Below are 111104 nucleotides of genomic sequence, written 5' to 3'. Positions count from 1 at the left end.
GCGTGGACCTCAGATCGAGATCCGCAGCGACTGGCGCGGCGGCTGGCCATCCGGAGCGGAAACCGGCGGAGCCATCGGGGCGCGCGCCGCCTGCGGAGCCGGTGCCGGCTGGCCCTGGACGGGCGCATCGGGGCGGGCGGTCAGGCCGCTGGCCACCGAGCGGTTGATGCTGATGAGAGTCTCCAGCTTCGACACGTCAAGGTCGATCAGCCGGGCCATGGTCTCGCGGTCGACCAGCAGCGACAGGGCGGCGATGTTGGTCCGCACCTCCGGCGGGTGGCCGCAATCCTCCTCGGTCATCGCGGCCTGGAAAATCGTCCACAGTCGCTGGTTCAATTGCAGGGCACCGCGGAGCGTCTCTTCGTTCACGGGGCTGCGCCCGGCATCGATCAGGCGTCGCGACGCCTCCGCCAAAGCCCAGGCCTCGACATCGCGGGGATTGTCGGAGGTCGGCTTGTTCGCGTATGTCGGTGTCGGCTTCATTCCAAACCCTCGGGACAGGCCGCCGGACAGAGCAATGCTGAATCAGGTCCGGGCCAAATGGATTGTCAGCGATCCTTCAATCCTTGTCAACTTTAGGGACCTGTCTCCGGTGATTTGCAAGGATTTGTCACGACTTCGCGGCAGTCCGGCATTAGAGGGACCGGCATTGTCGTGTTCGGCGTCGCCGCTTCCAGCAGTTCTCCCGCCGCCAGTTCGACCGCTTCCACGGAAATGCCGTCCATCAGGCCGGTGGCCTGCGGATCGGCCTTCTGACGGGCCAGGAGCTCGGACCGCGGAACCCGGCTGATCACGGTGCGCGCCGCCACGCCCCAAGGGCCGTAGGTCTCGGGAAAACCCGGCCCGAAGAGGCCGACGGTTGGCGTGCCGGCGGCGGCGGCGATGTGCATCAGCCCGGAATCGTTGCCGATGTAGAGCGCCGCCCGGCGCACGCAGGCCGCCGCGGCCATCGGGTCGGTGCGCCCGGTCAGGTCGATGGCCCGTTCGCCCAGCGCCTCCAGGACCGGTCGGGCGCGTTCGCGTTCCGGACCGGCGGCGAGGACGGCGACGCGCCGGCCGGACAGCCGGCCGCCGGGTCCGGTCAGCCGCATTGCAAGTTCGGCGAAGCGGTCCGCCGGCCACTCCTTGCCGGTCCAGTTCGCGGTCGGGCCGATCGCCAGGAACGGCTCCGCGCCGCCGGGAAGCAGCCGGTCGGCCTCCGCCTCCGCCGCCGCGTCAATCCACAGGCGGGGCGACGGCGGCGGCGACAGGCTCAACACCTGCCCGATCTCCTCCACCTTGTGGAAATGCGGGGCGCGGGCGTGGAAGAACCGGCGTTTCGCCAGCACCAGACGGCCGACCGCAGAGTTGCGCAGATCCACCACCAGATCCCAGCGTGTGCCGACGCAGGCCCGCCACAGGTCGACCCAATGCCGCGCCCAGGCCCGCTTCGGCATGGGGATCAGCCGCTCCAGCCCCGGAACGGAACGGAACAGGGGTGCCGGCAGCGGGCCGCAGGCGATGGTCAGCGCGGCGTCCGGATGCCGTTCGCTCAGATGGGCCAGCAGGCCGGTGGAGAGGACAGCATCGCCCAGCCGGTTGGAGGTGATGAACAGGATGCGCAAGAGCCGGCCCGCCTCCTCAGCCCGCCGCCGCTTCGCTGCCGGGCGGCACGCGCCGCCGCAGGTTGCGCGACAGGATCCAGGCCGCCGGCGCCAGGGCCGCCACCGGCAGAACATACATCAGCGGCACCAGCACGGTCACCTTGGCGGCGAGGCTGGACAGGCCGAGGACGGCGGACTGGATCGCCATCACGACCAGAACCGCGGTGGTCACGCGCACCGACTGGCCACGGCGGTTGAATTCGCCCGACAGCAGGCAGGCCAGCGCCACCATGGTGTAGGCCAGCGCCAGCAGGGGCGAGGACAGGCGGTGGTGCAGTTCCGCCAGCAGGTCCCGCATCATCTTCGGGTCCTCCGCCATCTGGGGCGACGGGTGCAGCAACTCGTCGGTGGAGCGTTCGCGGGCGTCCGGATAACGCTCGGCATTTGCGCTGCTCAGCACCTTCAGGTCCACGGCGTAGCGTTCGAAGAAAAGCTGGGACAGCCGGTTGGTCTTGCGGTCAAGCTCCTGCCGGTTGCCGTTGAAGACGACGAAGCGCGCGCCCTCCGACCCAGTCAGCATCACCGCCCGCTCGCCCATGATCGTCACCGGCTTCTCCGGGACCCGCCCGTCATGGATGATCACGTTGTGCAGATTGGCGTCGCTGTCGCGCTCGCGCACGAAGACGCTGAAGCGGTCGCCCACCTCGTTGAAGACGCCTTCGCGCAGGAACAGCTGCGAATAGTCGCTGCGCACGGCGTATTCCATGCGCACCAACTCCTGGTGGGCAGCGGGCGTCAGCCACAGGTTCAGCACATAGACGACCACCGTCACACCGAAGGCCAGCAGCATCGCCGGCGCCGCCAGGGCGAAGGGACCGACGCCGGCGGCGCGCATCACCACCAGTTCGCTGTCGGTCGCCAAGCGGTTGTAGGTGAACAGCACCGCCCCGACCAGCGCCAGCGGCAGCACGATGCCGAGGAAGGTCGGCACCGTCAGGACGAGCAGCCACAGGAACACCCGCATCGGCGCCCCGGCTTCCACCACCATCTCGATCAGCCGCAAGGACTGGCTCAGCCAGATCGTCAGGGTCAGGCCGGCCGTGGAATAGAGAAGGGCGATCAGAAGATTGCGGAAGAGATAGCGTTGCAGTCGGTTCATGTGCATGCGTCACGGGGGAGCCCGGCGAGAAGCTGACGGGCTCGGGCGTCCGGGTCAAGTCCTGATCTGGAAACAGACCCGGCGCACCGAACTTTTGCTCCCCGACACGCCGTCCGCCGCGTCAGGCGGTGCGCACCGCCGACAGGAACACCTCCACTTTGCTGCGCAGCCCGTCCGCCTGATCGGACAGCGATCCGGCGGCCTCCAGCACGTTGCGGGCGGCGCTGCCGGTCTCGCTGGCCGCCCGGTTCACGTCGGCGATGTTGGAGGTGACGTCCTGCGTGCCGACCGCCGCCTGCTGGATGTTCCGGGCGATCTCCCGCGTCGCCGCCTGCTGCTGCTCCACCGCCGCGGCGATGGTCGAGGCGACCTCGCTGATTCGCCCGATGGTGCCCATCACGTCGCCGATCGAGGCCACCGCCCCCTCGGTCTCGCTGCGGACGGAGACGATCTTCGCGGCGATCTCGTCGGTGGCGCGGGTGGTCTGGTCGGCCAGCGCCTTCACCTCCGCCGCCACGACGGCGAAGCCTTTGCCCATCTCGCCGGCCCGCGCCGCCTCGATGGTGGCGTTCAGCGCCAGCAGCCGGGTCTGCGAGGCCACCTGGGTGATCAGGTCGATCACCGCGACGATCTCTGCCGAGGCGGAGGCGAGGCTGCGCATCGCCTGATCGGCGCGCTCAGCCTTGTGCACCGCCTCGTCGGCGATGGCCGTGCTGCTGGCGACCTGCCGCCCGATCTCCTGCACTGAGGCGGCCAGCTCCTCCGTGGCGGTGGCGACGGTCTGCACGTTGGCGCTCGCCTGCTCCGACGCGCCGGCCACGGTCACCGACTGGCGGGTGGTCTGCTCGGCCGTGGCGGCGAGCTGGCTGGCCGTCGCCTTCATCTGCACCGCGGCGGCGGAAACGGAGCCGAGCACGGCCGCCGCCTCGCGGTCGAAACGGCCGGTCAGCTCCTCGATGGCGCGGGCGCGCCGGGCGCGGACGTCCTGCTCCGCATGCTCGCGCGCGGCGGCCTCCCGCGCGGCGATCATGTTGTCCTTGAAGACCAGCACGGCCTTGGCCATCTGGCCGATCTCGTCGCCCCGCCCGGTGGCCGGCACAGGGGTCGCGGAGTCGCCATCGGCCAGCCGGCGCATCGCCTCGGTCATGGCGCCCAGCGGCCGCACGATGGAGCGCGAGGTCAGCAGGATCGCCGCCGCAGCGATCAGCAGCCCCAGGGTCAGCAGAACCGCCTGGATCATCACCAGACGGTCGGCGCCCTGGATCATCCCCTCCGTGTCGGCCTGCAGCAGGGCGCGCTGGCGCGGGATCAGGCCGCTGGCGTCGTTGGAGCGGGCGTCGCCGACCAGCAGGCTCATCACCTGGTTGGCGCGCGGGATCGCGTCGTCGTTCAGCGAGTTCAGCGCCCCCATCTGGTCGCCGATGGTGCCCAGCGATTCCGCCATGTCCTGATCGCGGCGCAGATGGTCGAGCAGCGGCTTCACCGCGTCCCAGGTGGCCCGCACCTGCGGATCGGTCCAGCGCGGCGACAGGCCGTCCATCTCCTGGCGCAGGGCGTCGATGCGGTCCCAGGCGACGTTGCGCTCCTGCTTCAGGTCCTCGCGGTTGGTCAGCAGATAGCCCTGCATGGCCGCGTTGGTCGCGGTGACGGACGCGACGATGCCCTGCCCGGCCAGCGCCGTCGGCATGCGGACATCGGCCACCAGACGGCTGAGCGTCTTCCCGTTGTCGGTCAGCAGCAGGCCGGTGCCGACCGTCACCACCAGCACCGCGATCACCGCCGCGAAGCCGATGGACAGCCGCTGGCCAATCCGCAGATTGCCGAGTGCCTTCATTCGTTCCTCCCGTGCAGCACCCTTTTCGGACGCTTGTTTTCTCGACCAGACGTTGCCGTGTCGGTCGTTGCCCTTATCTAGGAACGAATGATGGGCCAACAAACATTAAAGGAGTGTTTCCAGCGGTGAGGCCGCCTGTTGCGAACACCCGGTCAAATATCCTCGGCACCCAGGTAGGATTCGATCACCTTGGGGTTCTCTACAATTTCCGAGGGCAATCCGTCGGCGATCTTCTCTCCGTGGTCCAGAACGACCACCTGGTCGGACAGGGCCATCACGGCCCGCATCACATGCTCGATCATCAGGATCGTCATGCCCTCGCGCCGGTTCAAGTCGCGCAGCACCTCAACCATGCGGTCGACCTCGGTCGGGCGCAGGCCGGCCAGCACCTCGTCCAGCAGCAGAAGGATCGGGCGGGTGGCGAGCGCGCGGGCGACCTCCAGCCGCTTGCGGTCCGGCAGGGTCAGGCTGCGCGCCGGGCGGTTGGCCTGATCGGCCAGCCCCAGCCGGTCCAGCACCCGCCGGGCCTGGTCGCGCGCCGCCGCGACCGACCGTTCGCGGGCCAGCGCGCCGACGATCACGTTCTCCTCGACCGACAGCTGCCCGAAGGGCTTGACGATCTGGAAGGTCCGGCCGATGCCCGCCGTACAAATCTGGTTGGGCTTCAGCCCGGTGATCGGTGCGCCCTTCAGATGCACCCGCCCCTCGTCGGGCGGGAAGACCCCGGCGATCAGGTTGAAGGTGGTCGTCTTGCCGGCGCCGTTCGGGCCGATCAGCGCGACGATCCGGCCCTCCGGCACGGAGAAGCCGACGTTGGAAACGGCCTTCAGCCCGCGGAACCGCTTGGACAGGCCCTCGACCTCCAGAAGTCCCGCCATCACGCGTCCTCCCCAGGGCGGCGGACGAGGCCAAGCCGGGCGGCCAGCCACGGCCACACCCCGTCCGGGCGGTAGACGACGATCACCACCAGCGCCACCCCGTAGAACAGCTGCTTCAGGCCCGGCAGGTCGAAGCCGGTCACCTCGATCAGGAAGGTCAGCAGCTCGCCCAGCGGGGTCAGGATGAAGGCCCCGAGGATCGGCCCGATCAGCGTGCCGATGCCGCCGACGATGGCCGGCAGGATGATCTCGATGGAGCGGCCCATGGAGAAGACCTGCTCGGGGAACAGGTTGTTGAAGTAGAAGGCCTGGAACACCCCGCCCAGCGCCGTCAGGGCGGAGGACACGGCCACCGCCGCGATGCGGGCGCGGAACAGGTCGACGCCGACCGCCTCCGCCGCCTCCGGCTCCTCGCGCACGGCCAGCCACTGGTAGCCGAGGCGGCTGTGCAGCAGGACCCGCGACAGGGCCAGCGCCACCAGCACCAGCGCCAGGATCACGTAGTAGAACAGTTCCGGCGAGCCGCGCAGGTTCAGCACGTCGTTGCCGGCGTCGCCCGCCACCGGGATGAAGAAGCCGCCCGAGCCGCCGAACCATTGCAGATGGTCGAAGCCGATGCGCGCGACCTCGGCGAAGGCGATGGTCAGCAGCGCGAAATGCACGCCGCGCACGCCGAAGCGGAAGCCCAGGAAACCGATAAAGCAACCGGCGGCTGTCGCCGCCAGCATGGCCACCCACATGCCCGCCCAGGGACCGATCCCGAAATGCACGAACAGCGCCGCGCTGGCGTAGGCCCCCAGCCCGACATAGAGCGCGTGGCCCAGCGACAGCAGGCCGGAGAAGCCCATCATCACGTTCCACGCCTGCCCGACATAGGCGAACCACAGCACCGTGGTCAGCACCGACAGGACGTAACGGTCGGCGATCATCGGCGCGCCCAGCAGCAGCGCGCCGCACAGCGCCAGAAGGACGATCCCGCGCCCCGTCACGACCGTTTCCCCAGCAGGCCCTGCGGGCGCAGCAGCAACACCACGATCAGCACACCATAGCTGAAGAGGGATTTGAGCGAGGGGTCCAGCAGGAAGCCGGCCATCGCCTCCGAAAAGCCGATCAGCATGCCGCCCAGCAGAGCGCCCGGCAGGCTGCCCAGCCCGCCGACGATGACGATGATGAAGCTCAGCAGCGTGTATTCCGGCGCAAGTTGCGGCCGGGAGTCGACCAGCAGAGTCATCAGCGCCCCGGCGATGCCCACCACCCCGGCGCCGATGCCGAAGGTCAGCGCGTAGAGCCCGTCGATGTTCAGCCCGACGACGCGGGCGCCCAGCGGGTTGTCGGCGCAGGCGCGGATGGCCTTGCCGGTGCGGCTGAAGCGGAAGAAGGCGAACAGCGCCACCGTCACCACGATCGCACCGGCCCCGGCGCGCAGCCGCACCGCGTCGAGCAGCAGCGGCCCGATCTCCACCGTGTCGAAGCTGTAGGGCACCATGACGTTGCGCGAATCCGGCCCGAACAGCATCAGCATGGCGTTCAGGATGATCGTCGCAATGCCCAGCAGCAGGATGAACTGCATGTGCTCGGGCCGCTCCACGAAGCGGTTGACCAGCCCGCGCTGGAGCAGCCAGCCGAAGGCGAATAGCACCGCCGCCACGATGGGCGCCGCCAGGATCGGGTCGAGCCCGAGAACGCCGGCCAGCAGCACGGCGCCATACATGCCGGCGACCATCATCTCGCCATGCGCGAAATTGACCACGCGCACGACGCCGAAGATGACCGACAGGCCAAGCGCCGCCAGCCCGTAGACCAGTCCGGTCAGCAGGCCCGATGCGGCGATGTTCAGGTAATAGTCAAACGGCATGCATCATTCGCCCTTGGGAGAGCCCCGGATGGCCAAGCCTGAGCGGCGTAGCAGTCCTTCGTAGTCGTGACAAGTTTCCTGTGCGGATCAGGTGGCGCTCAGCGGCGCTTTGCCTCCTCCAGACGGGCGCTCAGGGCGTCGCGCAGGCAGGCCTCCGCGGCGGCGGCGACTGCCGGGTCCTCCTCCATGCCGCGGCGGACCCAGCAGCGGGCGGTGATGCGGTCGTCGAAGCGGCGCTCCTCCTGGAGCAGCGCGTAGGCCGCAGCGTCGCGGCGCTCCGCCGGCAGGGCGGCGAGGTGGCGCTGGTGCAGCCCGCGCGCTCTCCCGTCCAGCGCGGCGAGGTCCGGCACCGTGCAGATCATCCGGCGCAGCGGCGCGCCGGCCGTGGCGCAGCGCGGATCGGCCAGGATGGGGAGCGGCGGAGGCGCAACCTTCGGAAGCGGGGACGGTGGCGGGGTGGGTGTTGGGACAGCCGCCGGAACGGTAACCGAAATTTTGGGTTGCGGTGCTGGGACGACGGCGAGCCCGGAGACGACTCGGACGGGGGTTCCGACCGGCACCATCTCGAACAGGGCGGCGATGTCGGCAGGCAGCATGCGGAAGCAGCCGCCGCTGGCCCGGCGGCCCACCGAATCCGGCTCGTTGGTGCCGTGGATGGCGATGGCCGTCCAGCCGAGGTCGAGCGCGAACTTGCCCAGCGGGTTGGACGGCCCCGGCGGCACCGACACCGGCAACGCCGGATTCTCCCGACGCTGGTTGGCGGTGGGGTGCCAGGTCGGGTTCCGCCGCTTGCGCAGGACCCGGCTGACGCCCAGCGGAATCGTCACGCCGGGCCGTCCGATGGCGACCGGGAAGGAGCGCGGCGGGCGGCCCTCCTCCAGCAGATGAAGCCGGCGCTCCGTCAGGCTGATGACGATTCGCCGCGCCGGAGTCACCCCGGCGGTTTCGGAGGTGGTGTCGGCATCCTGCGCGCAAACGCCGCCAGGCGAAGCGAGCGCGAGGGCAATCGCCAGGGTTGCCGTTGGGACAAGATGCCACAAGAATGTCGCGGTGCGCTGCATGGGAAAAGTTCAGCGCATCCGCCCTAAAAGCGCGTAAACATGCCGTCAGGGACCAAGCAGCAGGAACGCCGACCATGGACACCATCGAACAGACGCTGGCCGTTGCGACCGAACACCACCGCGCCGGCCGCACCACGGAGGCGGAACGCCTGTACCGCGAGGTGCTGGCGGCGTCGCCCGGCCATCCGGACGCGTTGCACCTGCTCGGCGTCGTCGCTCTGCAAGGCGGTCGTCCGGCGGAGGCGGTGGACCTGATCGGACAGGCGGTGGCCGGCGACCCGACCTCGCCCCTGCTGCACGCCAATCTCGGCCACGCCCTGCACGCCACCGGCCAGACCCGCGATGCGGCGTTGAGCTTCGCCCGCGCCCTGACCCTGCTGACCAACGAGGGCGAAGGCTGGGGCAACGTCAGCGCGCTGGCCGGGCTGATCCGCCGCTACGACGACGAGACCCGCCGCGCCGCGGCCGCCGAGGTCGACGCGGCGTACGCCATGGGCGACGTGATGCGCCGCCATTCGCTGCTGTTCCTGCTCGACGGCGACGTCGCTCATTACGAGGCGCTGACGGACGCCGTCCTGGAAGACCCGATGCGCTTCACCGTGCCATCGATCCATTACGCCTTCTGGGGCATGGCGATGCAGCTGTTCCAGGGCGCGGCTCGGTCCGGCGATGCCGGTGCCTTCCACACCGGGAACCTCACCGACTACTACCGCCTCATGGTGGACGAGACGGCGCTGCGTTTTCACCTGCGCCGCCGCATGAAGCGCGCCACGCCGCGTGGAGAGGTCAGGCGGATCGCCCTGATCACCAACCAGATGCTCGGCGCCGGGCACCAGCCCACCGCGGACGCCTTCGACTTCGCCCGCCGCCTGCAGGACGAGTTCGGGCGCGAGGTGGTCATCATCAACCCGAACGCCATGGCGATCACCGGCGAGAACGGCTTCGTCCCTGAATACGCCTACAACATCACCGAGGAGTATGAGGGGGAGCAGGTCATCGCCGCCTTCGGCGCGCAGGTCCGCATGATGTCCTTCCCACAGAAGCGCTTCGACGAGGAGAAGGTGAACGCCATCGTCGACTATGTGGACGGCTTCGATCCCGACGTCATCGTCGCCTTCGGCGGGTCCAACGTGGTGGCCGACCTGTTCTCCGGCGCGCGCCCGGTGATCTGCCTGCCGACCTCCTCCGGCCTGCCGCTGTCCATGGCCCGGCTGGTCCTGGGCTATGGCGAGGCCGACACCACCCAAGGCTGGCCGGCAGACATGGCGGAGCGTTTCCGCCCCTTCTCCTTCGGCTGGACCCTGCCGCCCACCGGACCGGAGCGCAGCCGCGCCGATTTCGGCCTTCCCGAAGCCGGGCCGGATGGCGGACCGCTGTTCCTCGTGGTCGGCAACCGCCTGGACCAGGAGGCCGGGCCGGAGTTCCTGGCGCTGGCAGATTCGCTGCTCGACCGCCTGCCGGAGGCCCGCATCGCCGTCGCCGGCGGCGTGGAATCGCTGCCGCAGCGGATCGCCGCCCTGCGCAACGCCGACCGCGTCCACACGCTGGGCGACGTCGAGGATGTGCGGGCGCTGCACCGCCTCGCCACCGCCTATCTGAACCCGCGCCGTCAGGGCGGCGGCGGCAGCGCGGCGTTCGCGCTGGCCGACGGGGTTCCGGTGGTGACCATCGCGGCGGGTGACGTGGCGACCGTGGCCGGACCGGCCTTCACGGTGGCCGACGAGGCGGCCTTCCTGGAGCGCGCCGCCGCGCTGGCGAGCGACGCGGCCTTCCGCGACCGGCAGTCCGCCGAGGCCCGCGCCCGCTTCGCCGCGGCCGGCGACCGCCGCGCGTCGGTGGAACGGCTGCTGGCCTACGGGCTCGAAGCCCAGACGGCATAACGGCAAAGGGAGGAGACGCGGCCCCTTGTGACCGCATCTCCTCCCGCCTCACGCTCTCTCGATCAGGCGCGCTTGCCCCAGCCCGGCATCGGGAACACCGGATCCATCTCCGCCGAGCCCTTGGGCAGGACCACGGTCGGACGCAGGTTGCGGTTCTGCAGGCAGGCGGACACGAGCTGGGTGTTCTGCCCCTTCTCGTCGAAGGTGATGGCCGGGCCGACCATCATCTTGTCCTTCAGGTTGGTCTGGCGCAGCGCCTCCAGCAGGGTGGCCGGCTCCGCGGTGCCGGCGCGCTTGAAGGCGTCGGCGGCGACCAGGATTGCCTCCAGCGTGAAGGCGACGTTGAAGGCGTAACCCTCGAAACGGTCGTTCGGATACTGCTTCTTGAAGGCCGCCTCGACGCGCTTGGTCAGCTCCGCCTTGGGATCGTACCAGGGCAGGTTGGTGATGGCGTAGTCGGCGTACTTGCCCAGCACCTTATAGAACTGCTCGTCATACAGGCCGGGCGAGCCGGGGGAGACGATGCCCTTGGGCTCCCAGCGCTGCTTGACCATCTCGCGCACCAGCATGATGGCGTCGTTGGCGCGGGTGGTGACGATGGCGAGTTCGGCGCCGGTCGCCTTGGCCTTGGCCACCTCGACCGCGAGGTCCTGGGCCTTGGGGTCGTAGGAGATGCTGTCGACGATGCCGAAAGGCATGTCCAGCTTCGGGAACAGGGCGTCCATCGCCTGCTTGTTCGCCATGCCGAAGGTGTCGTTGGCGTGCAGGAACACCGCCGTCTTCGGGGTGACGCCGCTGACCGCGAACAGGTCCTTCATCAGCGCCAGCCCGTTGCTGACGAGCATGGTGGAGGTCGGGAAGTTGCGGAAGACGGTCTTGTAGCCCTGCTCGGTCAGGCGGTCGGCGGCGGCGATGTTCATCACCAGGGGCACGCCGCGCTGTTCGCAGACCTGGGCGGCGGCGGCGGTCTGGCCGCTGTCGAAGGCGCCGACGATGACGTTCGCACCGTCGTTGATCAGCTTCTCGGCGCGCGAGCGGGCGACGTCCACGTTCGATTCGGTGTCGGCGGACAGGATCTCGACCTTGTAGCCGAGTTCGCCGAGGATGGCCGGCGCGATCTCGGCGCCGCGCTGGCAGGCCTGGCCCGCCTGGGCGAGCAGGCCGGAGCGGGGCAGCAGCACGCCCACCTTCAGCGCGGCGCCCTGCGCGAAGGCCGGCGCCCGGCCGAAGGCGGCGAGCACGCCGGCCGAGAGGGCGACCGAGGCCGCGGCGGTGCCGAACTGACGGCGGGTGAGTCCTCCCGTGGACCCATTCTTGCTGATGCGATGATCGTTCATTATCGGGTGTTTCCCTGAGGCGTGGTCCCGGAGCGGATGATTTCCCCGCAATTGCCTTTGTGTCAAAGTGGAATCCACCGGAAGGCGACACACGGACGAAACGGACCCCACCGAATGGCGACCATCGAGGAGGCGCTCGGCATCGCGCTCGACCATCTGAAGGCCGGGCGGCAGGCCGAGGCGATGGACCTGTACGGGCGAATCCTGGACGCCGATCCCGACAACCCGGACGCGCTGCACCGGCTGGGCCTGCTCGCCGCGCTGGGCGGCGACCGGGAGCGCGGCATGGCGATGATCGCGCGTTCGGTGGAGCGGGACGGCGGGGACGCCGACGCGCACTTCAATCTCGGCGCCCTGCTCCACGTCGCCTGGCGGACGGAGGAGGCGATCGCCGCCTACCGCCGGGCGCTGGCGCTGCGCCCCGATTTTCCGGACGCCGAATATCACCTGAGCGAGGCCCTGCAGGCCATCGGCCGCATCGGAGAGGCGCTGGAAGTGCTGGACGCGCTGCTGGCCCGCCACCCGCATTTCGTCCCCGGCTGGCGGCAGAAGGGCGACATCGAGGCCGATCTCGGCCGCCCCGGCGCCGCGGTGTCCTTCTACGAGATGGCGCTTGCCATCGACCCGCGGGACGAAGGGGCGCGGGAGCGACTGGCCGCGCAGGCCGCTGCCTACCGCGCCCGCCGGGCGATCCTCGACGGGGCCGGGCCGGACGGGCGCCTGGACCTGCGCGACGTCACCGTCCTGGTCCCCTTCCGTGCCGACAGCGCCGACCGCAAGCGCAACCTGCGCTGGATCGTCTCCTTCCTCCTCAAGCACGCCGACACCACCGTCCTGATCGGCGAGGACAAGGCCGGGCCGAGCGACGTCGCCGACGCGCTGGGGCCGGAATTGGCCGCCCGCTGCCGGCACCTGCATCTGACCGGCAACGACACACCCTTCACCCACAAGGCCCACCTGCTCAACCGCATGGTCGAGGCGGCGGAGACCCCCATCGTCGCCCTGCACGACACTGACGTCGTGGTCGATCCCGTGCAATACGCGCTGGCCCGCGACGCGGTGCGCGGCGGGGCGGTCATGGCCTTTCCCTACAACGGGCTGTTCTTCTGGATTCTGGGGCGGGAGGTCCACCGCTTCGGCCACACGCTATCGGCCGCGCCGCTGAACGCGGTCTGCCCGCGCTTCCCGCTGATGCACCGCGATTCGCCGGGCGGCGGCGCCTTCTTCGACCGGTCGGCGCTGCTGGCGGCGGGCGGCTACAACGAACGCTTCGTCTCCTGGGGCTATGAGGACGACGAGATCGTGGTGCGGCTGCGCCGGCTGGGCCTGCGGGTCGAGCGGGTGCCCGGGCCGCTCTACCATCTGGAGCACGCGCGGCCCGAGAACTCCACCGACCGGAACCCCTTCATCGACGCCAACAAGGCCGAGCTGGAGCGCATCCAGGCCATGGACGCCGCCGCGCTGCGCGCCGACATCGCCGCCGGCCGCCTGCGCCGGCCGCTGTTCTCCAACGCCGGGTAGGAAGGGAGCCGGTCAGCCGGCCTTGTCCGCAGCGAACTGGTCGAACGCCTCCGTCGCCATGGCGGCGTACATCACCGACGGGCCGGCCCCCATGTAGATCGCCATGCCCAGGGTCTCCATCACCTCCTCCCGGCTGGCGCCCTGCTGGACGGCGGCCTGGGCGTGGAAGGCGACGCAAGCGTCGCAGCGCGTCGCCACGCCCATGGCCAGCGCGATCAGCTCCTTCGTCTTGGTGTCCAGCGCCTTGGCTTCCAGCGCCGCCCTGGCGATGGCGGAGAAGCCCTTCATCACCTCGGGAGCGCCGCCGCGCAGCTCCCGCACCGCGCCGGACATGTCCCTCGCCATCTGCGGCCAATCCTTCACCATGGCTCCGACTCCCTTTCTAATTTAGATCTTTCTAATGTATAGAAATCACGTTGTGCCGCAAAGGGAAATGGGGAGCAACCCTGCCCTGCCCGCTGTTTCGGTGTGGCTCTCCTCACCATGCCAGCGACCGATCATGCCTCTGCGCTCCGCGCCCCCTCTCGCCGACAAGGACCCCTTCGACATCGACGAGGCGTTCCGGCGCCTGCGTCAGGCCGTGGCCGGACGCCCGAAGGCCGCGATGTTCGCGCTGCGCGACCGCGGCTACGGCAGCCCCTTCGAGCAGCTGGTCGGCAGCCTGATCTCCGCGCGGACGCGCGACGAGACGACCATCGTGGTGTGCGAGCGGCTGTTCGCGGTGGCGCGCACGCCGCAGCAGATGGTCGCCCTGACGCCGGAGGAGCTGACCCGCCTGCTTGATGGCGCGACCTTCCCCGAGCCGAAGGCCCGCGACATCCGGGCGCTGTCCCGCCGCATCATCACGGAGCACGACGGCGAGGTTCCCGATACGCCGGACGCCCTGATGGCCTTCCACGGAGTCGGCCCGAAGATCGCGGCGCTGACCCTGGCGGTCGGCTTCGGCATTCCGGCGGTGGCGGTGGACGTGCATGTGCACCGGATCGTCAACCGCTGGGGCTTCGTCGCCGCCCCGACGCCGGAGCGCACCATGGTCGCGCTGATGGAGCTGCTGCCCCGCCATTACTGGGTGGAGATCAACGAGCGGCTGGTGCCCTTCGGCAAGTGGATCTGCACCGGCGACCGCCCGCGCTGCTCGACCTGCGCCATGCTGTCCATGTGCCGGCAGGTGGGGGTGACGACCCATCGCTGAGGCGGCGCAGCCCCCAGCTGCCACACTTCGCCGCAGGTCGCGACAATCGGTTGCGATTCATCGCGGTTTTTCTCCATTTTCGACACACCGCCACAGATATGCAGCCAAAGTCTTTTCAAGACCACGGCATGGAGCGCACGCGATGATCGTGAGAAACCGTTTGCCAACGGTGGCCATCCTTCGCACCGCCCTGGCCGCCGCCGCGCTCCTCGCCCTGGCCGGCGGGGCCTCCGCGCAGGACAAGCCAGCGGCGCCGGGGCCAATCGTCAAGACCCTGCTTCAGGCCACGACCACCGCGGACGGCAAGGCCTTCGCCTACCCGGACGGGAAACCTCTGGTGACGGCGCGGCTGGTCGAACTGCCGCCCGGCGGTGAGATCATCCGCCACCGGCACGCTGTTTCGCCGTTCATCCACATCCTGGAGGGCGAGTTGACCATCGCCAGCGACAGCATGCCGACGCAGGTCTACAAGGCCGGCGATTCCTACATCGAGCAGGCGGCGTGGCACAGCGGCCGCAACCTGAGCGACAAGCCGGTGCGGCTGCTGTCGGTCTATCCCAGCGCGGAGGGCGTCGCCCTGTCCGAACGCCCGCAATAGACCCGTTCCCCAGGCCGGAGCGCGGCGGTTTGATTCACGTCATCGCGGGGAGCGGCGAAGCTCGGCCATGGTCGCCACCCCTCCGTTGCCCATTCCACCCAGGAACCCCGCGATGATCCTCTACGCCCTGCGCTGCGCCTGCGGCCACGAATTCGAACAGTGGTTCAAGAACATGGCCGATTACGACACCCGCAAGGCCTACGGCCTGTCCTGCCCGTCCTGCGGCGGGACCGAGGTGTCGAAGGCGATCATGGCGCCGCGCGTCGGCGCATCCAAGCCGTCGCCCGCGCCGATGCCCGCCTGCAACCCGTCCGGCTGTGGCAACGCCATGTGTCCGATGTCGCAGATGGCCTGAGAAGACGGCGTCCTACCGCCGTCCGCGTCCGCCGCTGCTGAGCGGCGGCAGGGCGCCGGTGGTCAGCTCCTCCCGACGGCGGCCGCTGCCGAAGCTCGGCTCGCGGCGCTGGTCGCGCGGGCCGTCGTTGCGCGGCGCCGGCCGCGAGGCGTTGGCCCGCCCGCTGCGCCACCACGCGAAGCCGATGCCGAGCACCGTCGCCCCGATCACCCCCATCACCCCATAGCGGGCGCCGTTGGCGGCCCAGCCCGGCAGCATCGATCCACTGTCCGGCGGCGCCTCGACCACCGGCACCGGCTGACCGGACGGCGTGGTCGCGGTAACGCTGGCCCGCGGCGCGGCTTGCGGCACAGGCCCCTGTGAAGACGCCGTGGCGGAGGTGGCGGGGACCGACGACGCGGGGGCGCCAGACGGGCCGCCCGACGAAGAACTGCTGCTGGTCACGGGTGGGCCGGCGCTGAACTGCGCGCCGCCGCCGACGCTGCCCGTCCCGCTGTCGATCCGCTGGGTGGGAGCGGCGCGGGGCACCACCTCGCGCTGCGGCTCGCGCGGCGCTTGGCCGGGACCGCCGCCGCCGACCTTCTGCTGGGCGAGGTTCCCGACCGTCGCGGGGGCCTTGCCCTCCCGCTCGCCCATCATCTTGGCGATGGTCGCCTTGTCGAGCTGGTTGGTCACCGGCAGACCATGGGCGGCCTGATACTTGCCGAGCGCCGCCTTCGTCTCGGCGTGCATCTGGCCGTTGGCCCGCCCGCCGATGTTGTAGCCCTTGTCCTTCAGGATGGTCTGGGCCCATTGGATGTCCGCCGTCGATTGCGCCCGGACCGGAGCGCCCGCCAGCAGACCCGCCGCCAGAACCGGCACCACCACAGCCAACGCGACCGCGCGGCGCGCGCGGTGCGAACCACCCGTCATGACCATCCTCCGTCCGAAACGCCAACCGACCGTCGCCCGTCCACTATCGTGGATGCGCGATCGTGTTACCAGATTGCGGCGGATTTCCGGGCGCGATTTTTGTGCGCCTGCGTTGCGGCGGCATCAGGTCCCCTCCCCCTTGACGCCCCCGGAAGGACCGGCCCATTCCCCATCCGTTAACCGATGCGTACGCAAAAACGTGGTATAGATCCACACATGGCGCCTTGCGGGGCGCTTTGCGGGAGGCCATGGCATGGCGACCTTGAGACACGCGATCCTGGCGGGCGGCACGCTGATGCTGGCGGCTTGCGGCAGCACCCCGGCCTACCGGGAGTGGACGGCAACGGAGACCACGGCGACCGCCGCCTATGATGAATGCATCGAGCAGGTGGACAACACCATGCGCCTGCGCGGCTATCCCTACCGCCCGCTGCCGGAAACGCCGCAATTCCGCTACCGCAAGGAAATCTTCGCCCTGTGCATGCGGCGCAAGGGCTACACGGCGGACGATTGAGCCCTCGTCACGGCCCCGGCAGTCCGTAGCGCAGATACAGCACCCCGCCGATCAGCAGCCCGGCCAGCACGACCGCGGCGTAGAATTTCAGGGGCAGCGGCACCTTCTCCCGCCGCCGCGGCCTCTTGGCCGCGGTCCTGGCCGTGGCGGAACGGGGCGCCGCCCTCGCCGGACCGGCTTGCCGGCCCGCCCCGGCCGCTCCCCCCTGGTTCGGGTCGTGCAACTCGATGAGCTTCCAGTTGAACTCGATCCCGTCGCCGCCGGCCCCGGCGTTGTGGTCGAGCTGGATCAGGCGGAAATAGGCGCGCGGGTTCACCCGCACCATCAGGTTGAAGCGGGCGCGGGCGTGGTCGAGATCCTCCCCGACTTCCAGCGTCTTCCAGCCCTTGCCGCGCGCCTTCTGGATGGCGAAGCGCGTCGGCTGGCCAGCGGCGACAGGCGCCATGATCGCAACCTCATCCTCTTACGCCGGGTCCCTTACGCCGCGCCTCTTAAGCCGAGGTCGGAACGCCCTTCCTGCGGATCACGTCGGCGTACCAGTGGTAGCTGGCCTTGGGACGGCGCTCCAGGGTCTGGCGGTCCACCTCGATCAGGCCGAAGCGGCGCTGGTAGCCCTCGGCCCACTCGAAATTGTCCAGCAGGCTCCACACGAACCAGCCGCGCAGGTCGACCCCCTCCTCCAGCGCCTGATGACCGGCCAGCATGTGGCGGCGCAGGTAGCTGATGCGATCGTTGTCCTGGACGAAGCCCTTCGGTCCGGTCTGCTCGGGATAGGCGGCGCCGTTCTCCATCACGTAGACCGGCGGGTTGCCGTATTCCTGCTTCAGCTCGATCAGGATCTCGGCAATGCCGTCGGGCTCCACCGGCCAGCCCATCCCGGTCGTCGGCGTGCCCTCCGGCGGGGAGCCGTAGCCGGTGCCGAACAGGCCCGCCGGGTCCGGCTGCTGGTGCATCCGGCTGTAGTAGTTGATGCCCAGGAAGTCGATGGGCTGGCGGATCGCCTCCAGGTCGCCGGCCTTGACCAGCGGGGCGAAGCCGCCGCGCAGCAGTTCCGGATACTCCCCGCGCAGCAGCGGGTCGAGGCAGGCGCGGTTCCACACCGCATCCCACATCAGCGAGGCCGCGTAATTGGCGTCCAGCCCGCCGACCGGCCACACCGGCTGGAGCGACAGCACGGTGCCGAGCTGCCAGCCCTTGCCCCCGCCCGCCGCCCGCAACGCCTTCAGCGCCATGCCCTGGGCGAGGTTCTGGTGGTGGATCGCCTTGAAGTAATTGCCCTTGCCGATCAGTCCCGGCGCGTGCCCGCCCAGCCCGTGGCCGAAGATGGCGTGGACCGACGGCTCGTTCAGCATGGTCCACTGCTTGGCCCGGTCGCCGATCCGCGCGGCGACGATCTGGGCGTAGTCGGTGAACCAGCCGGCGATGTCCCGGTTGGTCCAGCCGCCGCGGTCCTGAAGCGCCTGGGGCAGGTCCCAATGGTACAGGCAGGGCCACGGCGCGATGCCCTTGGCCAGCAGCGCGTCGGTCAGCCGGTCGTAGAAGTCCAACCCTTCGGCGTTGGCCGGGCCGGTGCCGGTCGGCTGGACGCGCGGCCAGGCGACGGAGAAGCGGTAGGCGTTCATCCCCGCCTTGGCCATCAGGTCCACGTCCTCGGCGTAGCGGTTGTAATGGTCGCAGGCCACGTCGCCGGTGTCGCCGTTCGCCACCTTGCCGAAGGAATGGCTGAAGCTGTCCCACACGCTGGGGCCGCGCCCGCCCGCGGTCACCGCCCCCTCGATCTGGTAGGAGGAGGTCGAGGCGCCCCAGACGAATTTGTCTGGGAAGGCGGCCAGCACGTCCGACGGCTGGGCCACCGCGGCGCGGCGCGTGGTCAGAAAGGCCCCGGCCGAGGCCGCCAGACCGGTGGCCGCCGCCGCCTTCAGGAAACTCCGCCGCCGCATACCGAATTCCTCTCGCCGTCCGGGTCGTCCGCGACAATGTAAGAAGACCGGGCGCCAGCGCAACAGGCGCCTCGCATCGGAATGCCCGTGCGACCGGTTTGGCCGGTGTAGGCGTAACCTGGACCGTGAGGTATGATGGCGCCATGAACGGACTCTTCATGTTTCTGCTGATCGTGGCGCTCGGTCTCGTCGTGGCGTCGCTGTTCTCCGGGCTGTTTTTCATGGCGCGCGGTGGGCAGGGCGATTCGCGCAAGTCGAACCGGGCGATGCGGATGCGCGTGGCGCTCCAAGGGGTGGCGCTCGTGCTGTTCCTGCTCGCCATCCTGACCCACGGCTGATTGAGGACACCCACAGGAATCATGGTCAAGCTGACCCGCATCTACACCCGCGGCGGGGACCGCGGCCAGACCTCGCTCGGCGACGGGCGCCGCGTGCCCAAGCATGACCCGCGCGTCGTCGCCTACGGCACGGTGGACGAGGCGAACGCCGTCATCGGGCTGGTCCGCCTCCACACCGCGGACCTGCCGGAGACCGACGCCATGCTGGCGCGAATCCAGAACGACCTGTTCGATCTGGGCGCCGACCTCTGCACGCCGGAGGCGGAGAACCCGGCCTACCCGCCGCTGCGCATCCTGGAATCGCAGGTGGACCGGCTGGAGGCCGAGATCGACGCGATGAACGCCGACCTCGCCCCGCTCACCTCCTTCATCCTGCCCGGCGGTGCGCCGGCGGCGGCGCATCTGCATCTGGCCCGCACCGTGGTGCGCCGCGCCGAGCGGCTGATGACCGAACTGGCGGAGGTGGAGCCGGTCAACCCGGCGGCGGTGAAATACGCCAACCGCCTGTCCGACCACCTGTTCGTGCTGAGCCGGAAACTGAACGCCAACGGAGCGTCCGACGTGCTGTGGGTTCCGGGCGCAAACCGTTGATGCAATTCCGCCTCCTTCGCGCTTGCGGCGTAGGCGGCGTTGACAGCCAAAACGTCAACTCCTATGGTCGCAGCGCTGTCACAAGCTGCCCGATTCGGCGCCAGCGGCGAAGGTGCGCCTGCATAATTCAAGAAAAGGGTGGGATATGAAGGTCCTCGTCCCGGTCAAGCGGGTGGTCGATTACAACGTCAAGATCCGCGTCAAGGCGGACGGCTCCGGCGTTGAGACCGCCAACGTGAAGATGAGCATGAACCCCTTCGACGAGATCGCCGTCGAAGAGGCCGTCCGCCTCAAGGAAGCCGGCAAGGCGACCGAGGTCATCGTGGTCACCGTCGGCCCGACGGCCGCGCAGGAGACGCTGCGCACCGGCCTCGCCATGGGCGCCGATCGCGGCATCCTGGTCCAGACCGACGCCGAGACGCAGCCGCTGGCCGTCGCCAAGGTGCTCAAGGCGCTCGTCGACAAGGAAGGCCCGACGCTGGTCATCCTCGGCAAGCAGGCGATCGACGACGACTGCAACCAGACCGGCCAGATGCTCGCCGCCTTGCTGGGCTGGCCGCAGGGCACCTTCGCCTCCAAGGTCGTGCCGGGCGAGGGCTCGGTCACCGTGACCCGCGAGATCGACGGCGGCCTGGAGACGGTGCAGCTGACGCTGCCCGCCGTGGTCACCGCCGACCTGCGCCTCAACGAGCCGCGCTACGCCTCGCTGCCCAACATCATGAAGGCCAAGAAGAAGCCCATCGAGACGCTGGCCCCCGACGCGCTGGGTGTCGACGTGGCGCCGCGCCTGACCACGCTCAAGGTCGCCGAGCCGGCCAAGCGCAAGGCCGGCGTCAAGGTCGCCGACGTGGCCGCCCTGGTCGACAAGCTGAAGAACGAAGCCCGCGCGATCTGATAGGGAAAGTGATCTGACATGTCCATTCTCGTCATCGCCGAACACGACAACGCCGCGCTGAAGGCCGCCACGCTGAACGCGGTCAGCGCCGCCGCCAAGATCGGCGGAGAGATCCACGTTCTGGTCGCCGGCCAGGGCGCCCAGGCCGTCGCCGAGGCCGCCGCCAAGGTGGCCGGGGTGTCCAAGGTGCTGCTGGCCGACGACGCGGCCTACGCCCACCCGCTGCCGGAGAACGTCGCGCCGCTGGTCGTCAATCTCGCCAAGGGCTACGGCCATGTGCTGGCCGCCGCCTCGTCGGAGGGCAAGAACCTGCTGCCGCGCGTCGCCGCCCTGCTCGATGTCGCAGCGATCTCCGACATCACCGGGGTGGTCTCCGCCGACACGTTCGAGCGGCCGATCTACGCCGGCAACGCCATCGCCACGGTGAAGTCCGCCGACCCGATCAAGGTCGTGACGGTGCGCACCACCGCCTTCGAGGCGGCCGCCGCCACGGGCGGCTCGGCCACGGTCGAAGCGATCGCCGGGACGGGCGACGCCGGTTCGGCCAAGTTCGTCGGCCAGGAGCTGACGAAGTCGGAGCGTCCGGAGCTGACCCAGGCCAAGATCGTCGTGTCGGGCGGCCGCGGCATGCAGTCGGGCGAGAACTTCAAGCTGCTGGAGGCGCTGGCCGACAAGCTGGGGGCGGCGGTCGGCGCCAGCCGCGCGGCGGTGGACGCCGGATTCGTGCCGAACGACTATCAGGTCGGCCAGACCGGCAAGATCGTGGCGCCCGAGCTGTACATCGCCGTCGGCATCTCCGGTGCCATCCAGCACCTCGCCGGCATGAAGGACAGCAAGGTCATCGTCGCGATCAACAAGGACGAGGAGGCGCCCATCTTCCAGGTCGCCGATTATGGCCTCGTCGCCGACCTGTTCAAGGCGGTGCCGGAGCTGACGGCCGAGCTGGGCAAGGCGTAATCGGCCGGTCCTCCTCGGAAGACCAGCGGCCCAAAGACAAGCGGGAAAGCTCATATGTCCACGATCAAGAAGATTGGCATCATCGGTGCCGGCCAGATGGGCAGCGGCATCGCCCACGTCTGCGCGCAGGCGGGGTACGAGGTCGTCATCTCCGACATCAGCCCGGAGATTCTGCAGAAGTCGGTGGCCGCCATCTCCAAGAACATGGACCGTCAGGTTCAGAAGGGGAAGCTGACGGAGGCCGACAAGACGGCGGCGATCGCCCGCATCTCCACCGGTTCCGACCTGTCCGTGTTCCATGACGCCGATCTCGTGGTCGAGGCCGCGACGGAGAACGAAGCGCTCAAGCGCGAGATCTTCAAGAAGCTGGTCCCGAACCTGAAGCCCGAGGCGCTGATCGCGACGAACACCTCGTCGATCTCGATCACCCGCCTTGCGGCCTCGACGGATCGCCCGTCCAAGTTCATGGGCATGCATTTCATGAACCCGGTGCCGGTGATGCAGCTCGTCGAGCTGATCCGCGGCATCGCGACGGACGAGGCGACCTTCAACGCGATCAGCGAGCTGACGGCGAACATCGGCAAGACCGCGGCGGTGGCCGAGGACTTCCCGGCCTTCATCGTCAACCGCATCCTGCTGCCGATGATCAACGAGGCGGTCTACACCCTCTATGAGGGGGTGGGCGGCGTCCAGGCCATCGACACGGCGCTGAAGCTGGGCGCCAACCACCCGATGGGCCCGCTGGAACTGGCGGACTTCATCGGTCTGGACACCTGTCTGGCGGTCATGCAGGTCCTCTACGAGGGTCTGGCCGACAGCAAGTACCGCCCCTGCCCGCTGCTGGTGAAGTATGTCGAAGCCGGCTGGGTCGGCCGCAAGGTCGGCCGCGGCTTCTACGACTACTCCAAGAATCCGCCGGTCCCGACCCGCTGACGCGGCGGATAAGGACGGACGACGCAGCGAAGCCCGCTCCGGGAAACCGGAGCGGGTTTCGTGCTTGTGCGGAACCGCTGCGCTTGCGCTCTGTTCGTCCCGCAGGGGCAGAGGGCGAACAGCGGAAAGGACGGGGGCGATGCGGCGCGGGTTCCTGACGGCGATGCTTGCGGCCTTCCTGTCCGGCCCGGTCCTGGCGCAGGCGCCGGGCTCCGTCCCGGCCTCGCCCTCCACCCTGTCCCGGCAGGAGCGCAATTTCATTGCCGAGGCGCTGGCCGACGGCATGGCCGAACAGGCGCTCGGCAAGCTGGCCCAGGACCGGGCGGAAACCGAGCCGGTCCGCCGCTTCGCCCGCCGTATGGCCGACGATCACGGGCTGAAGACCGACCGGCTGGCCGGCATGGCGCTGCGCCACGGCATCCCCATCCCGCGCGAGCCGGGCCTGTCCGCCCGCGCCCACATGTCCAGCCTGCGCGACACGCCCGATGGCGCCTTCGACCGCCGCTACATGGCCGCGGAGGAAGAAACCCACGCCCGCGCCATCAAGCTGTACGAGGCGCAGGCCGAACGCGGCGGCGAGACCGGCGACTTCGCCCGCGACGCCCTGCCCATGCTGCACAGCCATTTCGAGGAGGCGCGGGACATCATGGCCGACTTGGCCCGCCGCCCGGCCCCGCCACAGACCCAGGCGCCGCCGGGGACGTCCGGATCATCGCAGTGACTTCGAAGCTTTTGATCGGCAGCGCCAAACGGAAGCCGCTCCATGAGAGCTTCAGGGTCGGCTGCCCCGGCTCAGTTGCCAGTGCGCTCGCTCATCATGGATGGAAGCATCTCCAAAAAAGATAGAACCGCTTTTTCGCCGCCGGAGGCCCAAAGGCCAACATGATCGGCCCCCTCAAGCGCGACGAAGGTCTTGGGATTGTTTGCGGCATCGAACAAATGTCTGGAGTGGTCTATCGATATTACCCTGTCGAGAGCTCCATGATAAATCAGCAATGGGGCTTTCACCTGACCGATTTTTGACAGGCTGTCGAACGGGTGGCGGATCATCGAACGCACCGGCAGAAAGGGCAGCAGCCGGCCACCGATCTCCGCGATGCTGGTGTAAGGGGCGGCGAGGATCACCGCCTCGACGCGCCGTTCCGTTGCAAGCTGCACGGCGACACCGCTGCCCAACGAATAGCCGTGCAAGGCCACCCGCGCGCCCGATGCCTCCAGGAAATCCAAGGCGGCCCGCCCGTCCTCATACAGGCCCGCCTCGCTCGGCTTTCCCGGATTCCCGCCGTAGCCGCGGTACTCCGCCATGAACACACCGTACCCGCCGTCGATCAGCGCACGGGCGATGTGGCCGTTCCACGCCACCGTCTCGCCATTGCCGTGGAACAGCAGGAGCGTCGGCCGCCCCGACGCGGCCGGCGCCTTGTGCCAGCCCAGCAGGTCCAGCCCGTCACCGGTGCGCACGGACACCACCGCCATGTCGCCCACGCCGACCTCATCCGGGGTCTGTGCGAGCGGAATGGCCGGAAAGATCAGACGGTCCTGGGCAACATAGGCCAGCAGCAGGACGAGGGCGTAGAGCGTCGCCCCCAAGGCCAGGATCGCGATCAGGATCTTCATGCGGCTCCGGTGGGCTAAGGAGGAGAGCGACGTGAGGCGCACAGTTTCACAAGGCCGGGTCTCACCCGCCCGTCTTTACCACACCGCCGCGGTTGTCGCGGTTCGGGCCGCCGCCGTTGCCCATGTGCTTGCGCAGGAAGGCGATGACCTCCGGTGAATCCCACTCCACCGCCCCTTCGATGCGGCCAAGCTCGCGGCCCTCCTGGTCGACCAGCAGGGTGGTCGGCAGGCCGCGCAGCTTCAGAGTCTGCATGGAGGCGCTCGACGGGTCGAGGTAGAGGGCGAGGTTCTTGACGCCGGTCCGCTGGTAGAAGGGCTGCACCTGGTCCTTGCCGCCGCGGTCCACCGACAGAGCCACGACCTGGAAGCCCGGCCCGCCCAACTGCGCCTGGAGGCGGTCGAGCGCCGGCATCTCCTTCACGCAGGGCGCGCACCACGTCGCCCACAGGTTCAGCAGGACCAGACGGTCCTTGAACTCCGACAGGTCGACCCGGCGCCCCTCCCCGTCCAGGAAGGGCAGCTCCGGCACCGGCGTCAGCGGCTCCATGTAGCGGAACTTGTCGAGACCCACCGCCGTCACCCCGGAGGAGGGCTGGTTGGCCGGCTGGTCCAGTGTCAGCACGGCGGGCGGCGGCGGGGCCGAAGGCCCGGCCAGCGCCATCCACAGCCCGGCACCGCCCAGCGTCACACAAAAGATTGCGGTGGCCGCCAAAGTCCGCATACTCACGCTTCCCGTCCTCCCATCCGTATTGTGTCCGTCATGAGCGCCGAACAGCCCAAGCCGAACTCACAAGACCGTGCCACCCAAGACGGCTCGGCCCCGGCCGCCAGCCAGATGTGGGGCGGCCGCTTCGCCCGCGGTCCCGCCGCCATCATGGAGAGGATCAACGCCTCCATCGGCTTCGACAAGCGGCTGGCCGACCAGGACATCGCCGGATCGAAGGCCCACGCCGCCATGCTGGCGCGCCAGGGCATCATAACCCAGGCCGACGCCGATGCCATCCGCGAAGGGCTGGACCGGGTCAAGGAAGAGATCGACTCCGGAGCATTCACCTTCAAGGTGGAACTGGAGGACATCCACATGAACGTGGAGGCCCGGCTGGCCGAGCTGATCGGCGAGCCGGCCAAGCGCCTGCACACCGGGCGGTCGCGAAACGATCAGGTGGCGACCGACTTCAAGCTGTGGGTGCGCGACGCGCTGGACCGCGCCGACCAGGGGCTGAAGGCGCTCCAGGCCGCCCTCATCAATCTGGCGGAGAAGCACACCGACACGGTGATGCCGGGCTTCACCCACCTCCAGGCCGCCCAGCCGGTCAGCTTCGGCCACCATCTTCTGGCCTATGTGGAGATGTTCGGGCGCGACCGCGGCCGCCTGCGCGACGCCCGCGCCCGGCTGAACGAGTGCCCGCTCGGCTCCGCCGCGCTGGCCGGTACGCCCTACCCCATCGACCGCTTCATGACGGCCCAGGCGCTGGGCTTCGACCGGCCCACCGCCAACTCGCTGGACGCCGTCTCGGACCGCGACTTCGCGCTGGAGTATCTGGCCGCCGCCAGCATCTGCGGCATGCACCTCTCCCGTTTCGCGGAGGAGATCGTGCTGTGGTGCTCGGCCCAGTTCCGCTTCATCAAGCTGACGGACGCCTTCACCACCGGCTCCTCCATCATGCCGCAGAAGAAGAACCCCGACGCGGCGGAGCTGGTGCGCGCCAAGGCCGGGCGCGTCATCGGCAGCCTGAACAGCCTGCTGGTCGCCATGAAGGGCCTGCCGCTGGCCTATTCCAAGGACATGCAGGAGGACAAGGAGCCGGTCTTCGAGGCCGACGACACGCTTGCGCTGTGCATCGCCGCCATGGAGGGCATGGTGCGCGACATGCAGCCGAACGTGCCAGCGCTGCGCGAGGCGACCGACCGCGGCTTCCTCAACGCCACCGACCTCGCCGACTGGCTGGTGCGGGAGCTGAACATCCCCTTCCGCGAGGCGCACCACATCACCGGGCGCGCCGTGAAGGCGGCGGAGGACAAGCGCGTCGGGCTGACCGCCCTGACGCTGGAGGAGTTGCAGGCCATCGAGCCGCGCATCACCGAGTCCGTCTTCCCGGCGCTGAGCATCGAGGCGTCGCTGGACAGCCGGCGCAGCTTCGGCGGCGCTTCCCCCGTCCGCGTGCGCGAGGCTGTCGCGGCGGCGCGGGAGCGTTTCCTGTGAGGCGCCCGCTGCTGATCCTGGCGACCGCCGCCGTCGCGCTGACGCTGGCCGGCTGCGGCAAGAAGCCGAGCTTCGTCGATCCCCCGCAGGGCAAGGAAGCCGACAAGTTCCCGCAGCCCTACCCGAACCCGAAGACCGACCCCAAGCCCGGTCAGCCGTCCTCCGGAGCCCGCTTCCCATGAGCGCCTTCGCCTACCGCAACGGCGTGATGCACGCCGAATCCGTGCCGCTGTCCACCATCGCGGCGGAGGTCGGCACCCCCTTTTACTGCTACTCCACGGCGGCGCTGGAGGCGCATTACAGCGCCTACGCCGGAGCCTTCGCGGGGCAGGACGCCGACGTCTGCTACGCGGTGAAGGCCAACTCCAACCTCGCGGTCATCCGCGCCTTCGCCCGGCTGGGCGCCGGCGCTGACGTGGTGTCGGGCGGCGAGATGCGGCGCGCGCTGGCCGGCGGCATCCCGGCCGGCAAGATCATCTTCTCCGGCGTCGGCAAGACACGCGAGGAGATGCGCGCCGCCCTGGAAGCCGGAATCCACCAGATCAACGTGGAATCCATCCCGGAGGTGGAGGCCCTGTCGGAGGTCGCGGTCAGCCTGGGCGTCACCGCGCCCATCGCCTTCCGCGTGAACCCGGACGTGGACGCCAAGACCCACGCGAAGATCGCGACGGGCAAGAAGGAGAACAAGTTCGGCGTCGACTACGACCACGCGCGGGAGGTCTACGCCCAGGCCGCCAAGCTGCCGGGGATCAAGCCGGTGGCCATCGCCGTGCACATCGGGTCTCAATTGACCGACCTCGCCCCCTTCCGCGCCGCCTACGAGCGGGTAGCGGCGCTGCTCCACGTCCTGCGCGAGGACGGGCACGACATCACCCGGCTCGACCTCGGCGGCGGGCTGGGCATCGTCTACAAGCACGAGGCGCCGCCGGACATCGCCGACTACGCCGCCATGGTGAAGTCGATCACCGGCAACCTCGGCTGCCGCATCTCGCTGGAGCCGGGCCGCTCGCTGGTCGGCAACGCCGGCATCCTGGTGTCGCGGGTGATCTACCTGAAGCAGGGGCTGCACCGCCGCTTCGTCATCATCGACGCGGCGATGAACGACCTGATCCGCCCCACCCTCTACGAGGCCTATCACGGCATCGTCCCGGTGACCGAGCCCGCCAGGGGCGCCGCCACCGAGCCCTACGACGTCGTCGGTCCGGTCTGCGAGAGCGGCGACACCTTCGCGCTCCAGCGCGCGCTGCCGGCCATGGCGCCGGACGAGCTGGTGGCCATCCTGTCGGCGGGGGCCTATGGCGCGGTCATGTCCTCCACCTACAACACCCGCCCGCTGATCCCGGAGGTTCTGGTGAACGGCGACCAGTTCTCGGTCATCCGCCCACGCGTGTCGGTGGAGGAGCTGTTGGCGCTGGACCGCGTGCCGGATTGGCTGAAGGGCTGATCGGCGACGGTTGCCGGCCTGCAATAACCGCTGCACAGAACCACCCGTAAGGCGTATGATTCCCCGTTCGAGAAACGGGCGGGGAACATCATGGAGTGGGACGCGGCCTATGCCATCGGACAGAGCGCTGTGGACGGAGACCATCAGCGCCTGTTCCAGCTGTTCAACCAGTTCAGCGCGGCCATCGCCGCCGGGGAAACGCGGGAATCCGCGAACCGCTTCCTGCGCGAGCTGGCCGATTATTCGGCCTATCATTTCCGCCGCGAGGAAGGGCTGATGCACGCGGTCGGCTACCCCGACTACACCAAGCACAAGACGATGCACGACACCTTCGCCGACTTCGTCCGCCGGCAGTCCGACTCCGGGACGCGCGATCCGGAGGAGGTGCAGTTCCTCCAGAGCTACGTCGAGATGTGGCTGTGCGGCCATATCCTGGTCATGGACAAGTGGTTCGGCGAATGGCTGGACGGGCGGAGCGGGAATCCCCGCGCGGCGGCCCCGACGGCCTGAGGGCCGGGCCGCGGAAGCCCAGCGCTCAGAACCTCCGGACCGGGCGCCGTCTATTTCTTGTAGGGATTGGCCGCCCACGTCTTCAGGTAGGACACGAGTTCGGCGTCTCCGTCATAGTACAGCCACTCGCTTTCCTCCTTCGACAACGGCTTGGTCGGCGACGGCCGATAGAGCTTGTCGTAAGGCACCGAGAAAACCCCCAGATCGGGCGCCGTTTCGAGAATCTTCTTCACCCAGCCCTCGGCCCGGTCATAAAGGGCTTCGTAATCCGTGGCGACGGACAGGAAGGGGTTGTCGTTCGAGTTTTCCGACTGGCTGCCGTACGAGCTTTGCTTGAGCGCCCAGTCGTTCAACACCGAATCGCTGGGTTTGGCGAAGCCGCCGCCGACGGTGTTCCGGCGGCGCGACCTCCAGTCGGTCGCTTTGGCCTTGTCGGCGAACCGATAGACAAGGACATGTCCGGGCTTGGCGGGGTCGAGCGTGTATCGTTCACCGGTGGCGTTCGCGGTCGAGAAAGTCTTGGGGCTTGGCATGGGGCCGCTCCTGATCGGATGCTGTTGGACGGGCGCGATGCGCCTCGCCTTCTGGAGAACGACCCACCGTCCGCGGCCGTGAAATGGGTGGGCACCGCGCCCTGAGTCATCCATTGGCCCGCCATATTTTGGACATGGCCCGATGTTTCGGTAAGGAACCGGCATGCCGGACCGCGACAGACGGCGCAGCCGAGCCTATATCCTGACGATGTTCCGGCGGCGGCTTCTCCTCCCGCCCGGTGCCTGACCTGACGGGAGAGCGGCATGAGCGACAGCAAGGACGGGTTCCGGTTCCCCCTGCGCAAGGAGGCACCACCCGCGCCCGCCCCGCGGGAACCCCGCCTCCGCATGGGGCAGGCCCGCGCCGCCCTGCTGTGGGAACGGCTGTGGCCGGCGCTCTGGGCGCCCATCACCATCGCCGGTGCCTTCCTCGCTTTGGCCCTGCTGAACGTCTTCCTGCTGTTGCCGGGCTGGCTGCACGCCCTGGCCCTGCTGCTCTTCGTCGCCGCCATCGGCTGGACGGGGTGGCGCGGGCTGCGCGCCTTCCGCCTGCCGGACGAGGACGCCGCCCGCCGCCGGCTGGAGCGCGACAGCGGCCTGCCCCACCGGCCCCTCCACGCGCTGCGCGACACGCCCGCCGGCAATGACCCCGTCGCGGCGGAGCTGTGGCGCCTGCACCAGGAGCGGGTGCGCGCCGCCATGCGGCGGCTGCGCGTCGCCATGCCGCTGTCCGACGGCCTCGCCGCCCAGGACCGCTACGCCCTGCGCGCGCTGGTGGCGCTGGTGCTGATCGCCGCGGGCGGCGCGACCTGGGGCGACTGGAAGCCGCGTCTTGTCGCCGCCATCACCCCGCATTTCGGCGGGACGGCGACGGCGACGGTCGCGACGCTCGACCTCTGGGTGACGCCGCCGGAATACACCGGCCTACCGCCGGTCTTCCTGAAGTCGGCCAACCCCGCCCATACGCCGAGCCTTGCCGACCCCGTGCCGGTTCCCAAGGGCAGCCTCGTGCTGGCCCGCGTCACCGGCGGCAGCGGCACGCCGTCGCTGGAGGCCGGCAGCAAGACCACCGCTTTCGAGGCCGTGGACTCCGCGACCTTCCAGATCCAGCAGCCCATCGAGGACGGTGCCCGCATCGCCGTGACCCAGGGGTCCAACCTGCTGGGCGGCTGGAACGTGCGGATCATCCCGGACAACCCGCCGACCATCGCCTACGCCAGCCCCCCGACCAAGGGGGAGCGCGGCGCGCTGCGGCTGGACTACACCGCGCAGGACGACTACGGGCTGGCCGAGGCCAAGGCCGTCGTCCGGCTGGACCTGCCGGAGGGCGAGGCCCCGGCGCTCGACCGCAGCCCGCTGGAGCTGCCGCTGGCCCTACCCGGCGTCCGCCCGCGCGAGGCGCGCAACGCCGCCTTCCACGACCTGACCGCCCATCCCTGGGCCGGGCTGAACGTCACCATCCGCCTGACCGCGCTCGACGGCGCCGGCCAGACCGGCAGCACGGAGGACGTGGCGATGGTCCTGCCGGAGCGCGTCTTCAACCACCCGGTCGCCCGCGCCATCGTGGAGGAGCGCAAAAAGCTGACCCTGCGGCCCCAGCAGCTCCGCATCGAAGTGGCCCGCGCGCTGGCGGAAATCTCGTCCAGACCCAGCCAGTTCGGCGGCGATCTGGTGGCCTTCCTGGCGATGCGCACCGCGGTGAACCGCCTGCTGCTCGACGAGGAGGGGGCATCGGTCCCAGCCGTCCAGCAGCTTCTGTGGGAAACCGCGCTGCGCATCGAGGACGGCGGGCTGTCGCTGGCCGAACGCGACCTGCGCGACGCCGAGAGCCGTCTCGCCGAGGCGCTGGAGCGCGGCGCCGACGACCAGGAGCTGAAGAAGCTGATGGACGAGCTTCAGGCGGCGCTCGACAAGTTCCTCGACGCCATGGAGCAGCAGATGCGCGAGGCGCTGGAGCGTGGCGAGCAAATTCCCATGGTGCCGCCGGAAATGGCCGACCAGATGATGGACCGCCAGGACCTTCAGCGGATGATGGAGCAGATGCGGCAGATGGCCGAGACCGGCGCCCGCGACGCCGCCCGGCAGATGCTGTCCCAGCTTCAGCAGATGATGGAGAACATGCGCAACGGCGCCATGGCCCAGATGCAGCAGCAGGGCCAGAACGAGGCGGCACAGATGATGCGCGAGCTTCAGGAGCTGACGCAGCGGCAGCAGCAGTTGCTCGACCAGACCTTCCGCCAGTCGCAGGAGCAGATGGGCCGGCAGGACGGGCAGCAGGGCCAGCAGCAGGGGCCGCGCAACCGCCAGGGCCGTCCGCAGCAGGGGCAGCAAGGCCAACAGGGTCAGTCCGGCAGCCCGCTGATGCAGCAGCAGGCCGAGCAGCAGGAGGCGCTGCGCCGCCAGCTCGGCGAACTGATGCGCCGCATGGGCGAGCAGCAGGGCGGCGAAATCCCGCGCCCGCTCGGCCGCGCCGAACGGGCGATGCGCGACGCGGGGCAAGCGCTCCAGCAGGGGCAGCCCGGCTCCGCCGTTCCGCCGCAGACCCAGGCGATGGACGAGCTTCAGCAGGGCATGCAGGCGATGGCCGAGCAGATGATGCAGCAGATGATGGGCCAGCAGGGTCCGGCGATGAGCGGGCAGCAGCCCGGACAGGCGCAGCAGCGCCAGGGCCAGGGCCGCAACCGCGACCCGCTGGGCCGCCGCCCCTCCGGCTTCGGCAACTACAACAACGAGGACGTGAAGATCCCCGAGGAGGCCGAACTCCAGCGCGCCCGTGAAATCCTCGACGAACTGCGCCGCCGCTCCGGGCAGTATGGCCGTCCGCAGATGGAGCGCGAGTACATCGACCGGCTACTGAAGCAGTTCTGACCGGCCGCTGAAGCAGTTTTAAGGCCGGGGGACCGGGCGGCTTTACCGGAGGGCGGCGCTGGTGCAGTATCCGCCGCGCAAGGCGCCGCCGCTTGCCTTTCCGGCACGGACGCCCCCGGACACAACGAACGTTTCCTCATGGTCGCGGTCCTTTCGAACCACGGGTCGGGTGGGCTTGCCCCGCAGCGCCCGGAACTGACGCTCGGCAGCAAGTTCCGCATGATCAACTGGGGCCTGGTGCTCCTGGTCTGCATCATCACGTCGGTCGGGGTGGCTCTGCTCTATTCGGCCGCCGGCGGCAACTGGAAGCCCTGGGCACAGCCGCAGCTGGTGCGCGCCGTCCCCGGCCTCGTCCTGATGCTGATGATCGCGCTGATCGACGTGCGGCATCTGATGAAGTCGGCTTATGCCATCTTCCTGATCGTGCTCTGCCTGCTGGTCGCGGTGGAGCTGATGGGGCGCATCGGCATGGGCGCCCAGCGCTGGATCGACCTGGGATTCTTCCAGCTCCAGCCGTCCGAGCTGATGAAGCCGGCCCTGGCCCTGGCCCTGGCCCGGTATTTCCACGGCATCTCGCTGGACCAGATCGGCCGCCCGCTGCTGCTGATCCCGCCCCTGCTGCTGGTCTTCATCCCGGTGGCGCTGGTGCTGATGCAGCCGAACCTGGGCACCTCGCTGCTGCTGATCATGGGCAGCGGCGCCGTCTTCTTCGCGGCGGGCGTGAGGATCTGGAAGTTCCTGGTGGTCATCGGCGGTGGCCTCTCGGCCATCCCCATCGCCTGGGAATTCCTGCACGATTACCAAAAGCAGCGCGTTTACACCTTCCTCGACCCGGAAACCGACCCGCTCGGCGCCGGCTACAACATCCTCCAATCGAAGATCGCGCTGGGATCGGGGGGGCTGTTCGGCAAGGGTTTCATGTCCGGTTCGCAGAGCCAGCTGATGTTCCTGCCGGAGAAGCACACCGACTTCATCTTCGTGGTGCTGGCGGAGGAGTTCGGGATGGTCGGCGCGCTGATCCTGCTGGCGCTGTACCTGATGCTGTTCATCTACGGCGTGGTCATCGCGCTGAGCTGCCGCAGCCAGTTCGCCCGTCTGGTGGCGGTCGGCATGACCGCGCAGTTCTTCCTCTACGTGATGGTCAACGTGTCGATGGTCACCGGCCTGATCCCGGTGGTGGGCATTCCGCTGCCGCTGGTGTCCTACGGCGGGTCGGCGATGATGACGCTGATGATTGGCGTGGGGCTTCTGCTCAGCATGTCGGTCCACCGCGAGGTCCGCATCCCGAAGAGCGGCGTCACCGAGCTGTGATACCGCTCTTCGGGGCGCATCGTCAGCCCTCCGAGACCTCGCCGTTCTCCTGGATCATCACCTTGTCGATGCGCCGGCCGTCCATGTCGACGACCTCGAAGCGCAGGCCGTTCCAGTGGAAATGCTCCGCGGCGGTGGGCACATGGCCCAGCCGGTCGAGCATGAAACCGGCGATGGTGTGGTAATCGCCCTCGCCCTTCAGACCCCTGACGCCGACCAGCGACTCGACCTCCTCCACCGGGGTCATGCCGTCCACCAGCCAGGAACCGTCCTCGCGCTGGACCGCGAATCCGTCGCCTTCCTGCCCCTGTTCGGGCATCTCGCCGGCGATGGCCTCCATGATGTCGGTGACGGTGGCGATGCCCTCGACGCTGCCATACTCGTCCACCACCACGGCCATGTGGATGCTGGCCTGCTTGAACAGCTCCAGCAGCCGCAGGACGGGGGTGCCGTCATGGACGATCAGCGGCTCCACCATGGCCTCGCGCAGGTCGAAGCTGCGGCCCTGGAGCGCTTGGTTGAGCAGCGCCTTGCTGGACACGATGCCCTGCACCTCGTCCACATCGCCGCGGCAGACCAGGAAGCGGGAATAGCCGCTGGCCTGGATCTCCTTGGCGATGGCGTCGGGCGGGTCGTCGAGGTCGATCCACACGAGGTCCGGGCGCGGGGTCATGATCGACCGCGCTGTGCGATCGGACAGGCGGAACACGCCCTCGATCATCTGCCGCTCGGCAGGTTCGAAGACGCCGGTCTGCGTGCCCTCCTTGATGAGGCTCTTGACCTCCTCCTCGGTGACGGTCTGCTCGCGCGCGGTGGGCAGGCGCAGCAGCTTCATCAAGCCCTCGGTCGAGACGCCGAGCAGCCAGACCAGCGGCATGGCGACCCGCGACAGGACGCTCATCGGGCCGGCCACGCCGGCGGCGATGCGCTCCGCGTTCACCAGGGCCATGCGCTTGGGCACCAGTTCGCCGACGATCAGCGACAGGTAGGTAATCGCGGCGACCACCAGCGCGAAGCCGACCTGCTGCCCGTAAGGGGCGATCCAGGAGACGTTGGCGTCCAGGACCGTGCCCAGCCGGTCGGCCAGGGTCGCGCCGCCGTAGGCGCCGGCGATGATGCCGATGAGCGTGATGCCGACCTGCACGGTGGAGAGGAAGTTGCCGGGGTCCTCCGACAGTTTCAGCGCGGCGCGGGCGCCCTTGCTGCGTGTTTCCTCGGCCATCTGCTGAAGCCGCGCGCGTCGCGACGACACCAGCGCCATTTCCGACATCGCGAAAAAGGCGTTCAGCAGGATCAGCAAAATGATGACCAGTACTTCCCAAATCATGGCGTCGAGCCCGCGGGCGCTCCCTTTTATGAAGACAGTTTGTCGAAGATCAGCATGCCGGCCTGCCCGAAACCGAACAGGATGGCGGCGACGATGACGATGGCGATCAGCCCGGCGACGAGGCCGGCGACGACGAAGGCCCCATCCTTCTCGATCAGCCCCAGCGCGATCAGCGCGATGGCGAAGGCCGGCGGCTGGTTGCCGAAGACGATGGGAAGGGCCAGGATTCCGGCGAGAATCATCACCGCCACGCCGAGCAGCCGTTCCGCCGTCGGGGCGGTCATCGCCGGCAGGCGCGGGCGCAGATGCCGCTCCAGCCGGTCGACATGCGGCTTCGCCTTCGCGATCACCCGCAAAAAAGCGTCCCGGTCCAGCGTAAGGGCGGCCAGCCGGCGCGGCAGCCAGGGGCGGTCGCGTCCGGCGGCGATCTGGGCGCCGATCAGCAGCATCGGCAGGCCCGTCGCCGTGGACAGACCCGGCACCGGCAGGATGTTCGGAATGGACAGGATCAGAAGCAGGGCGCCGAAGGCGCGGTCGCCCAGAATGCCCACGAGGTCACCAAGCGCGATCCGCGCGCCGTGGTCGTGGTTCAGGAAATCGTCCAGCACCGCCGAAGCGGGGTTCACCGGCGGGAAACCGGTGGTCGCGGCATCGCCGCGGTCGACGCCCTCCGGAGCCTGACGGTCCGGGGACGTGTCGGGAGGTCGGCCGTCGCTCACGGCGCTCCCCACGGAGGCCGCCCGAAACGGCGGAAGGGTAAACCCATGGACCTTTCGCGTCGCAACATCGTACCGGCTCCTTTTACAGCATCGCCGGTCGGTGCGCCAGCCCATCTGTGGAATGTGCCGTTTCTCAAGGGGATGATGCCACCAACGGCAGCTCGACGGTGAAGGTCGAGCCGCGTCCCGGCGCCGAATCGGCGGTGATGCGCCCGCCGTGCCCCTCGACGATGGACCGGCAGATGTAGAGGCCGAGGCCGACCGTTCCCTCCCCCTCCGTGCCCAGCCGGCCGGAGCGGGCGAAGGGCTGGAAGAGCTGAGCCAGCTCCGCCGGCGGAATGCCGCGGCCGTCGTCGGACACACGCAGGCGCGCCCAGCCGCCGCCCTCCCCCGGGGCCTCGCTCAGAGCCACACGGACGCTCCCACCGCGGTCGGAGTATTTGATGGCGTTCGACAGGAGGTTGTTGAGAAGCTGGTCCAGCTTGGCCGGGTCGATGTCGGCCATGGGCATGGGCGGTTCGGGCACGGACAGCTCGATGGTTATGGACTTGCCTTCGGCCAACACGCGGTTCATCGAGACGTTCCGGCGGACCAGCGTCATCAGATCGGACGGCCGCCGCGTCAACCGCATCCGCCCCGCCTGGAGCGCCGCCAGGGACAGCGCGTCCTCCACCATGTGGCGCATGGACAGGCTGGATTCGCGGATGCGCTCCAGGCAGGCACGCTCCGCCGCCTCCAAGCGCCCGTCCAGCCTCTGCTCCAGCAGCTCCGCGAAGCCGACGACGACCTGGAGCGGCGTGCGCAGATCGTGGGCCAGCATGCCCATCAGCCGGTTCTTCTGCTCGTTGCTGGCGGCCAGCTCGGCGTTGGCCTTGGCGAGCGCCCGCTGGGCGTTGGCGAGTTCGTTGTTGAGAAGGGTCATTTCGCCGAACAGCGCGTCCAGGGAGGGAACCTCCGGCCCCGGCACCACCTCCCGAAGCGGAACGAGCCGTTGGGCCAGCCGCGGATTCAGCGTCTCCAATTCCTCCATCACGGCGGACAGCCCGCCGGGCGCCCGCGCCACGGCCAGCACCAACCCCTCCGCGTCGCTGAGCCCGCTGACATGGAATCCCCCTATGGGGTCGAGCCGGCTGGACAGGGGCTGGTCGATCACCCGGCCGGATTTCCGCAGGCCGCTGAACAGGTCCAGCGCGCCGGCCACCGCGTCCGGGCCGAACAGAACCGGGAAAGGCGTGCCGGGCTTTCCGGTCAATCCCGGCAAACCAGCGCCCAGCCGGTGCAGGGCGCGCAGCCGTCCATCGTGGTCGCAGGTCAGGACCAGCCCGTCCATGCCCTCTCCCTCAAGCCGCATGGGTCACGGAACACGCATCACGCCACACCGACGGCGCGGTTCGGAGCCGCCGGGCCGATCAGCCGCTCCGCGATGGCGACCGCCTCCTCCGCGCCGGGGGCGAAGGCGTCGGCACCGACCGTCCTCCACAGGTCCGGAACGAGGTTGAAGGGATAACCGCCGACCAGCACATGCGGCTGCTCTCCGGATTCGGCGCGCACCGCGGCGATGAGGGCCGCGACCCGCCCGACATGGGCGGTGATGGTGGCCGACACCGCCAGGACGCGGGCGCCCCGCTCCCGCACCGACCGGACGACGCTGTCCACGGGCGCGTTGGCGCCGAGATAATGGCTGTCCCACCCGGCCATCTCGAAGAAGTCGGCGACCATGCGGATGCCGATCTCGTGCTGCTCCCCGCTGACACAGGTGGCGACCATGGACAGGCCGCGCCGCTCGGCGGCGAAGATCACCGGATAGAGCTGGCCCATGATCGTCTGGGTGGCGGCGGTGGCGAAATGCTCGTGCGCCACGGTGATCGCGCGCGTCTGCCACAGGCGTCCGATCTCGCGCAGAACCGGCTGGAACACATGCAGGTAAAGCTCGGGCACCGTCGCCCCGCCGGCCGCCGAGTCCGTCACCAGCAGCGCCGCCCGGCGCCGGTCACCGGACAACAGCGCATCCAGATAGGCGCGGGCGAGCGCGCCGAGCGGCGCGTCCGACCGGACGAAGGGCGGCACCTCCCGCGGCAGGGCGGGCAAAGCGGCCAGCCCTTCCCCCACGCAGGCGCGCACGCGCGTCGCCGTGGCGGGATCGATCCGGGCAGCCACCACGTCGCGGAGGATTTCCAGGCTTTCGCCCAGTTCCTCGTCGGGGATGCCGATCCCGGCGAAGAGGACCTTGACCCAGGCCACATACTCGCGGAACAGCGCCGGGCTGTCGGCGGCCACGGCCTCCGCAAGATAGAGAAGGTGAAAACCGACATCCTCGACGCACCGTTCCCGCCCGGCCTCGCCGTAACGGGCGTAGAGCGCGGGCCAGCGCTCGAACTGGATCGCCACTACGGCGCGCGCCAATTCGGCGCGGCGGTCCGCAATGGGGTTGGAGGCGATCCGTATCGGGTCCTGGGAAGGCCGGACGGTCTCCGGCATGGCGCGGCGTCTCCGGTCGAGGGGGCGTTCGGATGAAAGGTGCTCCCTCGCACCCGTTCCTGCAACGCCTGACTGCGCCGACCGGTCCAGATTTCAGCAACCGCATCCTATGGTTGTTAATCTTCTGTTCGACGGTTTTGCTAACGGCCTTTCTGAAGAACAAAGGTCAGCCGCTTCACGAGGTCGGCCTTCGACACCGGCTTCACCAGATAGCCGGAAATGCCGTAAGCGATGGCCCGCTTGACCGTGTCGGCCTCGCGATGCGCCGTCAGCACGATCACCGGAAGGTCGGCGAGCGGGTTGCCCGTGGCCGTGCGCAGGGCGTGCAGCAGGTCCAGCCCGCTCATCCGCGGCATTTCCAGATCGCAGATGGCGAGGTCCACCTCCTCCGCATGGTCGCGCAGGATGCCCAGCGCAGCCATGCCGTCCGATGCCTCCCACACATGGCGAACCTTCAGATCCTGAAGCAGGCGGCTCATCAGCCGGCGGGTGAAGTCGTCGTCTTCGATCAGCAGGACACGCAGGTCGTTGATGCTGCGGCTCGGCAGCCCATCCTTCGCATTGTCAGTCAGCATCGGCGCGGCCACCCATATCCGTGTCGTTGCATTGGGCGAATGCAGAAGCACGTTACATCGTCGGACCATGCCGGAAAAGCCGGTAAATGATGCTGATTTTGCAATTTCTTCAACCGCAGGGACAGGAAGGCGACGGGTTGTTGCGGCCGATGGCGGCGATGCGCCGGGGTCCGTTGTCCGCGGGGTCGGCGATCTGCTAAACCCACACCGATTGACGGTCGGGTCCGGCTCCTGAAAGCGGCACCGCGCCCGGCCCGTGGTTCTGGAACAGCGCGATCCATGCAACTCGACCTTCTCAAGCGACCGGACGGACGCACGGCCATACTGATGCCGTCCGGCTTCGTCCTCGATCTTCTGACGCCGGACGCCACCGGCATGCCGATCGAGGACATCGCCCAATGCCTGTCGTCCCAGCCGCGCTGGGGCGGTGCAGCCCGGCCCTGGTATTCGGTCGCCGAGCATTCGGTGATGGTCTCGCGTCTGGTGCCGCCGGCCCTGGCCTACTCGGCCCTGATGCACGACTGCGAGGAATTCCTCGGCGACTGGCCGTCGCCGGTGAAGGTCATGCTGGACCGCGACTACGTTAAGCAGCGGCTGCATCCGGTCAAGGACGCGCTGCGCCGCTGGTTCGGCTTCGATGACGAGGCGCCGGCCATCAAGCAGGCCGACCTCGTCTGCATGGCGACGGAGCTGCGCGACCTCCTGCCCCCGGCTTGGTTGGATTGGGGGCATCTGCCGGCCGCCCACCCGGACAGGATCGTTCCGGTCGGCCCCGACCAAGCTTATGCCCTCTTTCTGAGCCGGTACGAGGAGTTGAAGCACCTCGCCAAGCCCGTGAAGGCAAAAGCCGCGAAGACCACGCGGAGCAAGAGCAAGCCGGAAGCGCGGTAAGGTTTCTATCCCAGCGTCGCGATCCGCCCGGTGTGGTTGCCCAGCGCCTGCAGCGCCGTGGCGACGATGTGACGGGCGGCGAGGCCGGCCTCCTCATACTGCTTGGCCGGGCTGTCATGGTCGAGGAAGCGGTCGGGCAGGACCATCGGGCGGATCTTCAGCCCGCCATCCAGAAGGCCGGCCATCGCCAGATGCTGCAGCACGAAGCTGCCGAAGCCGCCGACCGAGCCCTCCTCGATGGTGATCAGCACCTCATGCTCCAGCGCCAGACGGCGCACCAGCTCCTCGTCCAGCGGCTTGGCGAAGCGCGCGTCGGCCACCGTCGTCGACAGCCCGCGCGCACCCAGCTCCGCCGCCGCCTTGCGTGCCTCGGCCAGGCGCGTGCCGTAGCTGAGGATCGCCACCTTGGTGCCTTCCTGGAGGATGCGGCCCTTGCCGATGGGCAGCACCTCGCCGCGCTCCGGCAGTTCCAGCCCCACCCCCTCGCCGCGCGGGTAGCGCAGCGCCGAGGCGCGGTCGTCGATGGCGGCGCTGGTCGCCACCATGTGCATCAGCTCCAGCTCGTCCGCCGCCGCCATCAGCACGATGTCGGGCAGGCAGCCCAGATAGGCCACGTCGAAGGCCCCGGCGTGGGTCGCCCCGTCCGCCCCGACCAGACCGGCGCGGTCGAGCGCGAAGCGCACCGGCAGGCGCTGCAGCACGACGTCGTGCACCACCTGGTCGTAGGCGCGCTGCAGGAAGGTCGAGTAGATCGCGCAGAAGGGCTTGAAGCCCTCGGTCGCCAGCCCGGCGGCGAAGGTCACGGCGTGCTGCTCGGCGATGCCGACGTCGAAGCAGCGGTCGGGGAAGCGCTGGCCGAACAGGTCGAGCCCGGTGCCCGACGGCATGGCCGCGGTGATGGCGAGGACGCCGGGGTCGCGCTCGGCCTCGGCGATCAGGGCGTTGGCGAAGACGCGGGTGTAGGTCGGGGCGTTGGACTTGGGCTTGGACTGGGCGCCGGTGACGACGTCGAACTTGGCGACCGCGTGCAGCTTGTCGGCCGAGGCTTCCGCCGGGCCGTAGCCCTTGCCCTTCTTGGTGACGACGTGGATCAGGACGGGCTTGTCGTCGCCGGCGTCGCGCACGTTCTGCAGCACCGGCAGCAGATGGTCCAGATTGTGCCCGTCGATCGGGCCGATGTAGTAGAAGCCCATCTCCTCGAACAGCGTGCCGCCGGTGACCATGCCGCGGGCGTACTCCTCCGCCCGCCGCGCCGCCGTGCGCAGAGGACGCGGCATGTGGCCGGCCAGATCCTCCGCGAAGTGCCGCAGGGTCAGGAAGGGTTTGGAGGAGATCAGCCGCGAGAGATAGGCCGACAGGGCGCCGACCGGCGGGGCGATCGACATGTTGTTGTCGTTCAACACAACGATCACCCGGCTGTCGCCGGAACCGATGTTGTTCATCGCCTCATAGGCCATGCCGGCGCTCATGGCGCCGTCCCCGACCACGGCCACCACATGGTTGCGGCGGCCCAGCCGGTCGCGCGCCACCGCCATGCCCAGCCCCGCCGACATGGCGGTGGAACTGTGCGCCGCTCCGAAGGGGTCGTACGCGCTCTCCGTACGTCTCGTGAATCCGCTCAATCCCCCTCCGGTACGGAGCGTACGGATGCGGTCGCGGCGCCCGGTCAGGATCTTGTGCGGGTAGCACTGATGCCCGACGTCCCAGATCAGCCGGTCGGCTGGCGTGTCGAAGACATAGTGCAGCGCCACGGTCAGCTCGACGACCCCCAGCCCGGCGCCCAGATGACCGCCGGTCACCGACACCGCGCTGATCGTCTCGGTTCGCAGTTCGTCGGCCAGTTGCCGCAGTTGGCGTGGTTTCAAGCGGCGCAGATCGACGGGGGTGCGCACCCGGTCGAGCAGAGGCGTCCTGCTGCTCGGGATCTTGGACTTCATGGCCGGTGCCTCCCCCATTATGGGCCCCATTATGGGCCGTCAACCAATGCAGCGGCCGGCGCAACGGTCCCGCGCGCTGTGGTTTTGCGGCTTGCCAAGGATGAAAGGCGGAGCCGGACCACACCAGAGTCCGGCAAGTATCATACAGTAATCTACCTGCCGTGCGTCTCCGGACGCTCCAAACTGGAGCGCGACGCAATTTCAGGGATAGGCGCATGACGGCGATCCACCAGACGGCGATCCACGATGGAAAGGGCAAGGCGTAACCATGGCCGTTCCCGCGATCCAGGCGGCGCTGGTCGGCGCCTATGTCCTGCACCAGCGCCTCAGAGGCAACCGGCGCTTCCCGCTGGTGCTGATGATGGAGCCGCTGTTCCGCTGCAACCTCGCCTGCGCCGGCTGCGGCAAGATCGACTATCCCGACCCGATCCTGCGCCGCCGCCTGTCGGTGGAGGAGGCCCTGGGCGCGGTGGACGAGTGCGGCGCCCCGGTGGTTTCCATCGCCGGAGGCGAGCCGCTGCTGCATCCCGAGATCCACACCATCGCCGCCGGCATCGTGGCGCGCCGCAAGTTCGTCTATCTTTGCACCAACGCCCTGCTGATGGAGAAGCGACTCGACCGCTTCACCCCCAGCCCCTTCTTCACCTGGTCGGTCCATCTCGACGGCGGGCGGGAGGAGCATGACAAGGCGGTCTGCCAACCGGGCGTCTACGACCGCGCCGTCGCGGCGATCCGCGCCGCCAAGGCGCGCGGTTTCCGCGTCAACATCAATTGCACCCTGTTCGACGGGGCGGAGCCGGAGAAGGTCGCCGCCTTCCTCGACGAGGCGATGGCCGCCGGCATCGACGCCGTCACCGTGTCGCCCGGCTACGCCTACGAGCGCGCCCCGGACCAGGAGCATTTCCTGAACCGCCGCAAGACCAAGGAGCTGTTCCGCGACGTCTTCGCGCGGGGGCGGGGCCGCAAATGGCGCTTCTCGCAATCGTCCCTGTTCCTGGATTTTCTGGCCGGCAACCGCACCTACCGCTGCTCACCCTGGGGCAACCCGACGCGCAACGTCTTCGGCTGGCAGCGCCCCTGCTACCTGCTGGGCGAGGGCTATGCCCCGACCTTCAAGGCGCTGATGGAGGAGACGGACTGGGACGCCTACGGCACCGGCAATTACGAGAAATGCGCCGACTGCATGGTCCACAGCGGCTATGAGCCGACCGCGGTGGAGGACACGCTGCGCAATCCCCTGGCGGCGCTGGCGGTCAGCCTGCGCGGGCCGCGCACGGAGGGACCGATGGCGCCGGAGATCCCGCTGGACCGCCAGCGCCCGGCGGAGGAGGTCTTCTCACGCCACGTTGCGGACACGCTGCGCCGGATCGAGGCCGAGCGGACCGCCGCCGAATAGGTCGGCGGGAAAGGCTTGGGCCGCCCCGCGCAGTGACGACAAGGCGCGGCCCAGGTCCCAGGCCAGCCGGCCCAGCGCGACGAGTTCGCGGGGGTCGGCGGCCAGCCGCGCCAGCACGGCGCCGGGGGCCATGCGCCCAGCCCCGTCGAGTCCGGCTAGGGCTGCCGTGGGCAGCGCCCGCCACGCCGGGTCGGCGACCGCGCGCAGCACGGCGAAGGGCCGCCCCCATGCCTGGCAGGCCCGCGCGACGGCAAGGCTCTCCAGATCGACCGCCGCGGCACCGGTCAGAGCGCGCAGCCGCGCCTTGTCCCCGACCGTCGCCGCGGGCATCCGCGCCCCCGCCACCAACGCGGAGCGTGCCTGAGGCAAGGCGTCGTGCAGGCGATTCTGCCAGGGCTGGCAGGTTTCATGGACGGTACCGTCCTCATCGACGACAGCCGTCGCTACAACCAGCGAGCCGGGCCGCAGGTCGGGCGCCAAGCCGCCGGCGATGCCGAAGCTGATGAGTCCGCAGGCTCCGCCTTCCAACAGCCGATGCGCGGCCACCGCGGCCGCGGCGTCCCCCGTGGCGCAGGCGACGGGCAACCCGCTACGCCGGGCGATACGGGCCTCCAACGCCATGCCGGTGAGGATCGCGGCGGCCATCACGCCTCCCTATGGCGATATCCAGTAACGCAGCGTCAACGCCGTTTCCATGCCATCCTCCGCCACCGTCACGGCGGCGTCGCGGAAACTCGGCGGCGCCAGGAGCACCGGGGCGTCGTTGCCGAATCCGAAGCCTTCCCGCGGCACCCCGAGAAGGTTGCGGTCCAACTGACCGTTGCCGTTCTCGTCGTGATAGACGCGCAACGCGTAGGTCCCCGGCGGCACGTCGGGCACGGCGACGCGCACCGCCCCCTCCGTCGCCGGGGCAGCGACCCGGAAGGCGCAACGCCCCGCCGGGTAGGCCGCCTCCTCGCACACGGCGAGGACGATCTGCCCATCGCCGTTGCGCACGCCCTGAACGGTCACGGTCAGCGCCGCGGCCAAGACCGCCGCTCCTCCTCTCACGCCCGCCCCATCACACCCTGAAGGCGCGGTAGCGGGCCAGCGCCCACAGTGGGAAGCTCGCCGCGTAGCCGTGGTACTTCAGGTAGAAGACGCGTGGGAAGCCCACGGCGGTGAAGGGTTCCTCGCTCCACAGCCCTTCGGCGTTGCGGGCCGACAGCAGATAGTCAACGCCGCGGTCGACCGCCGGGTGGTTGCCCTTGCCGGCCGCCATCAGCCCGAGCAGCGCCCAGGCGGTCTGCGAGGCGGTGGAGACCGGCCCCTCGCCACGCGGGTTGCCGGCCCAATAGCTGGCGCCGTCCTCCCCCCAGCCGCCGTCCGCGCGCTGGTGCGCCAGCAGCCACTGCGCGGCGCGCTGCACGGCCGGTGCTGCGTGCGGCACTCCGGCGGCGTTCAGCGCCTCCAACGCCGACCAAGTGCCGTAGACGTAGTTGGTGCCCCAGCGCCCGAACCAGGCGCCGTCGCTCTCCTGCTCGCGCTCCAGGAAGGTCAGGCCGCGGCGGGTCGGCACGGTGTCCCGGCCCTCGCCCAGCCGGGCCAGCATCATGACGCAGCGGGCGGTCACGTCGGAGGTCGGCGGGTCGAGCAAGGCGCCATGGTCGGCGAAGGGGATGTGGTTGAGAAAATCGTGCTGGTTCTCGGCGTCGAAGGCGCCCCAGCCGCCGTTGCGGCTCTGCATGCCGACGATCCAGTCCCGCGCGCGGCGGATCGGTTCGCCATAGCGCTCGGTGTCCAGCCGTTGCAGGGCCATCACCACCATGGCGGTGTCGTCGGTGTCCGGGTAATGGGCGTTGTTGTACTGGAAGGCCCAGCCGCCCGAGGCCAGCCCCGGCCGCTGCCACGCCCAGTCGCCCTCGACATCCAGGATCTGCCGGTCGATCAGCCAATCCGCCCCGCGCCGGGCCGCGGCGCGGGCCTGCGGGTTTCCGGTTTCCAACAAGGCGTTGCAGATGATCGCGGTGTCCCAGACCGGCGACAGGCAGGGCTGGCAATAGACCCGCCCCGGCTGCCGCACCACCAGCCCGCGCAGCGCGCGGCGCGCCGTCGCCGCGTCGGGATGGTCGGGCGGCATGCCCAGGCAATGGAACATCAGCACCGCGTTGACCATCGCCGGGAAGATGGCGCCCAGCCCGTCCTCCCCGTTCAGCCGCTCGGTCACGAAACGCACCGCGCGGTCGATGGCCGTCTGGCGCCCGTTGGCGGGCAGGCGCGGCTCCACCGCGTGCAGGGCGGCGTCGAGCGCGCGGAACAGAGTGGCCCAGCCGCCGCGGCTGTTGTTGCTGTGCCAGTTGCGCACGCGCTCCGGCGGCTCGGTGAACAGTTCCGCGATGCCGATGCCGCGCGGATTGCGGGCCCGCAGCCGGTGCGCCATGACGACCAGAAGCGGGACCACCACCGTCCGCGACCAGTAGGAGATGCGGGAAATGTGGAAGGGCGACCAGGGCGGCAGGTTCATCACCTCCACCGGCATCGCCGGCACCGCCCGCCAGGGGATCTGCCCGAACTGGGCCAGCAGGATGCGGGTGAAGACGTTGCAGCGCGCCGCGCCGCCGCGCGCCAGGATCGCCTCGCGGGCGCGGCGCATGTGCGGCGCGTCGGGGCTGTCCCCCGCGGCCTTCAGAGCGAAATAGGCCTTCACGCTGCAACTGATGTCCATGGCGCCGCCGAAGAACAGCGGCCAGCCGCCGTCCTTGCCCTGCCGCCCGCGGATGAAGGCGGCCAGACCGGCTTCCAGCTCCGGATCGATCTCGTCGAGGATGTGGTGCAGCAGCAGATATTCGGATGGGATGGTGGCGTCGGCCTCCAGCTCGAACACCCAATGGCCATCGGCCTGCTGGCGGCGGATCAGGGCGTCCGTGGCCTCGGCCACGGCGTCGCCCACGGCCTTGGCCGACGGCTCGGCCCGTTGGACCCGCAAGGTTGTGCTTGCGTTGTGGTCTTGCATCGGCGCTCCCGCTTTGCCCCGGTGTTCCCCATGGTGGAGGTATCAGGGTAATGAGGTGCCGCGCTTCGCCCATTGGTTGGAAGTAAGATACGGTAGCGTACGTTGGGTGCCAGAGGTTGTCCTGGCAGACTGCGTACGTTTCAAGGGGAGACGTACAGCGTGACAGAACGGCAAGGTGTCCTGGGCCGGATGGCGGACCTCGGCCGCAGCATGATCGGGGGCCTGGGCGCCCTGTCCTGCCGAAGGCCGCGGGTGACGCTGGCGGTCGGGGTCCTGTTGTCCGTCCTGGCCGGCTGGTATTCCGCCGATAATCTGACGATGAGCACCAGCACGGCGGACATGATCTCGCCGGACACCGCCTTCCGCCAGCACACAGAGGAATACCGGCAGGCCTTTCCCTTCGCCGACGACCAGATTGTCGTGGTGGTGGACAGCCCGTCCCCCGATCAGTCGGACGCCGCCGCCGTACGTCTGGCGGAACGCATGTCCGCCCGCAGCGACGTGCTGTCGGCGGTGGAGGTGCCGTCCGCCGATCCGTACTTCCGCCAGTATGGTCTGCTCTTTCTCGACACGGAAAAATTGCAGGATCTGGCCACCCGGCTGGCCGGGGCGCAGGCGGCGCTGGGCGCGCTGAACGCCGCTCCCAACCTTCAGGGTCTGGCCGACCTGCTGGACCTGATCCTGACCCACGCGGACGAAGGGGCGCCGGCCACCCCCGCCAATCTTCTCGACCGGCTGGCGGTCAGCACCGCGACGGTGGCGGACGGCCGCCCCGTGCCGCTGTCCTGGACCGGGCTGGTGCAGGCCGCGGAAGAGGAGGACCGGGCAGCCAACCGCCGCTTCGTCCTGGCCCGGCCCATCCTCGACAACAGCTCCTTCGGGCGCGGGCGTCCCGCGGTCACCGCGGTGCACGAGGCCATCGGCGCGGTGATGGCGGAGCCGGTCGGGCAAGGGGTCGAGATGCGGGTCACCGGCGCCGTGCCGCTGCGCCAGACGGAGTTGGACACGGTCGCCAACAGCGCCGGTCTCGCCACCATCCTGTCCTTCATCCTGGTTTCGGCGGTGCTGATCGCCGGGATGCGGTCGGGGCGGCTGATCGCCTGCATCATGGTGGTCCTGCTGCTGGGCCTGACGCTGAGCGCCGGGGCGGCGGCGTTGACCGTGGGGCGGCTGAACCTGATCTCCGTCACCTGCGCGGTGATGTTCTTCGGGTTGGGCGACGATTACGGCGGGCATCTCGGCCTGCGTTACCAGGAGGAGCTGCGCCGCGGCCTGCCGCCGCTGGCCGCCGCCATCGAGGCGGTGCGGGCGGTCGGGCCGGCGCTGGTCCTCAGCACCCTGTGCGCCATCATCGGCTTCCTGTCCTTCGTGCCGACCGCCTATCTGGGACTGGCGGAGTTCGGCATCATCTCCGCCGTCGGCATGGTGGTGGCGCTGCTCATCAGCCTGACCCTTCTGCCCGCGCTGATCGTCCTGCTGCGCCCCGGCCCCGGTGTCCCAGCGCCGGAGCGCGAGGACCGCGGCTTCGCCGGCTGGGTCACCCGCCACCACCGCGCGATCCTCGCCCTGGCCGGGGCAAGCGCCGTTTTGTCCATGGCGGCGCTGCCGCTGGTGCGGCTGGACGTCAACCCGCTGAACCTGCAGGACGAGCGGACGGAGGCCGTCGCCACCTACCGCGATCTCGCCACCACACCGCGCACCTCACCCTATTCCGTCAACATCCTGACGCCGGACCTCGCGGCGGCGCAGGCGCTGGCCGACCGGCTGCGCCCCCTGCCGGAGTCGGGCGGCGTGCGCACCTTCGCCAGCTTCATCCCCAAGGACCAGGAGGCCAAGCTGCCGATCCTGGCGGACATGTCGCTGCTGGTCGGCCCCAGCCTCGCCGCACCCGCCACCCCGGCGGCGCTGGACCAGGGTGGGCTGGAGCGCGCCTTCGCCATGCTGAAGACGGTGCTGGGGGGCTATCGGACGGACAAGGGCGACGGACCGCCCGAGTTGCGCGCCGCCGTGCAGCGCTTCGACGGCGCGCTGGCCCGCATCCAGCCGGGGCAGCTCGCCACGCTCGACGCCGCGCTGACCGGGGGCGTGCCGCCGCTGCTCGAGCGGCTGCGCGAGGGCATGGCGGTGGAGCAGCCGGTGACGGCCGCCGATGTGCCGGACAGCCTGCAGGCCCGCTGGATCGCCGCGGACGGACGCGCCCGCGTCGAGGTGCTGCCCACCCACGACATCTCCGACAGCCGCGAAATGGCCGATTTCGCCGACGCGGTGCTGGCCGTGGTGCCCAACGCCACCGGCGCCCCGGTCACGGTGACGGAGGCGGCCAGGGTCGTCGGCTCCTCCTTTCTGGAGGCGACGGCGCTGACGCTGGTGCTGATGGTGCTTCTGCTGGTCGCCGTTCAGCGCTCGGTGACCGGGATGGTGCTGATCCTGGCGCCGTTGGTCCTGGCCGCCCTGTGGACCATGGCAACGGCCGGGCTGCTGGACATCCCCTTCAACTTCGCCAACGTCATCGTCATCCCGCTTCTGTTCGCGCTTGGCGTGTCGAGCAGCATCCACATGGTTTCGCGCGGGCAGGATCTGGTGCGGGAAGGGGCGTCGGACAGCGCCTTCGGCATCGAGCTTCTGGTGACCAGCACGCCGCGCGCCGTCCTGGTCAGCACGCTGACCACCAGCACCGCCTTCGCCACGCTGGCGCTGTCCAATCACCGCGGGCTGTCCAGCATGGGGGTGCTGCTGGCGGTGTCGATCACCTACACGGTCATCTCGTCGCTGGTGGTTCTGCCGGCGCTGATGATCCTGTGGCACCGCTGGCGGCTGCGTCGCAGACCAGCAGTCCCGGCGCGGTGACCGAGCCGACGATCAGCCGCCCGTTCCACGGGAGGGCGACCGTGGCGGCCGAAAAGCGCCGTCCGTCCTCGTCCAGCAGGATCTCCGTCCCGGCGGGGCCAAGCGCCGCGACGCGGGTCGGTGCCGCAGCCCCGCCCGGCCAGCCGTAGCGGTGCAGCGCCAGCCGGAACGGCGACGGGTGCAGCGCCACCAGCAGGCGGCCGTCCGGGGCCATCGTCAGGTTGTCCGGCCCTCCGGAAAGGGCGAGGCGCTCTGGCGGGGCCTTCGGATCGGACAGGCGGTAGACGAGCAGCGCCTCCTCCCGCGTGGCGGCGACGATCAGCCGGTCCTTGGCTTCGTCGGGAAGCAGGCCGTTGGCGAAGCCGATCCCGCCGATCAGGACGCGAGCGTTGTTGTTATCGACGAAGCCGACGAAGCCGTGGCGCCCGCCGAAGACGTTGTCCTCGATCACGGCGCTCCAGCCGCAGCCGCCGTGGCTGCTGGTGAACAGGAAACGCTCCCTGTCGAGGAAGGCCACGTCGTTGGCCCGGCAGAGCAACGGGCTGGTGATGGTGCCTTGGTGGGTCAGGGTGGCGCCGTCCAGGCGGAAACGCTCGACCGTTGCCGTCCCATCGTCGTGACGGCTGATGGCGAGCAGGGAGCGTGCGCCGTCCGGCTCGGCGCGGAGGTCGATGCCCGCTGGGCGCAGGCCGGTGGCAAGGGGGACGACGGCGACGGTCGGCGCGTCGAGGGATTGCAGGTTCAGCAGGTGGAGCCCGCCCGTGGTTCCGGCGCGGCGGTCGTAGGCGGAGAGCACCGCCTGACCGCGCGCGGCGTCGAGCGCCATGTCCTCGATGCCGATGACGGGGGCGTCGTCAGCGGTGACGGAGACGGTGCGGCAGGCGGATTGGGCGGGGTGGGTGAGGAGGGTGATGAGGAGGAAGGTCGTTGCCCCCACCCTCCCCACTTCGTGGGTTCCCTCCTCCCCGCTTCGCAGGGGGGGCCAAATCACGCCACACCGGCCCCCCAGCGCGCGACGAAGGGCGCCCATTCGCGGTCCACCCGCTCCCGCCCCTCGTCGGACAGGCGGTGGCGGTTCTTCGCGTAATCGCTCACCGCCCCCAGATACGCCGCGAAATTCGGCTGCGCCGCCGCGAAGCCCGGCAACTCCAGCGTCTGGTACAGCCGCTCCACCTCCTCCAGCGGCGCGCGCTCGAACCGTTCGAACGGCACCTCGGCGAAGCGGTTCGCCGGCAGGTCGGCCGTGTCGTCGATCAGCGCCTGCATGATGCGCGGGTAATGGTCCAGCACCACCCGCTCCACGTCGATGTGCTCATGCGGCTGGAGCGCCAGCCGTGCCAGCAGCGTGCGGTAGAAGCCGACCGTCGACACGAACACCGCCCGCGGGTCGCGGTGGATGTGGATGAAGCGCGCGTCGGGCCAGATCTCCCGCATCATGGCGACCCGCGCGCTGTAGACCGGGTTCTTCAGCAGGATGCAGCGCCCGCCCTGGGCGATCGACACCTTCTCCAGGAAATAGAGGAAGCGGCGCTTCCAGGCATCCCGCTCCGCCGCCGTGCAGCCGTCGAAATAGAGGCCGCGCCGCAGATTCTCGTCGAACCGCTCCGGGAAATAGAGGCCGTGGTAGAAGGAGACCGGCGACATGTTCGCCAGCGCGATCTCGTCCTCCTGCGGGCTGTCGGCCTTGACCGGCACGTTGTCGATGTAGCGCCGCTCCGGCAGGGCGCGGGCCAGCAGCGGCCGCAGGACCGAGCCCAGCCCCAGCATGTCCCAGGGCAGCCCAACCGCGAAGGGGTCGATGATGCCGAACTGCGGGTCGCGGCTCAGCACGTTGTAGAGATGGGTGGTGCCGCTGCGCCAATGGCCCAGGATGAAGACCGGCGGCGGCAAACCTGCGGACTTCCGGCGCCGCGCCGCCACCCACCCGGCCTCCGCCAGGGAGAAGGGCGCGCGCCCAAGGGCCGAGGCCAGCGCCGCCAGTGCCGTCGGCCAGCCGCGCCCCCGCGGCCCGCCGTTGCGCGTCAACACGGTCAGCAGGGTGATGGCGTCGCAGCCATACAGCGGATGGTCCGGGATCGGCATCCATCCGCTTCCCCTCTTTGCTTGCCCACCCATCCGGACACCTCCCTTCGACAGCGCCGCTCAGGAGGATAGACCGGCCCGGACGCTGTTACATCCCACACGGACGGTTGAATCCGCCTGCCCCGAACGGGCAGATTTCCATCGACTCTTGCCGGAACAGGACGGGGCGCACCGCGATGACTGGGTCTTCCTCACGCCGAACATGGATGCGCGCCGCGCTCGCGCTGGTCGTCCTGGCGGCTGGCCTGCTGCCGGTCCCCGCCGTGGCGCAGCAAGCCCCCGGCACCGCAGCCGGCACCACGCCGGGCGCCCGCGCCACGGTGGCGCGGCTGAACGAGGCCATCCTGTCCCTGATGCGGGAGGCCGCGGGACGGGAGCCGGCGCGGGTGCGCCTTCAGCGCTTCCTGCCGGTGATGCTCGACACCTTCGACCTGGAAGCGGCGCTCCGCGTCGCCGCCGCTCCCTATTTCGACCAGTCGGCGGAGCCGGAAAAGCGGCAGGCGCTGGACGCCTTCGCCCGGCGCAGCGCCGCCCAGTATGTCGACCGCTTCGACAGCTACGACGGCCAGCGGCTCGAGATCGTCGGCGAGCGGTCCGCCCCGCGCGGGATGCTGCTGGTCGACACCGATCTGGTGCGCGCCGGCAAGACGCCGGTGCGGTTGAGCTACCTGCTGCGGCCGGAGGGTGACCGCTGGCGCATCCTCGACGTGCTGGCGAAGGGCACGGTCAGCCAGCTCGCCACGCAGCGCTCGGAGTTCCAGAGCACGCTGCGCGGCGGCGGGCTGGCCGCCCTGACGCGCGATCTCAACAGCAACGCCGACCGCATCCTCGGCGGGGCCTAGAGGCGGAGGCGGAGGCGCATGGGCATCACCCTCGTCACCGGGGGCAGCGGCTTCATCGGCGGGCATCTGGTGGCGGCGCTGGCCGCGCGGGGCGAGCGGGTGCGCATCCTCGACCGGCAGGAGCCGCCGCATGATCGGCCGACCGGTGTGGAGTTTCACCACGGCTCCATCCTCGATGCGGCGGCCGTCGCCCGCGCGCTGGAGGGGGCGGTGCAGGTTTATCACCTCGCCGCCGTGGCAACCTTGTGGGACCGCGACCCGACCGTCTTCGACCGGGTGAACCGGCAAGGGACAATGGCGGTTCTGGACGCGGCGGCACGGACGCCGGGCTTGAGGCGCTTTCTCCATTGCTCGACGGAAGCCGTGATGATCGGCCACCCCCCGCCCCGCCGGCCGCCCCAACGGCTGGACGAGAGCGCCGATCCGGGGCCGGAGGCGCTGGCCGGTGCCTACTGCCGGGCCAAGTATCTTGCGGGAAAGGACGCGCGGGGCGCCGCGGCGCAGGGGCTGCCGGTGGTGGTGGTCAACCCCACGGCGCCCATCGGCCCCGGCGATCGGCTGCCCACCCCGCCGAACGCCATGCTGCGCCTGTTCCGGCGCGGCGGGCCGCGGCTGATCCTGGATTGCGTGCTGAACCTCGTGGACGTGCGTGACGTGGCGCAGGGGATGATCCTGGCCATGGAGGGAGGACGAATCGGGGAGCGCTACATCCTGGGCGGCACGGACGTCGGACTGGGCGATCTGGCGCAGCGGATCGACCGGCTTTGCGGGCGCCCGCAGCTCCGTCGCTATCCCGTGCCGCCCGCCCTGGCGCTGGGGGCCGCGCGGGTGGAGGAATGGCTGTCCGACCATGTGACCCGCCGCCCACCGACCGCGCCGGTCACCGGAGTCCGGCTGGCGCTGGGCGGCGGCGGGTTCGACAGCGGCAAGGCGATGCGGGAACTGGGCTACACGGTCCGGCCGCTGGACGCGAGCCTGAGGGCGGCGTTGGCGTGACCTCTGCCCGTCAGCCGATCCGCGCGCGCACCGCGGTCAGCAGGCTGCACAGCCCGCGGTCGTGGATGCCGATGGCCTCCAGATGGGCGACCGTGTTGGCGAGGTAGTCCAGGTTCGGACCGCGCTCGCCCCGGCAGCAGGCGATGCGCTCGGCCATGGCGGTCTCGTCCATGCAGCCGCAATACTGCCGATGGCGGCGGTCCACGACGAAGGTGCAGGCAGTGACCGGCGCCCCACCGTCGCGCGGGCGCACCGGCAGCAGCTTCGGCCGGTAGACGCGGTTCAGCATCTCCCGGTCCCACAGACAGTCCAGCGTCTCCGGCACCCGCTCCGCCGCCACGCGGAAGACGATTCCCCGGCAGGAGCCGCCGCGGTCCAGACCCAGCACCAGCCCCGGCCGCTCCGGCGTGCCGCGGTAGCGGTGGGAGGAGACGCAGAAGCGGCGGTGGTAGCCGCCCAGCACCGCCGGATGGCGCTCCAGAAAGGGGAACTCCGGGTTCCACATCAGCGAGCCGTAGGCGAAGACCCAGAGGTCGGCGCCGGGCGTCACGGCGATGTCGGCAGACCAGGAAGAGGCGGATGATGCCGTGCGCTGCGCCGGTGCGATGACCGGAAGCTCGGCAACAGGCGATTGCGTATCGAGCAGCATGACCCTTAAGTAATGCAGCGTGCGCCGACTGGTGGCGACACGGTGAATGCTAGCACGGCCCCTGGCCGCCCGCTATAAGGTGGGTGCCACAAAACGGAAATGCCACAGATGCGCGTTCGGAAGATCTTGGGCTTCGCCGTTCTCGCCCTGGCCCTGCTGGCCGGCGCCTATTCGGTCTGGTGGTGGCAAGCCGCAGCGGCGGTGGAGCGCGGCGTGCTTGCCTGGATGGACGAGCAGCGAGCGGCGGGCACCGTGGTGGCCCATAGCGGGCTGAGCGTCGGCGGCTACCCCTTCACCGTCCGCGCCGCGCTGGAGGCGCCGCACCTCGCCACCCGCGACGTGGAATGGCGGGGCGCTAAGCTGGTGGCGGAGGCGCCGCCCTGGAACCACACGCGCATCGCCCTGTCGCTGCCCGGCGAGCAGCGGGTGACGGTGGTGCAGCCCAGCCAGCCGCCCTTCACACTCATCGCCCGCGACGGCGGCCGGGGTCATGTCGGCCTCACCCTGACCGGCCAGCCGGTGGAGGCGCGGCTGGCCTTCACCAACCTGGTGGCGCAGCCCGAGTCCCTGCCTGTTCCCATCGCCGCCCTGGACCTGACCGCCAGCCAGCCGTCCGAGCCGCCGGCCAGCCACAGCGACACCGGCCTCTCCGTCACGCTGGAAGCCCGCGGCGCCACCCTGCCCGAGGGCGCGCCGGACTCGCTGGGCCGCGAGGTGCAACGGCTCCTGCTGACCGCGCGCGTCCTCGGCCAGCCGCCCAAGCCGGAGCCGGCCAGCCTGTCGGCCTGGAGCCGCGACGGCGGCACGCTCCAACTCGACGGGCTGAATGTGGATTGGGGACCGCTGAAGCTGGCGATGAACGGCACGCTGGCGCTGGATGCCGCCTTGCAGCCACAGGCCGCGCTGACGGCGGAGGTGCGCGGGTATCAGGCGGTGCTGGACGCGCTTCAGGGGATGTTCCGGCCCAAGGAATTGGCGATGGCCCGCACCATGCTGGGCCTGCTGGCCCGCCCCACCGGGCCGAACGGCGAGCCGGTGCTGACCGCCCCGGTCACCCTGCAGAACCGCGGGCTGTTCCTGGGGCCGCTGAAGGTCGCGGCGTTGCCGGCGGTGGTCTGGTAGGGGCGGCGCATTGCCCCCACCCCGGCCCTCCCCCGCTTCGCAGGGGAGGGAGATTGGTCCCCTCCCCTGCGTCAGCGGGAGAGGGTTAGGGAGGGGGCAAGACGTCGCTGCACGACAACCTCACGCCGCCTGCAGCATCCCCTGCATGTCCTCGTAGGACGGCAGATGGTCCAGCTTGCCGACCGCGGACACCGCCATCGGGCCGGCAAAGACGCGGTTGGCAGCCGCCGCCACATCCTCCGGCGTCACGGCGTCGATGCGCTCGAAGATCTGCTCGATGGTCCGTACCTCGCCGGTGCGCAGCAGGGTGCGGGCGAAGCGGTCGGCGCGACGCATGGTCGATTCCAGCGACTTGCCCACCGAGAAGCGCATCTGCTCCTTCGACCGCTCCAGCTCCACCGCGGTCACGCCGTCGCGGGCCTTGCGCAGTTCCTCGAAGAAGACCGGCACCAGCTCCGCCACCTCCTCCGGCCCGGTCCCGGCGTAGAAGCTGAGGGCGCCGCCGTCCGCATACTGGATGGGAGCCGCGTAGACCGAATAGACCAGCCCGCGCTTTTCGCGGATCTCCTGGAACAAGCGCGAGGTCATGCCGCCGCCCAGGATGTTGGCGAGGTGGCGAAGCGCGTAGCTCGCCGAATCCTCGGTGCCGACGCCGGGGAAGGCCGCCATGAAATGCACCTGCTCGGCGTCGCGCTTCAGCAGCGCCGACCCGCCCTTGTTGACGACCGTCTCCTGGAAGGGGTCGTCCTTGGCGGTCAGATGGCCGAACAGCGCCTCCGCCCGGCGCACCACGGTGCCGTGATCGACGTTGCCGGACACCACATAGACCATGCGGCGCGGGTCGTAATGGGACACATAGTCGAACAGATGCTCCCGCCCGAAACCCGCGACGTTCTCCTTGGGGCCGAGGATCGGGCGGCCCAGCGCCTGCCCGTCGAAGGCGGTGCGGCGCAGCGCCTCGTAGACCACATCCTCCGGCTCGTCGGCGTAGCGGCCGATCTCTTGGATGACAACGCCGCGCTCCTTCTCAACCTCCTCTTCCGGGAAGACGGAGTTGAGGACGATGTCGCCGATGATCTCGCAGGAGACGTCGACGTGCTTGGCCGCCATCTGCGTGTAATAGGCGGTGACGTCGTAGTCCGTGTAGGCGTTGAACTCGCCGCCGCGGTTCTCGATCTCCAGCGCGATGCCCAGCGCGTCGCGGCTTTCCGTTCCCTTGAAGATCATGTGCTCCAGGAAATGGGCGATGCCGTTCACCGCCGGCCGTTCGTTGCGCGCCCCGACGCCGACCCAGACGCCGCTGGTCACCGTGCCGAGATGCGGCAGGTGGTCCGTCAGCACGCGGAATCCGTTGGCGAGGGTGGTCAGTTGGATCGTCACACAGGGTCTCCTGGTAGGGCACGGGATCGCCCGGAACATCGGGGGCGTTGCATTGACGTGGGGCGCCGCCCGCGCAGGAACAACGCCCCGCGGTTTGGGGTCAAGTGCGTCGTCAACCGCGCGGCGGCGCCAAAGCGGCGCTGAGGGCGCGGCGGTTGCGGTGGGCGCGCATCAGCAGCGGCGCCGGAACGTCGCCCGGCACCAGCAGACGCCCGCCCGGCAGCAGCCGCACGCCGTGCCGTTCCAGTTCGTTCAACAGCTCCGCCATGGACCTGCGCATGGTCGTCCTCCACCGAGCAGACTTTCACCGCTCGCATCATGGCGGAGAACTTCGATAGGATCGATACGGATCATCCTATCTCACCGATAGGATGATCCTATTCATTCCTCAATGCCGGCTTTTCAATGAGGCGAGACGGTCGGACAGGCTGCTGGGCGCCGGCTTCGCTCCGGTGGCTGCATCGAGCGCCGCCTTGATGTTGGGATCGTCCTCTTCCGGTTTGGACGGCTTCAGCAGGCGGGCTTTGGCGCTGGACGCCTCCGCCTGGGCAAGATCGCGGGCCGCCGCGTCCTGCATCGCCTTCAGCGCCGTACCGAGGCTGGAGGTGGCGCCGCTCAGCCCCGCCGCCTGCCGGGCCGCCTCCGCCCGCTGCTCGGCCATGTCGCGCTGCTGGGCGGCGCGGCCCATGTCCCGCTCGGCCCGCTGCAACGCGCTGCGGGCGGCCTTCAGCTTGCCGCCGGCCTCGGCGTAAGTCGTCTCCAGCATGCCCAGGAACTCGCGCGCGTCCACGGCGTCCTGCTCCTCCCGGTCGATGTCCGGGGCCATCTGCTCCAGCATCCCCACCAGTGTTTCCAGGCTCTTTTCGAGCTGTGCCTTGCGGCCGGCGTCGGTTTCCGCCTCCATCTGGCGCTGCAGATGCTCGGCGGCGGCCATGCGCTGGCGCGACAGCTGGAGGATGGCCTCGGCCTCCTTCTGCTCCTTCTCATAGGCGGCGCGGGCCTGCGCGACCTGAAGGCCGAGGCTGTCCAGATGCTCTTCCATCGTGCGCAGTTCGGCCTCCGTCGCGGCCTTCGGGTCCCAGCGGACCAGCGCCTCCACCGCCGACTGGACGGCCTGATCGGTCTTCACCCCGACGAGGTTGCGGATGAACGAGATCATGGTTGCGGTTCCTCTCTGGTTCGGCGGGTCTGTCTGGATGGGTCTTCAGCCCGCCATGGCTCCGGCGTTCAGCAGCGCGATGGCGATCTGGAGTCCGGCCAGCGCCGTGCCCGCCGCGACGTTGCCGGATTCGATCATCGTGCGCAGGTCGCGGAACAGCCGGATGGCGATCAGGAAGGTAATCAATTGCAGCGCCAGCGCAACGGCTCCCCAGATCAGGATGTCCACCAGGACGAGGCTGGTCGCCAGCGTTGCTGCCAGCGGAATCGCCAGCGCCACCATCGTGCCGCCCAGCACCAAGCCGGCGGCCTGGTTGCCGCTCGCCAGCAACTCACGCTCGTGCAGCGGCGTGACCGCGATGTAGACGGCCACCCCGATCAGGAACAGAGCCAGGGTCGCTCCGAAATGCAGAAGCAGCAGCGGCAGGCCGGATTCAAGGCCCTGCAGGATTTGCGCAACGCTGGTGTCCATGGTGTCTTCCGTAGGGGCTGGCGGGATCAGGCGGAAAACCTGGGTGGGGCCTCAGGCGAGGGAGAGCGAGGCGGGGTTGACGTCGACGCCGGCGCGGACCTCCACCCACGCCTCGCCGCCGTCCTCCACCGCCGCGACCAGCACATACTCGGTGCGGGGCGCGGGGTCCGCGGCGCCGGTGGGGGCCGCGTAGAGCATGGCGGTCAGGCGGCGGGTACGGCTGCCGCGGTGGTCGGTCAGCGTCTCGTCGAAGGTGATGGGGGCGATGCGGGACGCGCCGGGTGACCACAGCCGCCCGTACAGCTTGCCGTCCTTGGTCTGGAACTGCGGGTAGCCGATCATCCCGTCGGCAGGGTCCAGCCAGAAGCCCCATTCGTCGTTGTCGGTGGGGTGCACCTCGTCCAGCACTGAGAACCAGCGGCATTCGTCCGGTGTTCCCCCGGCTCCCAGATGAAGCTGGTAGAAGCCGCTCCCGCCCGGAAGATAGAGCCGGTGCAGGGTCACGCCGCCGCCCGTCAGCGTGCCGACGGCCTCCACGCTGACCATCGCGCCGGCGCCCTGCGGCGCCGCGGCCTTGATCGCGCCGCCACCCAGCAGGAAGGGCGTGGGATCGGGCGTCAGCGTCATGCCCACGCGGAACAGCGACGGTTCGTAGGACGCGCCGGTGGCCTTGGCCTTCACGATGCCGGCGGCAGTGCTCCAGGGAGAACGGGTCATGGCGGAACCTCCGGAGCGGGAGCCCGACGAGCGGCGGCGCAGGACGGTCACGGCCACCACCATGCCCCCGACGAGCACAATCAGAAGAAGCAAGGTGCCCAAGCCCCCTCCGGAGCCCCCATCGGACTCGGCCGAGGACGACGGCGTCTCCGGCGCGGCCTGCGCGACGTCGCGCGGAATGTCGGGCGGCAGGTAGCCGGGGTCGCGCGGCCGGTCCTCCTGCGCGCGCAGTCGGGTGTCGAGATCGTCCAGGCGCTGGCGCAGGTCGGGGTCGCTCTGCGCGCGCCGCTCCGCCTCCGCACGCCATTCCGCGTAGCCGGGATCGCCCTGGTGGTTGTGGAACCAGTCTGCGTAGCCGGGGCGCGACAGGTTATCGAGCAGGAACCACAGGAACAGCCCGTTCCACAGGCCGAAGCTGGGACGGCTGCCATAAGCCCAGCCCGGCGGGCGCCAGCCGCCGTACCATCCGCCCGGCCCATAGCCGCCGGTGCGCCGCTGCCCCCAGCCGGCGCCGGAGCCACCGCCGCTCTGCCATCCCCCTCCCCAGCCGGACCCGGAAGCGGAGCCGGACCCGGAACGGGGAGGCGGCGCGGCGACCGGCGGGGTGCGTTCCCGCTGTTGCTGCTGCGCCCGGTAGCGGTCCAGCGCCTCGCCGCTCGACCGCCGCGACACGCCCAGATCGCCGCCGCCGGAGGGCACCCCGCCGGGAGAGCCGAAGGACGGCCCGCTTTGGGGACGGCTGTAGCCGCCGCTGCCGGTGGACGGCGCGCGCGACGGGGCGGAGCGGGTGGAGAAGGACGGGGTGCGCACGGACGGGCGGCTGTACCCCCCGCTGGAGCTGCGGCTTCCGCCGGCCCGCGCCTCCGCCGCCTGCGGCCAGAGCAGCGCGGCACTGGCCGCCGCCAGCCCGGCGGGCACCGCCGCGGGTGCGGCGGCGGGCAACGGTTGGAGTGGCGCCAGAGCCAGAAGAACGCTCAGGAACCAGGCGGCGATCCGGTTCCGAACGGGCTTTGTACCAGTGGGATTGGGGCCAGAGGACATGGGGCCTGGGGGCATGGAGCCTGCGCGGTGCCGTGGATGCCGGCCAGAACACCCTACATGCCCAATTGTTCACCATCAACCTCTTCACCAGCGGGTTAGCCATGGTGATGCGGCGGTCCGCACAGAAACCCCACCGGGGCGTTCATTGCAAAAACCATGAGGAATTCAGGAAATCGCCGCCCCTCCACAGGGCCGGCGGGAGCAAGTTGTAATACCACTTCTATGGCCGACGCCTGAAAACGTGTCGCAGGCGGAGCGTTGACTTGACGACTCCCAAGGCCGCGACGTAAGACATCTCCGTTCCGCGGAAGTTCCTTCCGGAATGGTAGGACCAGCGGCGTGGCAAGACGCCGCAAGGGCAAAAAAGCCGGGTCCGCGAGCGCGCCCCCGGGTCGGGGAATCGGACGACTGTTGAGCAACCTTGGATGAGAGGACCGCACCGTGCTTGAAGCTTACCGCCAGCATGTCGCTGAGCGTGCCGCGCTCGGAATTCCCGCCCTGCCGCTTTCGGCCAAGCAGACCGAGGAGCTGGTCGACCTTCTCCTGAACCCGCCGCAGGGCGAGGAAGCCTTCCTGGTCGATCTCATCACGCACCGCGTCCCGGCGGGCGTGGACGACGCCGCCAAGGTCAAGGCCGCCTTCCTGGCCTCGCTCGCCAAGGGCAACGAGACCTCGCCGCTGATCTCCAAGGTCAAGGCGACCGAGCTGCTGGGCACCATGCTCGGCGGCTTCAACATCAAGCCGCTGATCGACCTGCTGGGCGACGCCGAGTGCGGCGAGGCCGCCGCCGCCGGTCTGAAGACCACGCTGCTGATGTTCGACTACTTCCACGACGTCAAGGAGCTGGCCGACAAGGGCAACGCCAACGCCAAGGCGGTGATCCAGTCCTGGGCCGACGCCGAGTGGTTCACCTCGCGCCCCGAGGTTCCGGCCAGCCTGACGCTGACCATCTTCAAGGTGTCGGGCGAGACCAACACCGACGACCTGTCCCCCGCCCCGGACGCCTGGTCGCGCCCGGACATCCCGCTGCACGCCCTGGCCATGCTGAAGAACCCGCGCCCCGGCATCGTGCCCGAGGAAGCCGGCGTCCGCGGCCCGATCAAGCAGCTTGAGGATCTGAAGGCCAAGGGCAACCTCGTCGCCTATGTCGGCGACGTCGTCGGCACCGGTTCCTCGCGCAAGTCGGCCACCAACTCCGTGCTGTGGTGGACGGGCGAGGACATCCCCTACGTCCCGAACAAGCGTTTCGGCGGCGTCTGCCTGGGTTCCAAGATCGCCCCGATCTTCTACAACACGATGGAAGACGCCGGCGCCCTGCCGATCGAACTCGACGTCTCGCAGATGGAGACGGGCGACACGGTCGAGCTGCGCCCCTACGAGGGCAAGGCGCTGAAGAACGGCGCGGTGATCGCCGAGTTCACCGTCAAGTCCGACGTGATCTTCGACGAGGTCCGCGCCGGCGGCCGCATCCCGCTGATCATCGGCCGCGGCCTGACCGCCCGCGCCCGTGAGGCTCTGGGCCTCGCCCCGTCGACCCTGTTCCGCCTGCCGTCCTCCCCGGTCGACAGCGGCAAGGGTTTCACGCTCGCCCAGAAGATGGTCGGCCGCGCGGTCGGCTTGGCCGAGGGCCAGGGCGTGCGTCCGGGCACCTATTGCGAGCCGAAGATGACCACGGTCGGCTCGCAGGACACCACCGGCCCGATGACCCGCGACGAGCTGAAGGATCTGGCCTGCCTCGGCTTCTCCGCCGATCTGGTCATGCAGTCCTTCTGCCACACCGCGGCCTACCCGAAGCTGGTGGACGTCAAGACCCACCGCGAGCTTCCGACCTTCATCTCGACCCGCGGCGGCGTCGCCCTGCGTCCGGGCGACGGCGTGATCCACTCCTGGCTGAACCGCCTGCTGATGCCCGACACCGTCGGCACCGGCGGCGACAGCCACACCCGCTTCCCCATCGGCATCAGCTTCCCCGCCGGCTCGGGCCTCGTCGCCTTCGCCGCCGCCACCGGCGTGATGCCGCTGGACATGCCGGAATCGGTGCTGGTCCGCTTCAAGGGCGCGCTGCAGCCGGGCGTCACGCTGCGTGACCTCGTCAACGCGATCCCGCTCTACGCCATCCGCCAGGGCCTGCTGACGGTGGAGAAGAAGGGCAAGAAGAACATCTTCTCCGGCCGCATCCTGGAGATCGAGGGTCTGCCCGAGTTGAAGGTGGAGCAGGCGTTCGAGCTGTCCGACGCCTCGGCCGAGCGGTCCGCCGCCGCCTGCACCGTCCGGCTCAACAAGGAGCCGATCATCGAGTACATGCGCTCCAACATCACCCTGATGAAGTGGATGATCGCCAACGGGTACGAGGACGCCCGGACGCTCGGCCGCCGCATCAAGGCGATGGAGGACTGGATCGCCAACCCGTCCCTGCTGGAGCCGGACGCCGACGCCGAGTACGCCGCGGTGATCGAGATCGATCTGGCCGACATCAAGGAGCCGATCGTCGCCTGCCCGAACGACCCGGACGACGTGAAGCTGCTGTCGGAGGTTGCCGGCGACAAGATCGACGAGGTCTTCATCGGCTCCTGCATGACCAACATCGGCCACTTCCGCGCCGCCGGCAAGATCCTGGACGGGAAGACCGACATCCCGACCCGCCTGTGGATCGCCCCGCCGACCAAGATGGACGCCCAGATCCTGACCGAGGAAGGCTATTACGGCGTTCTCGGCAAGTCGGGTGCCCGCATGGAGATGCCCGGCTGTTCGCTCTGCATGGGCAACCAGGCGCAGATCCGCAAGGGCTCGACGGCCATCTCGACCTCGACCCGCAACTTCCCGAACCGCCTGGGCATCGACACCCGCGTCTATCTCGGCTCCGCCGAGCTGTCGGCCGTCGCCGCCCTGCTGGGCAAGCTGCCGACCCCGGCCGAGTATCTGGAGCAGGTGAGCGTCATCAACCAGAAGGCCGGCGACATCTACCGCTATATGAACTTCGACCAGATCAAGGAGTTCCAGGACGTGGCCGATACGGTCGCGGCCTGATCCACTCTTCCCCTCCCCCCGCCCAGCGGGGGGAGGCCGGGAGGGGGCCAAGCACGAGAATTTCTGCGTTAATGAATAGCCCCGCCGGAATCGCTCCAGCGGGGCTTTTCTTCTTTGGTCTCGGCATTTGAACCACAGAGATACAGAGAGCCTCAGGCCGAACGTTCCGCGCCATGAGCACCAGCCTGCGCCAGATACGCGCGCGGTGACGCCCCCAGCGTCCGCTTGAACATCGTCGTGAAGGCCGCCGGGTTGTCGTAGCCGAGGTCCAGCGCCACCGTCGTCACCGGAACCCCCGCGACCAGTCGCGGCAGGGCGGACACCAGACAGGCCTGCTGGCGCCATTCCACGAAGCTCAGCCCCGTCTCGCGCCGGAACAGCCGGGTGAAGTTGCGGCGGCTCATGCCCAGACCGCCGCTCCACGCCTCGATCGTCGCCTGGATCGTCGGCTCCTGCAGGAACCGCCGGCAGCGCTCCGCCAGGGCAGCGTGGGCGGGAAAGGGCAGCGACAGCGGCTCCACCGGAAGCCGTCGCATCTCGTGCAGAAGCAACGCCATCACCGCGCCGTCGTGGCTCTCCGGGTCGTAGTCCACCGGCACGTCGATCGCCCGCCCGATCAGGCTGCGGAAGAAGGGCGACAGCGCCACCACCTCGCAGCGGCCCGGCATGGTGTCGGCCAGCGCGGGGGCCAGATAGAGGCTCCGCGTCATGACCATCCCGATCATGCGGACCTCGTGCGGAACGCCCGGCGGAATCCACAGCCCGCAATGGGGCGGCATCACCCAGCGCCCCTGGGCGGTGGACAGCAGCAGCGTCCCCGTCGCCCCGGACAGCAACTGCCCGCGCCGGTGCGTGTGGGCGGCCAGCAAGGTGCCGTCCGCGTGATCCTGCCCCAGGGCGATCAGCGGGCTGGGCGACTCCTCGACCGTGTCGATGCGCAGGTTCCGGACCATGGCCCAGTCTCGTAAGAAATCGGCCTGACCGCGGTGGCAGGCCGTCGCGGCTCACCATAGGCTGTTGCTCCACACCAAGCAACGCGCCGCCCGCCAGCCAAGCGCCAAACCCGGCCAAGCGCCAAAAAAGGCTTCCTTCCGTGACCGACACCACCCTGTCCCGGCCCAAGGCCGGGGGGACGGCCCTGCCCGTCCTGGGGACGATCAGCGTCTGCCATCTGCTGAACGACCTGATCCAGTCCCTGCTGCCCGCGATATACCCGATCCTGAAGGGCGGATTCGACCTCAGCTTCGCGCAGATCGGCCTGCTCACCCTGACCTACCAGATCACCGCCTCGCTGCTTCAGCCGATCATCGGGCTCGCCACCGACCGGCGGCCGGCACCCTACTCCCTGACCATCGGCATGGGGGCGTCGCTGGTCGGGCTGGTCACGCTGGCCTTCGCGCCGAACTACGCGGCGCTGCTGATCGGGGCGACCCTGCTGGGCTTCGGCTCCTCGGTCTTCCACCCCGAGGCGTCGCGGATCGCCCGACTGGCCTCCGGCGGCGCGCATGGGCTGGCGCAGTCGCTGTTCCAGGTGGGCGGCAACGCCGGCTCGGCGCTGGGGCCGCTGCTGGCCGCCTACATCATCCTGCCGCGCGGGCAGGAGAGCCTGTCCTGGTTCGCGCTCGCCGCCCTGGGCGGCATGGCGCTGCTGACCGGCATCGGACGCTGGTACGCGCGCAGCGACCACGCCCGCCCGATCCGCCGCGGCGCGGCGATCCGCCACCCTGGCTTGACCCGCGGGCAGGTAAACCGGGCATTGGCCGTGCTGATGGTGCTGATCCTGTCCAAATACGTCTATCTGGCCTGCCTCACCAGCTACTACACCTTCTTCCTGATGGAGCGCTTCGCCCTGGCGCCGGACTCCGCGCAGCTCTGCCTGTTCATCTTCCTGGCGGCGGTGGCGGCGGGGACGATCATCGGCGGACCGGTCGGCGACCGGATCGGGCGCAAGACGGTCATCTGGATCTCGATCCTCGGCATCCTGCCCTTCACGCTGCTGCTGCCCCATGTCGGGCTGACCGCGACAGTCGCGCTCAGCGCGGTGATCGGGCTGGCCCTGGCCTCGGCCTTCCCGGCCATCATCGTCTATGCGCAAGAGCTGATGCCCGGCCGCGTCGGCATGGTTTCCGGACTGTTCTTCGGTCTGGCCTTCGGCATCGGGGGCATGGCCGCCGCAGGGCTCGGCGTCCTGGCCGACTGGAAGGGCATCGGCTTCGTCTTCCAGGCCTGCTCGGTCGTTCCCCTGCTCGGCCTGTTCGCCGCAATGCTGCCCAACGTCTCCCCGCACAAGGCCCCCTGAACCGCAAGCGAGCCGACGTGAGTCCGCCGGACGGGTCTCCACTCCACCATCCGGAAAAAGGTTGTTTCGGCCTCGACAGGCCGGGCCGCCGTCGTCCAGACTGCCTCCCCAAATAGAATGGAAAACAACCAAAGGGAGGCAGGGATGGCGGCGGCTCCGTCCGGGATGGTGTTCGAGAATCCCACAAACGGCCAGCGGGAGGCGGTGACCAACCGTGAGATCCTCTGGGCCTTCCTGCTCGGTCCGGTCTACTTTGCGAAAAAGGCCGAGTGGCTGCACGCCGCGATCCACGCGGCGCTGATCCTCATCTCCATCCCGCTGTGGCCGGCCGGCGCCCTGATGACGCTGGGCGTCTGGGTCGGCTACGCCTGCGCGGCGCCGACGGTCCTGGAATACCGGTACCAGAAGATGGGGTGGGAGAAGGTCGCGGGCTGATCCCTCCTCATCGACGGCGCCCGGTCCCGTCGGGCGAGCGGATCGGCAAAACCGTCAGTATCGACGCGACACAGGCGTCGACCGCGCGGCCCGCCGTGTCGACGACGACCGCCGGCCCGTCCCACGGCTCGTAGGTCCGGCCCATCACCGCCGCCCAGGAAGGCGGACGGTGCCCGGCGATGTCGCTGTGACGGGTTTCGACCCGGTGGCGGTGCTCAAGCGGGTCCGAGCACACGACCTCCACCTCGACCAGCGGCACCCCGGCCCGAAGCGCCGTGGCACGCCACGCCTCGCGCGTGATCTGGATGGGGTTGACCGAATCCGCGACGACGGTGGCGCCAAGCCGAAGATTGTCGCCAGCTACGGCGTAGGCGACCACATAGCCCTGCGGGCCGATCGAATCGTCGGCGCCGCCGGTTGCGCGAATCGCCTGCTCGATCGTGTCGATCCTCAGATAAAAGGCGCCGAGCCGTTGCGCCAACGCACAGGCAATCGTCGTCTTGCCGGTTCCGGGCAGCCCGCCGAAGACGATCAACATGCGCCGCACTCCTCTTGGCCGGGCTTGATGGCAGGGTCACAGGGCCGGGCCATGGGGCCTTTGCCTGTCCCGTTCCATACCTGTCACGCGACGGCGCCGAACTCCTCCGGAGTCAGCACCAGCACGCCGTCCTCGTCGGCGAAGACCAGATCACCAGGATTGATCCGGATGCCGGCCAGCGTCACCGGCAGATCCTTCTGCCCCTCGCCGTTGCGGACGGTCTTGCGCGGAATCGCCGCCAGCGCCTTGATGCCCAGATCCAGCGTGGCGAGCACCGCGGCGTCGCGGACGCAGCCGTGAATGACCACGCCCTCCCAGCCGTTCTTCACCGCGTCCTTGGCGATCAGGTCACCCATCAGCGCAGCGCGCAGGCCGCCGCCGCCGTCCACCACCAGCACCTTGCCCCGACCCGGCGTGCCCAGCGTCTCCTTGACGCGGGAATTGTCCTCGAAGCACTTCACGGTCACCGCGGCGCCGCTGAATTTGCAACGCCGGCCGAAATCGCGGAAGACGGGGTCGGCGACGCGGACGGTCTTCTCGAACCGGTCGTAGAGGTCGCAGGTGCTGTCGAAGTCGGTCATGCGCTTTCGCTCCCCTTCTTTAGGCATTGGCGGCAGAATACCCACAGATCAACGGTGGTCAATCCTCCGGGGCGGCGATGGCGCCCGTGCTGGTGCGCTCCAGGATGGCGCTGCGGCGGAAGCGGTAGAGTTCGGCGGGGCGCCCGCCGGTCTGGCTTTCATACTGGCCGGTCGGTTCCACCAGCCCGCCGGAGATCATCAGGCGGCGGAAGTTCTGCTTGTGCAGCCGCTCGCCCGACAGCGCCTCCACCACCTGCTGAAGCTGGTGCAGGGTGAAGGTCGGGGGCAGCAGCTCGAACACGATGGGGCGGTATTTCAGCTTGCCGCGCAGCCGCTCCAGCGCCGTCGCCAGGACGCGGCGGCCGTCGCGGGCCATTGGGCGGCCCAGCGCGCGGGGCATCTCCAGCCGCACCGTGCGCTCCTCCACCCCCGCCCGGCGGGCGAGGTCATGGTCGCGGAACGCCTCCACCACCAGCCCGGCCTCGTAGAGCAGTTCGTAGCGCTCCAGCACCCGTTCAGAATCCCAATCCCCGCCATCCAGGGCGAAGGCCATGCGGGCGCGCTCGCCGCGGCGGGCGCGGGCGGGCTCGTCCGGCGCCGCGGCGACCCAGCGGGCCAGCGCCGGGCGGATCACCGAATCGAGCAGCGCCGGCGGCGAATCGCGCCAGTCCTCCCAGGGGAAGAACTCATACAGGCCGCGCCACTCCGCACCGTCGATGCGCAGCGGCGCCTCGCGCAGCAAGGCCAGATAGCCGACCACCAGCGAGCGCGGGCCGCCGAACAGCTCGTGCGGGTCGCGGTAGCGGTCGCCGAAGCTGTAGAGCTGTTCCACATAGCGCAGGGTCAGCCCGGCCGCGCCCTCCGCGACCGCGCGCAGGCCGTCCTGAAGGGTGCGGAAGCGCTCGGGATCGAAGGGGGCGCCCGGCAGCGCGTCGCGGTGGGGCGGCGGCTCGTCGCCGCGGCGGTGCGATTCGGGGATCTCGAAGCCGCTGCGCACGGTCACCACGCGCGGCTCGGCACCATTCGCCGGGGACACGCCCACCGAAACGATGGCCGCCGTCAGGCCGATCTGAGTTTCCGAGCCAATCCGTGTTTCCGAGCCGTTCCGTGTTTCCCCTGCCACGCGCCACCCCGTTGCCGATCCGTCGGCGGCAGGATAAGCGGACCGCCGCGGCAAATCACCGGTCTTTCCGCCGGCCACCCCCGTGAAATCTCGCCGCAAGCCGGCCCGGCATGACACTTTTGTGACTCCCCACGGGCGCCGGGGATGTTACACCAGCCGCGACGCTGAGGCTCGCGCGCGTCCGTGCGGGTCCCCAGCACTGCAGGCCGGCGTAAGTTGGAGAACCACGCATGCTGAATTTGTTCCGGGCCCTGATGCCGCGCGAAGAACGGTTTTTCGACCTGTTCGCCGAGCATGCCCGGACCGTCGCCACGGGCGCCGAGGCGCTGCGGGCGATGATGGCCAGCGGCCAGGACCTGGAGGAGCGGTTCCAGACCATCCGCCGGGTCGAGAGCGAGGCCGACGCCATCGAGAAGGAGATCCAGCTCGCCGTCCACCGCACCTTCATCGTGCCCTTCGACCGTTCGGACATCCAGGAACTCGGCAAGCGGATGGACGACGTTCTCAACCTCATCGAGGAGACCGCGCGTCACCTCGTGGAGGCGGGCTTCACCGACTACACGCCGGAAATGCACGCCCAGGCCGACGCCATCGTGCGCTGCACCGCCCGGCTGAGCGCGGGCATCCCCCTGCTCCGCGACATCCCCAAACACGTCGAGCAACTCCACGCGATGACCGCCGAGGTCTCGCGGATCGAGAGCGAAGGCGACCGGCTCCTGCGCGAAGCCAAGCACCGGCTGCGCGACGAGAGCGGCGGGCTCGACGCCCCCATCACCCATCGCCACGCCCTTCAACGCGAGATCATCGAGCTGCTGGAACGCGTGCTCGATGCGTGCGAGGACGTGGCCGACACCATCGACGGCATCATCGTCGAACAGGTCTGATCCCATGGAAGCCGCTACCCTCGCCCTGCCCATCCTCATCGGGCTGATCGGCGTCGCCCTCCTCTTCGATTTCCTCAACGGGCTGCACGACGCGGCCAACTCCATCGCAACGGTCGTCTCCACCCGCGTGCTGTCGCCGCGGACCGCCGTCGCCATGGCCGCCTTCTTCAACTTCATCGCCTTCCTGTTCTTCGGGCTGCATGTGGCGACCACCATCGGCACCGGCATCGTCGGGGCGGGGGTGGTGGACCCGCACGTCATCTTCGGCGCGCTGATGGGCGCCATCGTCTGGAACGTCTTCACCTGGTGGCTGGGCATCCCGTCCAGCTCCTCCCACGCGCTGATCGGCGGCCTCGTCGGGGCCGGCGTGGCGAAGGCCGGGCTGGACGCCGTGGTGGTGTCCGGTCTGGCGAAGACCGCCGCGGCCATCGTCGTCTCGCCGGTGGTCGGCTTCCTGCTGGCCAGCGTGATGATCGTGGCGGTGTCCTGGATCTTCCGGCGCAGCACGCCCTTCGCGGTCGACCGGCTGTTCCGCCACATCCAGATCGGCTCCGCCGCGCTCTACAGCCTGGGACACGGCGGCAACGACGCGCAGAAGACCATGGGCATCATCGCCGTCCTGCTCTATTCCCAGGGCCTGTTGGGGGAAACCTTCCACGTGCCCTTCTGGGTGGTCATCACCTGTCAGGCCGCGATGGGGCTGGGCACGCTGTTCGGCGGCTGGCGCATCGTCAAGACCATGGGGTCCAAGCTGACCGATCTGAAGCCGGTCCAGGGCTCCTGCGCGGAGACCGGCGGGGCCATCACGCTGTTCGTCGCGACGTGGCTCGGCGTGCCGGGCAGCACGACCCACACCATCACCGGGGCGATCATCGGCGTCGGCGCCGCCCGCCGCACCAGCGCGGTGCGCTGGGGTCTGGCGCAGGGCATCGTCATGGCCTGGGTCATCACCCTGCCGGCGACGGCCGTCGTCGGCGCGCTCTTCTACGAGCTGTCGCTGGCGCTGTGGTGACAGACCTAAAGCGAACTTCCGTTCGCTTTAGACTCATATCGCCTCATTCGCCGGCGGGCTCCGGTCGCATGTGCGACCGGGACCGCCGTCGCGGTCCAAAGCGGATTGCAATCCGCTTTAGCGGGGCCGGCGGGCCGAAAGGCCCGCCACCGGCTTCCGCCCCGGCGCCCCAGCGCAGCGACACGGCGCAAAACGCGAAAAGGGCGGCCCAAGGCCGCCCTTTTTCGTACCATCCGCGCTGAAAATGGAGCGGGCGAAGGGATTCGAACCCTCGACCCCAACCTTGGCAAGGTTGTGCTCTACCCCTGAGCTACGCCCGCGCCGCTCCAGCGGAGGAGCGCCCGTATACGCCCCGGCCGCGGCCAAGGCAAGCCTATTTTTTCACGCGACACCAATCCGTGCGTCGAAGGAGCCGCGGCACGGCAGGAATGCAGGCGGGCAGGGGCCGCCGCTTGCGGATTGCGCGATAAAACATACCAACATATGTTACGCTGCCTCGTTCAGAACGGAATTACCCAACCGTTGTTTTGAATGTCTGCGCATTCGAAATTGTTTCCTCTAACATGCCGATGACGCTCCGCAGGGGGGCTTCGATGGCCGGAACGGATATGGACCTGGGCGAATCGCAACCGATGCCCACGGCGGCGCCTCGGAAGGCGTCCTGCCGGCCCATGCCCGCACCCGACGCCACGCGCCCTCCGGATTCGGCGGATGGCGGAGCGGCCCGGCGCAACAGCGCGGAACGCAAGGTCGTCACCGTTCTGTTCGCCGACATCGTCGAATCCTCCAGCATGGTGTCGGGCCGCGACCCGGAGGAGGCCGACCAGACCCTTCTCACCATTCTGCAAGTCCTCACCGACTCGGTCGAGCGCTACGGCGGCACGGTGGCCCAGGTGCTGGGCGACGGCATCATGGCGGTGTTCGGCGCGCCCTCCGCGCAGGAGGATCACGCGTTGCGCGCCTGCCTCGCCGCGCAGGACATCGCCCGCTCGGCCATCGATTCGGACGAGTTCAAGATGCGGGTCGGCATCAGCTCCGGCGAGGTGGTGGCCCAGATCATCGAGACCGGGGTATGGACCGATTACCGCACCGTGGGCGAGACGGTGCATGTCGCCGCCAAGCTTCAGCAGCGGGCGCACCCCAACAGCGTGCTGCTGAGCCGCGAGACGTTGGACCTCGTGCCCAAGGGCCTGAGCGTCCGTCCGGCGGGAACGCTGCGCCTGTCCGCCACGGCGGAGCCGGTGACCGCCTTCGCCCTGGAAGCGGCGCGGGCGATGCGGCGCACGGCGATGGATCTGCTGTCAGCCGAAGGCACCCTGTTCGTGGGGCGCCAACCGGAACTGGCCATGCTGACCGGCGCGCTGCGGCGAGCCGAGCGGGGCCGCGGCGCCTGCGCCATCCTGATCGGAGAGGCCGGCATCGGCAAATCCCGGCTGACCGGCGAGCTGATGCGCAGCCCGGAGGCCGCGGCCTTCACCATCGCCATCTGGCCGCAATTCCCGATCCGCCGCCTGGGCGACCCCGACGATCTGGAGGCGGCGGCCCGCTGCCTCGCCCTGGCGGTCTGCAGAGCGGCGGACGGTCCGGCGATGGACGGCTCCACACTGGATGGCCCCGCACGGGACGACCCGACACTGAATGGTCCGACGGTGGCCCGGCTGACCGCCGCCGCGGCGCGCAACGGCGGCGAACTGGCCGGCGAAGCGATGCGGGAACTGCTCGGCCAGCCCTCCGTCCATCCGCTGTGGCAGGGGCTCGACCCGGCCCAGAAGGCCGATTTCAGCATCGAGGGGCTGGTCGCGGCGATCCGCGAGCTGTCGGTGGAGCGCCCGCTGCTGATCCTCGTCGAGGACGCGCACTGGACGCGCGGGCTGACCAACCGCCTGCTGGACGCCCTCGCCGAAGGGGTGGAGGACGCCCGCGTCTTCGTCCTGGCCACCTCGCGTCCGGATTCGCCGGGCGGCTGGACCGCGCCCGACTCCGTCCATGCCCTCGCGCTTGAACCGCTGGAGCCCTTGCAGGCCGACGAGTTCCTCGACCACTGGCTGGGCCACAGCCCCTCGCTGGCCGACCTGAAGGCGCGCGTCGCGGCGCAGAGCCAGGGCGTGCCGCTCTATCTGGAGGAGTCGCTGCGCACGCTGGAGACGACCGGGGCCATCGTCGGCAGTCCGGGCCGCTACAGCCTGGGCAAGGCCGACGCCCGGATGTCCCTGCCGGCCACGGTGCACGGCCTGCTCGCCTCGCGGATCGACGCGCTGGAGCCCGGCCCGCGGCGGGTGCTGATGCATGCGGCGGTGATCGGCACATCGGTCGATCTGGGCCTGCTGCGCGCGGTGTCTCCGATCCCCGCCACCGAACTGCCCTCGGCTCTGGCCCGGCTGGAGCAAAGCGGCTTCTTCGCGCGCACCCGCCTGCTGCCCAACCTGGAGCTGACCTTCCGCCACGCGCTGGTCCAGGAGGTCGCCTACGCCACCTTGACCAAGCGGGAGCGCCAGCCGCTGCACGGGCGCGTTCTGCACGCCCTGCGGCGGCGGTCCGACCGCAACCTGCCGAACCGGGCGGAGCTGATCGCCCATCACGCTTTCTACGCCGAGGACTGGCCGCTCGCCTGCGCCTACGGCCGACGGGCCGGGCGCCGGGCGGAGATGCGCTGCAAGCATTTCGACGCCGGGCGCTTCTACGAACAGGCTCTGAAGGCCCTGGACCATCTGCCGGACACCCGCCGCAACACCCAGCGGCGGATCGACCTGTGGGTCGGCATTCCCCTCGTCCTGCTGCCCCAGGGGCGCCAGTTGGCCGGCGACCCGCTGGAGGAGGCGCGGGACATGGCGCTGGGCATCGGCGACCGCATCCGCTACGCCCGCGCGACGTCGCTCAAGGCGTCCTTCCAGTGGGTCTACGGCGTGCTGGACGGGGCCATCGCGCTCAGCCGCAGCGCCCTCGACCATCTGGGCAACCAGGGGACGATGGAACTGCGCATCCAGGGGCTGATGCGGCTGGGCGGCATGCTGGTGGACAAGGGGCATTTTCCGGAAGCGCAGGAGAAGCTGGAGCAGGCGCGCAGTCTGGCGCTGGCCAATGCCCCGCGCGCGCGGTTCGGCCTGACCGCGGTGGCGGTCGCCATCACCGCCGCCTATCAGGGCCGCTGCCTCGCCGAGCTGGGGCGGGACGACGAGGCCGTCCGGGTGATGCTCCACGCGCTCGACATCGCGGAGGAGGTCGGTCACGCCTTCTCCGTGTCGTCGGTGAAGGTCCATCTGGCGCTGGTCCACATCATCGGCGAGCGCTTCGCCGAGGCGCTGCCGCTGCTGAAGGACGCCGTGACGATCACCGAGGCGACGCGCCTGCACATCTTCCAACCGATCACGCTGGGCGCGCTGGGCTACGCCATCGCCCGCACCGGTGGCGCTGCGGAGGGGGCGCGCCTGCTGAACGCCAGCCTGGAACAGGCGCACATCTTGAATCACTCGCTGCCCAGGCCGCGGATTCTGAACTGGATGTCCGATCTGGCCCTGGAGACGGCGCAGCACGACACTGCGATCGGTTGCGCCGCCAAGGCGCTGAGCATCGCGACGGACGCCGGGCAACTGTCCGAGCAGGGCTGGTCGCACTTCGCCCTGGCCCAGGCCTTCACCGCCACCGGCCAGCATCGCGAGGCCGTGGAGCATCTGGCGGCTGCCGAGACGATGAGCCGCCAGTTGTCCATGATGCCGCTGTCCGACCGCTGCCGGACCTTCCGCCGCTGCCTCGCCGCGTCCGGCCCGGTGACCTGAACGGGTGTAGGAGCGTCAGGCCACCAGCGTGGTGCTGCCCGCGGCGGTGCTGCGGAAATGGTTCAGCACATAGACCCGGACGCTGGTGGCGAAGGGGATGCCCTCCGTCCGGCTGTCGTGGATGTCGGCGCACAGCGCCTCAAGCGACTTGCCTTGGGACTTGGCGATGTCCTTCAGCCCGTCCCAGATCGTCGCCTCCAGCCGCAGGCTGGCGCGGCGCCCTCCGATCGTCAGCGAGCGCGTCACCACGGCGGGCGGAGCCGCGAGCGAGCTGAGGTCGGCCATCTCGTCGAGGCTGCGGGGAATGCGGCGGTCCAACTTCATCGGTACGCTCCTGTCTCGGCTGGCCGGTTCTCGGCTTGGCGAATTTTTCCCAGATCACCGGAATTTTTCCGGGACTAAACATGCGTGTGTGCGCGTGTAGGCGATTTTTACCCGGAGCGGGGGTGTCCGGCATGTGAAGTTCTTCACAGTCCGGACGGCTCACAGCGGCCAAGGTTTCGACATACCGCAGTATTCGCGGTTCCTCGAAACCCACGCCCAGGAGCTGTTCCCATGACCGCCATCATCGACCAGTCCGCCCTCATCCGTGGTGCCGACGGCCGTCTCTTCGCCGTGACCGCCCAGGGCGTGACCGAGGTTGCCGAGCAGTCCGCCGCCCTGACCGCCGCCGCCCGCATCGGCGACCGCCGCGCCTTCAACAGCGACGACCACGAGGCCGCCCGCCACGCGATCACCCCGGGCCTCTGATCGGCGGGGCGACCCTGCCAAGGCCCGCCGTCCGGGCCTGCTCTCCGGGCCGTGGCGACCGGTGTTTCCCTGGCCGGCCTGCCACGGTCCCCGCCCGCTCCCTCGTCCTTCGCCGGTTCCCATCCGGCTCGCCACGGGCATTCCACGGCGGAGACCCTCTCCCATGCCCCTTGATTTCGTCCGCGGCATCGCGCGGGATCCGGCCATGTCCGACCAGCCGCTGAAGGTTCACACCACCGGAACCCACCGGATCGCCACGCCGGACCAGACGCTGGCCCGCGTCGCCCCCTTCCTGCCCGTCATGGGCATCACGCGGGTGGCGAACGTCACGGGGCTGGACCATGTCGGCATCCCGGTCGTGATGGTGACCCGGCCGAACGCGCGCTCGATCTCCGTCGCCCAGGGCAAGGGCGTGACGCTGGACGCCGCCAAGGCGTCGGGCGTCATGGAGTCGATCGAGAGCTACCACGCCGAACGCATCACCCTGCCGCTGAAATACGCCAGCTACGACGAGTTGCGCTGGACCCACCGGGTGGTGGACGTGACCCGCCTGCCGCGGCTGTCGACCAGCGCCTTCACCCCACACACCCCGATGCTGTGGATCGAGGGCGACGACCTGCTGGGCGGCGGGCGGACGTGGGTGCCGTTCGAGACGGTGCATCTGAACTTCACGCTGCCGATGCCGCCGGGCTCGGGCTGCTTCCTGGCCGGGTCGAATGGTCTGGCCTCGGGCAACAGCCTCGCCGAGGCGACAGCGCACGCCATGGCCGAGCTGGTCGAGCGCGACGCCGCCACACTGTGGCGCCTGGCCTCTCCGGAGGCCCAGGCCGCCACCCGCATCGATCCGGCCAGCGTCGCCGACCCGGTCTGCCGCTCCCTGCTCGACCGCTTCGACGACGCGGGGGTCGCGGTCGGCCTGTGGGATATCACCAGCGACATCGGCCTGCCGGCCTTCCTCTGCCGCATCGCGACGCGGGAGGACGCACCGCAGCACAGCATCCGCCCGGCCATGGGCATGGGCTGCCACGCCGCGCCGGAGGTTGCGCTGTCCCGCGCGCTGACCGAGGCGGCGCAGAGCCGGCTGACCTTCATCGCCGGCGCGCGCGACGACATGCCCCGCTCCGAGTACGAACGCCACCTCGACCCGGCGCAGCACGCGCGCTGGACGGCGCTGATCACCGAGGGGGCCGGGCGCCGCGACTTTGCCGCCATCCCCAGCCTCGCCGGGCGCACCATCGAGGAGGACTTGGCAAGCCAGCTCGACCGGCTGCGCGACGCCGGCATCGAGGAGGCCGTGGCGGTGGACCTGACCAAGCCGGAGTTCGGCATTGCCGTGGTCCGTTTGGTCATTCCCGGCCTGGAGGGGCTGGATTCCTCCCCGGACTACGCGATGGGCGCGCGGGCGCGTGCCGTCGCCGGCCTCTGATACCTACCTCTGATACCGGCCTCTGATGCCGGCCTTAAGATTAAGAGAGCGAAGGCGGAGACTCCCATGCAGACGCCGGACGGCCTTTACGTCTTCCTCGGCCCCACCCTGCCCCGCGCCGACGCGGCGCGGTACCTGGACGCCACCTATCTGCCGCCGGTCGCCCAAGGCGACGTCATCCGGCTGTGCGAGCGCAAGCCGCGGGCGATCGGCATCGTGGACGGCTATTTCGGAAACATCCCCTCCGTCTGGCACAAGGAGATCCTGCACGCCATCCACCAGGGGATCGCGGTGTTCGGGGCATCCAGCATGGGCGCCCTGCGCGCCGCGGAACTGCATCCCTTCGGCATGATCGGTGTCGGCGCCGTCTTCGAAGCCTTCCGCGACGGGCGGCTGGAGGACGACGACGAGGTGGCGGTGATCCACGGCCCGGCGGAACTCGGCTATCCCAGCCTGTCCGAGGCCATGGTGAACATCCGCCGCACCCTGGCCGACGCCGCGCAGGAGGGCGTCGTCCCCACGGCCACGGCGCGGCGGCTGGAGGCCATCGCCAAGGCCCTGCCCTATCGCGAGCGCGGTTTTGGCCGGGTGTTCCGCCTCGCCGCCGCCGAGGTGCCGGAGGAGGAACTCGCCGATCTCCGCAACTGGCTGCCCACCGGACGGTGCGACCAGAAGCGGGAGGATGCGCTGGACCTGCTCCAGACCATGCGCCGCTGGGCCGCGGGCGGCGCACGTGCGCCGGAGGCGCGTTTCCATTTCGAGCACACCGTCCTGTGGGACCGCGCCCTGCGGGATGGCGGGCGTTGCCAGACGGGGAATCCGCTGGACTGATCGTCCACCGGGTGCCATCAACGGTTCGACGGCACTCAACCGGGACCGCGAACGCCATGGCCTTACTGAAGGACGTCGCCGGCATCCTGCGGCGCAACCGAATGTTGGGCGTTCTCGACGACGTCCGGATGCAGGAACTGGTCGCGCTGGGCCGGGTGTCGCGGTTCAGCGAAAACCAGACCGTGTTCAGCAAGGGCGATCCCGGCGATTGCCTGTACGCCATCATGAAGGGGCAGATCGCCGTCTCGACCTCGTCCGAGGACGGCAAGACGATGCTGCTCAACATCCTGAACCCCGGTGACGTGCTGGGGGAAATCGCCTTGATCGACGGCAAGGACCGCACCGCCGGAGCCACCGCGCTCCGCCCGGCGGAACTGTTCCGCATCGACCGTCCGGAATTCATCTCCTTCCTGGAACGGCATCCTTCCCTGTGCATCCGGATGATGGGCGTGCTGTGCGAACGGCTGCGCTGGGTATCGGAGAACATCGAGGATGCGGTGTTCCACGACGTGCCGCGCCGGCTGGCCCGGCGTATCCTGTTGCTCGGTGACACCTATGGGCAGAAGACCCCCGCGGGCTTGCGGATCAACCAGCCCGTGTCACAAGAAGCCCTGGCGGCAATGTTGGGTGTTACCCGCGAGATGGTGAACAAAAGCCTGCGTGCATTGCGCAACTCAGGCGCTATTACCTATAACAAAGGTTTTATTGTCGTCACCAATCTGTACATGCTGAAGGATATGGCGGGAGAGTCGGGTGACGTGCCGTAAGGCCACCCTGCACGTCTGGGGAGTTTTATCGTCGCAAATTTTTTCAATCGCGCTATATTGGCTGTGTGACTTAAAACACGGCTGACATTCAAGGAATACAGGGCTATGTCGGGTCAGGATTCACGGGCGTCCAACGCACCATCGCCGCTGAGCGCCATCCCGCTGGTGGCGCGCACCGTCAAGCTGTTCGGACATCCGACGCAGCTTCGCCTGGAGCCCTCCTACTGGGAAGCGTTGGACGACATCTGCCACCGGGAAGACCTGACCGTGGATGAGTTGTGCAGCGATCTCAAGGACCGCCTTGATTCGCAGTCCAAACGGTCGCGCGGGGTTGCCGTTTCGCTGGCCAACGCGGTCCGTGTGTTCATCGTCGGCTACTACCGCAAGGCGGCAACCGAGAAAGGTCACGACCGCGCCGGCCATGGCCGCGGCGATCCCTTCGTCAGCACCCCCTTCGACCTGCCTCCGACCCAGCCGGCCAAGGAAGGCTGATTCCCTGGCGGCATCCCGCTGAACCCCGCGCGTGCCGACAACGGGACGGTTTCAACAACGCGCCTGTGAGGAATCGCCGCGTCCGATTGAACGACGCAACGTCTGGCTTGCACCGCGACGGGATTTGGTGTGTTGATCGGTCCAGCGGCATAGCCATGGTCGGCTGACCGGGCCATCCGTGGGCCGCCCCTCCCGTCCACCGCGGAGCCGACCGTTCATGAGCGGGACCCAGCCGTCCGCCATCAGACCGACGTTCACCCGCTGGCTCCGGGACCGTTCCTTCCTGTCCGGCCTGACCGCTCTGCTGATCCTGATGGCGGTTCTGGGCACGGTGATGCGCCACAACTACCTGCTGTTCCATCTCTGCGCAGAGTTGTTCGCCGTCGCCGTCGCCATGACGATCTTCACGATCGCCTGGAACACGCGGGACACGAACCAATCGCCCTTCCTCGCCTTCGTCGGCCTGTCCATGCCGGGCATCGCGCTGCTGGACCTGCTGCACGCCATCGCCTTTCCCGGCATGAACGTCATCGGCGAGGCCAGCGCCAACCAATCCACCCAACTCTGGATCGCCGCCCGCGGCCTTCAGGCCGCGGTCTTCCTGGCCGCGCCGCTGCTGACGGAGAAGCGGCTGCGCACGGGCGACGTGCTGTTGATCCAGGCCGCGGTCGTGGCCTGCACCCTGCTGTCGATCTTCACCTTCGACATCATGCCGGACAGCTTCGTTCCGGACGTCGGGCTGACCCCCTTCAAGGTGGGCGCCGAATACGCGTTCAGCGCCGCGGCGGTCGTCGCCTGCCTGCTGCTGTGCCGCAAGCGCCGGCAGTTCGAGCCCAGGGTGTTCGGTCTGACCTTCGCCGGCATCGCCCTGCTGGCCCCGCAGGAACTGATCTTCACGCTCTACACCGATCCCCACGGGGCGATGAACGCGCTGGGGCATTTCATCAAGATCCTGTCCTTCTACCTGCTGTACCGGGCGATCATCGTCACCGCCCTGCAGAATCCCTACGATCTCGCCTTCTACCGGATGCGCCGCAGCGAGGAGGCCCTGCGCGATCATCTGAGCGGACTCGAATCGCTGATCGCCACCCGCACCGCCGAGCTGCGCGAGAGCGAAGCGCGCTGGCGGGCGCTTCTGGAATGCTCCAACGACTGGTTCTGGGAAACCGACGAGCGCGGGCGCTTCACCGCCCTGTCGCCGCGCGCCCAGGAATCCACCGGGCGCGGCGGGTCGGAGCTTCTGGGCTTTACCCACGCCGATCTTCTGGACCGCAATCGTCCCGAGGAGGATTTTCCCGCCCTGACGGAGGCCCTGCACCGGCGGGAGCCCTTCCGCCGCCTGTCCTTCCCGCTGGCCTCGCCGGGGGGGAGCGCGCGCTGGGTGATGGTCAGCGGCACGCCGCGCTATGATGGCAACGGCGCCTTCCTCGGCTACCGCGGCACCACCAGCGACATCAGCGCGCGGCGCCAGTCAGCGGAAGCGGCGCGGCAGAAGCAGACCATGGCGGCGCTCGGCAGCCTCGTCGGCGGCCTCGCCCACGAGATCAACAACCTGCTGCAACCGGTCATCAGCCTGTCCGATCTGGCGCGCGGCCGCGCCGGAGAGGATCGCAAGCTCCACACCTATCTGAACGCCATCCACGACAGCGGGGTGAAAGCCCGCACGATCATGCGCGACGTCCTTCAGTTCGCCCGTGTCGAGGTGGCCGAATCGCCGCCGGGCAACCTGGAGGAGGCCGTGCATTCCGCCCTGGAACTCGCCGCCCCCTCGATGCCGGCGTCCATCGAGACCCGCACGCGGCTGGAACCCGGCCTGGACGCGGTGACGATCACGGCGACCGAGCTGACCCAGGTCCTCCTCAACCTGATCCAGAACGCCCGCGATGCCATGCCGCAGGGCGGCACCCTGATCATCGGCGCCCGTTCCCTGAGCCTGAGGGAACGGGACGCATCCCGCCGCCAGCTCGGCGAGGGCGACTATGTGCGACTGACCGTCGCCGACACCGGCACGGGTATGGACGAGGCGACGCGCCAGCGCGTGTTCGACCCCTTCTTCACGACCAAGCCGGTCGGCACCGGGACTGGGCTTGGGCTTTCGGTGGTATATGGTATCGTACGGAACGGGGGTGGCGACATTCTGGTGGAGAGCGCCCCCGGACGCGGGACGTCCTTCATCATCGACCTGCCCACCGCCCCGACCGGCGGACCGGGCCAAACGACACATGGGATGCTGGTTCATGGCGAAGGTGCTGGTCGTTGAGGATTCGGCCGCCGTGCGGCTGGCGGTCACCGAAGTGATCGAACAGGCCGGCCACGAGGTCGTCGAGGCGGAAAACGGACGCGTCGCCATCGGTCTGCTGGACGGCGGCGCGGTCTTCGACCTGATCGTCACCGATGTGCTGATGCCCGAGGCCGACGGGGTGGAGGTCATCAAGGCCGCGCGCACCCGCAACCCCGGCGGCAAGGTGCTCGCCATGTCCGGAGGGGCGCCGAACCTGCCCGCCGGTTACGCCCTGAAGATGGCCGAGATGTTCGCGGCGGACGCCGTGCTCTACAAGCCCTTCCTGAACGAGGAGCTGCGCAAGGCCGTGGCCCGCCTGCTGTCCACGGCGGGCGAGTCGGAAGCCGGCTGAAAGGGACCGGGTGACAGCCGGTCCATGTCTCCGCTGTTGCTCCGGACACACGGCGGCATTCCTTCCGCCCCCCGGCGGCCATCGGTCCCCTTGACCAAAGTTATCCACAAAAAAGTGCATAACATGGTGGATAAGGCTGTTGAACCCTCGGTTCCGCCTGCCCGCCGCGGGGGTGCCGGAAAAGGCCTCTGAAACGGCGCCGATTCGGGATGCGCCACCACGAACGGCCAGGAACGGCGCACCCCTTGCGCCCTTCGCTACCCCTAAGATGGGCTGGTCCGTCCCGCCCCGCCTCGCCACTATGGCACCATGCATTGCGAAGGTGGAAAGGACGGCGCATGGCCCATTTTCTCGTGACCGGCGGCTGCGGCTTCATCGGATCGCATCTGGCCGACCGATTGATCGGCGATGGGCACCGGGTCACCATCCTGGACGACATGAGCACCGGCCGGCTGGAGAACAAGCCGCTGCTGGCGAAGCTGATGGTCGGCGACGTCGCCGATCCGGATGCGGTCCACCAAGCGATCCAGGGGGTGGACGGCGTGTTCCATCTGGCCGCGGTCGCCTCCGTCCAGCGCTCACGCGAATTGTGGGCGGAAACCCACCGCACCAACCTGTCGGGCACCGTCACCGTCTTCGAAGCGGCGCGCAGCGCCCGCAACGGCAACCCGGTGCCGGTGGTCTACGCCTCCTCCGCCGCGGTCTATGGCGACAACACGGCCACCCCGCTGCGCGAGGACGCCACAACGCGCCCGCTGTCCGCCTACGGCGTGGACAAGCTGGGCTGCGAGCTGCACGCCAACGTCGCCTGGGACATCCACGGGGTGCCGACGACGGGCTTCCGCTTCTTCAACGTCTACGGCCCCCGGCAGGACCCGTCCTCGCCCTATTCCGGTGTGATCTCGATCTTCGCCCGGCGGGTGGCGCAGAGCGAGGACGTGACGATCTTCGGTGATGGCGAGCAGGTGCGCGACTTCGTGTTCGTCGGCGACGTCGTGCGCTTCCTCGTCAAGGCGATGGAGCGCCAATCCCAGGGGGCGGAGGTCTTCAACCTGTGCACCGGCCGCCCGACCTCGCTCCTGATGCTGCTTGAGGTGTTGCAGGAGCTGTGCGCCAGCCGGGTGCGCCGCCTGCACCAGCCGGCGCGGGCGGGCGATATCCGCGTGTCCATCGGCGACCCGGCCCGGCTGCGCGCCACCTTCGGCGAAGGCTGCCGGTTCGGCCTGCTGCAGGGGCTGAGCGCGACCCTGACCGGGGAGATGCCGCGGTAAACCTGCGGCCCTCTCCTTAGACGTCGCGGCTTTCCAACCGGGGCAGCCCGACGACCTTCAGGCGGCTTTCGCGGAGTTCGCCCACCTGATCGAGGATCGGCAGGGCGACCGCGGCGACGTGGGCGTTGATGCGCTTCAGGTCGCGCAGGATGTCCAGCACCAGGGCGCTGGTCTCGATGCTGGCGGCGTCGCCGCGGCGCACGCGGTCGAGGTGGCGGGCGGTGGCGGTGCGCTCCAGCGCCCGCACCGCATCCTTGCCGGCGATGAGCTGCCGGGCCAGCCGCCGATCCTCGCCGATCAGGATGCCGAGCGCCGTGCGCAGGTTCTCCACCGTGCGGCGGTGCAGTTCCTCCACCTCCCGGAAATCCTCCGGCGCGAAATGCAGGTGGTGGCGGATGCGCTTGGCGGCCAGATCCATCAGGCTTTTGTCGATGATGTCGCCGATGTGCTCCAGGTTGATCGCAAAAGCCATCAGGTCGTCGACCCGCCGAGTCTCCTCGGCGTCGAGGTGACGGCGCCCCAGCTTGGCGAGGTAGAGCTTCAGCGCGGTGTGCAGCCGGTCCACCCGGTCGTCAGCGCGGCTGACCTCGGCGATCGGGCGTTCGTCGTTCTGGCGCAGGGCGGTCAGGCTGCGGCGCAGCATGTCCTCCACCAGATCGCCCAACCGCAGAGTTTCGCGCACGGCGCCCGCGATGGCGACGGTGGGCGTTTCCAGCGCCGATTCGTCGAGATGCCGGGGCGTCGCCGCGTCCTCGCCCGCGTCCTCCGGCTCGGGCAGAAGCCTTTCGGTCAGCCGGGCGAGCGGCGTCACCAGCGGGAGGAAGAGCAGGGCCAGCGCCGCGTTGAACGCGACATGCGCGCTGACCACCGCCGTCAGCGGGGCCATGCCGGCCAGGAAGGACGCCGCTGGCGGCACCAGCGGCAGGGCGAGGAGCGCCCCGGTCACCCGGACCAGCAGGTTGCCCAGCGGCACCCGCCGCGCCACCGCGCCGTCCGCCGACGTCGCCAGCACCGCCGGCACGGCGCCGCCGAGATTGGCGCCCAGGACCAGCGCGACCGCCGTCTCGGTCCCGATCACCCCCGCGCTGGCCAGGGATCCCGCCAACATCACCGTGGCGAGGCTGGAATGCACCGCCGCGGTCAGCGCCGCCGCGACGATCAGGGCGAACAGCGGCTCGCCGCCCAGCGCCTCCAGCATCGCCTGGACCAGCGCCGATTCCCGGACCGGCAGGGTGGCCGCACCGAGCAGCTTCAGGGCGAGCAGCATCAGCCCGATGCCGACCAGAATGCGGGCCAGCGCCCGCCGCCCGCGATGCTCGCCGCCCAGCGCGTGCAGCGCCCCGCCGAACAGAAGCAGGCAGGGCGACAGCCAGTGCAGGTCGACGGCGAGCAGCCGGGCGACGAGACTCGTCCCGACATCAGCTCCCAGCATCACCGCCAGCGCCATGGAGGTGGTCATGAAACCCTGCCCGGCCATCGAGGCGGTCATCAGCGCGGTGGCCGTGCTGCTCTGCACCGCGATGGTGGCGGCGACTCCGGCCAGGAAGGCGGCCAGCCGATTGCGCGTGCCGTAGCCGACCCAGCGGCGGACCGCCGCCCCACCCCACCGGAAGACGCCCGTCCGCACCAGCCGCAGCGCCCACAGCAGCAGCGCCACGGCGCCGAGGATGTCGATCAGGACCAGGGTGGGCGAGATGGCGGCGGTCGTGATGGCGGGCCTCCCGGCGTGTGGGCCTCAACAGCAGGACGATGGAGAGTGGGGCGTCATGAAAACGTAACAATCGCAGGGCGCAACCTGATCCCCCGCGAAAGACGTATCCCTTTTGCCGGGATGCGACCCTTACCCCCGAGTCACCAACCGGATGCCCAGCGCCACCGGCAGAATGCCCAGCAGGTCCCAAGGCTGCACCGTTTCACCCAGCAGCGCCCAGCCGAACAGCATGCCGAGCGGCGGCATCAGGAAGTGATAAGCGCTGGCCTCCGTGGCGCTCGTCCGCTGCAGCAGGCGGAACCACAGCAGGTAGCCGCCGATCGACACCACCAGCGCCTGATAGACCAGCGACCCGGCGAAGCCGGCGGTCAGCCGGATCGACCCCGCGTCCTCCAGCAGCAGCCCGAGGGGCAGCAGCGCCAGCCCCGCCGTCAGCACCTGCACGCCGGTTCCGGCGAGCAGGCCCGTCCGCGGCGCCAGCCGCTTGAACAGCAGCGTTCCCGCCGACAGCGCCACCAGCGCGCCGACCGCCAGCACGATGCCCAGCGGCGCGTCCGTCCCGCTGCCCAGCCGCCCGCGAACCACCAGCGCCACCCCGGCCACTCCCAGCACCAGCCCCAGCGCCTTGCGCCGGTTCATTGACTCGCCCAGCAGCAGGGCGGCCAGCGCCGCGGTCAGCACCGGGTTGGCGCTGACGATCAGCGCCGTCAGGCCGGAGGACACGTAGATCATGCCGCTGTAGCTCAGCCCCAGATAGAGCGCGTGGTTGAGCAGGCCGAGCAGCGCCAGCAGGCCGAGCGTCCTTCCGGCCATCCCCCGATACTCACCCCGCCACGCCGCGACGGCGGCGAGCAGCGCCCCGGCGATCAGGAAACGGAAGGCCAGCAGCAGCAACGGCGGGCAGTCGGCCAAGCCGATCTTCCCCGCGGCGAAGGCCGAACTCCAGGCGAGGCAGAAGGGCACGACCAGGACGAGCGGCGCCGCCCGCGGGTCGGTCAGGGGTAAGGGGTGCGTGGCGGCGTGTGTCATGGCCGGTCCTCTCCCATGCGGAATGGTGCGCGTTAGGGAGAGGATGACGCGGAGCCTTTCCATTTGGAAATTGGATGATATCATTCATTGCATTCGAAACCTGAATGGTTGGTCCGATGCGCGAGATGGATCTGGGGCTGCTGCGCACCTTCGTCTCCGTGGTGGACGCCGGCGGCTTCACGCGAGCCGGCGAGCGGGTGCACAAGACGCAATCGACGGTCAGCCAGCAGATCCGCCGGCTGGAGGAGCAGGTCGGCCTGCCGCTCCTCGACCGCAACAGCCGCGCCGTCGCGCTGACCGACGACGGCGAGCGGCTGCTCGGCTACGCCCGCCGCCTGCTGGCGCTGAACGACGAGGCGAACGCCGTGCTGTCCGGGCGCCCGGCGGCGGAGGTGGTGCGGCTGGGCGTGCCGGAGGATTACGCGGTGGAGCGGTTGCCCCGCCTGCTCGCCGACTTCGCGCGGGCGAACCGGCGGCTGCGGCTGGACGTGCGCTGCGACCTGTCGGTGCGGCTGCGCGCGGACGTGGAGTGCGGCGACCTCGACATCGCCCTGGTCAAGCAAGAACCCGGCCGCCCCGGCGCATTGCGCGCGTGGCGGGAGCCGCTCTGCTGGGTTGGCCCGGCGGCGGAGGATCTGCACCGCGAGGACCCGCTGCCGTTGGTGCTGTTCCCCCAGGGCTGCGTCTACCGCAACCGCGCGGTGCATGAGTTGGAGCGCGCCGGGCGGCGCTGGCGGGTGGCCTACTCCAGCCCCAATCACGCCGGGGTGCGCGCCGCGGTGTCCGGCGGGCTGGGCGTCAGCGTGCTTCCCCACAGCGCCCTGCCTGCCGGAGCGCGCTTCCTGGGCGTGGCGGACGGCTTGCCCGCGCTGCCGGAGACGGAACTGGCGCTGCTGACCGGAGGCGCGGCGCGGGGTGGCGGGGTGGAGATGGTCACCGGTCTGCTGATGGAGAGCCTTCCGGAGCCGGTGTGGGCGTGACGGGGCTGCCCGGCACGACCACTCCTCTCGCACCGTTGCGCCACGTCCCCAAAGCGCCATAGAACAGCCCAGGAACCATATCCAGGTATGGCGAAGAACAGGGTTGAGGGACCAGGGGCATGGCGCGACGGAGGAGCGGAGCACCGCGGGGCGGCCGGAGGGGCCGTCCGCTGACGCTGGGCGGGCTGGTCGCCGTTCTGCTGGTGCTGGCCGCGGTCTATGCGGCGGAGCGCTTCCACCTCGTCCCGCCCGGCACGCTGGATTCCATCTTCGGGGAGGAGAAGACCCAGCGCCAACGGCCCATCCCCCGTCCCGTCCCTGACACCAGCATCGACTACGCCGCGGTCGCCGCCCAGCTCGACCGCATCCGGGTGGAGGAGGAGCGCCGCCGCGGCTATGTGCGGGACGAGTGGCCGCACTGGCTGACCATCGACTCCAAATGCCTGAACACGCGCGAGCAGGTGCTGATCCGCGATTCCGCAAAGCCGGCGAAGCTGTCGGCCAACGGCTGTTCGGTGCTGTCCGGCGTGTGGAACGATCCCTACACCGGCGAAACCTTCACCGAACCGAAGCAGGTGGACATCGACCACCGCGTGCCGCTGGAGGAGACCTACGCCAGCGGCGGCTACGACTGGCCGCGGGAGAAGCGCGCCGCCTACGCCAACGACCTGAGCGACCCGCTAACCCTCGTCACCGTCTCGGCCGCGGCCAACCGCGCCAAGGGCTCGAAGGGGCCGGAGGACTGGCTGCCGCCGCGCGAGGAGTACATCTGCGCCTATGTGGCGGGCTGGATCGCCGTGAAGGCGCGCTGGGAGCTGACCATGGACGAGCGGGAGCGCGTCACCGTCGGCAACATCCTGTCCGACTGCCGCCGCACCGCCGTGGGGAACCGGCCGGCCCGCTGACCGGCCTTTCCAAGAATTCCATGCGCCGGTATGCGCAGCGTTCCCTGATGTCGCTTTTGAAACTTGGCTGAACTTGATAGAACCTTCGTATGCGGTCTTCCTGACGGAACGGCGGCGGGGTGTCGAAGGGAGCGGCCGGGCGTCATGGCGAGGGAACGCGGTCTGCGGACGACGGTGGCTCTGACCGGCGCCGTTCTGGTCCTTGGCGTCTCCGTCGTGCTGGCGGCGCTGACCGGCCTGCGCTCCCGCGAGCGGATCGAGAGCGAGATCGGGCACTCGCTCGCGGAGGCCGCCCACAACATGGCCGACCGGCTGGACCGCTCCATGTGGTCGCGGGCCAGCGAAATCGGCATGCTGGCCAAGCTCGGCATTACCCCCGCCATCGACGATCCGGTCCGGCTGCGCTGGCTGCTGGAGCAATTCCAGGAGTTCTTCCCGACCGTCTCCTGGATGGGCGTGACCGACACCAAGGGCAAGGTTCTGGCCGCGACCGGCGGCTTGCTGGACGGCGTGGACATTTCCAAGCGCCCGGTCTTCCAGAACGGACAGAAAACGCAGTTCGTCGGCGACGTGCACGACGCGGTGATGCTGGCCTTCCTGCTGCCGAACCCGACGGGCGAGGCCATGAAGTTCGTGGACATCTCCACCCCCGTGCACAACGAGCGGGGCGAGGTCGTCGGCGTGCTGGCCACGCATCTGAGCTGGGAATGGACGCGCGAGATCCGCCGTTCCCTGATGGACACCATGCGGGGCCGCGCGGAGCTGGAGCTGATCGTGGTCGCGGCGGACCGCACGGTGCTGCTCGGCCCCCGCGAGTTGCTCGGCACTCCCCTCGACATCGAGGCGGTGCGGAGCGCGCAGAAGAACGAGAGCGGCTGGATCGTCGAACGCTGGCCGGACGGGCAGCGCTACCTGACCGGCTACGCCTACGGCAACGGCTATCTGAGCTATCCGGGTCTGGGCTGGAGCGTGGTGGCCCGCCAGCCTCTGGCCGTCGCCTACGCCCCGGCCACCGCCCAGATGGTCGAGACGGTGCTGGCCGGCGGCGCCATGGTGCTGCTGTTCAGCGTGCTCGGCTGGATGGCCGCCGGGCGGGTCACCCGGCCGCTGCGCCGCATCGCCCAGGCGGCGGAACGCATCCGCAGCGGCGAGCGCGGGGCGGAAATGCCGGTGCTGGGCGGCAGCGCCGAGATCACCTCGTTGTCGGCGACTCTGCGCGATCTCGTGGACGGGCTGATCCATCGCGACGCCGCCCTGGTCCGGCTGGAGGACATCGCCTATCAGGACCGGCTGACCGGCCTGCCGAACCGCCGCTATTTCGAGCAGTATGTGGAGGCCACGACCGCCGGGAACGGCTCCGCCGCCTTCCTCTACATCGATCTGGACGGCTTCAAGCCGGTGAACGACCGGCTGGGCCACGATGCGGGCGATCTCGTGCTGCGTCAGGTGGGGGAGCGGCTGGCCGCCTGCTTCCGCGGCGACGACGTGGTGGCCCGGCTGGGCGGCGACGAGTTCGCCGCCGTGCTGCCGCAGCGCGCCGGCGCCGAGCCGCCGGACCTGGACGGGCTGGCCCGCCGCATCATCGACGCGGTGAACGAGCCCGTCAGCGTCCAGGGCGAGGCGGTGCGGGTCGGCTGCTCCCTCGGCATCGCGCTGTGGCCCGAGGATTCTCCCGACGTGGCGGAAACCCTGCGCCGCGCCGATCAGGCGCTCTATCAGGCCAAGCGCGCGGGCCGCAACCGCGGCATCCGCTGGTCGGCCGACCTGCCGCCCGCCCCCGCCGAGAGCCAGGGCATAGCCGGCGAGGCGGCGAAGAACCCGGCGTCCTAGGCCCCGCGGCCAAGCCTCCGCCAAGCGGGGAACCGCATCCGGCGGGCGTCCGGCCAGCGGTGGGTAAGGCCGTTGCACGCTGGAGCCTCGGCCCTTTTCTGCCGTTTCATGTCCATCGGAGCACGACTCGGACGGCCATGGCGGGAGATTGGAAGATGAGCCTCGACACCAAGGGACAGCGGGCCCGCATGCTGCGTCTGCTCGCCGTCGTCGAGCATTACGAGCGCAACAGCGCGGCCGGCGCGCAGCTGATGCGGGGCACGCGCTACGAACTGGCCGTGCAGGCCACCGACGTGAACGGCGACCGCTGCCTGTTTCCCGCCTGCAACTGCGCCCAGGCCGACTGCTCGCGCCAGCCGCCCGCCGGCCCGCAGCTCAGCTGGTGCGGTCCCCGCGGCGGTTGGAAGATGCGGTGAGCGTCCGCAAGGGATGATCAGTAGTGGGGCGGGGGCGGCTCGTCCTGCGGCGCGCGGGGCACGCCGGACTCCAGCTCCGCGATCCGGTCGCGCAGGCGGCGCATCTGCGCCGTCATGAGATCGATGGTCCGCCCCTGCTCGAACAGGACGGCGGACATCTCCTCGGCCATGCGCTCGTGATGGGCAAGACGGGTTTCCAGCTCGGTCAGGCGGTTTTCGGCGTCCATGAATGGCCCTGCGGGTCGCGGAAGGGAAAGACCTTTAGAACCGCTCCGCTCGCCAAGGCAAGATCAATGCTGCATCAATGCAGCCGGCCTTGGGCGACCACCCAGCGCTCGACGATCTGAAGCGCCTGCGGCACGTCCAGTTCCGGATGATGCCAGCGCAGAACCACCGTTGCCGCCTCCAGCGCGTGGCGGTCGGGGCGCCCGCAATCGACCAGCTCGCGGTAGGCGCGCTCCACCACCGGGCGGCAGCCGCAGACCGCCGCCTCGCAGGCGGCGAAACGCTCCGCCGGATCGCGCTCCGGCCCGCTTCTCCGCTCCGCCGCCATCAGGCCGTCTCCGGACCTTTGCGCTGGATGCGGCGCCCGAAGATCTCCAGCCGCTGCCCGATCATGTCGAAGCCGAGATGGCGGGCGATGCGGGTGACGGCGGCCTCCAGCTCCGGGTCCTGGAACTCCACCACCTCGCCGGTCTCGATGTCGATCAGGTGGTGGTGGTGGTCGCCGCGCGCCTCCTCGTAGCGGGCCCGCCCGTCACCGAAATCGTGGCGCTGGATGATCCCGATCTCCTCGAACAGCCGCATCGATCGGTAGACGGTCGCCAGGCTGATCCCGGCGTCGATCGCCGCCGCACGGCGGTAGACCTCCTCCACATCGGGGTGATCGGCGGCTTCCGACAGGACGCGGGCGATGATCCGGCGCTGGCCGGTCATCTTCAACCCCCGCTCGGCGCAGGCGCGTTCCAGACGCGACGGCAGGGCTTCTTCGGGCGTGGTCACGGGGCCGGTCCTTTCCGATGCCTAACCCATGGACTCCAAGAGATGGAGAGGAAAGTCCGCAAGGACAACGGTCTTCCGTAAGAGCGGCCGTAAGACCTGCCTTTGGACCTGGACCAATGGCCGACACCCCGGCCCATGGCATCGGGCGGAAAGTCATCCGGGGGCAGACGGACACATCCATTGCGCCGCCGCATCACCGCCCGATACCCCGGATGACCCGGACGGGTTCCCCCACCGGGACGCCGCAACCCACCTTCCGCCACCGCGTTTTTTGCCACAGTCGTCCGTACATGATGCAGACGCAGAAGCACAGGATAGATCGGATGAGATCAAAGTTTTCGAGACGTCGATCCAATCCCATTTTTTTTACGTAGACATTTGAAGCCGCCCCTTCATCAACATCCCCCAGGGAAGACCGAGCCCATGGACATGAGGACTCTTGTTGAGGACGACGGCGACACCATCGACATCACGTTGCAGCCTTTAGAAAATCCCAGAAAACTTGAAGAGCTTTGGACCGATCTCGAGCGCCGCGCCGACGGGTCCTTCTTCCTGGGCTGGCAGTGGATCGGCAACTGGCTGGCCTCCCTGCCCCGCGGCACGCGGCCCCACGCGCTGGTCGCGCGGCGCGGCGAGCAGGTCGTGGGGCTGGCGCTCCTCTGCCCGCGCACACAGTGGCGCTTCGGTTTGCTGCGCACGCGCTGCTGGCTGCTGCACGAGACGGGGGAGCGGACCTTTGACCGGCTGTTCGTGGAGTACAACGGCATCCTCGCGGACCGGAACTGCGCGGACGCGGTGCTGGCCGCCTGCTTCGACTGGCTGGGGCAGCGCCTGACCAACTGGGACGAACTGGTGCTGGGCGGGCTGGAGCCCGAAGCGGAAGCGGCGGTGCGGCTCGCCGCGGCGCGGCAGGGCCACGCGCTGCAGGTCCGGGTGGCCGACAGCTGCCAGTGGGTCGATCTGGAGGGCGTGCGCCGCCAGGGCGCCGGTTATCTCGCCAGCCTCGGCAAGAACACCCGCGCCGCGGTGCGCCGGGCCATGCGGCTCTACGCGGAGCGCGGCCCGCTGACCTACCGCGTCGCCGCGACGGCGGACGAGGCTCTGGAGGACTTCCACGCCATGGAGATCCTGCATCAGGCGAGCTGGAACGCCCGCGGCCAGTCCGGCGCCTTTTCCAACCCGGCCTTCCGCCCCTTCCACGAGCGGCTGATCGCCGGCGGCGTGCCGGCGGGGACGGTGCGGCTGTGCCGGGTCAGCGCCGGGGACACGGTCATCGGCTATCTCTACAACTTCGTCCATCGCGGGCGGGTGATGAACTACCAGGGCGGTTTCGCCTACGAGGCCGACAACCGGCTGAAGCCCGGTCTGGTCGCCCACGTCCTGGCCATCGAGGACACGCTGGCCCGCGGCGAGGACTGCTACGACTTCATGTCCACCCCGGCGGGGCACAAGCCGCTGCTGTCCAACACCGAGCAGCCGATGAACTGGATCGCGCTCGGCCCCGACCGGCTGAGCCGCCAGATCGACACCCGCCTGCGCCGCGTCAAGGCTGGGCTGGCTGACCGGATGAGGCGGCTGATCCGCAGCCCGCTGCCCCTGATGAACCGCTGACGCCGCCGGAACCGAAGCCGCAACCGCAGGGCCGCCGACCGGGCGGTTGGAGGATGCCGAGAATGAAGAACACTTCCGCCGCCGCTGAGACTGCTGCCAACTCTGCCTTGGCCTGCGTGATGGGCGATATGGACATGGTGCGCCCGCTGGGGCTGGCCGGTCTGCGCTGCGCCGTGGTCACCCATCCCGGCGCTGCCGCTCTGCATTCCCGCTTCACCAAGGACGCCATCCTGTGGGACGACCCGGCGCGCAACCCGGACGGGCTGGTTGAGGTGATGATGGCCTTCGCCAAGGACCAGCCGGAAAAGCCGGTCCTCTACTATCAGGACGACACCCAGCTCCTGCTCGTCTCGCGCAACCGCGACCGGTTGGCCGAGGGGTTCCGCTTCACCATCGCCGACGCCGAGCTGGTCGAGGATCTGGTGGACAAGGGCCGCTTCCAGGCGCTGGCCGAGCGGCTGAACCTGCCTGTCCCGGCGACCCGCCGTCTCTATCCGACCCGCGAGGCCGCCCCCGACGTGGTGGACCTGCGCTTTCCCCTGATCGTCAAGCCGCTGACCCGCCGCCGGGTGTGGGACGAGGCGGACGGCTTCGCCAAGGCCATCCAGGTCGATTCCGCGGACGAGCTGCGCGCCCTGTGGCCTCGGCTGGCGACGGTCGGGCTGGACCTGCTGGTTCAGGAGATGATCCCCGGCCCGGAAACCCGGATCGAGAGCTACCACGTCTATGTCGACGAGCGCGGCGGCGTGGCCGGGGAGTTCACGGGGGCCAAGATCCGCACCTACCCGCTCGCCTACGGGCACAGCACCGCCCTGACCATCACCGACGCGCCGGACGTGGCGGCGCTGGGCCGCTCGCTGACCGAACGGCTGGGCCTGCGCGGCGTCGCCAAGTTCGATTTCAAGCGCGCCCCGGACGGCTCGCTGCATCTGTTGGAGGTCAACCCGCGCTTCAACCTGTGGCACCATCTGGGGGCGGTGGCCGGAGTGAACCTGCCGGCGCTGGTCCACGCCGACCGGCTCGGCCTGCCGCGTCCGGCGGTGGGCATGGCGCGGGCCGGAGCGCGCTGGTGCCACATCACCAAGGACCGCTTGGCCGCCCGTGACAGCGGCCTGTCGATGGCCGCGTGGCTGCCCTGGGTTCTGGGCTGCGAGGCCAAGGCCATCGCGCTAGACGACCCCATGCCCTTCCTGCACAACCAGTTGGCCCGTTTCCTGCCGTCGCGCGCGCCGCACGACGCGCCCGACGGCGCCATGAAAGCCCAGTGAGGGTGCCGCGGCGATGAGGATCGGTATCCTGTCGGACATCCACGCCAATCTTGAGGCGCTGGAGGCCACGCTGGCCGACATGAGCGGCGCCGGGGTGGAGCGCGTCGTCTGCCTGGGCGACGTGGTGGGCTACAACACCGACCCGTCGCCCTGCATCGCCCTTCTGCGCGAGGCCGGCGCGGTCTGCGTCGCCGGCAACCACGACCGCGCGGTGACCCGCCAGATCCCCACCGACGGCTTCAGCGTCCGCGCCATCCGGGCCATCGCCTGGACGCGCAAACGCCTGCCGCCGGAGGACGTCGCGTGGCTGTCCGCCCTGCCGCTGAAGACCAATGTCGGCGAGCATCTCGTCGCCGTTCACGGGGCGCTTCATGTGGACCGGGGCTGCGAGTTGGTCCGGCTGAACAGCGACGACCGGATGCGGCGCACGGCGCAGGCCCTGCTCGCCCACCCCTCCGGCGCCCGCGTCTGCGCCTATGGGCACACGCACCGGCTCGGCATCCACGAATACCGCAATGGGGAGCTGTGGGAGCACGATCCCGACAGCGAGGTCGCCCTGCGCGGCGGCTCCTGTTACCTGCTCAACCCCGGCACGGTGGGGGAGCCGCGGAGCGACGAGCGGCGAGCGACCTGGATGCTGTTCGACACCGGCCGACGGACGGTGAGCGTGCGGCGGGTCGCCTACGACGACCGCGCGGCTTTCGACAAGACGCGCCGGGCGGGGATCGAGCCGCGGCGCCTGCTGTCCATTCCGGCGCCGTTGCGCTCCGCCCTTCAGGGCGGGCTGCGACGGATGGGGATTTACGAGATGGTGCGGCGGGTCATCAACTCGTGACCCATTTCCTCGCCGGCTCGGATCACTGAACCGTCGCCAGCATCAGCAGCGACGCGCCGAGCGGCAACAGGGCGAGCAGCAGCTTGAGCATGGGTCCAGCCATCGGGGTCTCGCAAGGGGGCTTCAAACGCGCGCGACTTTAGCCGGACGGCGGGCAATTATCTGTGACAAATCCTTCAACCCAGCCATCCCTTCCCGCGTCCTGAAAAATTTTCCTTTTGATCCAATCTCTCGGAAAATCCGTATCAACTCTTTGGTGCTATCGTCGGTTCCGCCGCAGGGCAGGCTTTCGGCAACCGGCGGCATCCAACGAGTCTTCGACGACACGGACCGGCGGGAGTGTGGACAATGAATTGGTTCCGAAACGCCAAGGTCGGCCTTCGGCTGATGCTGAGCTTCTCCAGCATCCTGGTTCTGATGATCGCCCTGGCGGCCATCGCCATCTACAAGGTCAACAGCATCAACGACAGCCTTTCCACGATCAACGACGTCAACAACGTCAAGCAGCGCTACGCCATCAACTTCCGCGGCAGCGTGCATGACCGGGCGATCAGCCTGCGCGACGTCACGCTCCTGTCCGACGCCGCGGCGCTCAAGGCCGAACTCGCCACCATCGACCGTCTGGCCGCCGACTACGCGCGCTCGGCCGAGCAGCTGGACCGCATGTTCGCCGTCGGCACCCATGTCACCGCCAAGGAGCGCGAGATCCTCGCCTCCATCAAACAGACCGAGGCCAAGACCCTGCCGCTGGCCCGCGGCGTCATCGAGGCGCGCCAGGCCGGCGACACCGCCCGCGCCGTCAAGATCCTGGTCGAGCAGGCCCGCCCCGGCTTCACCGAGTGGCTGGCCCGCATCAACGCCTTCATCGACCTTCAGGAAGCCGAGAGCCAGGCGGTGGCGAAGCACGCCCGGACGGTGTCCGAGAGCTTTCAGGTGCTGATGATCTCGCTGTGCGCGGTGACCGTCCTGCTCGGCGTTGGGCTCGCCTGGTGGTCGATCCTGACGGTGCGGCCGCTGCGCCGCCTGACCGACACGACGCTGAAGCTGGCCGAGGGCGACCTGACCATCGAAGTGCCGCAGGCGACCAGCCGCGACGAGGTCGGCGAGATCATCCGCGCCGTGCAGGTCTTCAAGGACAACATGGTCCGCGCCCGCCGCATGGAGTCGGAAAAGGAGGAGACGGAACGCCGCGCCGAGGCCGAGAAGCGCGAGGCGATGAACGGGCTGGCCGACCAGTTCGAGCGCAGCGTCGGCTCCATCGTCGAGCTGGTGTCCCACGCCGCCGCCGAGTTGGAGGGCGCCGCCCAGACGCTGAACGCGACCATGGAGCGCGCCAACGATCAGGCCGGCACCGTCGCCGCCGCGGCGACCCAGGCGACCGCCAACGTGGAATCGGTGGCCACCGCCTGCGGGGAACTCGCCGGGTCGGTCAGCAGCATCGGCCAGCAGGTCCGCCAGTCCGCCGACATCGCCAACCGCGCCGTCCGCAACGCCGAGGACACCCAGGCGACCGCAGAAGGTCTGGTCAGCACATCGCAGAAGATCGGGGAGGTCGTGCAGCTCATCAACTCGATCGCCCAGCAGACCAACCTGCTGGCGCTGAACGCGACCATCGAGGCGGCGCGGGCCGGGGAGGCCGGCAAGGGCTTCGCCGTGGTGGCGAGCGAGGTCAAGAATCTCGCCAACCAGACCGCCAAGGCGACCGAGGACATCACCGCCCAGATCGCCGGGGTTCAGGACGTGACCCTGCGCACCGTCCAGTCGATCCGGGAAATCGCCCAGGTCATCGGGGAGAGCAGCCAGATCGCCGACGACATCGCCCAGGCGGTGGAGCAGCAGGGCATCGCCACTCAGGAAATCGCCCGCAACGTCCAGCAGGCGTCGGCGGGCACCGCGGAGGTGTCGGGCGCCATCGTTCAGGTCAGCGGCGCCGCCTCGCAGGGCGGGACCGCCGCGGGCCGCGTGCTGGGCAGTGCTCAAGAGCTGAGCCGCTCCGCCGCGCGTCTGCGGACGGAGGTCAGTGGCTTCCTCGCGAAGGTCCGCGCGGCGTAATGAGGCGACAGTATCCCCTCTCCCCCCTGGGGAGAGGGTTAGGGTGAGGGGGTTGCGCATGGCGCCACGTCCGGCAAAAGCGCACCCCCCTCACCGGCTCTCAGCGGATGCCATAGGCATCCGCCTGCCGCCGTCAGCGCTGGCCTATGGCCAGCGCGAGAGGCCCTTCGGGCCACCCTCTCCCCGGAGGGGAGAGGGCTATATCGGACCTCACGCCGGGGAGCGGTCCTTGTACTTCACGATGACGTACAGCGCGTGGATCATGCCCGGAATGTAGCCGAGCAGGGTCAGCAGCACGTTGATCCAGAACTGGGCGCCAAACCCCACCTGGAGGAAGACGCCGACGGGCGGCAGCAGAAGCGCCAGGATGATGCGTATGATGTCCATGCCGCGATAACGCTCCCGCCCCGCCCCCGGTTCCATCCACCCTTCGGTGATGCTCAGCCCAGCAGGCCGATCTGGTCGAAGGGCAGAGGATCGAACCCGTGCTGGTACACCGCGGAGCCCGCCACCGGCGTGAAGTTGTCGTGCGCGGCGTCAGTGAACTGCGGGTCGAAGGTGAAGGACCCCTTGTCGTAGCCGGCGGCCTGCCACTGCGCCAGCGTGCCCGTGGCGCCGTTCGCCATCACCTGTGGCCAAGCCTGGAACAGCGCCTCGTTGGGGTCGAGGTCGGCGTAGAAGTTGCCGGTGAAGGTCCCCGCCGTCCTCGGCCCGTCGAGGGCCACCGCCCGCCCGTCGCCGGCGTCCACGATGTTCTGGGTGATGGTGTTGTTCGCCATCGGCGTGCCCTTCCAGCCGCCCCAGCCGACGCTCTGCTGCAGGCCGATCTGGGTGCCCAGATTGTCGGCCAGGATGTTGTCGGTGACCGTGTTGTTCCAGCCGCCGTGCAGGAAGATGCCGCCGACGTTGTCGTGGACGACGTTGCCCTTCACCGTGGTGCCGCTGGTCCAGTCGTCCAGATAGATGCCCCAGCTCACCAGCTTCGTCGGGTCGAGGAAGGTGGGGGAGACCTTGCCGTCCCAGGTCACGTTGCCGAAGGCGGTGGTGCCCGACACCTCGTTGTAGGCCACCGTGTGCCCGGCCAGATCCTGCTGGCGGTTGATCAGGTAGATGCCGCCGCCGTCGCTGGTCTCCTGGTTGGCGCCGACGATCTTGTTGTGGGTGATCGTCGCCCGGTAGGTGGCGTCGCCCGAGGCCTGGACGGAGCCGACCGCGATGGCCTTGCCCGGCGTGTCCTCGATCTGGTTGTGGCTGATGGTGACGTCGTTGCTGCCGTTCACCCACAGCGCGTCGCCACCGTGGTCGACGGCGCTGGCGTGCTGGATCAGGTTGTCCGACACCTTGGTGAAGTTGGACCCCGCCTTGACGTAGACGGCCTCGCGCCCGGTCTCGGCGAAATGGTTGCCGGAGACGGTGCTGTTGGCGCTGCCCTCCACCGTGATGCCGTAGCCGGTGTTGGTGACGGTGTTGTTCTTGAAGGTCAGGCCGGCGGCGTTGTTGGCGTAGACCGCGTGCCCGTCCGGCGTGCCGTCGGTCAGGGTCAGCCCCTCGATCGTCACGTTCTTCGCACCGCCCAGCCCGATCAGCACGGGAAGCTGTGCCGCGACCACCTTGTGCCCGGCGACCGCCCCGCCCTCCGGCTTGAACAGCACCTGGTTGGACGCCTTGTCGAAGAACCACTCCCGCGGGGCGTCGAGCTGGTCCTTGCCGTTGAACAGGTAGAAGCGGCTGCCGGCGCCGAGCGCGTCGTAGGTGCCCTGGGCCAGCGTGATGGTGTTGCTGGCGTAATCGATGCTCTTCACCGGCACGGTCATGTTGTCGTAGCCGTGCTGGCTGAAGACGCTGACCATCAGCCCGTCCGTGCTCGAATAGGTCGGAATCGCCCCCGCCTTGAAGCCGAACTGGGTGTAGGCGTTGGCCCCTGCCTTGGTGGCGATCAGCCAGCCGCCGTCGATGGGGTGGCTGGGATCGGCGTTGGGCGTGCGGGCCACCGTCTGCCGGTCGCCGTCCATTGACAGGTCGAGCACCGCCTTGGAACCGCCGGGAAGCTGCGCGCTGTAGAGACCGTTGCCGCGCGACACCCAGTTGTCGACCAGCGAGCCACCGTGGAAGACCGGCTTCTCGCTGCCGTAGGCGGCGAAGCGGACGCCGCTGTCCTGGCCGTCCAGCCAGAGCATGTCCTTCATGTAGTAATCGCCGCCGCGGACGTAGGTCACGTCGATGTTCGGATCGGCGCGCATGGCGTCGCGGGCGGCGGTCAGCGTCGCCTTCGGCCCGTCGGTGCCGTTCGCGTTGGGCGCGGCCAGCTTGCCCGACCATTTGTCGTTGCCGTTGGTCGCCACGAAGAAGGCCGGCCCGGTCGGGGCGGGAGACGGCGTGGGGTTCGGTGTCGGGGCCGGCGTGGACCCGCCGGTCGCGAAGAAGCTCTTGTCGGCGTCGACGACCAGCGTACCGTTCCACCACATCCCGGACTGGCCCTTGACCATGTCCTTCCCGTCCAAGGCACCCTTGTCGTAGGTGACGATGCTGTCGGTGGCGGCGACGGACTTGCCGTTGATGGTGACCTTGTTGACGATCAGCGAGCGGTCCTGCCCGTTCACCACGGCGTCGTTGTCATACTGGATCTGCACCTTGTGCGCCTGGTCCGGTGCGACGTTGGCGGTGAAGCTGTAGTCCTTGGCCGCGGTGCCGACCGTGCCCTCCCCCACCTTCTTGCCGTCGACCATCAGATTGAAATGCGCGTTGGTGCCGCCCGCCGCGATGCCCTGCGCGTTCACCACGAAGGTCGAGGTTCCGGCGACCGGCGCCGCCGGGGCGGCGGGGAAGTCGGAGGCCGGGGTGTCGACCACCAGCGTGCCGTTCCACCACATCCCGGATTGGCCCTTGACCACGTCCTTCCCGTCGAGCGCGCCCTTGTCGTAGGTGACGTTGGCGTCGGTCGGCTTGTGGGTCTTGCCGTTGATGGAGACCCCGCTGACGATCAGCGAGCGGTCCTGGCCGTTCACCACGGCGTCGTTGTCGTATTGGATCTGCACCTTGTGCGCCTGCGCCGCGGTGACCGGCACCGTGAAGCTGTAGGCGGTCGGGCTGGTGGCGTTCACGGTTGCCTGGCCCACCTCGACGCCGTCGATCAACAGGCGGAAATGCGGCCAGATGCCTCCGGCGGACTGCCCATAGGCACTCACGACAATCTTGGCGTCGGTCTTGCCCGTGGTGGTCGATGCCATTGGATGGTTCCCTCGCTCTTATGCTCAACGGCGGCGAGCATGGCGGGGCCGGCCGGACATTTGTGCGCCATTTTGATAACAGGCGAGGGCCACCGGGTCCGTGCTTGTATCCGCCACCGCCTATGACGGGAGAGGCGGTTGAACGGGAGTGATACGCACCAAAGCGCAGGCTCCCCCGGATTAAAGCGAAGCCTTACGTGTTGATGGCTTATACGGAACCAAGAGGCAGAGACCCTATGAAGAAGATCGCTGTTACCGCCTTCGTCGCCCTGTCGCTCGCCGCCTGCCAGAGCGGCGGCAGCGGCATCGGGACCAAGCAGACGGTCGGCGCGCTCGGCGGCGCGGCGGCCGGCGGCGTGATCGGCTCGCAGTTCGGCGGCGGCACCGGCAAGCTGATCACCACCGGTGTGGGCACGCTGCTCGGCGCCTATCTCGGCAGCGAGCTTGGCCAGTCGCTCGACCGCGCGGACGAGGGCTACGCCCAGCGCGCCGCCACCCAGGCCTATGCGGCGCCGATGGGCTCGACCATCCAGTGGAACAACCCGGAATCGGGCAACCGCGGCACCATCACCCCGATCCGCGACGGCCGCGACAACTCCGGCAATTATTGCCGCGAGTACCAGCAGACCGTCTATGTCGGCGGCAAGGCCGAGCGGGCCAACGGCACCGCCTGCCAGCAGCCGGACGGCAGCTGGCGCATCGTGTCCTAACACCCGGCACGCCCCCTGCCCCGGCCGTCCCCTCCGCAAGCCGCGGGGTCGGCGGCCGGGGCGGGAGCCCCGTCATGACGCGGGAAGAGCGGTCAGCCGAATCGCCACCTGCTTGGTGTGCGGGCTGACGGCGATGATCTCCCAGGCCGCACCGGACTCGGCCGCATACTCCATGAAGGCGCGGTACTCGTCCTCGCGCCACGTCCGGTTCCCGATGAACTCGTCGAAGACCAGCACCGTCCCCGCCTGGAAGCGTGGCGCCAGGGCGGTCAGCACCGTCCGCGCCGACGAATAGATGTCGCTGTCCACATTGACGAAGCGCACCGCGCCGCCGTGGGCCGCCAGGAAGGGCGGCAGCGTGTCCTCGAACCAACCCGCGTGCAGCACCGCGTTGTCGCGCACCGGCGGCTGGCTCTTGCCCGTACTGAGCACGCCGCGCGGCGCGTTGACCCAGCCCTCCGGCAGCCCTTCGAACGAATCGAAACCGTGCACGGTCTGCGCGGCCACCGCGGCGATCTGGTTCAGCGAGGTGCCGCGGCGCACGCCGAACTCCAGCACCAGACCGGGCAGCTCCGCCCGCTCCAGCGCGAACCGCAACAGCTCCGCCCCCACGCCGAACAGCCGCAAGTCCGGAGCGAGGTGCGGGCGGATCGCCGTCACCGCCTCGACCAGCGGCAGACGCTTCGGCTGCCCGGCCAGCTTCGCGCGGTACAGCGCCCCGGCCTCCGCGTCGCGGCCCAGCAGCAGCAGATAGGCGCACAGGAAGCCCCAGTATTTGCCCGCCGCCCCCGGACAGTCCGCGGCACGGCGCAGGCGGCGCAGCGCGTCCTCGACACCGTTCAGGCCGAGCGCTGCGGCGTGGCTGCCGAACCACGCGGCGGCGTGCTCCGGATCGTCGGCCAGCCGCTCGTCGAAGATGGCCAGCGCGCCCGCGGCGTCGCCGAGATGGGCGAGGCTGACCGCCCGCTCGTAGAGGATGTCCGCCGACCGGTTCCCGGCGGCCAGCGCCTCCCCGGTCACCCGCAGCGCCTCCTCATAGAGGGCGTCGCGGCGGTAGACGCCGGCCAGCGCCTCAGGGAGGCCGGGGAAGGCGGGGTCGGCCACAGCCACCCGCTCCAGCCAGCGCACCGCCTGCAGGCGATCCCCAGCGGCCAGCACGGCCTGGGCAATATGATAGAGGGTTTCCGAGTGTCCCGGATCGCGCGCCAGGGCACGGCGCAGCGCGGCGGTGGCGGCCGCGGCGTCGCGCCGGCCGAGAGCGGCCATGCCGGTCAGCCGGTCGCGTTCGGCCCGGTCGTGTTCGGCGGAGCCGCCGGACTCCGGCGCGGTGTCCCGCAGCAGGCGCACCGCCTGCCGGTAATGCCGCGCCGCGATCAGGCGGCGCGCCTCGGTCAGAACCTCATCCACGAGAAAACCTGTCGGTCGGGCATGGTCGGAATGGGGCATGAGATGCCCCGCGAAAGCGGCGGGATGCAAGCGCCGCCTGCGGCCGTCGCGGGGGTGAAAAGAAAGAAATGCCCCCTTCGATATTTTTCCCTTTGACAGGGGGCGGCCTGGATTGCTATTCACCCGCTCCCGCCGGACGCTGCCGTAGCTCAGTGGTAGAGCACTCCCTTGGTAAGGGAGAGGTCGAGAGTTCAATCCTCTCTGGCAGCACCATGGGGCCGTAGCTCAGATGGGAGAGCGCCTCGTTCGCAATGAGGAGGTCAGGGGTTCGATCCCCCTCGGCTCCACCAACTTCTTCGGCGGTTGGTTGGTTGACTTGAGTAAGTTGGGTAAGGTTGAATTTAGTGCTTGCTTCGGCGGTCTTTGTTCTTTAGAAGGTCGCCTACGACGCGGGTGTAGCTCAGTTGGTTAGAGCGCCGGCCTGTCACGCCGGAGGCCGCGGGTTCAAGTCCCGTCACTCGCGCCACGTTTCTTGTGGTTAGGTTAAGTATCTCGCGGTTTGGTCCTGTAGCTCAGCGGGAGAGCACTACGTTGACATCGTAGGGGTCACTGGTTCAATCCCAGTCGGGACCACCATTGGGGGATCGTCTAGCGGTAGGACTCCAGACTCTGACTCTGGCTACCTAGGTTCGAATCCTAGTCCCCCAACCAAACCACCTTTCTCTCCCCCCACAACACACCGCCCCAACATCGCGGTTCGCCGCCCCATTCCGATGCCTCTTTTTGTTGCTCGTCCGTTGACGGCAACCCGAGGTAAGGTTTCGTTAACGAAACACGGGATGCGGGGGTTGCAACCATGCTGCGACTGGGCACGAAGGTCCGGCATCATGGGCAGGACGCCATGGTGATCGCGCGGACCTTGGGTGGGCATCCATCCTATGATCTGCGGCTGGCCGACGGCAGCATCGTGAAGTACGCCCAAGAGGCGGACTGCGAGGCCATGCTGTCCGATGGCGGATTCCGGCCGGCTGCCGGCACCGGGGCGGCGGAAGGCCGCCCCGGCTGAACTCCGGGCGAGAGCACCGCGAAACAGCGCCGTTGCCGAATCCCCTCCGCCCGAGCAATATCGCGCAATGGAACGGTTGGAAGACGATGGCAACTGCCCACGGCGGCGCTGGCGGGTGATCGAAGGGGGCGGAACGCCGGTGGAGGTGACCGGAACGTCCCGGAATGGCGACGCGCGCCCGGACGGCGCCGCGGAGGCTGCGGCGCGACCGGTCCCTGAAGATTACGGCCTGACCCGGGACGACTTGCGGATCTGGTACGCGCCGGGCCGTGTCGGGGTCCTGCTCGCCCTGGCGGCCACACTGGGGATGGCGGGTCTGCAGGCCTACGACGCCGGGCGGCTGTCCGATCCCTGGATCCTGGGCGCCCTGCCCGGCCTGCTCTCGGGCACGCTGATCGGCGGCTTCGCCGGGATGGGGCTGATGGTGCTGGTGCACTGGTGCGACCCGCTGGTCGGCATGGCCTGGCCGACCTACGCGCGGCTGCGCCGCTACCGCGACGCCTTGGCCGCCGCGGTCGCCGCTGAACGGAGCGTCAACGAGCGGATGCCCTGAGCGCCGGAAGGACGCCACCGCCGCTGCCACCAGCGGTAGAAATGCAGGGCCTATCCCATTCGAACGATGGTGCAGCGGCGCGTCGACCCAATCTGCTTAAGAGCAGACAGGAGAAACGCAGTGAACCGATTCGACGAAAAAGTCTATCGCGTGACGAAGCGCCGCGACGGGCCGAGCCTCCCGGAACAGAAGAATCAGCTGCTCCGCCTGAAGCAGGATCTCGAACAGTTCAAGTCCCGTCAGGCGGGTGCTGCGGTCGTCGGCAGCCTGCAGGCGCGCATCCGCGAACTGGAATCCTCGATCTCCCGCGCCGAGGCGGCCCGGGTGACGGACCGCGAGTCCCGTCGCCCCCGCGACGATGACGAGGACGCGGAATCCGGCGCCGTGCCGATGGCGGACGGCACCATGCGCGCCACCTCCAGCCGCTTCCCGCCGCGCGGACGGCCCGGCCGGACCCTCTGAACCTCAGCGAAAACATGCCTCACGGCCCGGACCACCCTCCGGGCCGTTGCTCTGTCCGGCCGCCCCATCGCCGGACCGATGCCGGATCCGGTTGATCCAGATCAGGGCGGGCCCTGGTCATAGCTCATACCTTTGGCTCGGTTCCAAGACCTTAGTCTGATGCTTCGGTCTGGGCCGGACGTCCTAAGCGAGCGCGCCGTTCCGTGGCGCCGAAGCGAGACAGCCCAGGGGTACAGCCATGACCTTCTCCGTCGCCGCCGCCACCACCGCAGCCATTGTCCCGCCGCCGATTTCCGCTCCGCCGACGCGGGCAGCGGAGACGGTGACCGGCCGCTGCGCCGGCTGCTCGGCGCGGAGCAAGGGGCTGTGCGGCGCCCTGACCGCCGGGGACCTGCCGGACCTGTCGACGACGTCCCGCCCGCTGGACCTGCTGTCGGCGACCCCCGTGGTGATGGAGGGGGGGGAGGCCGAGGCCGTCTTCACCGTCATGTCGGGCATGCTGAAGCTCTACAAGACCCTGCCGGACGGGCGGCAGCAGATCACCGGCTTCGCCACCGCGGGCGACGTCATCGGGCTGGCTGTGGGCACCGGCTACGCCTACACCGCCGAGACCGTCACCGCCTCCACCGTCTGCCGCATGTCGCGGACGGCGCTGCGCCGCCTGATGGAGCGGCACCCGGCGGTTCAGGGCCGGCTGCTCGCCATGACCTCGGTCGAGCTGTCGGCGGCACAGGACCAGATCCTGCTGCTCGGCTGCAAGACGGCGGTGGAGCGGGTGTCCAGCTTCCTCCTCGCTTTGTCGCGGCGGTCGCGGCCCCTGGCGGACGGCACGCCCAGCGTCTTCCTTCCCATGCCGAAGGTGGACATCGGCGCCTATCTCGGCCTGCGCCCCGAAACGCTGTCGCGCGTGCTGCGCAAGCTGGAAGTCGCCGGGGCGATCACCCGCCTGACCAACGACCGCATCCGCATCGAGAACCCGGCGGTGCTCGAAGCCGCCGCCTGATTCCCCGCTCCATTCCGTTTCAGGCCCGGCCCGCCACCGGATAGCCCTCGCCGCCGAACCCTGCCGCCACGTCCTTCACGAAGGCCTGCCCGACCCGGCGATAGCCCAGCCGGCCGAACAGGCCCGCGGCGTCGAGCTTCGGCGCGGTCGCCGCGACGACGCAGCCGCGCTCGTCCACCACCACCGACGAGCAGCCCAGCTTGCGCGCCAGAAGGTCGATGCCGTCGGCCTGCGCCGCCGAGGTCACCGCCGCGTCGAACAGCCCCACTGCGATGAAGATCGGCACCGTCAGCACGCGGATCATCCCTTCGGCGCTGACGCGGTAGCAGAACAGGCCGCGGATGTGGCCGTCGCTCATCTCGCAGGCCATCACCCCGCCGTCGCCGCCGTCCTGCAGGAACAGGGCGGCCACCTGCCGCCACTCGTCCAGCGTCATGTCACGGTGCAGGGTCTGGACGACGGGCAGCGCCTGATCGGCCTGGGTCTTGGCAAGGGGAGCGAGAATGAAGCTTCTGGGCATGGGCGGGCGATCCTTTCGCGGGCATTGTCCGCGATGATCCGGGCCGCCGCTTTGATTTTGGTCATGCGCCGCGCTGGTGGAGAAGCCGATGGAAAAACCAGTGGAGCGATTGCGCAGAGGCGGTGTTTCAACAGGACCGCCCCACCCCATCACCGGAGACCGGACATGAGCCCCTACCCGCCGCCCCGGCAGGAACCCGACGTGCCGATCCCCATGCCGCTGCCGCCCGACGCCCCGCCGGACGAGCCGGTGGAGGCTCCGCCCATGCCCGGCGAGCCGCAGGAGCCCGTGTAGCGAGTCCTTGAGGTCAGGACTTGCGGCGGTAGAGCGCCATCGCGCGCTCCAGGATACCCGGCGCCGAATAATCGCCAAGGAACAGGTCGCCCAGCGCGCGGCGCATCCGCGCCCGGATGCGGGAGCGGATGGCGTTGCGCAGCGCCTCCTCCTGCATGTGGCAGCGGCGGCAGAGGTTCTTTGGGCGGGCCTCCGGGTTGCCGGAAGGGCGGACCGGGCGGACGACGACCTGCACATCGCGGGTCTCGGCATACTCCACCACATCGGGCCAGGCCGCCCGCCGCCCGCGTCCGTCGCGCCAGGTCTGGTCGGCGGCGTCGTACCAGCGGCCGTCCGGCAGGCAGCGCACGACGGCGCCACCGGGCCGCCCGCAGCAGCGGCAGCGGTTCTCCCCGCTGGCGCCCTTGCGGTGGGCCGGATCGAGGTCGGGTCGGAGAATCTTTGCGCGGAGCGGTCTGGTCATGGCTTGATGCCTGCCTCGGGGCCGGGACTGCCCCTGCGGGACGTGGCTCATGACATGGATGGCCGCGGACCGCCAGTGCGAATTTGTGAAAAGTTTTCCAGAGACCGCGCCCTATGGACATGACCTCTCCCGACCCTTCCCACGCCGCCTCTTCCGGAGATGGCGAGTCCGCCGACCCGCATCTGGTGCACGAGCTGGCCAGCGCCCACCCCGACGTGGTCACCGCCGCCGCCGCGGGCGTGGCGCGGGTGGCCCATGGGGAAGGGCTGGGGCTGGTGCCGCTCGGCCTGCCGCTGCCCAAGGGCAAGCGCGACCTGCTGGTCCCGGCGGAGCGCCGCGAGGCGGTGCTGCTGGAAATCCAGGGCACGCTCGACCGCGCGCGGCGGCGCAACGCCCTGCTCGCCCAGGGGCGCCGCGCGCTGGAGGGCTGGTCGACCAGCCTGCACCCGGCGGATGACCGCACGCGGGTCCGGGCGGTGCGCAGCGACGACCTGCCCTGGCCCGGCTTGCCCGCCCCGGTGCGGCTCCAGGTCTCGCGCGTGCTCGACGCCATGGAACTGGCCGACCTGACGGACGACGATCTGGCCCTGCGGCTGGAGGGCGACCCGGCGCTGGCCGCCGCGCTGGAGGACGCGCTGTCGCGCGCCGCCGCCCGGCTGCACCGCTACGCCGGGGAGGCGGACGGTGCGGACGATGCCTGGACCTTCGCGTCTTTGGCCGACCGGCTGTCCCGCGCCGCCCGCAACCGCCATGGGGTGGACGAGTTGCTGGAGCGCTGGGACCGCGAGTTCGCCGTGTGGCGGCGCGAGCGGGCCGAGGCGCGCGGGCGCGCCTACGTGGACCGGCATTTCGACCTCGCCCGCTTCGAGAAGCTGTTCCCGGTGGCCCGTGGGCTGGGGCGGCGGCTGGTCCTGGTGGTCGGCCCGACCAACTCCGGCAAGACCCACCACGCCATCGAGGCGCTGAAGGGCGCCTATGACGGCATCTATCTGGCGCCGCTTCGCCTGCTGGCGCTGGAGGTGATGGAGCGGCTGAACGCCGAGGGCACCCCCGCCTCCCTGCTGACCGGCGAGGAGGCGATTGCGACGCCCGGCGCCCGTCACACCGCCTCGACCATCGAGGTGATGGACCCCGACCGCCCGGTGGAGGTGGCGGTGATCGATGAAATCCAGATGCTCGCCGATCCCGACCGCGGCTGGGCTTGGACGGCGGCGTTGATGGGCGCCCCGGCGGAGACCGTCTACATCCTGGGCGCCCCGGAGGCCCGCCCGCTGGTCGAGCGGGTGGCGGCCCATCTCGGGGAACGGCTGGAGGTGATCGAACTGGAGCGCAAGGTGCCGCTGACCCTGATCGACCGCCGCCTGAACTGGGAGGAGGTGGAGCCGGGCGACGCGCTGATCGCCTTCTCCCGGCGGGAAATCCATTCCGTGCGCGACACGCTGCGCGCCAAGGGCCTGTCGGTCGCCGCGGTCTACGGCGCGCTGGCCCCGGAGGTGCGGCGGCGGGAGGCCGCGCGCTTCCTGTCCGGCGAGGCCGACGTGGTGGTGGCAACGGACGCCATCGGCATGGGGCTGAACCTGCCCTGCCGGCGGGTGCTGTTCACCGCGCTGGAGAAGTTCGACGGGACCAGCGTCCGCCCGCTGAGCGCGACGGAGGTCAAGCAGATCGCCGGCCGCGCCGGACGATTCGGCAAGTTCGAGTCGGGGGAGTTCGGCGTGGTCGGCCGCGGCACGCCGCAGGCCCTGCGCACTCTGCTGGAGAAGGCGGACGGGCGGCTGCGCGCCGACGCTCCGCTGACCGTGCGGCCGACCCGCGCCATGCTGGCCCGTCTGGCCGATCACATCGGGACGGAGGAGACGGTCCTGCTGCTCGACTGCGTCGCCGACGCCCGCACGGCGGGGTCGCCCTACCGGGTGGGCGACCTGTCGGGGATGCGGCGGCTGGCGGTGATGCTGGACGAGCGGCGGCTGACCCTGCCCGCCAAGCTGGACCTGCTGCTGATCCCCGCCGACCTGGAGGACGAGGCGGAGGCGCGCATCCTCGCCGCCATCCTCGGCACGGTGGAGGCCGGGGAGCCGTCTCCCCTCGGGCGCTTCGTCCCGGCGCGGTTGGACGGGCTGGACGGGGCGGCGCTGGAGGGGCTGTCGCGGGCCTGCGACCTTTATTACTGGGCGGCGCGCAAGTTCCCGTCCCTGTTCCCGGAACGGGAGGCGGTGCGCAGCCGCCGCGGCGAGATCAGCCGGCGTCTGGCCGACCTTCTCGCCACACGCGGGGCGCGGTCCGCCGGGCAGCGGCGCGAGCCGCCGCCCAAGGCCGGTTTCCGCGGCGCCCCGCGCAAGCGCTTCGGCCCGCGGCGGTAAAGCGGCGGCAGAAGCGGGACCTTACATCCCGCCCGGATAGTTCGGGCCGCCGCCGCCCTCCGGGACGACCCAGTTGATGTTCTGGGTGGGGTCCTTGATGTCGCAGGTCTTGCAGTGCACGCAGTTCTGCGCGTTGATCTGCAGGCGCGGGTCGCTGCCGTCCTCCGCCCGCACGATCTCGTACACGCCCGCCGGGCAGTAGCGCGTCTCCGGCGCGTCGTAGAGCGCCAGATTGACCGCGATCGGCACCGACGCGTCCTTCAGCGTCAGGTGCGCCGGCTGGTCCTCCTCGTGGTTGGTGTTCGACAGATACACCGAGGACAGCCGGTCGAACGACACCACGCCGTCCGGCTTGGGATAGGCGATCTTCGGCATCTCCGACGCCTTCTTCAGCGTCTCGTGGTCGCCGTGCCGATGGTGCAGCGTCCACGGCGACTTGCCCTTGGTCGCCGTCTCGTAGGCCGCGTTGGCCAGACCCGCCCACAGCCCCTTCTGGAAGCCGGGGCGGATGTTGCGCACCGCATGCAGTTCCGACCACACCCAGGACGCCTTCAGCTTCTCCGGATAGGCCACCGCCTCGCGCGCCGCTGCCTCGGCGGACAGCAACTCATGCACCGCCTCGGCCGCCAGCATGCCTGACTTCATCGCGGTGTGGTTGCCCTTGATCTTGGGCACGTTGAGGAAGCCCGCCGCGTCGCCGACGATCACACCGCCGGGGAAGGTCAGCTTGGGGATCGACTGGAAGCCGCCTTCCGACAGGGCCCGCGCACCATAGGCGATGCGCCGCCCGCCCTCGAAGGTCGGGCGGATGGCCGGGTGGGTCTTGTAGCGCTGGAACTCCTCGAAGGGCGACAGGTGCGGGTTCTCGTAGTCGAGCCCGACCACGAAGCCGACCGACACCAGGTTGCCCTCCATGTGGTAGAGCCAGGAGCCGCCGTAGGTCTTGGGGTCCATCGGCCAGCCGATGGTGTGGACGATCAGACCGGGCTGGGATTTCTCCGGCGCCACCTCCCACAGCTCCTTGATGCCGATGCCGTAGGTCTGCGGGTCGGCGTCGCGGCGCAGGTCGAAGCGCTCGAACAGCGTCTTGGTCAGCGAGCCGCGGCAGCCCTCGGCGAAGATGGTCTGCCGGGCGTGCAGCTCCATGCCCGGCGTGTAGTTGGCGGTCTTCTCGCCGTCCTTGCCGATGCCCATGTCGCCGGTGGCCACACCCTTGACCGCACCGCTGTCGTCATAGAGCACCTCCGCCGCGGCGAAGCCGGGGTAGATCTCCACACCCAGCTCCTCGGCCTGCCCGGCCATCCAGCGGGCGAGGTTGCCGAGGCTAATGATGTAGTTGCCGTGATTGTGCATCTGCGGCGGGGCGAAGGGCGACTTCAGCGCCTTGGTCTCGGTGAGGAAGAGGAAGCGGTCCTCGCGGGCCGGGGTGGTCAGGGGCGCGCCCTTCTCCTTCCAGTCGGGGATCAGCTCGTCGAGCGCGTGCGGCTCGAACACCGCGCCGGAGAGCAGATGGGCGCCGACCTCCGAGCCCTTCTCGACGACGCAGACCGACAATTCCTGTCCGGCCTCATTGGCGAGCTGTTTCAGGCGGATGGCCGCGCTCAGGCCCGACGGGCCGGCTCCGACGACAAGGACGTCGTACTCCATCACCTCGCGCGGATCGCGATCCATGGTCCCCATGCCTCCCGCTTGATTGAAGCGCCGGGGCCATTTCCGCAGGGTCCGGCGGCTTTCGGAACGGCGTATGCCTTTCGCACCCGCCAAAAAGGATATCTAAGCCCATGTAAGACCACAGGAGCCGTGGTAAGGTCAAACGATGATTGACCAATCCGACATCCTCGCCGCCCTGCGCTGGCACGTCGACATCGGGTGCGACGAAGCGATCGGGGACGAGCCTTTGGACTGGGCGAAGCTGGCCGCCCGGCCGGCGGTGGCGCGTGCGCCGGCCGGCGCATCGGCGCTGCCGCCCGCCGCGGCGCGCCCCGCCCCGGCGGCGACGCCACGGTCGGCGTTCGGGGGTCCCTCCGGCGCGTCGATGTTCGGTGCGCCCGTCACGGCGGACCTGCCGCTGGGCGCCAGCGAGGCCGGGGCGAGCGCCCGCGCCCGCGCCGCCGAGGCGCGCAGCCTGGAGGAGCTGGAGTCGGCGCTGCGCGCCTTCGACGGTTGCCCGCTGAAGGCGACGGCGATGAACACGGTCTTCGCGGACGGCAATCCCGCTGCGGACATCATGCTGATCGGCGAGGCGCCGGGCGAGGACGAGGACCGGCAGGGCAAGCCCTTCGTCGGGGTCAGCGGCAAGCTGCTCGACCGCATGCTGGCCCAGGTGGGACTCGATCGCAGCACGGTCTACATCAGCAACATCCTGCCCTGGCGCCCGCCCGGCAATCGGTCACCGACCCAGGCGGAGATCGCCGCCTGCCTGCCCTTCCTGGAACGGCACGTCGAGCTGATCGGGCCGAAGGTGCTGGTACCGCTGGGCGGCACCTCCGCCAAGACTTTGCTCAACCGGGCGGAGGGCATCACCCGCCTGCGCGGCCGCTGGTTCGACTACGCCTCCCCCGGCCTGTCCGGCCCGGTGCCGGTCCTGCCGATGCTGCACCCGGCCTATCTGCTGCGCAATCCCATCGCCAAGCGCGAGGCGTGGCGTGACCTGCTGACCCTGCGCCAGCGCTTTCCGGGTTGACCAACCGCGATCGTCGTTTTGCCCCCACCCTAACCCTCTCCCGCTGACGCAGGGGAGGGGGGCAAACCCGCCACCGCAGTGGTTAATGACGCCCATTTCCTAAAATGCCTCTCTTATTGCGTCTATTCTTGCGCTGTCATTCGAACATTCGACATCCATAGATATTCCAAACATTACTCAAGTACTTCGAAAGATCGGAGTGGTTTACCAAGTCGCCGCTATGCCGTTGCGCCAAATGGCACAGAAAGACCCATGACCTTGCGCCAAAAGGGTCTTCCCACTGGGCTAGGGCCATTTTTCCACTCCCACTAAGTTGCTGAAAATCCTTGTTAACAGGCCGCATTGACCGCTGTTGGGGAATCATCTTCTTGCGATTCCCGTCCAGTGCGGTTATTCGAATATCATGTTCCGGATATTGTGCAGCGCAGCAAACACCGTCTCGCTGCGGCGGAAGGTCCTGGGAATGGCGGGGGTGGCGCTGGCGCTGTGCGCGGCACCCGACCCGACGGGCGGCTATCGCCCAGCCCAGGCTGGCCTTGTGATCCACGCGCCGGATGGACGCCCCGTCGTCCCGCCGGGATTTGATCGTGCCGAGCAGAACCTGCTTCTGGCGACGGACGCCGACGCCCGCGCCGTCCAGCTGACGGAAGAGGACGCCCGCCATTACCGGCGCATCTTCGCGCTCCAGGAGCGGGGCGAGTGGGAAGGCGCCGACTGGGAAATCCGCCTGCTGCGCGACCGCCGCCTGATGGGCCATGTGCTGCGCCAGCGCTATCTGCACCCCGACCGCAAGGCCAGCTACGACGAGTTGGCCGGCTGGCTCCAGCGCTACGGCGACCTGCCGGGGGCCGAGCGCATCCACGCCCTGGCCCAGCGCCGCGCCCCTGCCGGCCAGCAGCGCGCCCTGAAGCCGCCGCGCGGCAGCGACGGGGAGCGGCTGACCGGATCGCTGGAGCGGTTGGGCGGACTGCGCCCCGAACCGCTGCCGGAGGCCGTCTCCGACGAGGACCAGTCCGACCCGGACAAGAGCGCCGAGGTCGCCGAGGACAAGACCAAGCTCACCGTCGCCCCGCGCAGCCGCACCGCCAGCCGCACCACTCACACCACCCCGTCCCGCGTGACCGACTTGCTGCGCGCCGGCAAGCCGGGGGCGGCGCTCGCCCTGCTCAACCAGGACGACTTCGGGCGCAGCCTCGATTCGGTGCAGTATGACCAGGCGCGGGCACGGATCGCCGCCTCGCTCTATTATTCCGGCGACGTGACGCAGGCGTTGTCGCTGGCCTCGGCCAGCGCCGCCCGTTCCGGCCCGGCGGTGACCGAGGCGCATTGGATCGCCGGCCTCGCCGCTTGGCGGCTGAAGCAGTACGACCGTGCCGCCCGCCACTTCGCCAATCTGGCCGAGGCTGGACCGCGATCGCCCTGGCTGGCCTCCGCCGCCGATTTCTGGGCCGCCCGCGCCCACGCCCGCCGGGGCCGCGAAGAGCAGGCCCGCGCCCATCTGGCCGCAGCGGCGCGCTACCCGCACACCTTCTATGGGCTTCTCGCCCACCGCAAGCTGGGCGGCTCGGGCGACCTCAACTGGCGCACGCCGGAGCTGACCGGGGACCATCTGAAGGCGTTGTCCGCCCTGCCCGGCGGCACCCGCGCCATCGCCCTGATCCAGGCTGGACAGCGCGAAACGGCGGAGCTGGAGCTGCGCCGCATCCACCCGCGCGGCGACGCGCTGGCCGAGCAGGCGCTGGTGGCGCTGGCCGACCGCGCCGGGTTGCCGGGGCTGGCGCTCCAGGTCGGCAACGCGGTGGCCGGTCCGGACGGCGCGCCCTACACGGCGGCCCTCTACCCGGTGCCGCACTGGAAGCCGCGCGACGGGTTCGCCGTGGACCGCGCGCTGGTCTTCGCGGTGATGCGGCAGGAATCGCGCTTCGACCCGCGGCTGGTCAGCTCCGCCGGGGCCACCGGTCTGATGCAGATCATGCCGGCCACCGCCCAGCACGTGCAGGAGCGCAACGCCGACATCGGCGAGGCCGACGCCGCCCGCACCGGCCTGTTCGACCCCTCCACCAACATGGAGCTCGGGCAGCGCTACATGGCGGAGCTTCTGAACAGCCAGGACATCGGCAAAAACCTGTTCCTGCTGGCCGCCGCCTACAACGCCGGCCCCGGCACGCTGGCGCGCTGGCGCCGGGAGCTGTCGGACATCGGCAACGACCCGCTGCTGTTCATCGAGAGCCTGCCCTACGCCGAGACGCGGAACTACGTCGAGAAGGTCGTCGCCAACTTCTGGATCTACCGGCTGCGGCTGGGGCAGGAAATCGAATCGCTGGACGCCGTTGCGGCGGGCGGCTGGCCGGTCTATATGCCGGTGGATGTCTTCCCGGCGGCCCGGTCCACCCAGGTCGCGCAACACGCCGAATCCGCCGATGCCGAAAATTGACGAAACCCGCCCGTTCCTGCCC

105 protein-coding genes and 6 tRNA genes (1 of these 111 only partly in view) are annotated in these 111104 nt (G+C 69.6%); 61 read left to right on the top strand and 50 right to left on the bottom strand.

Annotation, left to right across the window (positions count from 1 at the left end; genetic code table 11):
- Positions 1-9 precede the first annotated feature (9 nt).
- The 8 genes from ACWPXE_RS09160 to ACWPXE_RS09125 form a co-directional block, all read right to left on the bottom strand.
- On the bottom strand, positions 10-483 hold the full coding sequence (locus ACWPXE_RS09160) for a flagellar biosynthesis regulator FlaF (protein WP_454017557.1): 474 nt from the start codon (positions 481-483) through the stop codon (positions 10-12).
- A gap of 92 nt (positions 484-575) precedes the next feature.
- Positions 576-1604: a glycosyltransferase family 9 protein gene (locus tag ACWPXE_RS09155; RefSeq protein WP_454017556.1), complete on the bottom strand. Its 1029-nt coding sequence runs from the start codon at positions 1602-1604 to the stop codon at positions 576-578.
- Between the two features lie 16 nt (positions 1605-1620).
- Entirely contained in the window at positions 1621-2742 is a 1122-nt protein-coding gene (gene lptF / locus ACWPXE_RS09150) for an LPS export ABC transporter permease LptF (protein WP_454017555.1), read from the bottom strand.
- A 121-nt stretch (positions 2743-2863) separates the two neighbouring features.
- A complete protein-coding gene (locus ACWPXE_RS09145) occupies positions 2864-4576 on the bottom strand; it encodes a methyl-accepting chemotaxis protein (RefSeq protein ID WP_454017554.1) in 1713 nt (570 codons plus the stop codon).
- A 152-nt stretch (positions 4577-4728) separates the two neighbouring features.
- The gene (locus tag ACWPXE_RS09140; protein ID WP_454017553.1) at positions 4729-5454 is read right to left on the bottom strand and encodes an ABC transporter ATP-binding protein; all 726 of its coding nucleotides are present in this window, start codon (positions 5452-5454) and stop codon (positions 4729-4731) included.
- On the bottom strand, positions 5454-6443 hold the full coding sequence (locus ACWPXE_RS09135; RefSeq protein ID WP_454017552.1) for a branched-chain amino acid ABC transporter permease: 990 nt from the start codon (positions 6441-6443) through the stop codon (positions 5454-5456). The genes ACWPXE_RS09140 and ACWPXE_RS09135 overlap by 1 nt, the downstream gene beginning before the upstream one ends.
- On the bottom strand, positions 6440-7309 hold the full coding sequence (locus tag ACWPXE_RS09130) for a branched-chain amino acid ABC transporter permease (protein ID WP_454017551.1): 870 nt from the start codon (positions 7307-7309) through the stop codon (positions 6440-6442). The genes ACWPXE_RS09135 and ACWPXE_RS09130 overlap by 4 nt, the downstream gene beginning before the upstream one ends.
- Before the next feature lie 98 nt (positions 7310-7407).
- Entirely contained in the window at positions 7408-8370 is a 963-nt protein-coding gene (locus tag ACWPXE_RS09125) for a L,D-transpeptidase family protein (protein ID WP_454017550.1), read from the bottom strand.
- A 74-nt stretch (positions 8371-8444) separates the two neighbouring features.
- On the opposite strand from ACWPXE_RS09125, the gene ACWPXE_RS09120 reads away from it, so the two are divergent.
- The gene (locus ACWPXE_RS09120; protein WP_454017549.1) at positions 8445-10250 is read left to right on the top strand and encodes a tetratricopeptide repeat protein; all 1806 of its coding nucleotides are present in this window, start codon (positions 8445-8447) and stop codon (positions 10248-10250) included.
- A gap of 62 nt (positions 10251-10312) precedes the next feature.
- On the opposite strand, the gene ACWPXE_RS09115 is transcribed toward ACWPXE_RS09120, so the two are convergent.
- On the bottom strand, positions 10313-11587 hold the full coding sequence (locus ACWPXE_RS09115; RefSeq protein WP_454017548.1) for an ABC transporter substrate-binding protein: 1275 nt from the start codon (positions 11585-11587) through the stop codon (positions 10313-10315).
- 114 nt (positions 11588-11701) lie between these two features.
- Between ACWPXE_RS09115 and ACWPXE_RS09110 the strand changes: the two genes are divergently transcribed.
- On the top strand, positions 11702-13108 hold the full coding sequence (locus tag ACWPXE_RS09110) for a tetratricopeptide repeat protein (RefSeq protein WP_454017547.1): 1407 nt from the start codon (positions 11702-11704) through the stop codon (positions 13106-13108).
- Positions 13109-13120: 12 nt separating this feature from the next.
- Here the strand turns inward: ACWPXE_RS09110 and ACWPXE_RS09105 are convergent, their stop codons facing one another.
- Positions 13121-13474, bottom strand: coding sequence for a carboxymuconolactone decarboxylase family protein (locus tag ACWPXE_RS09105; protein ID WP_454017546.1), 354 nt, complete (start codon positions 13472-13474; stop codon positions 13121-13123).
- A gap of 133 nt (positions 13475-13607) precedes the next feature.
- On the opposite strand from ACWPXE_RS09105, the gene ACWPXE_RS09100 reads away from it, so the two are divergent.
- From ACWPXE_RS09100 to ACWPXE_RS09090, 3 genes are all read left to right on the top strand, one after another.
- The gene (locus ACWPXE_RS09100; protein ID WP_454017545.1) at positions 13608-14300 is read left to right on the top strand and encodes an endonuclease III domain-containing protein; all 693 of its coding nucleotides are present in this window, start codon (positions 13608-13610) and stop codon (positions 14298-14300) included.
- A gap of 142 nt (positions 14301-14442) precedes the next feature.
- Entirely contained in the window at positions 14443-14898 is a 456-nt protein-coding gene (locus ACWPXE_RS09095) for a cupin domain-containing protein (RefSeq protein ID WP_454017544.1), read from the top strand.
- Between the two features lie 112 nt (positions 14899-15010).
- Positions 15011-15253, top strand: coding sequence for a DUF1178 family protein (locus ACWPXE_RS09090; RefSeq protein WP_454017543.1), 243 nt, complete (start codon positions 15011-15013; stop codon positions 15251-15253).
- 12 nt (positions 15254-15265) lie between these two features.
- On the opposite strand, the gene ACWPXE_RS09085 is transcribed toward ACWPXE_RS09090, so the two are convergent.
- Entirely contained in the window at positions 15266-16165 is a 900-nt protein-coding gene (locus tag ACWPXE_RS09085; RefSeq protein ID WP_454017542.1) for a peptidoglycan-binding domain-containing protein, read from the bottom strand.
- Between the two features lie 253 nt (positions 16166-16418).
- On the opposite strand from ACWPXE_RS09085, the gene ACWPXE_RS09080 reads away from it, so the two are divergent.
- Positions 16419-16679, top strand: a complete 261-nt coding sequence (locus ACWPXE_RS09080; protein WP_035677208.1) for a hypothetical protein — start codon at positions 16419-16421, stop codon at positions 16677-16679.
- Between the two features lie 7 nt (positions 16680-16686).
- On the opposite strand, the gene ACWPXE_RS09075 is transcribed toward ACWPXE_RS09080, so the two are convergent.
- Positions 16687-17124, bottom strand: coding sequence for a hypothetical protein (locus tag ACWPXE_RS09075; RefSeq protein WP_454017541.1), 438 nt, complete (start codon positions 17122-17124; stop codon positions 16687-16689).
- 46 nt (positions 17125-17170) lie between these two features.
- A complete protein-coding gene (locus tag ACWPXE_RS09070; RefSeq protein WP_454017540.1) occupies positions 17171-18619 on the bottom strand; it encodes a GH1 family beta-glucosidase in 1449 nt (482 codons plus the stop codon).
- Positions 18620-18762: 143 nt separating this feature from the next.
- On the opposite strand from ACWPXE_RS09070, the gene ACWPXE_RS09065 reads away from it, so the two are divergent.
- The 6 genes from ACWPXE_RS09065 to ACWPXE_RS09040 all read left to right on the top strand — a co-directional run bounded on the left by ACWPXE_RS09065 (position 18763) and on the right by ACWPXE_RS09040 (position 23054).
- The gene (locus tag ACWPXE_RS09065) at positions 18763-18957 is read left to right on the top strand and encodes a twin transmembrane helix small protein (RefSeq protein ID WP_145627479.1); all 195 of its coding nucleotides are present in this window, start codon (positions 18763-18765) and stop codon (positions 18955-18957) included.
- 21 nt (positions 18958-18978) lie between these two features.
- Positions 18979-19548 carry a cob(I)yrinic acid a,c-diamide adenosyltransferase gene (locus ACWPXE_RS09060; protein WP_454017539.1) on the top strand — a complete coding sequence of 190 codons (570 nt, stop codon included), beginning with the start codon at positions 18979-18981 and terminating at the stop codon, positions 19546-19548.
- A 145-nt stretch (positions 19549-19693) separates the two neighbouring features.
- Complete coding sequence (locus ACWPXE_RS09055) at positions 19694-20443, top strand: electron transfer flavoprotein subunit beta/FixA family protein (protein ID WP_451994439.1); 750 nt, start codon at positions 19694-19696, stop codon at positions 20441-20443.
- 18 nt (positions 20444-20461) lie between these two features.
- Entirely contained in the window at positions 20462-21400 is a 939-nt protein-coding gene (locus ACWPXE_RS09050; RefSeq protein WP_454017538.1) for an electron transfer flavoprotein subunit alpha/FixB family protein, read from the top strand.
- A gap of 54 nt (positions 21401-21454) precedes the next feature.
- Positions 21455-22333, top strand: coding sequence for a 3-hydroxybutyryl-CoA dehydrogenase (locus ACWPXE_RS09045; protein WP_237905682.1), 879 nt, complete (start codon positions 21455-21457; stop codon positions 22331-22333).
- A gap of 139 nt (positions 22334-22472) precedes the next feature.
- Positions 22473-23054: a DUF4142 domain-containing protein gene (locus ACWPXE_RS09040; protein WP_454017537.1), complete on the top strand. Its 582-nt coding sequence runs from the start codon at positions 22473-22475 to the stop codon at positions 23052-23054.
- Between the two features lie 71 nt (positions 23055-23125).
- Here ACWPXE_RS09040 and ACWPXE_RS09035 read toward each other — a convergent pair whose 3' ends face one another.
- The gene (locus tag ACWPXE_RS09035) at positions 23126-23950 is read right to left on the bottom strand and encodes an alpha/beta hydrolase (protein ID WP_454017536.1); all 825 of its coding nucleotides are present in this window, start codon (positions 23948-23950) and stop codon (positions 23126-23128) included.
- 61 nt (positions 23951-24011) lie between these two features.
- On the bottom strand, positions 24012-24671 hold the full coding sequence (locus ACWPXE_RS09030) for a TlpA family protein disulfide reductase (RefSeq protein ID WP_454017920.1): 660 nt from the start codon (positions 24669-24671) through the stop codon (positions 24012-24014).
- A gap of 39 nt (positions 24672-24710) precedes the next feature.
- On the opposite strand from ACWPXE_RS09030, the gene argH reads away from it, so the two are divergent.
- The 4 genes from argH (at position 24711) to ACWPXE_RS09010 (ending at position 28107) form a co-directional block, all read left to right on the top strand.
- A complete protein-coding gene (gene argH / locus ACWPXE_RS09025) occupies positions 24711-26153 on the top strand; it encodes an argininosuccinate lyase (RefSeq protein WP_454017535.1) in 1443 nt (480 codons plus the stop codon).
- A complete protein-coding gene (locus tag ACWPXE_RS09020) occupies positions 26150-26335 on the top strand; it encodes a hypothetical protein (RefSeq protein WP_237905678.1) in 186 nt (61 codons plus the stop codon). The genes argH and ACWPXE_RS09020 overlap by 4 nt, the downstream gene beginning before the upstream one ends.
- Positions 26332-27597, top strand: a complete 1266-nt coding sequence (gene lysA / locus ACWPXE_RS09015) for a diaminopimelate decarboxylase (protein ID WP_454017534.1) — start codon at positions 26332-26334, stop codon at positions 27595-27597. Before ACWPXE_RS09020 ends, lysA begins: the two co-directional genes overlap by 4 nt.
- Positions 27598-27687: 90 nt before the next feature.
- The gene (locus ACWPXE_RS09010; RefSeq protein ID WP_454017533.1) at positions 27688-28107 is read left to right on the top strand and encodes a bacteriohemerythrin; all 420 of its coding nucleotides are present in this window, start codon (positions 27688-27690) and stop codon (positions 28105-28107) included.
- A gap of 50 nt (positions 28108-28157) precedes the next feature.
- Here the strand turns inward: ACWPXE_RS09010 and ACWPXE_RS09005 are convergent, their stop codons facing one another.
- Positions 28158-28640: a hypothetical protein gene (locus ACWPXE_RS09005; RefSeq protein WP_454017532.1), complete on the bottom strand. Its 483-nt coding sequence runs from the start codon at positions 28638-28640 to the stop codon at positions 28158-28160.
- Between the two features lie 264 nt (positions 28641-28904).
- On the opposite strand from ACWPXE_RS09005, the gene ACWPXE_RS09000 reads away from it, so the two are divergent.
- Both ACWPXE_RS09000 and rodA read left to right on the top strand, forming a co-directional pair.
- The gene (locus ACWPXE_RS09000; protein ID WP_454017531.1) at positions 28905-31508 is read left to right on the top strand and encodes a TIGR02302 family protein; all 2604 of its coding nucleotides are present in this window, start codon (positions 28905-28907) and stop codon (positions 31506-31508) included.
- Between the two features lie 138 nt (positions 31509-31646).
- Complete coding sequence (gene rodA / locus ACWPXE_RS08995; protein ID WP_454017530.1) at positions 31647-32819, top strand: rod shape-determining protein RodA; 1173 nt, start codon at positions 31647-31649, stop codon at positions 32817-32819.
- A gap of 22 nt (positions 32820-32841) precedes the next feature.
- On the opposite strand, the gene ACWPXE_RS08990 is transcribed toward rodA, so the two are convergent.
- From ACWPXE_RS08990 to ACWPXE_RS08970, 5 genes are all read right to left on the bottom strand, one after another.
- Complete coding sequence (locus ACWPXE_RS08990; RefSeq protein ID WP_454017529.1) at positions 32842-34146, bottom strand: hemolysin family protein; 1305 nt, start codon at positions 34144-34146, stop codon at positions 32842-32844.
- Between the two features lie 26 nt (positions 34147-34172).
- Positions 34173-34865 carry an exopolysaccharide biosynthesis protein gene (locus tag ACWPXE_RS08985; protein ID WP_454017528.1) on the bottom strand — a complete coding sequence of 231 codons (693 nt, stop codon included), beginning with the start codon at positions 34863-34865 and terminating at the stop codon, positions 34173-34175.
- Between the two features lie 133 nt (positions 34866-34998).
- Positions 34999-36195: an ATP-binding protein gene (locus ACWPXE_RS08980; RefSeq protein ID WP_454017527.1), complete on the bottom strand. Its 1197-nt coding sequence runs from the start codon at positions 36193-36195 to the stop codon at positions 34999-35001.
- Positions 36196-36233: 38 nt separating this feature from the next.
- Complete coding sequence (locus ACWPXE_RS08975) at positions 36234-37343, bottom strand: cobalamin B12-binding domain-containing protein (RefSeq protein ID WP_454017526.1); 1110 nt, start codon at positions 37341-37343, stop codon at positions 36234-36236.
- A gap of 140 nt (positions 37344-37483) precedes the next feature.
- Positions 37484-37918 (bottom strand): response regulator, encoded by a 435-nt coding sequence (locus ACWPXE_RS08970; protein WP_014197623.1) that lies wholly within the window; start codon positions 37916-37918, stop codon positions 37484-37486.
- Positions 37919-38197: 279 nt separating this feature from the next.
- On the opposite strand from ACWPXE_RS08970, the gene ACWPXE_RS08965 reads away from it, so the two are divergent.
- The gene (locus ACWPXE_RS08965) at positions 38198-38809 is read left to right on the top strand and encodes a hydrolase (RefSeq protein ID WP_454017525.1); all 612 of its coding nucleotides are present in this window, start codon (positions 38198-38200) and stop codon (positions 38807-38809) included.
- 5 nt (positions 38810-38814) lie between these two features.
- Here the strand turns inward: ACWPXE_RS08965 and dxs are convergent, their stop codons facing one another.
- Complete coding sequence (gene dxs / locus ACWPXE_RS08960) at positions 38815-40746, bottom strand: 1-deoxy-D-xylulose-5-phosphate synthase (protein ID WP_454017524.1); 1932 nt, start codon at positions 40744-40746, stop codon at positions 38815-38817.
- A 268-nt stretch (positions 40747-41014) separates the two neighbouring features.
- Here dxs and hpnH point away from each other — a divergent pair, with 268 nt between their 5' ends.
- Positions 41015-42142, top strand: coding sequence for an adenosyl-hopene transferase HpnH (hpnH, locus tag ACWPXE_RS08955; RefSeq protein WP_454017523.1), 1128 nt, complete (start codon positions 41015-41017; stop codon positions 42140-42142).
- Here hpnH and ACWPXE_RS08950 read toward each other — a convergent pair.
- Genes ACWPXE_RS08950 through shc form a run of 3 tightly spaced genes read right to left on the bottom strand, consistent with a single transcriptional unit; the run spans position 42083 to position 45134 of the window.
- Positions 42083-42787 (bottom strand): phosphorylase family protein, encoded by a 705-nt coding sequence (locus tag ACWPXE_RS08950; RefSeq protein ID WP_454017919.1) that lies wholly within the window; start codon positions 42785-42787, stop codon positions 42083-42085. The two genes, hpnH and ACWPXE_RS08950, sit on opposite strands and share 60 nt — an antisense overlap.
- Positions 42788-42796: 9 nt before the next feature.
- Positions 42797-43171, bottom strand: a complete 375-nt coding sequence (locus ACWPXE_RS08945; protein WP_454017522.1) for a DUF2141 domain-containing protein — start codon at positions 43169-43171, stop codon at positions 42797-42799.
- A gap of 31 nt (positions 43172-43202) precedes the next feature.
- Positions 43203-45134: a squalene--hopene cyclase gene (gene shc, locus ACWPXE_RS08940; protein ID WP_454017521.1), complete on the bottom strand. Its 1932-nt coding sequence runs from the start codon at positions 45132-45134 to the stop codon at positions 43203-43205.
- Positions 45135-45293: 159 nt separating this feature from the next.
- Here shc and ACWPXE_RS08935 point away from each other — a divergent pair, with 159 nt between their 5' ends.
- Positions 45294-47981: an MMPL family transporter gene (locus tag ACWPXE_RS08935; protein ID WP_454017520.1), complete on the top strand. Its 2688-nt coding sequence runs from the start codon at positions 45294-45296 to the stop codon at positions 47979-47981.
- Here ACWPXE_RS08935 and ACWPXE_RS08930 read toward each other — a convergent pair.
- Positions 47893-48918, bottom strand: a complete 1026-nt coding sequence (locus ACWPXE_RS08930; RefSeq protein WP_454017519.1) for a hypothetical protein — start codon at positions 48916-48918, stop codon at positions 47893-47895. The genes ACWPXE_RS08935 and ACWPXE_RS08930 overlap by 89 nt on opposite strands.
- Positions 48919-48968: 50 nt before the next feature.
- Positions 48969-50063 carry a sulfotransferase family protein gene (locus ACWPXE_RS08925; protein WP_454017518.1) on the bottom strand — a complete coding sequence of 365 codons (1095 nt, stop codon included), beginning with the start codon at positions 50061-50063 and terminating at the stop codon, positions 48969-48971.
- A 206-nt stretch (positions 50064-50269) separates the two neighbouring features.
- Here ACWPXE_RS08925 and ACWPXE_RS08920 point away from each other — a divergent pair, with 206 nt between their 5' ends.
- Together ACWPXE_RS08920 and ACWPXE_RS08915 are read left to right on the top strand one after the other, a co-directional pair.
- Positions 50270-50905, top strand: a complete 636-nt coding sequence (locus ACWPXE_RS08920) for an ABC transporter substrate-binding protein (protein WP_454017517.1) — start codon at positions 50270-50272, stop codon at positions 50903-50905.
- An 18-nt stretch (positions 50906-50923) separates the two neighbouring features.
- Positions 50924-51901 carry an NAD-dependent epimerase/dehydratase family protein gene (locus ACWPXE_RS08915; protein ID WP_454017516.1) on the top strand — a complete coding sequence of 326 codons (978 nt, stop codon included), beginning with the start codon at positions 50924-50926 and terminating at the stop codon, positions 51899-51901.
- A 10-nt stretch (positions 51902-51911) separates the two neighbouring features.
- On the opposite strand, the gene ACWPXE_RS08910 is transcribed toward ACWPXE_RS08915, so the two are convergent.
- Positions 51912-52550 (bottom strand): gamma-glutamylcyclotransferase, encoded by a 639-nt coding sequence (locus tag ACWPXE_RS08910; protein WP_454017515.1) that lies wholly within the window; start codon positions 52548-52550, stop codon positions 51912-51914.
- 108 nt (positions 52551-52658) lie between these two features.
- On the opposite strand from ACWPXE_RS08910, the gene ACWPXE_RS08905 reads away from it, so the two are divergent.
- A complete protein-coding gene (locus ACWPXE_RS08905) occupies positions 52659-53672 on the top strand; it encodes a DUF2125 domain-containing protein (protein ID WP_454017514.1) in 1014 nt (337 codons plus the stop codon).
- 120 nt (positions 53673-53792) lie between these two features.
- Here the strand turns inward: ACWPXE_RS08905 and ACWPXE_RS08900 are convergent, their stop codons facing one another.
- From ACWPXE_RS08900 to ACWPXE_RS08880, 5 genes are all read right to left on the bottom strand, one after another.
- Positions 53793-55052, bottom strand: coding sequence for a M16 family metallopeptidase (locus ACWPXE_RS08900; protein ID WP_454017513.1), 1260 nt, complete (start codon positions 55050-55052; stop codon positions 53793-53795).
- Between the two features lie 112 nt (positions 55053-55164).
- Positions 55165-55332 (bottom strand): hypothetical protein, encoded by a 168-nt coding sequence (locus tag ACWPXE_RS08895; RefSeq protein ID WP_014197640.1) that lies wholly within the window; start codon positions 55330-55332, stop codon positions 55165-55167.
- A gap of 108 nt (positions 55333-55440) precedes the next feature.
- Positions 55441-56211, bottom strand: coding sequence for a hypothetical protein (locus tag ACWPXE_RS08890; protein WP_454017512.1), 771 nt, complete (start codon positions 56209-56211; stop codon positions 55441-55443).
- A gap of 45 nt (positions 56212-56256) precedes the next feature.
- Positions 56257-56682 carry a DUF350 domain-containing protein gene (locus ACWPXE_RS08885; RefSeq protein ID WP_454017511.1) on the bottom strand — a complete coding sequence of 142 codons (426 nt, stop codon included), beginning with the start codon at positions 56680-56682 and terminating at the stop codon, positions 56257-56259.
- Positions 56683-56733: 51 nt separating this feature from the next.
- The gene (locus tag ACWPXE_RS08880) at positions 56734-58341 is read right to left on the bottom strand and encodes a DUF2491 family protein (RefSeq protein WP_454017510.1); all 1608 of its coding nucleotides are present in this window, start codon (positions 58339-58341) and stop codon (positions 56734-56736) included.
- A gap of 540 nt (positions 58342-58881) precedes the next feature.
- Between ACWPXE_RS08880 and acnB the strand changes: the two genes are divergently transcribed.
- A complete protein-coding gene (gene acnB, locus ACWPXE_RS08875) occupies positions 58882-61467 on the top strand; it encodes a bifunctional aconitate hydratase 2/2-methylisocitrate dehydratase (RefSeq protein ID WP_454017509.1) in 2586 nt (861 codons plus the stop codon).
- A gap of 152 nt (positions 61468-61619) precedes the next feature.
- Here acnB and ACWPXE_RS08870 read toward each other — a convergent pair whose 3' ends face one another.
- Positions 61620-62420, bottom strand: coding sequence for an AraC family transcriptional regulator (locus ACWPXE_RS08870; protein ID WP_454017508.1), 801 nt, complete (start codon positions 62418-62420; stop codon positions 61620-61622).
- Between the two features lie 140 nt (positions 62421-62560).
- Here ACWPXE_RS08870 and ACWPXE_RS08865 point away from each other — a divergent pair, with 140 nt between their 5' ends.
- On the top strand, positions 62561-63766 hold the full coding sequence (locus ACWPXE_RS08865; protein WP_454017507.1) for an MFS transporter: 1206 nt from the start codon (positions 62561-62563) through the stop codon (positions 63764-63766).
- A 144-nt stretch (positions 63767-63910) separates the two neighbouring features.
- Positions 63911-64201 carry a hypothetical protein gene (locus tag ACWPXE_RS08860; protein WP_454017506.1) on the top strand — a complete coding sequence of 97 codons (291 nt, stop codon included), beginning with the start codon at positions 63911-63913 and terminating at the stop codon, positions 64199-64201.
- A gap of 7 nt (positions 64202-64208) precedes the next feature.
- Here ACWPXE_RS08860 and ACWPXE_RS08855 read toward each other — a convergent pair whose 3' ends face one another.
- From ACWPXE_RS08855 to ACWPXE_RS08845, 3 genes are all read right to left on the bottom strand, one after another.
- Positions 64209-64739, bottom strand: coding sequence for an AAA family ATPase (locus ACWPXE_RS08855; RefSeq protein ID WP_454017505.1), 531 nt, complete (start codon positions 64737-64739; stop codon positions 64209-64211).
- An 83-nt stretch (positions 64740-64822) separates the two neighbouring features.
- Complete coding sequence (gene rraA, locus ACWPXE_RS08850; RefSeq protein WP_454017504.1) at positions 64823-65320, bottom strand: ribonuclease E activity regulator RraA; 498 nt, start codon at positions 65318-65320, stop codon at positions 64823-64825.
- A gap of 58 nt (positions 65321-65378) precedes the next feature.
- Positions 65379-66323: an NUDIX hydrolase gene (locus ACWPXE_RS08845; protein WP_454017503.1), complete on the bottom strand. Its 945-nt coding sequence runs from the start codon at positions 66321-66323 to the stop codon at positions 65379-65381.
- 350 nt (positions 66324-66673) lie between these two features.
- Here ACWPXE_RS08845 and ACWPXE_RS08840 point away from each other — a divergent pair, with 350 nt between their 5' ends.
- Both ACWPXE_RS08840 and ACWPXE_RS08835 read left to right on the top strand, forming a co-directional pair.
- Positions 66674-67327, top strand: coding sequence for a DUF47 domain-containing protein (locus ACWPXE_RS08840; protein ID WP_454017502.1), 654 nt, complete (start codon positions 66674-66676; stop codon positions 67325-67327).
- Positions 67328-67331: 4 nt separating this feature from the next.
- Positions 67332-68339, top strand: coding sequence for an anion permease (locus tag ACWPXE_RS08835; protein WP_454017501.1), 1008 nt, complete (start codon positions 67332-67334; stop codon positions 68337-68339).
- 245 nt (positions 68340-68584) lie between these two features.
- On the opposite strand, the gene ACWPXE_RS08830 is transcribed toward ACWPXE_RS08835, so the two are convergent.
- A tRNA-Gly gene (locus tag ACWPXE_RS08830) sits at positions 68585-68659 on the bottom strand.
- 351 nt (positions 68660-69010) lie between these two features.
- Here ACWPXE_RS08830 and ACWPXE_RS08825 point away from each other — a divergent pair.
- Positions 69011-72112: an ATP-binding protein gene (locus tag ACWPXE_RS08825; RefSeq protein ID WP_454017500.1), complete on the top strand. Its 3102-nt coding sequence runs from the start codon at positions 69011-69013 to the stop codon at positions 72110-72112.
- 15 nt (positions 72113-72127) lie between these two features.
- Here the strand turns inward: ACWPXE_RS08825 and ACWPXE_RS08820 are convergent, their stop codons facing one another.
- Positions 72128-72436, bottom strand: a complete 309-nt coding sequence (locus ACWPXE_RS08820; protein ID WP_014197659.1) for a ribbon-helix-helix domain-containing protein — start codon at positions 72434-72436, stop codon at positions 72128-72130.
- Positions 72437-72667: 231 nt separating this feature from the next.
- On the opposite strand from ACWPXE_RS08820, the gene ACWPXE_RS08815 reads away from it, so the two are divergent.
- The 8 genes from ACWPXE_RS08815 to ACWPXE_RS08780 all read left to right on the top strand — a co-directional run bounded on the left by ACWPXE_RS08815 (position 72668) and on the right by ACWPXE_RS08780 (position 80282).
- Positions 72668-72862: a hypothetical protein gene (locus ACWPXE_RS08815; RefSeq protein WP_454017499.1), complete on the top strand. Its 195-nt coding sequence runs from the start codon at positions 72668-72670 to the stop codon at positions 72860-72862.
- Positions 72863-73025: 163 nt separating this feature from the next.
- A complete protein-coding gene (locus ACWPXE_RS08810) occupies positions 73026-74288 on the top strand; it encodes a YcaO-like family protein (RefSeq protein ID WP_454017498.1) in 1263 nt (420 codons plus the stop codon).
- 66 nt (positions 74289-74354) lie between these two features.
- Positions 74355-75119, top strand: coding sequence for a TfuA-like protein (locus ACWPXE_RS08805; RefSeq protein ID WP_454017497.1), 765 nt, complete (start codon positions 74355-74357; stop codon positions 75117-75119).
- Between the two features lie 56 nt (positions 75120-75175).
- Positions 75176-75886 (top strand): Crp/Fnr family transcriptional regulator, encoded by a 711-nt coding sequence (locus tag ACWPXE_RS08800; protein WP_454017496.1) that lies wholly within the window; start codon positions 75176-75178, stop codon positions 75884-75886.
- Between the two features lie 105 nt (positions 75887-75991).
- Positions 75992-76378 (top strand): ribbon-helix-helix domain-containing protein, encoded by a 387-nt coding sequence (locus ACWPXE_RS08795; RefSeq protein ID WP_454017495.1) that lies wholly within the window; start codon positions 75992-75994, stop codon positions 76376-76378.
- A 217-nt stretch (positions 76379-76595) separates the two neighbouring features.
- Positions 76596-78638 (top strand): MASE3 domain-containing protein, encoded by a 2043-nt coding sequence (locus ACWPXE_RS08790; protein ID WP_454017494.1) that lies wholly within the window; start codon positions 76596-76598, stop codon positions 78636-78638.
- Complete coding sequence (locus tag ACWPXE_RS08785) at positions 78616-79011, top strand: response regulator (protein ID WP_454017493.1); 396 nt, start codon at positions 78616-78618, stop codon at positions 79009-79011. Before ACWPXE_RS08790 ends, ACWPXE_RS08785 begins: the two co-directional genes overlap by 23 nt.
- A gap of 338 nt (positions 79012-79349) precedes the next feature.
- Complete coding sequence (locus tag ACWPXE_RS08780) at positions 79350-80282, top strand: NAD-dependent epimerase/dehydratase family protein (protein WP_454017492.1); 933 nt, start codon at positions 79350-79352, stop codon at positions 80280-80282.
- A gap of 16 nt (positions 80283-80298) precedes the next feature.
- Here ACWPXE_RS08780 and ACWPXE_RS08775 read toward each other — a convergent pair whose 3' ends face one another.
- Together ACWPXE_RS08775 and ACWPXE_RS08770 are read right to left on the bottom strand one after the other, a co-directional pair.
- Positions 80299-81957 (bottom strand): Na/Pi cotransporter family protein, encoded by a 1659-nt coding sequence (locus tag ACWPXE_RS08775; protein WP_454017918.1) that lies wholly within the window; start codon positions 81955-81957, stop codon positions 80299-80301.
- Between the two features lie 165 nt (positions 81958-82122).
- A complete protein-coding gene (locus ACWPXE_RS08770) occupies positions 82123-83022 on the bottom strand; it encodes a DMT family transporter (RefSeq protein WP_454017491.1) in 900 nt (299 codons plus the stop codon).
- 116 nt (positions 83023-83138) lie between these two features.
- Here ACWPXE_RS08770 and ACWPXE_RS08765 point away from each other — a divergent pair, with 116 nt between their 5' ends.
- The 4 genes from ACWPXE_RS08765 (at position 83139) to ACWPXE_RS08750 (ending at position 87153) form a co-directional block, all read left to right on the top strand.
- Entirely contained in the window at positions 83139-84002 is an 864-nt protein-coding gene (locus ACWPXE_RS08765; RefSeq protein WP_454017490.1) for a LysR substrate-binding domain-containing protein, read from the top strand.
- A 119-nt stretch (positions 84003-84121) separates the two neighbouring features.
- Positions 84122-84907, top strand: coding sequence for an HNH endonuclease family protein (locus tag ACWPXE_RS08760; protein WP_454017489.1), 786 nt, complete (start codon positions 84122-84124; stop codon positions 84905-84907).
- Positions 84908-85051: 144 nt separating this feature from the next.
- Complete coding sequence (locus tag ACWPXE_RS08755; RefSeq protein ID WP_454017488.1) at positions 85052-86737, top strand: diguanylate cyclase domain-containing protein; 1686 nt, start codon at positions 85052-85054, stop codon at positions 86735-86737.
- 155 nt (positions 86738-86892) lie between these two features.
- Entirely contained in the window at positions 86893-87153 is a 261-nt protein-coding gene (locus ACWPXE_RS08750; RefSeq protein WP_014197674.1) for a hypothetical protein, read from the top strand.
- A 17-nt stretch (positions 87154-87170) separates the two neighbouring features.
- On the opposite strand, the gene ACWPXE_RS08745 is transcribed toward ACWPXE_RS08750, so the two are convergent.
- The 3 genes from ACWPXE_RS08745 to ACWPXE_RS08735 form a co-directional block, all read right to left on the bottom strand.
- Positions 87171-87380, bottom strand: a complete 210-nt coding sequence (locus ACWPXE_RS08745; RefSeq protein WP_454017487.1) for a SlyX family protein — start codon at positions 87378-87380, stop codon at positions 87171-87173.
- A gap of 74 nt (positions 87381-87454) precedes the next feature.
- Complete coding sequence (locus ACWPXE_RS08740; RefSeq protein WP_454017486.1) at positions 87455-87706, bottom strand: hypothetical protein; 252 nt, start codon at positions 87704-87706, stop codon at positions 87455-87457.
- Complete coding sequence (locus ACWPXE_RS08735) at positions 87706-88134, bottom strand: Fur family transcriptional regulator (RefSeq protein WP_035677391.1); 429 nt, start codon at positions 88132-88134, stop codon at positions 87706-87708. Before ACWPXE_RS08735 ends, ACWPXE_RS08740 begins: the two co-directional genes overlap by 1 nt.
- A gap of 450 nt (positions 88135-88584) precedes the next feature.
- Between ACWPXE_RS08735 and ACWPXE_RS08730 the strand changes: the two genes are divergently transcribed.
- From ACWPXE_RS08730 to ACWPXE_RS08715, 4 genes are all read left to right on the top strand, one after another.
- Positions 88585-89766: a GNAT family N-acetyltransferase gene (locus ACWPXE_RS08730; RefSeq protein ID WP_454017485.1), complete on the top strand. Its 1182-nt coding sequence runs from the start codon at positions 88585-88587 to the stop codon at positions 89764-89766.
- A 62-nt stretch (positions 89767-89828) separates the two neighbouring features.
- Positions 89829-91034: a carboxylate--amine ligase gene (locus ACWPXE_RS08725; RefSeq protein ID WP_454017484.1), complete on the top strand. Its 1206-nt coding sequence runs from the start codon at positions 89829-89831 to the stop codon at positions 91032-91034.
- A 13-nt stretch (positions 91035-91047) separates the two neighbouring features.
- Entirely contained in the window at positions 91048-91869 is an 822-nt protein-coding gene (locus ACWPXE_RS08720) for a metallophosphoesterase family protein (RefSeq protein ID WP_454017483.1), read from the top strand.
- Between the two features lie 348 nt (positions 91870-92217).
- Positions 92218-93921 (top strand): methyl-accepting chemotaxis protein, encoded by a 1704-nt coding sequence (locus ACWPXE_RS08715; protein WP_454017482.1) that lies wholly within the window; start codon positions 92218-92220, stop codon positions 93919-93921.
- 210 nt (positions 93922-94131) lie between these two features.
- Here ACWPXE_RS08715 and ACWPXE_RS08710 read toward each other — a convergent pair whose 3' ends face one another.
- Both ACWPXE_RS08710 and ACWPXE_RS08705 read right to left on the bottom strand, forming a co-directional pair.
- Complete coding sequence (locus tag ACWPXE_RS08710; RefSeq protein WP_040134614.1) at positions 94132-94308, bottom strand: YqaE/Pmp3 family membrane protein; 177 nt, start codon at positions 94306-94308, stop codon at positions 94132-94134.
- Between the two features lie 53 nt (positions 94309-94361).
- Positions 94362-97148, bottom strand: coding sequence for a carbohydrate-binding domain-containing protein (locus ACWPXE_RS08705; protein WP_454017481.1), 2787 nt, complete (start codon positions 97146-97148; stop codon positions 94362-94364).
- Positions 97149-97384: 236 nt separating this feature from the next.
- Here ACWPXE_RS08705 and ACWPXE_RS08700 point away from each other — a divergent pair, with 236 nt between their 5' ends.
- Positions 97385-97858, top strand: a complete 474-nt coding sequence (locus ACWPXE_RS08700) for an RT0821/Lpp0805 family surface protein (protein ID WP_014197686.1) — start codon at positions 97385-97387, stop codon at positions 97856-97858.
- Positions 97859-97930: 72 nt separating this feature from the next.
- Here ACWPXE_RS08700 and ACWPXE_RS08695 read toward each other — a convergent pair whose 3' ends face one another.
- On the bottom strand, positions 97931-99265 hold the full coding sequence (locus ACWPXE_RS08695; protein WP_454017480.1) for a class I SAM-dependent methyltransferase: 1335 nt from the start codon (positions 99263-99265) through the stop codon (positions 97931-97933).
- Between the two features lie 177 nt (positions 99266-99442).
- Between ACWPXE_RS08695 and ACWPXE_RS08690 the strand changes: the two genes are divergently transcribed.
- The 9 genes from ACWPXE_RS08690 (at position 99443) to ACWPXE_RS08650 (ending at position 102328) form a co-directional block, all read left to right on the top strand.
- Positions 99443-99517 (top strand) — tRNA-Thr (locus ACWPXE_RS08690).
- A 1-nt stretch (position 99518) separates the two neighbouring features.
- Positions 99519-99594, top strand: a tRNA-Ala gene (locus tag ACWPXE_RS08685).
- Positions 99595-99693: 99 nt separating this feature from the next.
- Positions 99694-99770, top strand: a tRNA-Asp gene (locus tag ACWPXE_RS08680).
- Between the two features lie 35 nt (positions 99771-99805).
- Positions 99806-99880: transfer RNA gene (locus tag ACWPXE_RS08675), tRNA-Val, on the top strand.
- A gap of 1 nt (position 99881) precedes the next feature.
- Positions 99882-99955: transfer RNA gene (locus tag ACWPXE_RS08670), tRNA-Gln, on the top strand.
- Between the two features lie 145 nt (positions 99956-100100).
- The gene (locus tag ACWPXE_RS08665) at positions 100101-100310 is read left to right on the top strand and encodes a hypothetical protein (protein WP_454017479.1); all 210 of its coding nucleotides are present in this window, start codon (positions 100101-100103) and stop codon (positions 100308-100310) included.
- Between the two features lie 67 nt (positions 100311-100377).
- Positions 100378-100863 (top strand): hypothetical protein, encoded by a 486-nt coding sequence (locus ACWPXE_RS08660; RefSeq protein WP_237905619.1) that lies wholly within the window; start codon positions 100378-100380, stop codon positions 100861-100863.
- Positions 100864-100983: 120 nt separating this feature from the next.
- The gene (locus ACWPXE_RS08655) at positions 100984-101325 is read left to right on the top strand and encodes a Gas vesicle protein V (protein WP_454017478.1); all 342 of its coding nucleotides are present in this window, start codon (positions 100984-100986) and stop codon (positions 101323-101325) included.
- Between the two features lie 238 nt (positions 101326-101563).
- Positions 101564-102328, top strand: a complete 765-nt coding sequence (locus tag ACWPXE_RS08650; protein ID WP_454017477.1) for a Crp/Fnr family transcriptional regulator — start codon at positions 101564-101566, stop codon at positions 102326-102328.
- Positions 102329-102347: 19 nt separating this feature from the next.
- Here the strand turns inward: ACWPXE_RS08650 and ACWPXE_RS08645 are convergent, their stop codons facing one another.
- Positions 102348-102848, bottom strand: coding sequence for a hypothetical protein (locus tag ACWPXE_RS08645; protein ID WP_014197695.1), 501 nt, complete (start codon positions 102846-102848; stop codon positions 102348-102350).
- Between the two features lie 165 nt (positions 102849-103013).
- Here ACWPXE_RS08645 and ACWPXE_RS08640 point away from each other — a divergent pair, with 165 nt between their 5' ends.
- Positions 103014-103142: a hypothetical protein gene (locus ACWPXE_RS08640; RefSeq protein WP_014197696.1), complete on the top strand. Its 129-nt coding sequence runs from the start codon at positions 103014-103016 to the stop codon at positions 103140-103142.
- 13 nt (positions 103143-103155) lie between these two features.
- On the opposite strand, the gene ACWPXE_RS08635 is transcribed toward ACWPXE_RS08640, so the two are convergent.
- Positions 103156-103605 carry a hypothetical protein gene (locus ACWPXE_RS08635; RefSeq protein ID WP_454017476.1) on the bottom strand — a complete coding sequence of 150 codons (450 nt, stop codon included), beginning with the start codon at positions 103603-103605 and terminating at the stop codon, positions 103156-103158.
- Positions 103606-103718: 113 nt separating this feature from the next.
- On the opposite strand from ACWPXE_RS08635, the gene ACWPXE_RS08630 reads away from it, so the two are divergent.
- The gene (locus tag ACWPXE_RS08630; RefSeq protein ID WP_454017475.1) at positions 103719-105965 is read left to right on the top strand and encodes a helicase-related protein; all 2247 of its coding nucleotides are present in this window, start codon (positions 103719-103721) and stop codon (positions 105963-105965) included.
- Positions 105966-105986: 21 nt separating this feature from the next.
- On the opposite strand, the gene ACWPXE_RS08625 is transcribed toward ACWPXE_RS08630, so the two are convergent.
- The gene (locus ACWPXE_RS08625; protein WP_454017474.1) at positions 105987-107636 is read right to left on the bottom strand and encodes a 4Fe-4S dicluster domain-containing protein; all 1650 of its coding nucleotides are present in this window, start codon (positions 107634-107636) and stop codon (positions 105987-105989) included.
- 145 nt (positions 107637-107781) lie between these two features.
- Here ACWPXE_RS08625 and ACWPXE_RS08620 point away from each other — a divergent pair, with 145 nt between their 5' ends.
- From ACWPXE_RS08620 to moaB, 3 genes are all read left to right on the top strand, one after another.
- On the top strand, positions 107782-108648 hold the full coding sequence (locus ACWPXE_RS08620; RefSeq protein ID WP_454017473.1) for a uracil-DNA glycosylase: 867 nt from the start codon (positions 107782-107784) through the stop codon (positions 108646-108648).
- 463 nt (positions 108649-109111) lie between these two features.
- The gene (locus tag ACWPXE_RS08615; protein ID WP_454017472.1) at positions 109112-111082 is read left to right on the top strand and encodes a lytic transglycosylase domain-containing protein; all 1971 of its coding nucleotides are present in this window, start codon (positions 109112-109114) and stop codon (positions 111080-111082) included.
- Positions 111069-111104 carry the beginning of a molybdenum cofactor biosynthesis protein B gene (gene moaB, locus ACWPXE_RS08610; protein ID WP_454017471.1) on the top strand. 501 nt of this gene lie beyond the right edge of the window, so only the first 36 of its 537 coding nucleotides appear in the window; the start codon lies at positions 111069-111071; its stop codon lies beyond the right edge, outside the window. The genes ACWPXE_RS08615 and moaB overlap by 14 nt, the downstream gene beginning before the upstream one ends.

This window comes from Azospirillum sp. Marseille-Q6669 (assembly GCF_965111635.1).
This window is presented reverse-complemented; position numbering and strand designations above follow the sequence as displayed.

Bases quoted from the DNA above. Each gene is read 5' to 3' on its own strand.
- ACWPXE_RS09145 (WP_454017554.1), bottom strand. From the start codon at position 4,576: ATGAAGGCACTCGGCAATCTGCGGATTGGCCAGCGGCTGTCCATCGGC.
- ACWPXE_RS08640 (WP_014197696.1), top strand. From the start codon at position 103,014: ATGAGCCCCTACCCGCCGCCCCGGCAGGAACCCGACGTGCCGATCCCC.
- ACWPXE_RS08750 (WP_014197674.1), top strand. From the start codon at position 86,893: ATGAGCCTCGACACCAAGGGACAGCGGGCCCGCATGCTGCGTCTGCTC.
- hpnH (WP_454017523.1), top strand. From the start codon at position 41,015: ATGGCCGTTCCCGCGATCCAGGCGGCGCTGGTCGGCGCCTATGTCCTG.
- ACWPXE_RS08760 (WP_454017489.1), top strand. From the start codon at position 84,122: ATGGCGCGACGGAGGAGCGGAGCACCGCGGGGCGGCCGGAGGGGCCGT.
- ACWPXE_RS09125 (WP_454017550.1), bottom strand. From the start codon at position 8,370: ATGCAGCGCACCGCGACATTCTTGTGGCATCTTGTCCCAACGGCAACC.
- ACWPXE_RS08905 (WP_454017514.1), top strand. From the start codon at position 52,659: ATGCGCGTTCGGAAGATCTTGGGCTTCGCCGTTCTCGCCCTGGCCCTG.
- shc (WP_454017521.1), bottom strand. From the start codon at position 45,134: ATGCAAGACCACAACGCAAGCACAACCTTGCGGGTCCAACGGGCCGAG.
- ACWPXE_RS08855 (WP_454017505.1), bottom strand. From the start codon at position 64,739: ATGTTGATCGTCTTCGGCGGGCTGCCCGGAACCGGCAAGACGACGATT.
- ACWPXE_RS09055 (WP_451994439.1), top strand. From the start codon at position 19,694: ATGAAGGTCCTCGTCCCGGTCAAGCGGGTGGTCGATTACAACGTCAAG.
- ACWPXE_RS09045 (WP_237905682.1), top strand. From the start codon at position 21,455: ATGTCCACGATCAAGAAGATTGGCATCATCGGTGCCGGCCAGATGGGC.
- ACWPXE_RS09130 (WP_454017551.1), bottom strand. From the start codon at position 7,309: ATGCCGTTTGACTATTACCTGAACATCGCCGCATCGGGCCTGCTGACC.
- ACWPXE_RS08820 (WP_014197659.1), bottom strand. From the start codon at position 72,436: ATGAAGTTGGACCGCCGCATTCCCCGCAGCCTCGACGAGATGGCCGAC.
- ACWPXE_RS08725 (WP_454017484.1), top strand. From the start codon at position 89,829: ATGAAGAACACTTCCGCCGCCGCTGAGACTGCTGCCAACTCTGCCTTG.
- argH (WP_454017535.1), top strand. From the start codon at position 24,711: ATGAGCGCCGAACAGCCCAAGCCGAACTCACAAGACCGTGCCACCCAA.
- ACWPXE_RS09065 (WP_145627479.1), top strand. From the start codon at position 18,763: ATGAACGGACTCTTCATGTTTCTGCTGATCGTGGCGCTCGGTCTCGTC.
- ACWPXE_RS08625 (WP_454017474.1), bottom strand. From the start codon at position 107,636: ATGGATCGCGATCCGCGCGAGGTGATGGAGTACGACGTCCTTGTCGTC.
- ACWPXE_RS09040 (WP_454017537.1), top strand. From the start codon at position 22,473: ATGCGGCGCGGGTTCCTGACGGCGATGCTTGCGGCCTTCCTGTCCGGC.
- ACWPXE_RS08660 (WP_237905619.1), top strand. From the start codon at position 100,378: ATGGAACGGTTGGAAGACGATGGCAACTGCCCACGGCGGCGCTGGCGG.
- ACWPXE_RS09005 (WP_454017532.1), bottom strand. From the start codon at position 28,640: ATGCCAAGCCCCAAGACTTTCTCGACCGCGAACGCCACCGGTGAACGA.
- ACWPXE_RS08705 (WP_454017481.1), bottom strand. From the start codon at position 97,148: ATGGCATCGACCACCACGGGCAAGACCGACGCCAAGATTGTCGTGAGT.
- ACWPXE_RS09115 (WP_454017548.1), bottom strand. From the start codon at position 11,587: ATGAACGATCATCGCATCAGCAAGAATGGGTCCACGGGAGGACTCACC.
- ACWPXE_RS08860 (WP_454017506.1), top strand. From the start codon at position 63,911: ATGGCGGCGGCTCCGTCCGGGATGGTGTTCGAGAATCCCACAAACGGC.
- ACWPXE_RS09085 (WP_454017542.1), bottom strand. From the start codon at position 16,165: ATGACGGGTGGTTCGCACCGCGCGCGCCGCGCGGTCGCGTTGGCTGTG.
- ACWPXE_RS08970 (WP_014197623.1), bottom strand. From the start codon at position 37,918: ATGCTGACTGACAATGCGAAGGATGGGCTGCCGAGCCGCAGCATCAAC.
- ACWPXE_RS09075 (WP_454017541.1), bottom strand. From the start codon at position 17,124: ATGGCGCCTGTCGCCGCTGGCCAGCCGACGCGCTTCGCCATCCAGAAG.
- ACWPXE_RS08665 (WP_454017479.1), top strand. From the start codon at position 100,101: ATGCTGCGACTGGGCACGAAGGTCCGGCATCATGGGCAGGACGCCATG.
- ACWPXE_RS08635 (WP_454017476.1), bottom strand. From the start codon at position 103,605: ATGACCAGACCGCTCCGCGCAAAGATTCTCCGACCCGACCTCGATCCG.
- ACWPXE_RS08925 (WP_454017518.1), bottom strand. From the start codon at position 50,063: ATGCCGATCCCGGACCATCCGCTGTATGGCTGCGACGCCATCACCCTG.
- rodA (WP_454017530.1), top strand. From the start codon at position 31,647: ATGGTCGCGGTCCTTTCGAACCACGGGTCGGGTGGGCTTGCCCCGCAG.
- ACWPXE_RS08790 (WP_454017494.1), top strand. From the start codon at position 76,596: ATGAGCGGGACCCAGCCGTCCGCCATCAGACCGACGTTCACCCGCTGG.
- ACWPXE_RS08950 (WP_454017919.1), bottom strand. From the start codon at position 42,787: ATGGCCGCCGCGATCCTCACCGGCATGGCGTTGGAGGCCCGTATCGCC.
- ACWPXE_RS09000 (WP_454017531.1), top strand. From the start codon at position 28,905: ATGAGCGACAGCAAGGACGGGTTCCGGTTCCCCCTGCGCAAGGAGGCA.
- ACWPXE_RS09140 (WP_454017553.1), bottom strand. From the start codon at position 5,454: ATGGCGGGACTTCTGGAGGTCGAGGGCCTGTCCAAGCGGTTCCGCGGG.
- ACWPXE_RS08800 (WP_454017496.1), top strand. From the start codon at position 75,176: ATGGCCTTACTGAAGGACGTCGCCGGCATCCTGCGGCGCAACCGAATG.
- lysA (WP_454017534.1), top strand. From the start codon at position 26,332: ATGAGCGCCTTCGCCTACCGCAACGGCGTGATGCACGCCGAATCCGTG.
- ACWPXE_RS09060 (WP_454017539.1), top strand. From the start codon at position 18,979: ATGGTCAAGCTGACCCGCATCTACACCCGCGGCGGGGACCGCGGCCAG.
- ACWPXE_RS09050 (WP_454017538.1), top strand. From the start codon at position 20,462: ATGTCCATTCTCGTCATCGCCGAACACGACAACGCCGCGCTGAAGGCC.
- ACWPXE_RS08805 (WP_454017497.1), top strand. From the start codon at position 74,355: ATGCAGACGCCGGACGGCCTTTACGTCTTCCTCGGCCCCACCCTGCCC.
- ACWPXE_RS08965 (WP_454017525.1), top strand. From the start codon at position 38,198: ATGCAACTCGACCTTCTCAAGCGACCGGACGGACGCACGGCCATACTG.
- lptF (WP_454017555.1), bottom strand. From the start codon at position 2,742: ATGAACCGACTGCAACGCTATCTCTTCCGCAATCTTCTGATCGCCCTT.
- ACWPXE_RS09100 (WP_454017545.1), top strand. From the start codon at position 13,608: ATGCCTCTGCGCTCCGCGCCCCCTCTCGCCGACAAGGACCCCTTCGAC.
- ACWPXE_RS08630 (WP_454017475.1), top strand. From the start codon at position 103,719: ATGGACATGACCTCTCCCGACCCTTCCCACGCCGCCTCTTCCGGAGAT.
- ACWPXE_RS08770 (WP_454017491.1), bottom strand. From the start codon at position 83,022: ATGACACACGCCGCCACGCACCCCTTACCCCTGACCGACCCGCGGGCG.
- ACWPXE_RS08620 (WP_454017473.1), top strand. From the start codon at position 107,782: ATGATTGACCAATCCGACATCCTCGCCGCCCTGCGCTGGCACGTCGAC.
- ACWPXE_RS08885 (WP_454017511.1), bottom strand. From the start codon at position 56,682: ATGGACACCAGCGTTGCGCAAATCCTGCAGGGCCTTGAATCCGGCCTG.
- ACWPXE_RS08720 (WP_454017483.1), top strand. From the start codon at position 91,048: ATGAGGATCGGTATCCTGTCGGACATCCACGCCAATCTTGAGGCGCTG.
- ACWPXE_RS08615 (WP_454017472.1), top strand. From the start codon at position 109,112: ATGGCGGGGGTGGCGCTGGCGCTGTGCGCGGCACCCGACCCGACGGGC.
- ACWPXE_RS09120 (WP_454017549.1), top strand. From the start codon at position 8,445: ATGGACACCATCGAACAGACGCTGGCCGTTGCGACCGAACACCACCGC.
- ACWPXE_RS08975 (WP_454017526.1), bottom strand. From the start codon at position 37,343: ATGCCGGAGACCGTCCGGCCTTCCCAGGACCCGATACGGATCGCCTCC.
- ACWPXE_RS08795 (WP_454017495.1), top strand. From the start codon at position 75,992: ATGTCGGGTCAGGATTCACGGGCGTCCAACGCACCATCGCCGCTGAGC.
- ACWPXE_RS08870 (WP_454017508.1), bottom strand. From the start codon at position 62,420: ATGGTCCGGAACCTGCGCATCGACACGGTCGAGGAGTCGCCCAGCCCG.
- ACWPXE_RS08810 (WP_454017498.1), top strand. From the start codon at position 73,026: ATGCCCCTTGATTTCGTCCGCGGCATCGCGCGGGATCCGGCCATGTCC.
- ACWPXE_RS09160 (WP_454017557.1), bottom strand. From the start codon at position 483: ATGAAGCCGACACCGACATACGCGAACAAGCCGACCTCCGACAATCCC.
- ACWPXE_RS08700 (WP_014197686.1), top strand. From the start codon at position 97,385: ATGAAGAAGATCGCTGTTACCGCCTTCGTCGCCCTGTCGCTCGCCGCC.
- ACWPXE_RS09010 (WP_454017533.1), top strand. From the start codon at position 27,688: ATGGAGTGGGACGCGGCCTATGCCATCGGACAGAGCGCTGTGGACGGA.
- ACWPXE_RS09035 (WP_454017536.1), bottom strand. From the start codon at position 23,950: ATGAAGATCCTGATCGCGATCCTGGCCTTGGGGGCGACGCTCTACGCC.
- ACWPXE_RS08980 (WP_454017527.1), bottom strand. From the start codon at position 36,195: ATGGACGGGCTGGTCCTGACCTGCGACCACGATGGACGGCTGCGCGCC.
- dxs (WP_454017524.1), bottom strand. From the start codon at position 40,746: ATGAAGTCCAAGATCCCGAGCAGCAGGACGCCTCTGCTCGACCGGGTG.
- ACWPXE_RS08920 (WP_454017517.1), top strand. From the start codon at position 50,270: ATGCGCGCCGCGCTCGCGCTGGTCGTCCTGGCGGCTGGCCTGCTGCCG.
- ACWPXE_RS08650 (WP_454017477.1), top strand. From the start codon at position 101,564: ATGACCTTCTCCGTCGCCGCCGCCACCACCGCAGCCATTGTCCCGCCG.
- ACWPXE_RS09080 (WP_035677208.1), top strand. From the start codon at position 16,419: ATGGCGACCTTGAGACACGCGATCCTGGCGGGCGGCACGCTGATGCTG.
- ACWPXE_RS08915 (WP_454017516.1), top strand. From the start codon at position 50,924: ATGGGCATCACCCTCGTCACCGGGGGCAGCGGCTTCATCGGCGGGCAT.
- ACWPXE_RS08785 (WP_454017493.1), top strand. From the start codon at position 78,616: ATGGCGAAGGTGCTGGTCGTTGAGGATTCGGCCGCCGTGCGGCTGGCG.
- ACWPXE_RS08745 (WP_454017487.1), bottom strand. From the start codon at position 87,380: ATGGACGCCGAAAACCGCCTGACCGAGCTGGAAACCCGTCTTGCCCAT.
- ACWPXE_RS08835 (WP_454017501.1), top strand. From the start codon at position 67,332: ATGGAAGCCGCTACCCTCGCCCTGCCCATCCTCATCGGGCTGATCGGC.
- ACWPXE_RS08825 (WP_454017500.1), top strand. From the start codon at position 69,011: ATGCCCGCACCCGACGCCACGCGCCCTCCGGATTCGGCGGATGGCGGA.
- ACWPXE_RS08895 (WP_014197640.1), bottom strand. From the start codon at position 55,332: ATGCGCAGGTCCATGGCGGAGCTGTTGAACGAACTGGAACGGCACGGC.
- ACWPXE_RS08715 (WP_454017482.1), top strand. From the start codon at position 92,218: ATGAATTGGTTCCGAAACGCCAAGGTCGGCCTTCGGCTGATGCTGAGC.
- ACWPXE_RS08755 (WP_454017488.1), top strand. From the start codon at position 85,052: ATGGCGAGGGAACGCGGTCTGCGGACGACGGTGGCTCTGACCGGCGCC.
- ACWPXE_RS09095 (WP_454017544.1), top strand. From the start codon at position 14,443: ATGATCGTGAGAAACCGTTTGCCAACGGTGGCCATCCTTCGCACCGCC.
- ACWPXE_RS08645 (WP_014197695.1), bottom strand. From the start codon at position 102,848: ATGCCCAGAAGCTTCATTCTCGCTCCCCTTGCCAAGACCCAGGCCGAT.
- ACWPXE_RS09105 (WP_454017546.1), bottom strand. From the start codon at position 13,474: ATGGTGAAGGATTGGCCGCAGATGGCGAGGGACATGTCCGGCGCGGTG.
- ACWPXE_RS08815 (WP_454017499.1), top strand. From the start codon at position 72,668: ATGACCGCCATCATCGACCAGTCCGCCCTCATCCGTGGTGCCGACGGC.
- ACWPXE_RS09070 (WP_454017540.1), bottom strand. From the start codon at position 18,619: ATGCGGCGGCGGAGTTTCCTGAAGGCGGCGGCGGCCACCGGTCTGGCG.
- ACWPXE_RS09090 (WP_454017543.1), top strand. From the start codon at position 15,011: ATGATCCTCTACGCCCTGCGCTGCGCCTGCGGCCACGAATTCGAACAG.
- ACWPXE_RS08730 (WP_454017485.1), top strand. From the start codon at position 88,585: ATGAGGACTCTTGTTGAGGACGACGGCGACACCATCGACATCACGTTG.
- ACWPXE_RS08780 (WP_454017492.1), top strand. From the start codon at position 79,350: ATGGCCCATTTTCTCGTGACCGGCGGCTGCGGCTTCATCGGATCGCAT.
- ACWPXE_RS08710 (WP_040134614.1), bottom strand. From the start codon at position 94,308: ATGGACATCATACGCATCATCCTGGCGCTTCTGCTGCCGCCCGTCGGC.
- rraA (WP_454017504.1), bottom strand. From the start codon at position 65,320: ATGACCGACTTCGACAGCACCTGCGACCTCTACGACCGGTTCGAGAAG.
- ACWPXE_RS08910 (WP_454017515.1), bottom strand. From the start codon at position 52,550: ATGCTGCTCGATACGCAATCGCCTGTTGCCGAGCTTCCGGTCATCGCA.
- ACWPXE_RS09110 (WP_454017547.1), top strand. From the start codon at position 11,702: ATGGCGACCATCGAGGAGGCGCTCGGCATCGCGCTCGACCATCTGAAG.
- ACWPXE_RS08890 (WP_454017512.1), bottom strand. From the start codon at position 56,211: ATGATCTCGTTCATCCGCAACCTCGTCGGGGTGAAGACCGATCAGGCC.
- ACWPXE_RS08840 (WP_454017502.1), top strand. From the start codon at position 66,674: ATGCTGAATTTGTTCCGGGCCCTGATGCCGCGCGAAGAACGGTTTTTC.
- ACWPXE_RS08990 (WP_454017529.1), bottom strand. From the start codon at position 34,146: ATGATTTGGGAAGTACTGGTCATCATTTTGCTGATCCTGCTGAACGCC.
- ACWPXE_RS08740 (WP_454017486.1), bottom strand. From the start codon at position 87,706: ATGGCGGCGGAGCGGAGAAGCGGGCCGGAGCGCGATCCGGCGGAGCGT.
- ACWPXE_RS09030 (WP_454017920.1), bottom strand. From the start codon at position 24,671: ATGCGGACTTTGGCGGCCACCGCAATCTTTTGTGTGACGCTGGGCGGT.
- ACWPXE_RS08765 (WP_454017490.1), top strand. From the start codon at position 83,139: ATGCGCGAGATGGATCTGGGGCTGCTGCGCACCTTCGTCTCCGTGGTG.